This window comes from Bdellovibrio sp. MYbb2 (genome assembly GCF_056175685.1).
The window spans coordinates 1,280,552-1,395,894 of sequence record NZ_JBJKJI010000001.1; the positions used below are offsets into that span (position 1 = coordinate 1,280,552).

At 50.9% G+C, this 115,343-nt stretch carries 95 protein-coding genes and 1 pseudogene (2 of these 96 running past the window's edge); 48 read left to right on the forward strand and 48 right to left on the reverse strand.

Features of this window, described 5'->3' with window-relative positions; translation table 11 throughout:
- The 6 genes from AC04MQ_RS06300 to AC04MQ_RS06325 form a co-directional block, all read right to left on the reverse strand.
- Positions 1–94 carry the beginning of a hypothetical protein gene (locus AC04MQ_RS06300; protein WP_475391556.1) on the reverse strand. The gene continues 410 nt to the left of window position 1, outside the view, so 94 of the gene's 504 nt are visible here — the first part of the coding sequence; the start codon lies at positions 92–94; the stop codon falls past the left edge of the window.
- 146 nt (positions 95–240) lie between these two features.
- Positions 241–1,251 carry a UDP-N-acetylmuramate dehydrogenase gene (gene murB / locus AC04MQ_RS06305; RefSeq protein WP_475391558.1) on the reverse strand — a complete coding sequence of 337 codons (1,011 nt, stop codon included), beginning with the start codon at positions 1,249–1,251 and terminating at the stop codon, positions 241–243.
- Positions 1,252–1,266: 15 nt separating this feature from the next.
- A complete protein-coding gene (locus AC04MQ_RS06310; protein WP_015092249.1) occupies positions 1,267–1,581 on the reverse strand; it encodes a PilZ domain-containing protein in 315 nt (104 codons plus the stop codon).
- Positions 1,582–1,683: 102 nt separating this feature from the next.
- Entirely contained in the window at positions 1,684–2,193 is a 510-nt protein-coding gene (locus tag AC04MQ_RS06315; protein WP_015092248.1) for a dihydrofolate reductase, read from the reverse strand.
- A complete protein-coding gene (locus AC04MQ_RS06320) occupies positions 2,190–2,984 on the reverse strand; it encodes a thymidylate synthase (RefSeq protein ID WP_374033966.1) in 795 nt (264 codons plus the stop codon). Before AC04MQ_RS06320 ends, AC04MQ_RS06315 begins: the two co-directional genes overlap by 4 nt.
- A 60-nt stretch (positions 2,985–3,044) precedes the next feature.
- Positions 3,045–3,917 carry a LysR family transcriptional regulator gene (locus tag AC04MQ_RS06325; RefSeq protein WP_475391560.1) on the reverse strand — a complete coding sequence of 291 codons (873 nt, stop codon included), beginning with the start codon at positions 3,915–3,917 and terminating at the stop codon, positions 3,045–3,047.
- Between the two features lie 161 nt (positions 3,918–4,078).
- On the opposite strand from AC04MQ_RS06325, the gene AC04MQ_RS06330 reads away from it, so the two are divergent.
- On the forward strand, positions 4,079–4,777 hold the full coding sequence (locus AC04MQ_RS06330) for a pirin family protein (protein ID WP_475391562.1): 699 nt from the start codon (positions 4,079–4,081) through the stop codon (positions 4,775–4,777).
- A gap of 63 nt (positions 4,778–4,840) precedes the next feature.
- On the opposite strand, the gene AC04MQ_RS06335 is transcribed toward AC04MQ_RS06330, so the two are convergent.
- Together AC04MQ_RS06335 and AC04MQ_RS06340 are read right to left on the reverse strand one after the other, a co-directional pair.
- Positions 4,841–5,302 carry a copper chaperone PCu(A)C gene (locus AC04MQ_RS06335; protein ID WP_015092243.1) on the reverse strand — a complete coding sequence of 154 codons (462 nt, stop codon included), beginning with the start codon at positions 5,300–5,302 and terminating at the stop codon, positions 4,841–4,843.
- Positions 5,299–5,880 carry an SCO family protein gene (locus tag AC04MQ_RS06340; RefSeq protein WP_015092242.1) on the reverse strand — a complete coding sequence of 194 codons (582 nt, stop codon included), beginning with the start codon at positions 5,878–5,880 and terminating at the stop codon, positions 5,299–5,301. Before AC04MQ_RS06340 ends, AC04MQ_RS06335 begins: the two co-directional genes overlap by 4 nt.
- Before the next feature lie 313 nt (positions 5,881–6,193).
- Here AC04MQ_RS06340 and AC04MQ_RS06345 point away from each other — a divergent pair, with 313 nt between their 5' ends.
- On the forward strand, positions 6,194–6,745 hold the full coding sequence (locus tag AC04MQ_RS06345; protein ID WP_015092241.1) for a TMEM165/GDT1 family protein: 552 nt from the start codon (positions 6,194–6,196) through the stop codon (positions 6,743–6,745).
- A gap of 145 nt (positions 6,746–6,890) precedes the next feature.
- Complete coding sequence (locus AC04MQ_RS06350) at positions 6,891–7,373, forward strand: hypothetical protein (protein ID WP_015092240.1); 483 nt, start codon at positions 6,891–6,893, stop codon at positions 7,371–7,373.
- Between the two features lie 69 nt (positions 7,374–7,442).
- On the opposite strand, the gene hpt is transcribed toward AC04MQ_RS06350, so the two are convergent.
- Genes hpt through AC04MQ_RS06365 form a run of 3 tightly spaced genes read right to left on the reverse strand, consistent with a single transcriptional unit; the run spans position 7,443 to position 9,754 of the window.
- On the reverse strand, positions 7,443–7,973 hold the full coding sequence (hpt, locus tag AC04MQ_RS06355; RefSeq protein WP_015092239.1) for a hypoxanthine phosphoribosyltransferase: 531 nt from the start codon (positions 7,971–7,973) through the stop codon (positions 7,443–7,445).
- Between the two features lie 17 nt (positions 7,974–7,990).
- Entirely contained in the window at positions 7,991–8,779 is a 789-nt protein-coding gene (locus AC04MQ_RS06360) for a uracil phosphoribosyltransferase (RefSeq protein ID WP_475391566.1), read from the reverse strand.
- A gap of 18 nt (positions 8,780–8,797) precedes the next feature.
- Positions 8,798–9,754 carry a hypothetical protein gene (locus AC04MQ_RS06365; RefSeq protein WP_015092237.1) on the reverse strand — a complete coding sequence of 319 codons (957 nt, stop codon included), beginning with the start codon at positions 9,752–9,754 and terminating at the stop codon, positions 8,798–8,800.
- 198 nt (positions 9,755–9,952) lie between these two features.
- On the opposite strand from AC04MQ_RS06365, the gene rsmH reads away from it, so the two are divergent.
- Genes rsmH through AC04MQ_RS06380 form a run of 3 tightly spaced genes read left to right on the forward strand, consistent with a single transcriptional unit; the run spans position 9,953 to position 13,239 of the window.
- A complete protein-coding gene (rsmH, locus tag AC04MQ_RS06370; RefSeq protein WP_015092236.1) occupies positions 9,953–10,939 on the forward strand; it encodes a 16S rRNA (cytosine(1402)-N(4))-methyltransferase RsmH in 987 nt (328 codons plus the stop codon).
- Positions 10,920–11,255: a hypothetical protein gene (locus tag AC04MQ_RS06375; protein ID WP_015092235.1), complete on the forward strand. Its 336-nt coding sequence runs from the start codon at positions 10,920–10,922 to the stop codon at positions 11,253–11,255. The genes rsmH and AC04MQ_RS06375 overlap by 20 nt, the downstream gene beginning before the upstream one ends.
- A 1-nt stretch (position 11,256) precedes the next feature.
- A complete protein-coding gene (locus AC04MQ_RS06380) occupies positions 11,257–13,239 on the forward strand; it encodes a penicillin-binding transpeptidase domain-containing protein (protein WP_015092234.1) in 1,983 nt (660 codons plus the stop codon).
- Positions 13,240–13,267: 28 nt separating this feature from the next.
- Here AC04MQ_RS06380 and AC04MQ_RS06385 read toward each other — a convergent pair whose 3' ends face one another.
- On the reverse strand, positions 13,268–14,122 hold the full coding sequence (locus AC04MQ_RS06385; RefSeq protein WP_475391570.1) for a penicillin-binding transpeptidase domain-containing protein: 855 nt from the start codon (positions 14,120–14,122) through the stop codon (positions 13,268–13,270).
- A 193-nt stretch (positions 14,123–14,315) separates the two neighbouring features.
- On the opposite strand from AC04MQ_RS06385, the gene AC04MQ_RS06390 reads away from it, so the two are divergent.
- Positions 14,316–15,908, forward strand: a complete 1,593-nt coding sequence (locus tag AC04MQ_RS06390) for a RecQ family ATP-dependent DNA helicase (protein WP_475391572.1) — start codon at positions 14,316–14,318, stop codon at positions 15,906–15,908.
- A gap of 6 nt (positions 15,909–15,914) precedes the next feature.
- Here AC04MQ_RS06390 and AC04MQ_RS06395 read toward each other — a convergent pair whose 3' ends face one another.
- The 5 genes from AC04MQ_RS06395 to AC04MQ_RS06415 all read right to left on the reverse strand — a co-directional run bounded on the left by AC04MQ_RS06395 (position 15,915) and on the right by AC04MQ_RS06415 (position 22,352).
- Complete coding sequence (locus tag AC04MQ_RS06395; protein WP_015092231.1) at positions 15,915–16,670, reverse strand: UDP-2,3-diacylglucosamine diphosphatase; 756 nt, start codon at positions 16,668–16,670, stop codon at positions 15,915–15,917.
- A complete protein-coding gene (locus AC04MQ_RS06400; RefSeq protein ID WP_015092230.1) occupies positions 16,667–17,113 on the reverse strand; it encodes a Crp/Fnr family transcriptional regulator in 447 nt (148 codons plus the stop codon). Before AC04MQ_RS06400 ends, AC04MQ_RS06395 begins: the two co-directional genes overlap by 4 nt.
- Before the next feature lie 122 nt (positions 17,114–17,235).
- A complete protein-coding gene (locus AC04MQ_RS06405) occupies positions 17,236–18,978 on the reverse strand; it encodes a hypothetical protein (RefSeq protein WP_475391575.1) in 1,743 nt (580 codons plus the stop codon).
- Positions 18,979–19,029: 51 nt separating this feature from the next.
- Positions 19,030–21,579, reverse strand: coding sequence for a LamG domain-containing protein (locus AC04MQ_RS06410; RefSeq protein ID WP_475391577.1), 2,550 nt, complete (start codon positions 21,577–21,579; stop codon positions 19,030–19,032).
- Between the two features lie 92 nt (positions 21,580–21,671).
- Entirely contained in the window at positions 21,672–22,352 is a 681-nt protein-coding gene (locus tag AC04MQ_RS06415) for an alpha/beta hydrolase (protein ID WP_475391579.1), read from the reverse strand.
- A 27-nt stretch (positions 22,353–22,379) separates the two neighbouring features.
- Between AC04MQ_RS06415 and AC04MQ_RS06420 the strand changes: the two genes are divergently transcribed.
- Together AC04MQ_RS06420 and AC04MQ_RS06425 are read left to right on the forward strand one after the other, a co-directional pair.
- On the forward strand, positions 22,380–23,870 hold the full coding sequence (locus tag AC04MQ_RS06420) for a UDP-N-acetylmuramoyl-L-alanyl-D-glutamate--2,6-diaminopimelate ligase (RefSeq protein WP_475391580.1): 1,491 nt from the start codon (positions 22,380–22,382) through the stop codon (positions 23,868–23,870).
- A 2-nt stretch (positions 23,871–23,872) separates the two neighbouring features.
- Entirely contained in the window at positions 23,873–25,294 is a 1,422-nt protein-coding gene (locus AC04MQ_RS06425; protein WP_015092225.1) for a UDP-N-acetylmuramoyl-tripeptide--D-alanyl-D-alanine ligase, read from the forward strand.
- Positions 25,295–25,311: 17 nt separating this feature from the next.
- On the opposite strand, the gene AC04MQ_RS06430 is transcribed toward AC04MQ_RS06425, so the two are convergent.
- Positions 25,312–25,782: a CBS domain-containing protein gene (locus AC04MQ_RS06430; protein WP_015092224.1), complete on the reverse strand. Its 471-nt coding sequence runs from the start codon at positions 25,780–25,782 to the stop codon at positions 25,312–25,314.
- 201 nt (positions 25,783–25,983) lie between these two features.
- Between AC04MQ_RS06430 and mraY the strand changes: the two genes are divergently transcribed.
- The 6 genes from mraY (at position 25,984) to murC (ending at position 32,580) form a co-directional block, all read left to right on the forward strand.
- A complete protein-coding gene (gene mraY / locus AC04MQ_RS06435; protein WP_015092223.1) occupies positions 25,984–27,060 on the forward strand; it encodes a phospho-N-acetylmuramoyl-pentapeptide-transferase in 1,077 nt (358 codons plus the stop codon).
- A 4-nt stretch (positions 27,061–27,064) separates the two neighbouring features.
- Positions 27,065–28,453, forward strand: a complete 1,389-nt coding sequence (murD, locus tag AC04MQ_RS06440) for a UDP-N-acetylmuramoyl-L-alanine--D-glutamate ligase (RefSeq protein ID WP_015092222.1) — start codon at positions 27,065–27,067, stop codon at positions 28,451–28,453.
- Positions 28,454–28,530: 77 nt separating this feature from the next.
- Positions 28,531–28,905, forward strand: a complete 375-nt coding sequence (locus AC04MQ_RS06445) for a hypothetical protein (RefSeq protein ID WP_015092221.1) — start codon at positions 28,531–28,533, stop codon at positions 28,903–28,905.
- A 99-nt stretch (positions 28,906–29,004) separates the two neighbouring features.
- A complete protein-coding gene (ftsW, locus tag AC04MQ_RS06450; protein ID WP_015092220.1) occupies positions 29,005–30,147 on the forward strand; it encodes a putative lipid II flippase FtsW in 1,143 nt (380 codons plus the stop codon).
- Between the two features lies 1 nt (position 30,148).
- A complete protein-coding gene (murG, locus tag AC04MQ_RS06455) occupies positions 30,149–31,222 on the forward strand; it encodes an undecaprenyldiphospho-muramoylpentapeptide beta-N-acetylglucosaminyltransferase (protein WP_475391584.1) in 1,074 nt (357 codons plus the stop codon).
- Entirely contained in the window at positions 31,219–32,580 is a 1,362-nt protein-coding gene (murC, locus tag AC04MQ_RS06460) for a UDP-N-acetylmuramate--L-alanine ligase (protein ID WP_041577960.1), read from the forward strand. The genes murG and murC overlap by 4 nt, the downstream gene beginning before the upstream one ends.
- On the opposite strand, the gene AC04MQ_RS06465 is transcribed toward murC, so the two are convergent.
- The 5 genes from AC04MQ_RS06465 to AC04MQ_RS06485 form a co-directional block, all read right to left on the reverse strand.
- Entirely contained in the window at positions 32,577–33,536 is a 960-nt protein-coding gene (locus AC04MQ_RS06465; protein WP_475391586.1) for a 2-hydroxyacid dehydrogenase, read from the reverse strand. The genes murC and AC04MQ_RS06465 overlap by 4 nt on opposite strands.
- Positions 33,537–33,580: 44 nt before the next feature.
- Positions 33,581–35,404, reverse strand: coding sequence for a hypothetical protein (locus tag AC04MQ_RS06470; protein ID WP_015092216.1), 1,824 nt, complete (start codon positions 35,402–35,404; stop codon positions 33,581–33,583).
- Between the two features lie 140 nt (positions 35,405–35,544).
- A complete protein-coding gene (locus tag AC04MQ_RS06475; RefSeq protein WP_475391588.1) occupies positions 35,545–37,074 on the reverse strand; it encodes a methyl-accepting chemotaxis protein in 1,530 nt (509 codons plus the stop codon).
- A gap of 216 nt (positions 37,075–37,290) precedes the next feature.
- Positions 37,291–38,214 (reverse strand): universal stress protein, encoded by a 924-nt coding sequence (locus tag AC04MQ_RS06480; protein ID WP_475391590.1) that lies wholly within the window; start codon positions 38,212–38,214, stop codon positions 37,291–37,293.
- Between the two features lie 78 nt (positions 38,215–38,292).
- The gene (locus AC04MQ_RS06485; RefSeq protein WP_041577959.1) at positions 38,293–39,831 is read right to left on the reverse strand and encodes a methyl-accepting chemotaxis protein; all 1,539 of its coding nucleotides are present in this window, start codon (positions 39,829–39,831) and stop codon (positions 38,293–38,295) included.
- Between the two features lie 194 nt (positions 39,832–40,025).
- On the opposite strand from AC04MQ_RS06485, the gene AC04MQ_RS06490 reads away from it, so the two are divergent.
- The 6 genes and pseudogenes from AC04MQ_RS06490 to AC04MQ_RS06515 all read left to right on the forward strand — a co-directional run bounded on the left by AC04MQ_RS06490 (position 40,026) and on the right by AC04MQ_RS06515 (position 46,019).
- Positions 40,026–40,772 (forward strand): cell division protein FtsQ/DivIB, encoded by a 747-nt coding sequence (locus AC04MQ_RS06490; RefSeq protein ID WP_015092213.1) that lies wholly within the window; start codon positions 40,026–40,028, stop codon positions 40,770–40,772.
- A 121-nt stretch (positions 40,773–40,893) separates the two neighbouring features.
- On the forward strand, positions 40,894–42,150 hold the full coding sequence (ftsA, locus tag AC04MQ_RS06495) for a cell division protein FtsA (RefSeq protein ID WP_011165549.1): 1,257 nt from the start codon (positions 40,894–40,896) through the stop codon (positions 42,148–42,150).
- Between the two features lie 61 nt (positions 42,151–42,211).
- Positions 42,212–43,210: pseudogene (gene ftsZ, locus AC04MQ_RS06500) on the forward strand (cell division protein FtsZ); the annotation flags it as partial.
- Between the two features lie 668 nt (positions 43,211–43,878).
- Entirely contained in the window at positions 43,879–44,637 is a 759-nt protein-coding gene (locus tag AC04MQ_RS06505) for a UDP-2,3-diacylglucosamine diphosphatase (RefSeq protein ID WP_015092211.1), read from the forward strand.
- 92 nt (positions 44,638–44,729) lie between these two features.
- A complete protein-coding gene (locus AC04MQ_RS06510; protein ID WP_015092210.1) occupies positions 44,730–45,215 on the forward strand; it encodes a hypothetical protein in 486 nt (161 codons plus the stop codon).
- A 45-nt stretch (positions 45,216–45,260) separates the two neighbouring features.
- A complete protein-coding gene (locus AC04MQ_RS06515; RefSeq protein ID WP_041577958.1) occupies positions 45,261–46,019 on the forward strand; it encodes a class I SAM-dependent methyltransferase in 759 nt (252 codons plus the stop codon).
- A gap of 27 nt (positions 46,020–46,046) precedes the next feature.
- Here AC04MQ_RS06515 and hmgA read toward each other — a convergent pair whose 3' ends face one another.
- Positions 46,047–47,336, reverse strand: a complete 1,290-nt coding sequence (hmgA, locus tag AC04MQ_RS06520; RefSeq protein WP_235046157.1) for a homogentisate 1,2-dioxygenase — start codon at positions 47,334–47,336, stop codon at positions 46,047–46,049.
- Positions 47,337–47,447: 111 nt separating this feature from the next.
- Between hmgA and AC04MQ_RS06525 the strand changes: the two genes are divergently transcribed.
- The 3 genes from AC04MQ_RS06525 (at position 47,448) to AC04MQ_RS06535 (ending at position 49,012) form a co-directional block, all read left to right on the forward strand.
- On the forward strand, positions 47,448–47,867 hold the full coding sequence (locus tag AC04MQ_RS06525; RefSeq protein WP_041577957.1) for an RrF2 family transcriptional regulator: 420 nt from the start codon (positions 47,448–47,450) through the stop codon (positions 47,865–47,867).
- 59 nt (positions 47,868–47,926) lie between these two features.
- Positions 47,927–48,550: an NAD(P)-dependent oxidoreductase gene (locus AC04MQ_RS06530; protein ID WP_015092206.1), complete on the forward strand. Its 624-nt coding sequence runs from the start codon at positions 47,927–47,929 to the stop codon at positions 48,548–48,550.
- Positions 48,551–48,619: 69 nt separating this feature from the next.
- A complete protein-coding gene (locus AC04MQ_RS06535) occupies positions 48,620–49,012 on the forward strand; it encodes a nuclear transport factor 2 family protein (RefSeq protein WP_419144696.1) in 393 nt (130 codons plus the stop codon).
- Here the strand turns inward: AC04MQ_RS06535 and AC04MQ_RS06540 are convergent.
- From AC04MQ_RS06540 to AC04MQ_RS06560, 5 genes are all read right to left on the reverse strand, one after another.
- On the reverse strand, positions 49,009–49,734 hold the full coding sequence (locus AC04MQ_RS06540; RefSeq protein ID WP_015092204.1) for a phosphatase domain-containing putative toxin: 726 nt from the start codon (positions 49,732–49,734) through the stop codon (positions 49,009–49,011). The genes AC04MQ_RS06535 and AC04MQ_RS06540 overlap by 4 nt on opposite strands.
- A gap of 80 nt (positions 49,735–49,814) precedes the next feature.
- Positions 49,815–50,993 (reverse strand): hypothetical protein, encoded by a 1,179-nt coding sequence (locus AC04MQ_RS06545; RefSeq protein ID WP_015092203.1) that lies wholly within the window; start codon positions 50,991–50,993, stop codon positions 49,815–49,817.
- Between the two features lie 110 nt (positions 50,994–51,103).
- On the reverse strand, positions 51,104–53,872 hold the full coding sequence (locus AC04MQ_RS06550) for a tail fiber domain-containing protein (RefSeq protein WP_015092202.1): 2,769 nt from the start codon (positions 53,870–53,872) through the stop codon (positions 51,104–51,106).
- Positions 53,869–54,435 (reverse strand): hypothetical protein, encoded by a 567-nt coding sequence (locus AC04MQ_RS06555; RefSeq protein ID WP_235046156.1) that lies wholly within the window; start codon positions 54,433–54,435, stop codon positions 53,869–53,871. Before AC04MQ_RS06555 ends, AC04MQ_RS06550 begins: the two co-directional genes overlap by 4 nt.
- A 130-nt stretch (positions 54,436–54,565) precedes the next feature.
- Positions 54,566–55,324, reverse strand: coding sequence for a hypothetical protein (locus tag AC04MQ_RS06560; RefSeq protein WP_041577956.1), 759 nt, complete (start codon positions 55,322–55,324; stop codon positions 54,566–54,568).
- A gap of 171 nt (positions 55,325–55,495) precedes the next feature.
- Between AC04MQ_RS06560 and AC04MQ_RS06565 the strand changes: the two genes are divergently transcribed.
- The 4 genes from AC04MQ_RS06565 to AC04MQ_RS06580 all read left to right on the forward strand — a co-directional run bounded on the left by AC04MQ_RS06565 (position 55,496) and on the right by AC04MQ_RS06580 (position 61,511).
- Positions 55,496–56,044: an NUDIX domain-containing protein gene (locus AC04MQ_RS06565; protein WP_015092199.1), complete on the forward strand. Its 549-nt coding sequence runs from the start codon at positions 55,496–55,498 to the stop codon at positions 56,042–56,044.
- Positions 56,045–56,060: 16 nt separating this feature from the next.
- On the forward strand, positions 56,061–58,745 hold the full coding sequence (acnA, locus tag AC04MQ_RS06570) for an aconitate hydratase AcnA (protein WP_015092198.1): 2,685 nt from the start codon (positions 56,061–56,063) through the stop codon (positions 58,743–58,745).
- Between the two features lie 162 nt (positions 58,746–58,907).
- The gene (locus AC04MQ_RS06575) at positions 58,908–60,536 is read left to right on the forward strand and encodes a HAMP domain-containing methyl-accepting chemotaxis protein (protein ID WP_015092197.1); all 1,629 of its coding nucleotides are present in this window, start codon (positions 58,908–58,910) and stop codon (positions 60,534–60,536) included.
- Positions 60,537–60,701: 165 nt separating this feature from the next.
- Entirely contained in the window at positions 60,702–61,511 is an 810-nt protein-coding gene (locus tag AC04MQ_RS06580) for a L,D-transpeptidase (RefSeq protein WP_015092196.1), read from the forward strand.
- Here AC04MQ_RS06580 and AC04MQ_RS06585 read toward each other — a convergent pair.
- The 7 genes from AC04MQ_RS06585 to AC04MQ_RS06615 form a co-directional block, all read right to left on the reverse strand.
- Positions 61,508–63,601 (reverse strand): S9 family peptidase, encoded by a 2,094-nt coding sequence (locus AC04MQ_RS06585; RefSeq protein WP_015092195.1) that lies wholly within the window; start codon positions 63,599–63,601, stop codon positions 61,508–61,510. The genes AC04MQ_RS06580 and AC04MQ_RS06585 overlap by 4 nt on opposite strands.
- Positions 63,602–63,647: 46 nt before the next feature.
- A complete protein-coding gene (locus tag AC04MQ_RS06590; RefSeq protein ID WP_015092194.1) occupies positions 63,648–64,589 on the reverse strand; it encodes an NmrA family NAD(P)-binding protein in 942 nt (313 codons plus the stop codon).
- A 109-nt stretch (positions 64,590–64,698) separates the two neighbouring features.
- Positions 64,699–66,399 (reverse strand): DNA repair protein RecN, encoded by a 1,701-nt coding sequence (gene recN / locus AC04MQ_RS06595; protein WP_015092193.1) that lies wholly within the window; start codon positions 66,397–66,399, stop codon positions 64,699–64,701.
- Positions 66,400–66,414: 15 nt separating this feature from the next.
- On the reverse strand, positions 66,415–67,326 hold the full coding sequence (locus AC04MQ_RS06600) for an NAD(+)/NADH kinase (protein ID WP_041577955.1): 912 nt from the start codon (positions 67,324–67,326) through the stop codon (positions 66,415–66,417).
- Entirely contained in the window at positions 67,326–69,365 is a 2,040-nt protein-coding gene (locus AC04MQ_RS06605) for a M3 family metallopeptidase (protein WP_015092191.1), read from the reverse strand. The genes AC04MQ_RS06600 and AC04MQ_RS06605 overlap by 1 nt, the downstream gene beginning before the upstream one ends.
- Positions 69,304–69,591, reverse strand: coding sequence for a hypothetical protein (locus AC04MQ_RS06610; RefSeq protein WP_148278865.1), 288 nt, complete (start codon positions 69,589–69,591; stop codon positions 69,304–69,306). The genes AC04MQ_RS06605 and AC04MQ_RS06610 overlap by 62 nt, the downstream gene beginning before the upstream one ends.
- A 249-nt stretch (positions 69,592–69,840) precedes the next feature.
- Positions 69,841–70,428, reverse strand: coding sequence for a hypothetical protein (locus AC04MQ_RS06615; RefSeq protein ID WP_041577954.1), 588 nt, complete (start codon positions 70,426–70,428; stop codon positions 69,841–69,843).
- A 256-nt stretch (positions 70,429–70,684) separates the two neighbouring features.
- Between AC04MQ_RS06615 and AC04MQ_RS06620 the strand changes: the two genes are divergently transcribed.
- From AC04MQ_RS06620 to AC04MQ_RS06635, 4 genes are read left to right on the forward strand one after another with little or no spacing between them, the layout of a single operon-like run.
- Positions 70,685–71,200 (forward strand): hypothetical protein, encoded by a 516-nt coding sequence (locus tag AC04MQ_RS06620; RefSeq protein ID WP_015092189.1) that lies wholly within the window; start codon positions 70,685–70,687, stop codon positions 71,198–71,200.
- Between the two features lie 2 nt (positions 71,201–71,202).
- Positions 71,203–71,958 (forward strand): hypothetical protein, encoded by a 756-nt coding sequence (locus AC04MQ_RS06625; RefSeq protein ID WP_015092188.1) that lies wholly within the window; start codon positions 71,203–71,205, stop codon positions 71,956–71,958.
- 18 nt (positions 71,959–71,976) lie between these two features.
- Positions 71,977–72,672: an ABC transporter ATP-binding protein gene (locus tag AC04MQ_RS06630; RefSeq protein WP_475391601.1), complete on the forward strand. Its 696-nt coding sequence runs from the start codon at positions 71,977–71,979 to the stop codon at positions 72,670–72,672.
- Entirely contained in the window at positions 72,672–73,880 is a 1,209-nt protein-coding gene (locus AC04MQ_RS06635; RefSeq protein ID WP_015092186.1) for an ABC transporter permease, read from the forward strand. The genes AC04MQ_RS06630 and AC04MQ_RS06635 overlap by 1 nt, the downstream gene beginning before the upstream one ends.
- A 32-nt stretch (positions 73,881–73,912) precedes the next feature.
- On the opposite strand, the gene AC04MQ_RS06640 is transcribed toward AC04MQ_RS06635, so the two are convergent.
- Entirely contained in the window at positions 73,913–75,754 is a 1,842-nt protein-coding gene (locus tag AC04MQ_RS06640) for an NHL repeat-containing protein (RefSeq protein ID WP_475391603.1), read from the reverse strand.
- A gap of 357 nt (positions 75,755–76,111) precedes the next feature.
- On the opposite strand from AC04MQ_RS06640, the gene AC04MQ_RS06645 reads away from it, so the two are divergent.
- Genes AC04MQ_RS06645 through AC04MQ_RS06670 form a run of 6 tightly spaced genes read left to right on the forward strand, consistent with a single transcriptional unit; the run spans position 76,112 to position 83,141 of the window.
- A complete protein-coding gene (locus AC04MQ_RS06645) occupies positions 76,112–77,110 on the forward strand; it encodes a diacylglycerol/lipid kinase family protein (protein ID WP_041577952.1) in 999 nt (332 codons plus the stop codon).
- Positions 77,111–77,128: 18 nt separating this feature from the next.
- Positions 77,129–78,148 (forward strand): SDR family oxidoreductase, encoded by a 1,020-nt coding sequence (locus AC04MQ_RS06650; protein ID WP_015092183.1) that lies wholly within the window; start codon positions 77,129–77,131, stop codon positions 78,146–78,148.
- Positions 78,123–80,252 (forward strand): dehydrogenase, encoded by a 2,130-nt coding sequence (locus tag AC04MQ_RS06655; RefSeq protein ID WP_475391606.1) that lies wholly within the window; start codon positions 78,123–78,125, stop codon positions 80,250–80,252. Before AC04MQ_RS06650 ends, AC04MQ_RS06655 begins: the two co-directional genes overlap by 26 nt.
- Before the next feature lie 9 nt (positions 80,253–80,261).
- Positions 80,262–80,957, forward strand: coding sequence for an outer membrane lipoprotein-sorting protein (locus AC04MQ_RS06660; RefSeq protein ID WP_015092181.1), 696 nt, complete (start codon positions 80,262–80,264; stop codon positions 80,955–80,957).
- Complete coding sequence (locus AC04MQ_RS06665) at positions 80,958–82,025, forward strand: hypothetical protein (RefSeq protein WP_475391608.1); 1,068 nt, start codon at positions 80,958–80,960, stop codon at positions 82,023–82,025.
- A gap of 12 nt (positions 82,026–82,037) precedes the next feature.
- Positions 82,038–83,141 carry a BtaA family protein gene (locus tag AC04MQ_RS06670; RefSeq protein ID WP_475391610.1) on the forward strand — a complete coding sequence of 368 codons (1,104 nt, stop codon included), beginning with the start codon at positions 82,038–82,040 and terminating at the stop codon, positions 83,139–83,141.
- A gap of 136 nt (positions 83,142–83,277) precedes the next feature.
- Here the strand turns inward: AC04MQ_RS06670 and AC04MQ_RS06675 are convergent, their stop codons facing one another.
- Positions 83,278–83,610 (reverse strand): hypothetical protein, encoded by a 333-nt coding sequence (locus tag AC04MQ_RS06675; RefSeq protein WP_015092178.1) that lies wholly within the window; start codon positions 83,608–83,610, stop codon positions 83,278–83,280.
- A gap of 219 nt (positions 83,611–83,829) precedes the next feature.
- Between AC04MQ_RS06675 and AC04MQ_RS06680 the strand changes: the two genes are divergently transcribed.
- Complete coding sequence (locus tag AC04MQ_RS06680; RefSeq protein ID WP_475391613.1) at positions 83,830–85,041, forward strand: hypothetical protein; 1,212 nt, start codon at positions 83,830–83,832, stop codon at positions 85,039–85,041.
- A 126-nt stretch (positions 85,042–85,167) separates the two neighbouring features.
- Here the strand turns inward: AC04MQ_RS06680 and AC04MQ_RS06685 are convergent, their stop codons facing one another.
- From AC04MQ_RS06685 to AC04MQ_RS06710, 6 genes are read right to left on the reverse strand one after another with little or no spacing between them, the layout of a single operon-like run.
- Entirely contained in the window at positions 85,168–87,852 is a 2,685-nt protein-coding gene (locus AC04MQ_RS06685) for a phosphoenolpyruvate synthase (RefSeq protein ID WP_015092176.1), read from the reverse strand.
- A 2-nt stretch (positions 87,853–87,854) separates the two neighbouring features.
- On the reverse strand, positions 87,855–88,718 hold the full coding sequence (locus tag AC04MQ_RS06690; protein WP_041577951.1) for a UbiA family prenyltransferase: 864 nt from the start codon (positions 88,716–88,718) through the stop codon (positions 87,855–87,857).
- A complete protein-coding gene (locus tag AC04MQ_RS06695) occupies positions 88,711–91,128 on the reverse strand; it encodes an alpha/beta fold hydrolase (protein WP_475391615.1) in 2,418 nt (805 codons plus the stop codon). Before AC04MQ_RS06695 ends, AC04MQ_RS06690 begins: the two co-directional genes overlap by 8 nt.
- The gene (locus AC04MQ_RS06700) at positions 91,125–91,865 is read right to left on the reverse strand and encodes a formyltransferase family protein (RefSeq protein ID WP_475391617.1); all 741 of its coding nucleotides are present in this window, start codon (positions 91,863–91,865) and stop codon (positions 91,125–91,127) included. The genes AC04MQ_RS06695 and AC04MQ_RS06700 overlap by 4 nt, the downstream gene beginning before the upstream one ends.
- Positions 91,862–93,643, reverse strand: coding sequence for an AMP-dependent synthetase/ligase (locus AC04MQ_RS06705; protein WP_015092172.1), 1,782 nt, complete (start codon positions 93,641–93,643; stop codon positions 91,862–91,864). Before AC04MQ_RS06705 ends, AC04MQ_RS06700 begins: the two co-directional genes overlap by 4 nt.
- Positions 93,644–93,683: 40 nt before the next feature.
- Positions 93,684–95,645, reverse strand: coding sequence for a protein kinase domain-containing protein (locus AC04MQ_RS06710; protein ID WP_015092171.1), 1,962 nt, complete (start codon positions 95,643–95,645; stop codon positions 93,684–93,686).
- Positions 95,646–95,710: 65 nt separating this feature from the next.
- Here AC04MQ_RS06710 and coaE point away from each other — a divergent pair, with 65 nt between their 5' ends.
- Entirely contained in the window at positions 95,711–96,316 is a 606-nt protein-coding gene (gene coaE / locus AC04MQ_RS06715; protein WP_041577950.1) for a dephospho-CoA kinase, read from the forward strand.
- Here the strand turns inward: coaE and AC04MQ_RS06720 are convergent.
- On the reverse strand, positions 96,307–96,834 hold the full coding sequence (locus tag AC04MQ_RS06720; RefSeq protein WP_475391620.1) for a hypothetical protein: 528 nt from the start codon (positions 96,832–96,834) through the stop codon (positions 96,307–96,309). The genes coaE and AC04MQ_RS06720 overlap by 10 nt on opposite strands.
- 96 nt (positions 96,835–96,930) lie before the next feature.
- Between AC04MQ_RS06720 and AC04MQ_RS06725 the strand changes: the two genes are divergently transcribed.
- Positions 96,931–98,112, forward strand: a complete 1,182-nt coding sequence (locus tag AC04MQ_RS06725) for a PorV/PorQ family protein (RefSeq protein WP_148278864.1) — start codon at positions 96,931–96,933, stop codon at positions 98,110–98,112.
- A 100-nt stretch (positions 98,113–98,212) separates the two neighbouring features.
- Here AC04MQ_RS06725 and AC04MQ_RS06730 read toward each other — a convergent pair whose 3' ends face one another.
- Positions 98,213–98,920 carry a hypothetical protein gene (locus tag AC04MQ_RS06730; RefSeq protein ID WP_475391622.1) on the reverse strand — a complete coding sequence of 236 codons (708 nt, stop codon included), beginning with the start codon at positions 98,918–98,920 and terminating at the stop codon, positions 98,213–98,215.
- Positions 98,921–99,147: 227 nt separating this feature from the next.
- Here AC04MQ_RS06730 and AC04MQ_RS06735 point away from each other — a divergent pair, with 227 nt between their 5' ends.
- From AC04MQ_RS06735 to AC04MQ_RS06760, 6 genes are read left to right on the forward strand one after another with little or no spacing between them, the layout of a single operon-like run.
- Complete coding sequence (locus AC04MQ_RS06735) at positions 99,148–100,233, forward strand: PorV/PorQ family protein (RefSeq protein WP_041577948.1); 1,086 nt, start codon at positions 99,148–99,150, stop codon at positions 100,231–100,233.
- 9 nt (positions 100,234–100,242) lie between these two features.
- Positions 100,243–101,214, forward strand: coding sequence for an outer membrane protein assembly factor BamD (locus AC04MQ_RS06740; protein WP_015092165.1), 972 nt, complete (start codon positions 100,243–100,245; stop codon positions 101,212–101,214).
- The gene (locus tag AC04MQ_RS06745) at positions 101,214–102,332 is read left to right on the forward strand and encodes a hypothetical protein (RefSeq protein ID WP_041577947.1); all 1,119 of its coding nucleotides are present in this window, start codon (positions 101,214–101,216) and stop codon (positions 102,330–102,332) included. Before AC04MQ_RS06740 ends, AC04MQ_RS06745 begins: the two co-directional genes overlap by 1 nt.
- 6 nt (positions 102,333–102,338) lie before the next feature.
- On the forward strand, positions 102,339–105,062 hold the full coding sequence (locus tag AC04MQ_RS06750; protein ID WP_475391624.1) for a PD-(D/E)XK nuclease family protein: 2,724 nt from the start codon (positions 102,339–102,341) through the stop codon (positions 105,060–105,062).
- Positions 105,038–108,118 carry a UvrD-helicase domain-containing protein gene (locus tag AC04MQ_RS06755; RefSeq protein ID WP_475391626.1) on the forward strand — a complete coding sequence of 1,027 codons (3,081 nt, stop codon included), beginning with the start codon at positions 105,038–105,040 and terminating at the stop codon, positions 108,116–108,118. The genes AC04MQ_RS06750 and AC04MQ_RS06755 overlap by 25 nt, the downstream gene beginning before the upstream one ends.
- A 28-nt stretch (positions 108,119–108,146) precedes the next feature.
- Positions 108,147–108,941: a PilZ domain-containing protein gene (locus AC04MQ_RS06760; RefSeq protein WP_015092161.1), complete on the forward strand. Its 795-nt coding sequence runs from the start codon at positions 108,147–108,149 to the stop codon at positions 108,939–108,941.
- Positions 108,942–108,985: 44 nt separating this feature from the next.
- Here AC04MQ_RS06760 and AC04MQ_RS06765 read toward each other — a convergent pair whose 3' ends face one another.
- Complete coding sequence (locus AC04MQ_RS06765; RefSeq protein WP_015092160.1) at positions 108,986–109,477, reverse strand: hypothetical protein; 492 nt, start codon at positions 109,475–109,477, stop codon at positions 108,986–108,988.
- A gap of 112 nt (positions 109,478–109,589) precedes the next feature.
- Positions 109,590–114,488: a zinc metalloprotease gene (locus tag AC04MQ_RS06770; protein WP_015092159.1), complete on the reverse strand. Its 4,899-nt coding sequence runs from the start codon at positions 114,486–114,488 to the stop codon at positions 109,590–109,592.
- A 288-nt stretch (positions 114,489–114,776) separates the two neighbouring features.
- Here AC04MQ_RS06770 and AC04MQ_RS06775 point away from each other — a divergent pair, with 288 nt between their 5' ends.
- On the forward strand, positions 114,777–115,343 hold the 5' portion of the coding sequence (locus AC04MQ_RS06775; protein WP_148278863.1) for a DUF5602 domain-containing protein. Its footprint extends 162 nt past the window's final position; the window shows 567 of its 729 coding nt (coding positions 1–567); it begins with the start codon at positions 114,777–114,779; the stop codon falls past the right edge of the window.

A 115,343-nucleotide genomic window follows, 5' to 3' on the forward strand; every position in this document is an offset into this window, starting at 1 on the left:
TGACGTCGTAATCAATGCTTTTGATAACATAAAGGCTTTTTGCATTCGCGATACCAGAGACCAATAGCAAGGCAGTCATTACCAGCTTTTTCATGTAACTTCCTTTCGGTTTAGTTTTGATTTGTTCCGGCTGATTAGAATGCGAAAGGTGTTCCACCTCTGAAACTCAAAGGAACGCGTATCGGCGTCTTTCAGATGAATAAGATTTGTTCAGTGGACCTAAATTGTAAATAGAGGGATCTACCAGCGGATGGGTTCGGCTTCGATTTCCACGCCGAATTGGCTGTGAACGTCCGAAGACACCTGACGAGCCAGCTTCCAAACGTCGTCTGCGGTGGCGCCGCCGTGATTCACCAGCACCAGCGCTTGCTTTTCATACATGCCCACGGGGCCCAGCTTCTTGCCCTTCCAGCCCGCGCGATCAATCAGCCAGCCGGCTGCGAGCTTAAAGCGGTCTTCGTAAGGGAAACTGACAAGGTCGTTGTGTTTTGAAAGCAAACCATCGCGCAGCTCTTTGCTGACGATAGGGTTTTTAAAGAAGCTTCCCGCGTTGCCGATGACTTTGGGATCCGGTAGTTTGCTTTGACGAATGTTGATCACGGCTCGTGCCACGTGACGAGGATCCTGAGGCCAGTTGTTGCGCTCAACTTCTTTGCGGATGTCACCGTATTCCAGGTGCAAAGTGTTTTTCTTGGGCAGACGGAAAGTCACATCCCAGATAAGGTAGCGGCCAGCACCTTCTTGTTTGAAGTAACTGTCGCGGTAAGAGAAATGACATTCTTTATTGCTGAAAACTTTTGGTTCACCAGTTTGCAAATCCAGGGCATGGACTTCCCACAGGGTGTCTTTAACCTCTACGCCGTAAGCACCGATGTTTTGAATCGGGGCTGCGCCCACGGTGCCAGGAATCAAGGAAAGGTTTTCAAGGCCCCAATAGCCTTCTTCCAGGGTCCATTGAACAAAGTCATTCCAGACTTCTCCGGCCTGGGCTTTGACGAACCAGTAATCCGGATCTTCGTGAATCAGTTTGCGACCAAGGTTCGAGACCTTCAGCACCAGGCCTTCGATCTGTGAAGGCAGAACCAGATTGCTGCCGCCACCCAGGATTTTCCAAGGCAGCTTTTTCAGGTCAGGATTCATCAGCAGGGTGGACAGATCTGCAGGTGTGTACAGCTCAACAAAGCGTTCTGCATAAGAGCGCAATTGAAGGGTGTTGGAAGAGCTGAGATCGTGAGAGTTTTGAATCTGCATGATGCAGAGATCTTATTAGAAGGCTCCGGCTTTGGCCATCATTCTTTCAAGAATTTGATCCTTGTTGATAAAGCAAATGCCCAGGCCCAGTCCTTTGCTCCATATCACTTCGGCCGCCACGTTGTGCGTACGATCGACAGTGTCTAACTTGACTGTAAGGTTTAGAAGGTCCCCTTTTTGCGGGACATAGTCTCCTTGCGAGACTTCCAGAAAGGCGCCGGTCTGCGAGATGTTGCGAAGCTTGGCCACCAGAATGCCTATGTGGCCGTACACTTCGACCGAAGCCATCTCTTTGGTTCTGAATCGTTTCGCAGTCTTGGAAGAACTCATAAGGCACTCCGGGATTAGCGTCTTAACTCTATTCTCGGAAAAAATATCGCATTGGTAGAGTCCAAATTGAATCAGTCTCAACATGGGACTTGATTCTGGACCCTACTTGCGCAAGTAAGTCAGAAACGAAAAAGGAATAGGCGTTTCGATGTCACGTCGCTGGGTTTGAGTGAACACCTTTTGGTCAATTTCAGGGTAATAAGTGTCCCCCGGAAACTCGCGATGGATCAGGGTCAGATAGATTTTGTCAGTGATCGGCATCGCCTGTTTGTAGATCTCGCCGCCGCCAATAATGAAAACTTCGTCGCCCCATTTCTCGGTCAAAGGTTCTGCGTGTTTCACGGCTTCTTCGATAGAAGAAACAAAAACCACGGGACTTGATTCGGTGGAATTGAAACTTTGCTTGGAAGGATCGCGTGTCACCACGATGTGATAGCGATTGGGAAGGGCGCGGCCGTTGAAAGAATCAAACGTCTTGCGCCCCATGATCATGATGTGACCCTTGGTGGTGTCGCGGAAGAACTTCATGTCCTCGGGCAGATTCCAGGGAAGTCCCCCTTGAGCGCCGATAACACGATTCTGCGAACAAGCCACCACATGAGTCAGAATCATACTGCCACCTCAGCCTTGATTGCCGGGTGCGGGTCGTAACCGATGATTTCGATGTCTTCGTAAGTGAAGTCGAATAGATCCTTTTTCGCCGGGTTTAGTTTCAACTGCGGCAGCGGACGGAATTCGCGGGTCAGCTGCAGGTTCGCCTGCTCAAGGTGATTCAGGTAAAGATGCGCATCACCCAGCGTGTGAACAAAGTCACCCACTTCAAGGTTGCACACTTGTGCGATCATATGAGTCAGCAATGCATAACTGGCGATATTGAATGGCACACCCAGGAAGATATCAGCACTGCGCTGATACAGCTGGCAGGAAAGTTTTCCGTTCGCCACATAGAACTGGAAAAAGGCGTGGCAAGGCGGCAGTGCCATCTTGTCAACGTCACCAGGGTTGAACGCCACAACCAGCATACGTCGGGAATTCGGATTCTTTTTAATCTGTTCAACCACATTGGTAATCTGATCGATCGTGCGGCCGTCAGCGGTTTCCCAGGAGCGCCATTGTTTTCCGTACACCGGGCCCAGGTTGCCGTTTTCATCAGCCCATTCATCCCAGATCGTCACTTTGTTGTCGTGAAGATACTTGATGTTGGTTTCACCTTTCAGGAACCACAAAAGCTCATGAAAGATGGAACGCGTGTGCAGTTTTTTTGTAGTCAGAAGAGGGAAGCCCTCTTGCAGATTGTAGCGCATCTGATAACCGAACATGGAAATGGTGCCGGTCCCTGTGCGGTCCTCTTTTTTCACGCCATGTTCTAGAACTGTTTTAATGAGATCGTGATACTGCTTCATTCTGCCTCCTTGCGGGTACCGTACTGTGGGAAAGTTATGGTCCCTTTGTCGCTGAACATTCTATTTTAGCTTCTTGCCTTGTCCACGTGAAAAATAGTCCCAGATGAATTTGCCGCAGGGGCCAAGCTCCTTGGAAGCATGTCGACCAATAGCGGCGTGCAGGGGAATGGGTTTTAATCCCAGTGTCACGAGGGATTTTTGCTTGATTTCCTCTTTAACTGCGAAATCAGGCATGCGTCCGTAACCCAAGCCGCCCTCTAAGAAGGCCTTCTTCGTCTGCAGATCCTGAACGCTGATGGTGTTGGCGGGATTCACAACTCCTCCGGAGCGGTTGGAGCTTTTCACCGTGCTGGAAAGAACAATCTGAGGATATCTCTTCAGATCCTCGGTGGTGGCTTTTTTCAGTTTCGCCAGCGGATGCTTGGCTGCGCACACCATCACCATGTTCACAGTGAAAAGCTCCTCAGTGATGAGAAGCCCTTTATCGTTGAAAATCGTGCCCAGGGAAATGTCGGCATGATCCTCCAGCAAATGTTCATCGGCACTCAGAACATCGTGGATAATTTTGATCTCCGTCTGGGGGAAGCGGGAGGAGAATTCCTTCAGCGCACTGACCAAATTCGGGAGGGGCCACAGAGCGCTGACGGCCAGACGGATGATCGGTTCATGTCCTCTTTTCAATAATTCTGCAGTTTCCCCCAGTTCATCGAACTGAAGGATCAGGTCATCGGCTTTCTTTAAGAAAGCGCGACCCTGCGGGGTCAATGTCGGGCGGTACTGGTCACGGCTGAAGATTTTAAAGCCCAGCTCACCTTCAAGGGTGCGCATGGCATAGCTGACCGCGCTTTGCGCGCGATGCAGTTCCTGGGAAGCAGCCCGGAAGCTTCCCGATTTAACTATGGTTTGAAGTACTTGCAGTTGATCCAGTGTCATATCTCAAAAAGTATATCAAAAAATTAGATCATGTTAATCAAAAAATTATAATTTTTTTAGATCGTCTAGTTGTGTAATATTATTTACGAAGAAATGGAGTTCCTGCCGAAGCTAGAGCAGACAACCAACAACCAAGTCTCCATTTCAAGTGGGAGGTCATTATGATGTATCAACGCAAATCCGAGGACAGAGGCTATGCAGAGTTCGGTGGCTGGCTGAAATCCATGCACACATTTTCTTTCGCCGACTACTACGATCCAAAGTTCATGGGTTACCGGGACTTGCGTGTGATCAATCAGGACTGGATTGCAAAATCCTCCGGATTCCCAGCGCATCCGCACCGTGATATGGAGATCATCACTTACGTGTTAAAAGGCGCCGTCGAGCACCGGGACAGTCTGGGCAATGTCGGTCAGATCAAGGCCGGAGAAATTCAAACGATGCACGCCGGAACCGGCATGCGCCACAGCGAATACAATCCGTCCGAGACCGAAGACCTTCAACTGTTCCAGATCTGGATCCTGCCTGACGTGGTTGGAGCGACTCCGGGTTACACCCAGCAGTCCTTCACCCGCGAACAGAAACTGAATCAGTTCAAGCTGATCGTTTCCAAAGACGGTCGTGAGGGCAGTCAGAAGATCAATCAGGATGCGGATCTGTATGCGTCGGTATTTACCGAAGGGTATGAACAGGAATTCGCTTTGCGTTCCAAACGGGGAGCCTGGCTGCAATTGGCCGACGGCGAACTGGAAGTGAATGGCCAAATTCTGAAATCTGGGGATGCCCTGGTGGTGGAAGAAGAAAACCTGAAAATCAAAGCCCTCAAGGAAACCGAGTTCCTGCTCTTTGACCTGCGCTAGGTCTAAAAAATAAAAAAGGCGGAGTGAATGCTCCGCCTTTCTTCTATTCAATCACTGCTGGGACTAGTGATGGTGGTGATGTTCTTCTTTCTTGGTTTCCACGCGCGGGATGACTTTGAAGTCGAAGGATTCAACCTTGCCGTTTACTTTCAAAGACACTTTCAGTGTCTCGTCAGCTTTGACTTCGCGGGTTGGGTCAAACAGCATGATGTGGTTGCCGCCGGGTTTTAGTTCCGCGGACTTTTTCGCCGGGATGGTCAGCTTTTCCACTTTCTGCATGGACATGCGACCGTCTTTTTCCACGGTTTCGTGCATTTCAACTGCTTTGAAGGGTTCGATTTTTTCAACCGTGACAGTCACTTCCTTGTCGGTCGTGTTCGTGATCACGCCATAACCTGCTGTCGCATTGGTGCCTTTGATCGGCGCAAAGATGCGGGCGTCAGAAATAGTGACCGGGGCAGATTTCGCGGCAAACGCAACAGGGCTTAGCGCCACTGTCAGAGCTGCCAGTACGATGGCTTTCATAGGTTCTCCTTGATTTTGGTTGTAATTTCATCGGCAGAGCGCGGGCTTTGGATGCTGTCGACGACAATGCCTTTTTTATTCAAAACAAATACGCGGTCCGTGTGCGAGATCGAATAGCCCAGATAGGACTTCGGATCTTTTTCCACGATGTAGCTGGCGCCAAACGGTTTGATCGCCGCATCGATTTCAGCGGTGGTGCCGGTCAGGCCGATAAATTCCGGATTGAATTGGTGAGCGTAAACAGACACCGATTCTGCGGTGTCGTTTTCGGCATCCACGCTGATAAAGATCAGTTGAACATTTTCACGTTCTTTTTCAGTCAGTTGTTTGAAAGCTTGAGCAGAATAGCTCAGCGCCATCGGGCACACGTCCGGGCATTTTGCGTAACCAACATAAAGAAGATTCAGCTTTTTCGCGTTTTCCGAAAACTGCCACGCCTGTCCGTTGTGATTTAATTTAAAGTCACCACCCATTGTCGGCGGACGCTGAGTATACCAAAGCAGAAAAGCCAAAAGTCCCAGGGCGGTCAGGGCCGCGACAAGCGAGCGGATTAATTGTGTTTTTATCGAAGTCTTCATCCCCCCAGTTATAGAGAATTCAGCCCGGTTCGCCAAGGTGTAGAATGTCATACGCAACATCAAGTTGCGGGGAATTTTCTTTTGACTTTCATTTCCCCCCTTCGTAAGTTGGCCGGGTAGTTAGGGAGTAGTCGCAATCTTTCCCAAGATTTGATTTAAACCGACATACTGAGTGATGAACTCCGGTTTAAATGCCCAAGGACCCCAAAAGTCCTTTCGTTGACGAGACTGACACGAGTGTTTTTAACAAAGCACCGTGTGGTCTCGTTTTCTTTTTGAAGCAGCCCCACGGTCATAACCGTATCGAGGGCAAATGGAAGCAATCATCAATTCATTCTTACTGGTGGCCGCCACAGAAATGGGCGACAAAACTCAGTTGTTAGCGCTGGTTTTGGCATCAAAGTTCAAAAAACCATGGCATGTGATGGCCGGGATCTTTACCGCCACAGTTCTAAATCACGCCTTGGCCGCCTGGGCCGGGGAATGGATCGCAGCCACCGTCCCTGATCAGTGGCTGAACTGGGCGCTGGCTTTGACCTTCTTCGGTTTTGCCCTGTGGATACTGATCCCGGACAAAGATGACTCGAACACTGACAACATGAAATGGGGTGCATTCTGGACTACGACCGTGTTGTTTTTCTTCGCCGAGATCGGTGACAAAACCCAGCTTAGCACCGTGGCGTTGGCGGCCAAGTATCAGAACATCGTGCTGGTCACTTTGGGCACGACTGCGGGGATGATGTTTGCTGATGGTTTGGCAGTGGTGTTTGGGGAAAAGCTCACACAGAAGATTTCGATGAAGTGGATCAACTACGGGTCGTCGCTTTTATACGTACTTTTCGGTGTCGGCATTTTGATGCGCTAAAAGCTTTGAAAAAGCCTGTGTGAAGTTTTGACAGGCAGCTTTTTCATGGTGGCTAAATGCATGAAATTAAAAGGCTCTTCGGGGTTTCGGAAGGGCCGTTTATTGCCTCTTTAAAGGGGCTTTAAGCACGCCTATACTGCGCCCTATGAAAAAGCACATCTTTGCCATTAGCGCCGTTATTCTGTTTTTTGGGACCGTGACTTTCGCTGCGACGGAAGTTTCCAAATCCACGAAAGAGGTCCTTGGATTTTCCAATCTGTTGAACACAGATGCGACTTCTTGTGATTATTTCGTGGAAAAACAAAAAGACGGCAAAGGTGCCGTGGTCGTTTCTTTGCGTTCAGATAAAGAAACCGGCATTCAGGATTCCATCCGAATTGCTGCCGCTCAGTTGCCCTTGAAAGAAGGCGTGCTGGTGGCGCGCCCGGGTTTAAGCATCACTTATCGTGATGGTGTGCTGACGAAAAAAGAGAAGCTGCCGGCAATGGGGCCAGAAGGTCAGGACTATCAGGTGCTGATGTTGAAAGTGTCGCCGGATCTGAAGGATATTTCTTTGGGTTACGCTCTGGATTCAGTGAAGACGATCTTTAAGGAAAAAGTCCTGGCTGAAATGAACTGCAAGTTCTAAACAGCAACAGATCCTGAAACGAAAAAAGGAGCCTTGCGGGCTCCTTTTTTATTTGTGCAGTTGTCTTGCTTACTGGAAGTTTTGAACTTGCGCGATGTAAGGAAGATTTCGGTAGTAACCCTGATAGTCCAGACCGTAACCAACAACGAATTCGTTGGCGATTTTGAAGCCCACGTGATCGATGTCACATTTCACTTTCAATGCATCCGGTTTTTCCAGCAACGCAACCGTCGTCAAAGATTTTGGTTTGCGGGACTGGATGGCGTTTTTCAGATAGTTCATGGTCAGACCTGTGTCCACGATGTCTTCCACCAGGATCACGTGGCAGTTTTCAACCGGACCGGCAAGATCCAAAGTCACTTTCACTTCGCCGGAAGAAGAAGTGCCGCCGTGGTAAGAAGCCACGCCGAAGAATTCACAAGTGATGTCTGCTTCGATGTTACGAACCAAATCAGAATAGAACATGAAAGAGCCCTTCAAAACGCAGATCGCAACGACCTTTTCGTTTTTGAATTTCTTGGAAAGGGTGGCCCCAATCTCTTTCACTTTTTGCTGGATCTGCTCTTCAGTAAGGTAAGGTTTCAAGGAAAGATTTGTCATGGTCGCCCTTTCTCCAACTACACGAAGGAGTTGTTCATGATTTCGCCGAAGCCGCCGCCGCCGGGAACGATGTATTGCTTTTCGTTCAGGCCGCGTTCCTGGTCCCAAAATTGTCCGGGAGTTGCATCTAAAACTGCCTGAGGGGACAGTCCCCGGTCAAGTCTTAAGGCATAGATTACGACCTCTGGGTGTGCAGCCAGTACATTCTTCAAATACTCGGGCGTCACAATCAGGTTAAGGGCTATAAACTTGCGGGCAGGACCTTCAATGTGGGTCTTGTAGTGGTCGATAGCGGTCACCATGGTGTTGCCGGTGGCCCCCATGGGGTCTGGGAAGATGACATGAGCGTCTTTGATATCGCCCCCGATCTTCATGCCGCCGAATTCGGCTCCGGTCACTGCGTCTTTGCTGTTTGTCACCCGGGCGGCAAAGATATGGTCCTGACGGACGTTTTTCCCGGGCAAAGAAAAGTGCAGAAAGTTGTAACAGATGTGGCTGGGATAAGTTCCGGCACGGGCCAGGTTCACGCTGACGGCTTTCTGCCCTGGGTTGATGCGATGGCCAGACAGCTTTTTATCCGGATGCATGGCCGTCATGCGGGTTTCCTGCTCGAACTTTTCCATCGCGAATTCATTGTTGATTGTGATGGAAATCATGTGGGTGTAAAGCACTTCCACGATGCGGTTGATTTCAGGCTGATAAGTGTCGGGGTGGCAGAGCTTGGCTAAAAGACCGTTAAGGAAAGGGCTGTCAATGATGTGTACCTGAGGCCCATAGTGGTGACTCAGCTCCTGTTGAAATGCCATGCTGCTGCCTTTGGTGAATCAGTTGCCTTTTTCGAACTCAACAAAGATCACAAAGTCGCTCTCGCCGGAACGGAACTGGGGGGAGCGCAGGATCTTGTAGATTTCAAAGTTCATCAGCTGGTCTTCTTCCGGGCCCATGTTGGACATCGGAGGCATCACGCCCGACATAAAGAAGCCAGTCTCGCCGCCGATTTCAAAAATCGCCGGGAAAGATTTGCGCTGCAGTTCAAACCCGCCACCCGGAGCCGGCTCACGCCAGTTTCTTTGGATCTCAAGGTTGCCGCGCAGGTTGTTGTTATCAAAGTCATTCAGTTCAAAGAACGTGGTCAGGCCGATTTCAATGGCTGGATTTCTGCGGTCTTTCAAGGTGTAAGACCACTGCAAAGTTCTGGAGGCGGTCAGAGGACGGTCCTCCTTGTGCAGGATCTTGATGTCCGGGCGGTTCATCACGTTCTTCTCAAAGTCCGGCAGAATACCTGCCGAGTACTCGTTGAAATTCATAAACTGCCCGGTGGATCGGCTGGCACCAAAGATGGCATTTAGGCGTCCGCGGGAAACTTCCGTGTAGTAGACAATCAGATGGGCTCCGGCTTTGGCCACTGCGCGGCCCGTGCGATCAGTCAGTTCTGGTGCCGCGGCGGCCGCCACAGCCGTCGCGGTGGCAGGGGATGGATCCACTTTGTAAGCGTCGATGGTCCCGTCAGCAGCTTCGGAAGATTGGGTCGACTCTTGTGTGTCTTGATTGGCAAAGTTGGCGCTGTCTTCTGTCGGGGGCACGTCAACCGGGCCGCCTGCGGAATTGATTTGCACCGTGGATTTCAGATAGCTCACCCGGCGCTCCAGGTTTTGCTGGCCCTTTTTGTAAAGAGTGATGCCGACACCGCCAGCAACAACAACCACCAAAGACAATTGAATTAAAGGATTTCCGAAAAAACGTTTCCAGGCTGGAGGAGTCGCCGGTTTAAAGCTCTCCATATCAACGCCACACTGCGCGCAGTACTTGTCTTTAGGTTGTTGAAAACCACAGCGGGGGCAGTTGATAAGCATCGAAATCCTTTTCAATACGAAGAAGCCTTAAAAACAGGTTAAGGCAAAGCGACTTGACGCTCAATAGAATAATTCATACCTTGAATCATCTAATAGCCCGAAAACTATAGTGAAAGCGCGGCCCCCATGAAGAAGTACAAACCCCAATCAGGTGAAAGAATTGAACGTCAGGAAGAAGTGATCCCGCCTAAGGTCGAGCTTCCGTTTGAATTTTCTCCTGAACACTATCCGGTTTTGCTGCAAGAAGTGCTGGGAGCATTCTATCCACTGCGCGAAAAGAAAGAGCTGCATTACTTCGACGGGACTTTTGGCCGGGGCGGTCACTACATGGCCATGAAGTATGCGTACCCCCAGATGAAAGCCACGGTCATGGACCAAGATCTGACTGCGATTGCCTACGCGCAAAGCCGCTTCCAGACTGAAGTCGAGAAGGGCCAGTTAAACGTAATCCATGGTAATTTCACGCAGTTTTCAGAACACAATCTAAATAACTTTGATATGATGCTCTTAGATCTAGGTGTGAGTTCTCCGCAATTGGACCAGGGAGAACGAGGCTTTAGTTTTTATAACGACGGCCCCCTGGACATGAGAATGAACCAGCAGCAGGGACTGACAGCTGAGGTGCTTATTAATACGGCTTCTGAGGATGAGCTCATTCGAATCTTCAAGGAATACGGCGAGGTCTATCGCCCTTCCCGAGTCGTACGTGCGATCGTCAATGACCGCAAAACCAAAGCATTCCAGACAACAGGTGCCCTGGCAGGGCTGATTGAACGCGTGGACGGTTGGCAGGTCAAAGGCCATCACCCGGCTACGAAGTATTTCATGGCTTTGCGACTGGCGGTGAATTCCGAACTGGAAGTGGTGGCAGAGGCGATTCCGAAAATGATTCGCGCGCTGAATCCCGGCGGGCGACTGGCGGTGATCTCTTTCCACTCTCTGGAAGATCGTATCGTAAAAAATATTTTCCGTGAGTCCGAGGATCTGGGCCGCACGGTGACTAAGAAAGTAATTGTTCCCACTCAGGAAGAGTGTGACAGAAATTCTCGCTCCCGCTCTGCGAAGCTGAGAATATTCGAGAGGAGTGCTCAGGATGAGCTCACAAAACTTTAAGCAGCTTAAACCTTTCTTCAGTATTCTTATTGTCATCTTTACTTTGTTTTCAATCGTGTTCCTGCAGATGGAAGAGCGCCGTATGGGTTACAGCGTTCTAAAGCTGACCCGCGAACACAAAAAAGTCTGGGAAGAAAAACGCACCAAGGAAATCTCTTTGGCAAAAGTCACGCGTCCCCAGCTTTTGGATTCCGTGGCACAGCAAAAATTCACGCTTAAAAAAGTTCAGGCCAATCAGATCATTCATCTGACGGGCCCTTTGGCTTCCGAGATGAATACTGTGGCTGAAAAAGGCATCGCAAAAAAGGATCTGTAAGTTGAAATCACGTATTGTTGTCATCTTCGTCGGAATTCTGGTGTTGTGGTCCGCTTTGGCGATGCGCGCAGCCTATCTTCAATTTCTTCCCAACGACCGTTTGAATGCTTTGCAAAACCGTCAGTTCCAAACCAAGGTGTCTTTGCCAGCACGCCGTGGGGCGATTGTTGACAGCAATGGCCGTGACCTGGCTATGTCCGCTGCGGCTTATTCGCTGTATGCCGATCCGAAACTTCTGGAAAACCGCAAACAGGTGGCCCGGAAGCTGGCGAAAGTTCTAAATCAGTCGCCTGAATCCGTTTATGCGAAAATCAAAGACGGCAACCGCCGCTTCGTTTGGATTCAGCGTATGCTGGAACAGGATAAAGCCGACGAAATCAAATCCTGGGACATCCGTGGTCTTTCATTCGTTGAAGAGTGGCGCCGCGTTTATCCGAACGAAACCCTGCTGGCGCAAACCCTGGGTTTCCTGGGCAGTGAAGGTCAGGGGCTTGAAGGTCTTGAACTGGGTTACAATCAGGCTTTGACCGGGAATAAAAAGAAAGTTCTGGTCAAGCGCGATGCCCGCGGCCGTCCGCTGATCAATGATGGTTTGATGTTCATTGAAAACCCGGAAGGGACGGAGCTGAAGCTGACCGTGGATTCCGATTTGCAGTACCGCCTTGAAAGCGAACTTGCCAATGCGGTTTCCCAGTTCGAAGCCGACCATGCAGTGGGTGTGATTCTTGATGCGAAGACTTCCAAAGTTCTTGCCCTGGCTTCTGCTCCCACTTTTGACGTGAACAAAGCGGCCAAGGCTCCATCAGAATATCGTCGTAATAAAATTGTGACCGATGCGTTTGAACCGGGTTCCACGATGAAGGCTTTTGTGATCGCCGCAGCTTTGCGTGACGGTCTGATCCAGCCCAATACAAAGTTCTATTGTGAAAAAGGCAGTTTTAAAGTTGGCGACCGCATCATCAAAGAAGCCGAAACCAGAGAGAAGTTCGAGGACCTGACTGTTTCCGAGATTCTGGCTGTGTCTTCCAACGTCGGTACGACCAAGATTGCTTTCAAGATGGGCCAGGAGCGTTTGCGCCAGGGCTTGCTTGATTTCGGATTTGGTCAGCGCCTGGGTGTGGATCTGCCGGGTGAAGCCCGCGGCATGGTGCAGGGGCTTCCTTGGAGACAGCACTTGCTTTCCAATATCTCTTTCGGTCACGGGATTTCCACGACACCTTTGCAGATTGCCAATGCTTTTGCGGCGATTGCCAACGGTGGAGTTTTGAATACTCCGTACATTGTACAAAGTATGCGTGATGCTGAAACGGGCGAGCTGGTTGAAGTTCAGCCAAAACCCATCCGCCGCATTCTTTCCCCGGAGCAAGCCGCACAAATGCGCGCGATGCTTTTGGGTGTGACCACCAAGGGCGGTACTGGTGGCAATGCCCGTGTCGATGGCTTCATGGTGGCGGGTAAGACAGGAACTGCCCAAAAAGTAAATCCGAATGGCCGTGGTTACCTTCGTGGCGCTTATATCTCCAGCTTCGGTGGTTTCATTCCAGCCAATGATCCGAAATTTGTGATCTATGTGGCGGTGGATTCCCCGCGCAAATCTTATTATGCGGCGACGGTGGCAGCTCCGGTGTTCTCAAGAATCGCATCTTATGCGGTTCGCAAAGAAGGGATTGCTCCTTTGCAGCTGGCTGAAGAATCCACGGTGAATCCGAAAGTCCGCCGAGTGGCTTCCGAACCGAAAGTGGTCAAAAAAGCTGAAGCTCCAAGAACGCTGCTGACCGCGAACGAACTGGACAAAGTCACGAACATTGAGACTGACGACACTGTTCCAAATCTGATGAACCTGACCACCCGCGAAGTTCTTCGCAAAGTCAGCGGTCAGGATCTGAAGGTGAAGTTCGTAGGGCAGGGCACTGTCAGCGAAGTCTTCCCGATCCCAGGTTCGCAAGTCCCAGAAAGCAAAGAAATCACCGTCATCATGAAATAAAAAAAGGCACCGGAAGGTGCCTTTTTTCTTACCAGAGGTTTTCTTCTTTTAGCAGATTGATGGTTAGTTGTTTGGCGAGGCGGCTGCCGAATTCGGCATTTTCCACGTCCACGGTGTCGATGTAGTTTGTTGCAAAGACATACTGGCGATCAGGTGTTTTGATGAATCCCACGAACCAGCCGATACGTCTTTTTAAAGTTGCATCTGTATAACCTGAGCCGGTTTTCCCGCTGAAATCATAACCCTTCGGGGTTTTTTCCAGGAACATGATTTTCTTTGTCAGCTCTTGTGAACGCTTGGTCGCAGGCAGTTTGTCGGCCAGAAGCTTTTTCAGGAAGTCAGTCTGCTCAAATCCGGAAATTCGCAGAGAGAATCCTTTTTCATCCGGAGTGAATGAAGCCGGAGTCAGCCACGCGGTCTTGATGCCGCCAGAAATATCCTGATTGCCGTAATCAAACTTGCGCAGATAGCCTTGCAGTTTCTGGAAGCCCATTTTGCCGGTCAATACCTGAGAATACCAAACCGTCGAGTTTTTCATCCATGAAGCGGCCGTCTGATCTTTGTTCCACTCGGGGATGGAGTGCTTTTTGCCGTTCCATTTATATTTTGTATTTTCATTCTTCAACAGCCCGGAATCAAAGCCCATCACCGCCAAGGGAACCTTGAAAGTCGAACACGCCGGACGCTGCACCTGACAGTTTTCTTCATTGACGGACTTTTGAATCTGGCCGGTTTGTGCATCAATCAGCAAAAAACAGACGGCCTTGTCCGGATAAGGATCGGCTGCGACCGGCGCTGTTTCCTTGGCTGGAGCCTCTTTCGGGGCAGGGGAGGAACAACCCAGCAGCAGCGCAGGAATCGTTAGAAATGAGAGTGCCTTCATAAAAACTCCTTCGAATTTATAGGTTCGCATAAATCACCTGGCGGGTCTTGCAAAATCTTTCTGACTGGAATTCGGAAACGACCGGGAACTCCCTTGGAATTTAGAGCACTTAGAGCATTGTCTTGTATTTGCTGCCTGTTTGCGCGGCAGCACAAGAAGCCGTGCAATCTTGTTGAAATCAGGGGGTCTTTGAATGAAAGTGTCGTTTATGGAAATCGCCGTCAGCCCGCAGGAAAACCACCTTAAAAAATACTTCAATCTTTCCGGTTTCCGACGCGGGCAACAAGAGATCATCGAGTCGGTGATGGGCGGCCGTGATGTTCTGGCTGTCCTTCCCACCGGAGGCGGCAAATCTCTTTGTTATCAGTATCCCGCCGTAGCCACGCAAAAACTTGTCATTGTTATTTCCCCATTGATTGCTTTGATGAAGGATCAGGTGGCGTCGTTGCGCCGTTATGGCATTCCGGCGGGCGCCCTGCATTCCGGACAAAGTGATGACGACAAACGCGAAGTGTTTGCCGAAATCAACAAAGGTGGCGCATTCGTTTTGTATCTATCCCCGGAGCGCGCCCAGAAAGAGGGCTTTCATCGCTGGGTGCAAAACCGCCAGGTGGGTCTTTTTGCGATTGATGAAGCTCACTGCGTGTCTCAATGGGGGCATGACTTCCGCGAAGAATACGCACAGTTGAATGTTTTGAAAAAACTGTGCCCGGATGTTCCGGTGCTGGCCCTGACAGCGTCAGCAACGCCGACCGTACTGGATGATATTTCCAAACACCTGAAACTGCAAAAGCCTGAACGCATGGTTCACGGATTCTATCGTTCCAATCTTTACTATCAAGTTGAGCTGTGTGAAGACGAAGACGTAAAGATGCTGTTGCTGCTTCAAAGTATCAAACAAACTCCTGAAGGCCGCATCATCGTTTACTGCGGCACCCGCAAGGTGACTGAAAGCATCGCAGCTTTCCTGCAAAAGAAGTTCGGAAAAAGTGTGGGCTATTACCATGCGGGTCTGACTTCAGATGTTCGCACCAGCACTCAGGAAGCTTATGCCAAAGGGGACCTGCGTATTCTGGTGGCGACCAATGCTTTCGGTATGGGGATCGACCAGCCGGATGTGCGCCTGGTGGTGCATTTCCAGATCCCGGCGAACATTGATGCTCTTTATCAGGAAATGGGGCGTGCGGGCCGCGATGGCGAGCATTCCACCTGTCTGACTTTGTATTCCAAGAAAGACAAAGGACTTCAGTCGTTCTTTATTCACAGCTCTGAAGCGCCGGATGAAATCAAAGACGCGCGCTGGAGAAACCTGGACGCCCTGGTGAACTACTCGGAAGGTGGGGAATGCCGTCACGCCGAGATTCTGACCTACTACAAGGATTCCCAGCGTATCGAGCGCTGTGGTCACTGCGACAGCTGTGACCCGAAATCAGCCCGTCGTATCCAGAAGTCTGTGACTCCGCTGGCGAAGATGGATCAGGTTGTGACCAAGCTGAAAAAAGCTTCGAGCAAATCCAAGAAAATCACCAACACCGATGATATCGTGCTGGATGAGATTCAGGAAAAACGCATGGAGCTTTTGAAGCGCTGGAGACGCGAGAAAGCGAAAGAGCTCGACGTGCCAGCCTTTGTGGTCTTCGGTGATCTGACCCTGAGACAACTCGCGGTGAAAAATCCACGCACCCTGGATGAAATGAAAAACATCTATGGCATCGGGGATTCCAAACTTGAAAAGTTCGGCTGGGATATTCTGGCGGAACTGGGCGATCCTACGCGCCGCCGTTAAAGGCGGCTAAAGACCCTTGTCAGCTTCAAACTGACTCAGAACCACATCTTGATTTGTGATGCCAATATAGGTGGGTGAAATCATCCAGGAACCGCTGTTGAAGTATCTTCCTTGAGGAAGATCAATGGTGCCGGGATGGTGGGTATGGCCAAAGATAATGGCATCAAAGCCACGCGAGCAGATTTCTTCGGCGGCAATCACAAAATCCGGATGTTCCCCGGGCAGGCACGGGACTTCGCTGCTGCCACGGAAGCGTCGGCGCAGGCGGGATTTCAATTCTTCAAACTTGATCCAGGCTTTATAAATTCTGGGACTGACCATCAGGGCAAATCCACCCAACCAGGTCAAAAATTCGTACAGATCCGGGCGCTTTACAAAGAACGGGTCATACAGGTGTCCGTGTTCGATGCGAATGCGCTGTTTGCCACACTTAACATTTAAAAATGGCGCCAGGGTCAAAGGACCCCAGTCTTCCAGAAAATTTTCCAGAACAATGTCATGATTGCCGACGACATAGAACACGCGGTTGCCGGCTTTGGTGATAGCTTTCACGGCGCGAAAGACTTCGGGTACGTCTTCGGCCATTTTACGAAAGGACACCTGCGCAATCTCAAGTCCGTCGCCGTTGATGCAGACGTCATATTTGTTTTCTGCTGCCCAGTACAGAAATTCGATCAGGGATTTTTTGGCTTCGGAAAAGGGATTTCCCAAATGCAGATCTGAAATGACCACCATCTTTTCGGTGGTGACATCAATAATCATAAAGAGGATTCCGTGATTTCTTGCAGAGCATTTTTTGAAAATTGTTCTGCCGCCATCAGTGTGATCAATTTTTCATTGGTCTGACGGATGCGACCGCTCAGTTGTTTCATCAGCTCAAAAGCAAATGTCGGATCACGACGGATTTTCAGTAAAAAACTTCCCGGATCAAACATCAGCAGGGTGGTTTCACCCACGGCCTGTGCAGAGGCGGATCTTGGCAGGGATTCCAGCAAAGACATTTCGCCCACCATGCTGCCGCGGTCGATGCGACTTAAAATCATCGTTTGGCCGTCGACTCTTTTAAAGACTTCGACGGCGCCTTTTTGCACGATGTACATTTCGCGGCTCAGATCCCCTTCGCGGAAAAGGATTTCGCCGTCGGCCAGCTTGATGACCTGCTGGTCGATAAATTTTTTGCCCTTGGAAGCCTTTGAATTGAACATAGGGTCATAGGTTATCAAGGATTTTTGACCATTCCACCGAGCAAGAATCGGTCTGGTCGTAGGTACCGCAAGAGGGTGCAGACAGTGGGGCCGCAATGGGCCCTTCGTCTGTGAAAAGAAACTTAGATTGGTTTGGGATGGCCATCCACGCGCAGCTGGAACAGGAAGTAAGGTGGAATGCAGACGCCTTTTCCGGACTGGGTCTTGTTACAGATGTAGTCGGCACGGCAGGATGTGTTGTCGTCACAGGCTTGCAGTCCCGCGGGCCGAGTGTTTTGCGCCAGGCATTCTCCGAACGGACGATTGCGTGCCAGACAGTCATTGAATCCTTGAAGAATCGCAATCGCGCCGCAAGCTTCACCCGGTCTCAGATTCTCGCAACCACCTGAGCACATTCCGCCCGGGAATCCGACCTTCGTGGTTTGGCAGACCTGATGACCGGCACACGCTGTGCGAGCAGAGGCTTTCATCTGATCTTTGTGCGAGTGCGCGGTTTGTGTGATTGTTCCGGGTTCGCAAGGATTGCCCGCCACCGGTTGTTCCGGCAGACATTCGCCGATTTCTTTGGAGGTTTCAGGATTTACCACGGCCACACACTTTAAACCCGCAGCACAGGTCCAAGCCTGGTATTCCGAACCCGGCAGGCCACAGTGGGCATTCATGGGCCCCGGGGTTTGGGGATCGCGTTCCGAGAACGGACGGGAGCTGTCAGGCGTCTTTCCCTGGAAGATATTTTGGAAATAAACCTGACGGCGCTTTTGTTCCTGCATCATGTGCGGGGATTGGGAGGAAAAAATGGAATTGGCAAAGATCGTGGATTCAGGATCTTTACCCAGAAAATGGAAGCCCGCAATCGTACGCCCTTGGTGGCAGCCTGCGCACGAAAGATCATTCAATCGGCGACGGAACGAGGATGGCCCATAGATGTTTTCCAGATCCGTCAGTTTCAGATTTTTAAAGTCGTCTTTTTTGAATATCTGATCAAACGGACGGTTGGCCAGACGGTTCATCCCGTGCAAAGCAAAGGAAGAACTTTTGGTGGTCAGAAACTTTTCCGGAATATTCAAAGTTCCGGCATCCAGCGCCTTGATGTTTTCCGGGGTCGAAATCCAAGCCAGCAGTTCCGCGCGCAAAGCAGAATCATTTTGCAGACGGGCCACGTCCGGGGTGTTTTCCATCGCCGTCGGCACGAAAGAATTGTTTTTAAGGCGGTACACTCGCAGGAAATATTCAGCATGGCCACCCATATCCCCACGAATCGTCGACGGCCAGCGCACGGCCTGCAAATTGACTTCCAGAGATTTCAGATTCGCCAGTGTCACCCAGGATTTCAGCGGAGGTTTTTGCTGAGAGGACCATTGTTTGGCGACGGCCTGACAGAGGGGTGTGGCTGGAAGTTTAAAGACGGCATTCAAGGTCATCGGCAAACGGGACTGAATCAAAGTTTGATTCTGAGTTTTTGCATAGGACAGGCGATAGATCAAACGGACTTCGCCGCAGGTGCCGGGATTGAACACGGTGCGATCCATGCGGTTGACGACACCCACCAGTTCAAATTTTGCCGCCGGTGACTTCAACCAGCGAATATCAAACAGGCGATGAACATAGTTCATGCCCACGCCCAGTTTGGAATCCTGTGTTTTTAGGGCCTCCAGGTCTTTTTCAAGATCAGTCACCAAAGAATTGTAAGCGGGGTGCTCCAGCAGTTTTTTATTATCGGCGCCGGGAAGACGGAATAAAACGGCCCCCAGGTTGAAGTCACCTTCTTCGAGAGATTGAACTTCCGACGGATCTTCCAGCACCAGACGGTGAGCAAAGGCCAGGCTTGAAAGCAATAGCAGAGAAATAAGGATGAGCTGTCTCATGCACTTATATTGACTCATGCGTTCCTGTTGTCACGTTGCAATTGGGAAGGATCAGTCGCAGGTCACGCCGTAGCGGTCTTTCTGCGCAAGGCAGTGGGCTTTCAAGGCGCTGTCTGCCAAGGATTTCTGGTAAACGCGCAACACTGCCAGCTTTCCGTTGAAGCGGCGGCGGCCATCGACGTCAAAAGGAATTCCGACAAAGCCATCAGACATTCCGCCAATAACATCGCCATCGCTTTGGGCTACGTTGTTGGAGTCCTGCTTGATATTGACGACTTTGGAGCTTTCAAGCGCGCCGTTGACATAACTTTTTAATGTTGATGTGGCTTTGTCAAAGCTGACAGCAACGTGATACCACTGATTGGCATTCAGGCTGATTCCGCCATAGACGGTGTCGGTCGAACCATAGTTGTTCACGTAAAAAGCGTCGACGGTATTGTTTTTTCCAAGACGCAGACCCAGGCCATGGGAAAGCTTGTTGCCATTGTCGTACTGCGCTTTTTCAAAGATGGTCTTAAACAAATCGTGGCGCACGTCATTTGGCGGGAAGTTGTTGTCCACGCCCAAGGCGGCTCCGGGTTGCAACCACGCTTCAATGGTCCACGCCGGGCCCAGGGCTGCAAGGTCCGCTTGCGAAGTCACCTGAATGTAGTCATCAACACCATCAAACTGCATGTGGGCCGTCGCGGCGGTTGGAGTCACAAAGCCTGAAGAGGCATTGCCATCAAATCCGCCCATGATCTTGGTCAAAGCTTTCGGAGCCAGATCAAACCAACCCAACCAACCCGGTGCGCTTGCTGAAGGTGCCATGCCGCGATCAGCATTGGCGGCATCCCAGTGCAAAACCAAATCACTGGAGGTAATGGCGCCCACTTTCACCGGACGATAGCGTTCCGCCGTTGCGGTGAAATCATGAAAGATTTCGGTCGGGGTGGACTGGGTGTAGCCGGCAATTTCAGACATCTGGCCCGCGAACGGGAAAAAGGTCTGAACCCGGGGCGCCAGTCTTAAGGGCGAAGAAAAATTGTACGTCGCCGGCAGATTCTGACTGCACACTTCGCGGCCGCTGACGAAAGTCTTCAGCTTGCCAGCAGTCACTTGGGTCGTTACGAACATCCATCCGCCGTTGGCTGCATTCGGATCATCACAAACGACTTCTGATCCGCCATCCGTATAGCTGCTGGAAATAACACCGATCCAATGGCGGCTTTGCAAAGTGCCATTGGCGTGATTGGCCAGCACGGCCGTTTTGCTGTCGGCGTTGTCGCGTTTGAACCAATAGGACAGGCGCAGATCTTGAGTCGTTCCCAGATTGGCAACACTTAACGGCAAACCCTGATCGTCATGAAGAGCATCAAAGTGCAGGGCATTTTTCAATGAAACCCCGTCATTGCGCCAAGGGGTGGCTTCACTTAAGCCTGACAGATCAATCGAGTCTGCCGTGCTCAAAGCCGGCCAGTTCGCCGTTTTGTTGTTGTCGGCACTGGCGGGCGCCCGGGTGGTCAGGATGTTTGTGGCATCCAGAGTTTTGCTGATGGAAAACTCGGGATCGAACAGGAACAATTGCGAGCTGCTTGTCCAGTCGGGGCGCACCTGCACCTGGAATGCTTTGTTGCCAAAGCCACCGCGTTTTTCAGAGGCTTCAAAGTTAAAGATCCAGGTTCCGATCTGATCCAATGACGGCACCCAGGAAAACACACCATTACTGCCGATGGTTCCGACAGAAAGGCAGTCGGTGTTGGCAAGGCCGGTGACTTCGCCGGTGATTTTTTTATAGTTGCAGGACCAGAATAGATTCCCGGTCTGGGACGAGTTTGTGACAGTGGTGTTCAAAGTGGAAACGGATTGTGGGGATCGAGACTCGAGCGTGTTGGAAGTTAACAGCGGCAGAACTTCCGAAGCCACCGTGCCGCTGTCCAGTCGTTTTAGCTGCACAGAATAGATTTTAACTTCGGCATCTTCAGAGTAAAACCCCAAAGCGCCTTTGCTGGTATAAAGAGCGGCAGGGAAGGTTCCGTCGGTGTAAGAATAAAAAAGCTGGTCGTCGCGATAGACACTGAACGAGGTTCCCTTGCGCACAAACTTAAACTTGTGGCGGCTGCCTACAGCGGTCTTGCTGGCACTGTCAGTGCCTAAAAACTTCTGTCCCAGTTCGCCGTGCGCCAGTCCCAGCTCGGATCCGGTGGACGGTTTGGAAATATAATAGTTCGTGGCTTTGTCAGTGATGTTTCCTTTGTAGCCAAAGAACAGCCAGAAGACTTCCCAGTCGTTGGCAGCGGTGTTCTGGCGCAGTTGCTGGCTGGTGGCCAGATCCACGGTCAGTTCAAAATCCTGTACCGGTGTATCAACAGTTTCTTTGATAAATACCAAGGCCGCATGAGTCTGGTTGGCGGCCGTTGCCGGCTTGGGTGTCAGCGTGATTTCGCTGGATCCAAAGGTGACTGAGCCTTCGCCATCATAGGCGACGACATAGTTTGCGGCATCCAGGGAAATAACCTTGGTGGGTGGTTTCTTGGCAGGACTTTTGGAAGACCCCAGTATAGCGGTAATGCCGCCACAGCCGGTAAGAATGAGAGATGCCAGTACGATCAGAATGCTCATGCTCTATCTAACGGAGCTTTCTGAAGGGCCCTGAAGCAAAAAGCCCGGGTTACAGGAAACTGAAATGTTTCCGTCTCAACCCGGGACGTTCGTTAGGGAATAGTGCTCAGATATTCCCCGATTTGGGTGATGACAGGCATTGGGATTTCATGGCCGCCGCGGAATCCTTGCAGGGATCCCTTCATGCCGTTTTGGGTTAGCAGGGTTTCAAGCTTTTGTGCCTGTTTGTAGCCCAGAACCGCATCGTTGATGCCATGGCTTTGATAGAATCGCTGGCCGGCGCGCTGGGGAACATACTGCTTCCATTCGTCCTGATGAGCCAGTGTTCCGGACATGATCACAAGACCCTTCGGAGTTTCCGGCGCGCGCAGATAGATCTCTGTTGCCAGCATCGCTCCCTGGCTGAATCCACCCAGCACGATCTTGTTCCACGGAACTTTCATCTGACGGATCATTTCCATGGCCATGTCATAGGCTTTGCTCATGCCCTTGGGGGTGTCGTTGCTGAAGTCGCGGTGTTCGCCGCGCTCTTGAGCACGCTGGATTTCCATCATGTCAATTATCCACCAGGCGCGTCCCATCCAGGCCGGGCCAATGGGTACTTCCAGATTTCCATTCGGAAATAACCAGTTGTACGTTTTCTTTGTCGGGATGATTTCCCCCAGCGAAAACAGGTCGTTGGCATCAGCGCCGTAGCCGTGGAAGAAGATGACCCATGGCGCATCGTCGTTGTGATTTATTTCTTGGCAATGTAGTTTTCCGAGTTGTCTCATATCTGAGACCTAAGTTACTCTTAGTGCGTGAAACTGCAACATCTCTTTTCCATTCTGCCGGGGATTCCTGAAAACGCATTCTCTCATATTGAAGTGACAGGGGTCTTCAACGACGCGCGCCTTGTGGTGCCGGGTTCGGTGTTTGTCGCGATTCGCGGTAGCAAGCTGGACGGGCATACTTTTATTCCTGATGCTGTCGCGAAAGGGGCCGCGGCCCTGGTGGTGGAAGACAAAGCGAAAATCCCGGAAGGTTATGAAGGGATCGTATTGCAGGTGCCAAATTCCCGCGAAGTGCTGGATGTTTTGGCCAGCCGTTTTTACTGGGATCCGGGGCAGGAGCTTTTCTGCGTCGGCGTCACCGGCACCAACGGCAAAACTTCTGTCACGTACATGGCCGAAGCCATTTTGAATCACGGCAAAATTCCCACCGGAGTGATCGGCACAGTCAATCACCATCTGGGCGATCAGGTGTGGCCTTCTGAAATGACCACGCCCGATCCGGTGTTTTTGCAAAAGCGTCTGCGCGAATTCCGTTCGGCAGGGGCTTTGGCGGTGGCGATGGAAGTTTCCTCGCACGCTCTGGATCAGCGCCGCGTGGACAGCGTTCCTTTCAACACCGTGATCTTCACGAACCTGACCCGTGATCATTTGGATTATCACAACACGATGGAAAGCTATCTGGAGGCGAAACAACGCCTGTTCACGGATCTGTTGTGGAAGACTCACAAGCGTCCGTGTTTTGCCATCGTGAACACCGCTGATAAGTTCGGCCGTCGTTTGCGCGTGGCGGATCCGGCCGTGTTGTGGACCTACGGCGAAAAAGATTCTGACATCCGCTATGAAATTCTGAAGATGGACTTTGCCCTGACACACTTCAAGGTGTGGACCCCCGCAGGGGAAGGGGAAGTGCGTCTGCCGATGTCAGGCACTCACAATGTGATGAATGCCCTGGCGGCGTTGGGTGCGGGATTGTCAGCGGGCCTTCCGCTGAATATCTGCATCGAGGCCCTGGACCGCTTTACCGGCGTGCCGGGTCGCTTGCAGTCTGTGCCGAATGATAAAAATCTTTCTGTCTTTGTGGATTATGCCCATTCTCCGGATGCGCTGGAAAATGTCCTGACGGCTTTGAACAGGGTTCGTGAAAACCTGCAATCCAAGGCGCGCATCTGGACGATCTTTGGCTGCGGCGGGGATCGTGATAAAGGCAAACGTCTTTTGATGGCCGAAATGGCCTTGAAGTATTCTGACCAAGTGGTGATCACGTCTGATAATCCGCGCACGGAAGATCCACAAACCATCATTCAGGACATCCTGGCTGGTGTCGGTGGATCCCACAAAGCCAAGACCACAACGGTGGTGGACCGCAAGGATGCCATCACTCAGACCCTGAAACGGGCCGAGGAAGGCGATGTGATTCTGATCGCCGGCAAAGGCCACGAAGACTATCAAATTATCGGAACACAAAAGTTCCCCTTCAGTGATGTGAAGGTGGCCGAAGAGGCCTTGCAAGGGAGATAAGCATGAGAGCCATGGACCTGCAAACAATCGCTAAAGTCACGGGTGCAAAAATCCTGAGCCAGAAAGAAACCAATTTCGCTGGGATCGGCACCGACACCCGCGCCCAGTTGCAGGGTCAGCTTTTCATCGCGCTTAAGGGTGAAGCCTTTGACGCCCACAACTTCCTGGAGAAAGCGGTTGAATCCGGCGCTGCCGCTTTGATGGTGCATGAAGAAAATGCCCAGACCGAAAAGCTGAAGGACAAAGTCACCATCTTGCTGGTCCCTGATACTTTGAAGTCCCTGCAGAAGCTGGGCAACTGGGCCCGTCACGAATCCAGTGCCCGCATTGTCGGGATCACAGGTTCCAACGGTAAAACCACGACCAAAGAATTTACCGCAGCGCTGGTGGGCTCTGCCATGGACGTTCACTACAACAAAGGAAGCTTCAACAATCACTGGGGTGTTCCTTTCACGTTGCTGCAACTGCCTCCGAAAAAAGATGTCGCGATCATTGAGATGGGTATGAATCACGCCGGTGAAATCACCGAGCTGGTGCATATTGCAGAACCGGATGTGGTGGTTTGCACCATGGTGGGCCGCGCGCACATGGAATTTTTTGGCACTATTGAAAAGGTGGCGGAAGCCAAAGAAGAAATCTATGAAGCCGCCGGTGATCAGACCGTGCGCATTTACAATCTGGATAACACACAAACTCACAACATGTACGTGAAAGCGCGCGAGAAATTTCCGAAAGCACGCATCCTGACGTTCTCTTCCGAAGATCCTCGTGCGGATGTGCATTTGATGATTTCATCCATGAATATGAGCGAGATTTCCATCAAGGGTTCTATCGGTGGTGAGGCCGGGACTGCGCGCGTTCAGGTGTTTGGTGCGCAAAACCTGACGAATCTGATGGCGGCAGCCAGCGTGGGTTTGGCGGTCGGTATGACTCCGGCGCAGGTGTGGGCGGGACTTCCCGCTTGTAAAACCAACTGGGGTCGCAATCAGCTGGTGCACTTAAAGTCCGGTGCGCAGATGATCTTTGATGCTTACAACGCTAATCCCGACAGCATGAAAGCTTTGATCGACAATATGAAGCTTTTGACCGTCCCGGGCCGCAAAGTCGGCGTGTTTGGTCAGATGCGTGAACTGGGCTCCGCTTCGGCAAACCTGCATGAAGAACTGGGCACCTGGGTTGGCCAGGCGGGCTTTGATAAAGTTTATTTCATTGGTGATGACGCTGCTGCCTTCGCAAAAGGCCTGAACAGCACGGGATACAAAAACCTGGCGCTGATCGAAAAAGACTATAAAGATTCTTCCGGTCAGGACCTGGCAGGCTTCCTGAAAACCGGCGACATCGCCGTCGTCAAAGCCTCACGCGGGACAAAGCTAGAGCGCTTCGTCTTCCCGTGTGAACCGCTGGATTTCGCCGAAAAACAATAAAGGTTCCCGGTTCTTTTTTAAACTCCCGCTTGTCCGACAAGATAGGCGGTTCGTTGCAGCAGGGGATTTGCGAACAAATCTCCCAAGACCCAAGGGGCGTCTGAAGACTCATCTTTTTTCAGAATCTGATCCAGCAGCACCAGCATGTCTTCCGAAGTCACAATACCAACGACTTCATCATCTTTGGTGATCAGAAAAGCTGAAACCTTTTCTTCGATCATTGCATCGACCACGGCTTTCATTGGCGCTTCAATGGGGAACGTTTTTAAAGGCGAGCTCATTAATTTTCCCACCGGAGTTTCGGTGTGGGGCGAGCGCAGCAGATCCCGCTCTGACAGCATGCCGACGATATAATCCTCTTCTTCATCCAGCACGGGAAGATGGCGAATCCAATAGTTGGTCATCAGACGCAAAGCTTCTGCAGCTGTCGCGTCTTTGCTGACAGTGATGAGTTTTCGGGTCATATGGTCTTTCAACGCAATTTTCACAACGACCTCCTTGCATGCCATTATTTTAGCACTTTCAGGGGCGGTAAACATGAGCCCTGTCATATCACAGATAATTCATTAAACATGAGTGATTACAGTTACTTACAAACTTCCGCTTGATTTTTGTCCAGCGGATGTGCTAAACCCTTTAAGTTCCTAGCAAATTTAAATTTTTAGGTCACAACAGGGGATCAGCGCAGCATGCTTTACCAATGGCTTTATTCAATGGCGGATGAATTCTCGCCACTGAACGTTTTCAGGTACATCACGGTTCGAACCTTTATCGCTTTCTTTACAGCCTTTTTGCTGTGCTGGATGTGGGGTCCGCATTTCATCAAACGTCTTCAGTTGAAGCACTTTGGTCAGGCGATTCGTGATGACGGTCCTCAAACACACAAAAAGAAAGCCGGCACACCAACCATGGGCGGCGGTCTGATTCTTCTTTCCACTTTGATCCCGTGTCTGTTGTGGGTGGATATGATGAACCCGCTGGTATGGGGTGTTCTGATTGTCACTTGGGGCTTCGGGATGATCGGTTACATGGATGACTGGTTGAAAGTCAGCAAAAAGAATTCCAAAGGTCTGTCCGGTAAAATCCGTTTGGCTGGCGAGTTTCTGATCAGCGGACTTGTGGTTCTGGCGCTGGTTCACTTCCACGGCCTAAGCACCGCAGTGACCATTCCATTTGTAAAATCCGTTTCGATTGACCTGGGTTACTTTTATGTGATCTTTGCAGCCCTTGTTGTTGTGGGCACCGCCAATGCGGTGAACCTGACGGACGGTCTGGATGGACTGGCGATTGTTCCGGTGATGATCTCTGCTGCGACTTTGGGTCTGTTTGCATACGTAACCGGACATTTCTCGATCGCGAACTATCTGCAAATCCCCCACGTGGTGGGCGCCGGGGAGCTAAGCATCGTGGCGGCGACCATCGTGGCTGCGGGCATGGGCTTTCTTTGGTTCAATGCGTATCCCGCGCAAGTCTTCATGGGTGACGTGGGTTCGTTGTCCCTGGGCGGTTTCCTTGGCTCCATGGCTGTCATCACTCAAAATGAGTTGTTGATGCTTGTCCTGGGCGGGGTTTTCGTGGTCGAAGCATTGTCAGTGATCACTCAGGTGATCTCTTTCAAAATGACCGGTAAAAGAGTTTTCAAAATGGCGCCGATTCATCATCACTTTGAATTGGGCGGATTGACCGAAACCAAGATCATTGTTCGTTTCTGGATCATTTCCATTTTGCTTGCAGTATTAAGTTTGGCCACTCTGAAGTTGAGGTAAGAAGATGTATAAAGAGTATAGCGATCTAAAAGACAAACGCATTTTGGTTGTGGGATTGGGCAAAACAGGGGTTTCCCTGGCGCACTTCCTGACCAAACATGGCGCACAAGTGACAGTGACAGACCACAAATCCAAGCCGGAACTTTCCGTGCAGCTGGAGCAACTGGGTGAGCTGCCAATCAAGTTTGAACTGGGCGGCCACAGTCCGAAAACCTTCATTGCACAGGATCTGGTGATTCTATCCCCGGGTGTTCCAAGCAATCTGAAGATCTTTGATTATGCCCGTTCTCAGGGTATCAAGATCACCGGTGAGTTCGAATTCTCTGCCGGCTTCATCAAAGAGCCGATCATCGGTCTGACTGGTACCAACGGTAAAACCACAGTGGCGAAAATCACTGAGGCGATCCTGACTGAATCCGGTGTAAGAACGTGGGTTGGTGGGGCGAACGAAAAACCACTGGTGGATTACCTGCGTCTGGATGACAAAGCTCAGGTTGTGATCGCGGAAGTATCAAGCTTCATGCTTGAACACTGTGACACCTTCAATCCGGGCAATATCGTGTTCACGAACCTGGCTGAAAATCACCTGGATCGTTACCGTTCCATGGAAGAATACGTAAACGCAAAACGCCGTATCTTCAAAAACACCAACCAGGCAACCACCAGCATTCTGAATGCGGATGACAACGCGGTTGTTGAACTGGCTCGTGATCCGGCGGTTCAGCGCGGTCGTATCTTCTACTTCTCCCGCAAACCGGCTTTGGAGCCGCAAATCATGAACATCGGTGGCGCTGTGAATATTGGCGACGAAATCCGTGTTCGTACCGGTCCAGAGATCGAAAGCTTCAACATCAAGGGCATGAAAATGCGCGGTAAACATTCCGTGGAAAACATCATGGCGGCGATCCTGGCATCCCGTGAACATGGTGCAACCCGTGAAGCGGTTCAGAAAGTGATCAACACTTTCACCGGTCTTCCTCACCGTATCGAGTACGTGCGCAAAGTGGGCGGAGTTATGTTCTATAACGACTCCAAAGCCACAAACGTGCACGCGGTACTGCGCGCTTTGGACACTTTTGATGAAAACGTGATCCTGATTGCCGGTGGTAAAGACACCAACCTGAATTATGAGCCTTTGCGCACTTCCGTGAAACGCAAGGTGAAAACCCTGATCTTGGTCGGGGAAGCCAAAGAACGTATCAATCGCGACCTTGGTGACTTCTCTGAAACCTTCCTGATCGGTACATTTGAGGAGGCGGTTTTGATCGCTTACCAAAAGTCGAGAATCGGGGACGTTGTCCTGCTTTCTCCGGGTTGCTCAAGCTTTGACATGTTTGACAGTTTCGAAGAACGCGGCGATTATTTTAAAGAAATCGTGAGAAAGTTTCACTGATAATTTACAATCAAGAAACAAGCAAAGGGCCTCGAGGATGAGGCCCTTTGAGTATTAACATGCCAGGAGGGCGCCCCGTGTCTCATCGTCTGCTATTTGCATTGTCCACTTCAGCACTTATTCTTTCCGGTTGTGCGTCCGGATCTTTCAAAGCCCGCCAGGAACAACGTGAAAAGATGGCAGCCAGCACAGGGATGTTCTGTGAATTTCTAAGTGGTGACGTTTACCACGATCTTGATGTCGAGCTGAGCATGAAAATGGCCAACCGCTGCGACGCCAACCGCAATTTCTCTATTACCAACTACAAAAACACTTCCGATCAGAACGGTGTGATCTATTGCTGCGCTACATCCGGACGTGGCGAACGCAAAGCTGCTGCTCCGAAAAAAGCTCCAGTGACTCCTTCCAAACAGGAAGCTGAGCAGTCTGACGCTGAAGTGATCTCCGAGTAATCGGGTCCAGCTTTTTTCCGACCCGATAGACCTTAATCTGGACTTCTGATTAACTTAGAAAGTGGCTCGTGAAGCCACTTTCTCGGGGAGTCCACGTTTATGTTGAGATATCTGTCCAGCAGCCTGTTTCTTGCTATCATCACTCTTTTGGGAATCGGGCTGGTTCAAGTTTATTCCTCCAGCTTTATCTTCGCGATTGAATCCTACGGCGACGGTCTGTTCTTCTTCAAACGACAATTGATCTTTACGGTTTTGGCCATGGGTGTTCTGGTGACAACCATCCACATTCCATTCCGCTACATTGAAAAATACGGCTGGGCTTTGTGGCTGGTGGCGACCCTGGGTGTGTTGGCAACCTTCGTTCCGGGCCTGGGAGTTCGAGTCGGTGGCGCGATCCGCTGGATTCAACTTCCTTTCGGTGTGCGCTTTGAGCCGGGCGAACTTTTGAAGATCGCCTTCAGTGTGTGGTTTGCAAGTTTGCTGTGTCGCCAGGAAAACTTCATGGGGCGTGTTAAGTGGCATTGGATTTTTGTAGCGCTGGTGGCGCCGATGGCGCTGTTGTTGAAACAACCAGACTTTGGAACCTTTGCCATCATCGTGATGGTGGCGGTGACGTTGTTGTTTGCATTCGGTCTGCAGTGGAAATACATCATCGGTGCGGTGGCGGTGATGATCCCGGCGTTCTATTTCCTGGTGATGAGTGTGCCTTATCGCCGCGCGCGTGTTCTGGCCTTCCTGGATCCTTGGGCGGATCCGGCACAAAAGGGCTTCCAGGTGATTCAAAGTATGCTGAGCTTCCATTCCGGCGGATTGACCGGTGCAGGTTTGGGTCAAGGGCAGGGGAAACTGTTCTTCCTTCCTGAAGCGCACACGGACTTTACCCTGGCAGTACTGGGTGAAGAGATGGGCTTTGTTGGTTTTGTTCTGATTTTGGCCTTGTACGGTTTTGTTGTTTTCCGCGGAATGCAGATTGCGGTCAAAGCTGAGGAGCCATTCAAAAGAGCCTTGGCTCTGGGTTTGTCAGTGACATTTGGCTTGAGTGTATTTATCAATGCAGGGGTGGTGATGGGACTTCTTCCCACCAAAGGTTTGACTCTGCCGTTCTTGAGTTACGGTGGAAGTTCTTTGGTGTCCCTGTGCTTTATGTTCGGATTGATTCTGAACATCGAGAACTCTTTCGAAGAAGACAAGTTTTCCCGTCGCTTTGGATCCCGTTGGACAGCTTCAAAGGTGAAAAATTAAAATGACTGTTAAAAAGAATATCGTGATCGCCGGCGGAGGCACTGGCGGACACATCTATCCGGGTATTGCCATCGCCCGGGCTTTGCAAAAGCTTGATCCCAGCATCGAGGTGCACTTTGTCGGCACCTCCAGAGGCCTGGAAAGCAAGATTGTTCCTCGCGAGGGTTTCCCTCTGCATCTGATCGAATCCGGTCAATTGAATGTAAAAAGTCCGATTCAAAAAGTGAAAACCCTGCTGAAGATCCCGGTGGGTCTGTGGCAGTCCATCCGTCTGCTGGGGCAATTGAAGCCTTTGTATGTGATCGGGGTGGGTGGTTATGCTTCCGGTCCGTTTGTGCTGGCAGCCAGCATTATTGGTTTTAACACGGCGGTGTGGGAACCCAATGCGATGCCGGGTATGGCCAATCGTATCTTGTCCCGTTTTGTCGACAAGTGCTTTGTGGTTTTCAACGAAGCCAAAAAACATCTGAAGGGTGACAGCATCATCCAAACCGGGATGCCGGTTCGTGCCGAAATCGAAGCGGCCGTGCACAACAGTTCGAACAATCAAAAGTTCCATTTGCTGGCTTTTGGCGGCAGTCAGGGGTCCCGTATCATCAACAACTGTCTGAGTGACGCGGTGATGAGCGGTGGTGAATGGGTCAAGGATCTTTCTGTCGTTCATCAGTTGGGCAGTGCCGATCTTGAGCGAGTGACTGACAAATACAAGAATGCCCCGTGTGAAGTGCAGCCGTTTGAGTTCATCTTTGACATGGCCAAGTACTATCAGTGGGCGGACATCATTGTCTGCCGTGGTGGGGCCAGCTCTATTGCGGAAGCGGCGGCGTTTGGCATCATTCCTATTATTGTGCCGTTGCCAGCGGCGGATGATCATCAGCAAAAGAATGCGGAAAGCCTTGTGGAAAAAAACGCGGGCCGCATGATTTTGCAGAAAGATTTAACGCCGGAAAGGTTGATTTCAGAAGTCCAATCTTTGCGGGCGGATAAAGATTTGCGTGATCAAATGGTTCGGAATATAAAGAACTTCTATATCCCTCAATCTGCGACCGTGATCGCAAAGGAAATCCTGCAATGAAGTTACAGCACGCCAAATTCCATTTCGTAGGTATCGGAGGCATCGGTATGTGCGGCCTCGCGGAGCTGTTGCACAATATCGGCGCGAAAGTGTCAGGCAGTGATCAGGCTGAAAACGCCAACACGGAAAGACTGAAAGAACTGGGCGTGAAGGTCTTTAAAGGCCACGCTTCCAGCAACGTGGGCGAAGCCGACGTCGTTGTGTATTCCAGTGCGATTCAGTACGGAAATCCTGAGATCTCTGAAGCTCGTGCCCGTCAGATCCCCCTGATCCCGCGTGCCGAGGCTTTGGCTGAAATCATGCGCCTGAAACGCGGTATTGCGGTGGCCGGGACGCACGGTAAGACCACGACAACCTCGATGACTTCAGCGATCTTCCTGGAAGCGAACTTAAGTCCGACGATTGTAATCGGTGGCCGCTTTGAACTGATCAAGTCCACAGCGATGCTGGGTTCCGGTGAATGGCTGGTGGCCGAAGCGGATGAATCTGATGGAAGCTTCCACAAGCTGTCCCCGGAAATCGCGATCATCACCAATATCGACTCGGACCATCTGGAACACTTCAAAACTTTTGAAAATGTGCAGAAGTCCTTCCACGACTTTGCCATGAAAGTTCCTTTCTATGGCAAAGTCATCGTGTGCGGGGATGATCCGCTGGTTCGCCAGATCTTTGAAAACTTCCCGAAAAGAATCCTGTTCTATGGTTTCGATGAAAAGAACGATCTGGTTGTGACGGGCGAACAGGGTCACTATGCGGTTCACCGCAACGATCGTCTGCTGGGTACCAAACATCTGGTGGGTGAATTCAATCTGAAGGTTCCGGGCCGTCACAATGCTTTGAATGCCGTGGCAGCGATCTGTGCCGGGGTGGCAGCGGGAATTCCGTTTGCAACTTGTGCCAAGGGTCTTCAGCGCTATGAAGGTGTGGATCGTCGTTTCCACTTCAAGGGCGAGAAAAAAGGCATCAAAGTCTATGATGACTATGGTCACCATCCGACTGAAGTGCGTGCGGTATTGCAGGCCTTCCGTGAAAAGTATCCGAAACAAAGACTGGTGGTTTTCTTCCAGCCGCATCGTTATTCCCGCACGCAACACTGCTGGCATGACTTTACCACGGCCTTTATGGAGGCGGATCAGGTTCTGCTGACAGATATCTATCCAGCGGGTGAAGCACCAATTCCAGGCGTGACCAGCGAAAAGCTGGCTTCAGAAATGAAGCACGAACATGCCCAGTACTTTGTTCGCGATGATAAATCGACTCAGAAAATTCTGGGCATGCTGAAAGAGGGCGACGTGTTTGTCACCCTTGGTGCCGGAGACGGCTGGAAGCTGGGACTGGATGTCCTGAATCAGCTTTAGTACAAAGAATCCCCGGGGCGTTGGCCTTCCAGCGCCGCGGTGACATTATCCAAAGCCCGATGACCCATGGCGGATCGGGTTTCCACCGTCGCACTTCCCATGTGCGGAGTTAAGAACACATTCGGAAAATCACGCAGTTTCAAGTTGTAATCAGGTTCATGGCAGAACACATCAAGTCCCGCCGCGAACAGATGACCGCTTTCCAGCGCTTTGATCAAAGCATCTTCATCCACCAGGTTCCCACGACCCACATTCACCAGCACCGCATGTTTAGGCAGCAAGGAAAAACTTTTGCTGTCCATGATGCCTTTGGTTTGGGGGGTGCTTGGCGAATTCAATGAAAGAATCTGGCAATGCGGAAGCATGTCGTGGAAGTTCTTGAAATACACCGCATCTTTTTCAAGCTCCGGGGGCAGGCGTTTGTTGTTGCAGTAAAGGACCTTCATGCCAAAACCGCGGGCGCGGTCCGCAAGGGCCCGGCCGATGCGACCCATGCCCAGAATCCCCAAAGTTTTCCCGCTGACCTGCAGGCCCAGCATATCGGTCTGGCTGTAGGTTTTTCTCCAGCCCTCTTGCATGATGGTCATATACTCGCGACCCCGACGGCAGGCATTCAGAAGCAGCATCATGCCCAGATCCGCCGTGCATTCCGTCAGCACATCGGGCGTGTTGCTTAATAGGATGCCGCGCTCTTTTGCAGCACTGATATCCAGATGATCAAAGCCAACGCTGGAGGTTGCGATGATCTTCACTGAATCCGGAAGGGCTTTGATGACTTCGGCGCTGATTTTCTGCCGGGGCACAACCACGATGGCGGCAGGCTGGATCTTGTGAACCTGATCCAGCATTTCTTCGACGGAAAGTTCTTTGGCAGAAATGGTGGCTTTGAACTGGCTTAGGGCACGTTCAAGGACCGAAGCCGGCGGCAAAAAAGAAAAGAGCAGGGTGTGTTTCATCGTGGCCTCCAGAGCTTAGTTTGTAAACCCGGCAGGCCCCGAGGTCAATTTGCGATACGATTCATGCAGTTCCAGTTGGCTTTGAATCGGTTCCCTTGAATTTTCATTGAGGAGGCCAAAGCAAGACATTCAGACCGGCTTAGTTGTTTTTGCTCAGACAATTTGGACCAGCAGTACCAGCGGACATTGTCGGAACTCTCAACATCGGTGTTGCGATCGGCCGCTTCAAGACACGACCCCAGGTGGATATCGTGGTTAAATCGGGTCAAACAATTCCAGTCCACGCCCGTCACACTTTGTGTTTCAAAATTGCGGGCGAAAAGATGACATTTCAACGGATTGTCAATCAGCGGCTCAAACTGGTTGTAGCAGTACCAACGATACCCATCGCGGGATTCCGCACTGTCGCCCGAGGCGGCTTTGGTCAGACAAGTTTCAATCATTTGCGGCAGCATTTCAGTCGGGGCTTTCAGGCCGATACTGTAGCTCATGTCCAGACGGTCCCGCTGAGGCCACTGAGCCGAGGCTTTCAGCAGCTGACTGAGATCATGGGAATACAAGCGGCCTTTTAAAGCGCGCAAGGCTTCGCGGCGAATCGGGGATTCATTGCTGTACATCATCTGTTTTAGCAGACCTTCAACGCCGTCGTCATAACCGCCGAAACACTGGGACAGGCGAGGGATGAACTGCCAGGCATCCGCGGTGAACGGAATCCAGGCGGCTTTCAATTCGGTGTTCTTTAAAAGATCCTTCATCGCGCAGAACTGGTCGGTCACGATGAAATTCAACCCATCCCCCAGGCGCTGGCGGATCAGGCGTTCTTGTTGTTCGGCTTTCACCATGGAAGGAATCAATCCCAGTTGCGCCTGCAGATCCACAAACTGCATTTTCATTTTTAAAGGCAACGAACGAGCCGAGCCGATCTCGACAAAGAAGTTTTCAAAATTACGGGTGGCTTCCGCAGAAGCCCGCAAAGTGTCCTGCAAAAGGGACATGAATAGCGGATTCTGAGTCGCTTCCAATAGAGGTTCATAATATTTCTTCAGATGAAGTTTTTTGGACAGGAAATTGATGGCTTCACGATTTTCGTTGATGCTTTCAGAATATGCATTGCAGGTCAGGGCTTTGTAATTCGGATCGGACTCGGTTTTGGGGGTGACGATGCGATAGCTCATTCCGCCAAACAGTGAATTCAGTTTTTTGGTGTCCGGGCCTTTGCTGAACAGGGTTTGAGCGCTGGTTTCACGCAGGGCTTTTTTCAGCAGGGGGCCAGCGACTTTACCCATAGGGCCGGTGCTGGTGAAACCATGCAGGCGTTCGACGTTGTTAAAGGCGGAAGAAAAGATCTGGCTGATGCTCATGCCATATTCAGAATAGCGGGAAAAAGCCACGCGTTCAGCAAGGTCACGGGGGAAGCCGTTCTTGATCAGGACTTCCACGTATTCTTCGATGGATCGTTTGTCCGGGGTTTTGCTGGAAAGAGTGTTGCAACCCATCAGGAAGACATCCTTGGGTTTGCTTAAAATGCCCGGACATGAATTGTCGCAGCTCAGGCGCTCGATCTCTTTCAAATCCAAAGTGGTGCTGTTGCCTTCACCAAAGAACACGCCACCAAAGTGGCCGGAAATCAAAAGAACGTCGCACTGAATCCCGGAAGCGCAGGCGTTTTGCAGCCAGCGGGGGTTCTTGCCTTCAGACGGAACCAGCTCGGTGATCTCTACATCCTCAGAGGCATAAAGCTGCCTGAGCGCCTCTTTTTCATCGGCGGAATTCAGGGTCATTGTGCAAATACGTTTGGTGGCCGCTTCAACAGAAGGGCTCCCAAGCATAACCAGCAGTCCGAGGCAAAGAAGGGATTTCAGTTTCATACCCGCAAAAACTGCAAACTTCTGTCCATGGCCAGTTAAGAACCAGGCAAGGAAGAGCGTCCACAGCTTGCGCACATGACAAAATGGGGAAGACAAAAAAAGGTGTCTCGTTTTGAGACACCCTTTTTGGATTAGACAAATCAGGCGGCCTTGCGACCTTCAACAACCGAGATCAGCTCTTGAACCATCGAATCCATCTGCTGGGATCTCTGGGCCAGTTCTTCAGCGGCCGACGCGCATTCGCCTGCGGCCGAGGCGTTGTTCTGGGTCACGCGGTCCAGTTCATTGATGGACATGTTGATTGAGCTGACCCCTTGCGACTGCTCAGTGCTTGCTGTGGAGATTTCAATATTCAACGCCGTCAGCTTTTCAATTTGCACCACGATTTCATTCAGCATTGTGCCACTGGCCTGAACGACTTCATGGCCGCTTTCAATTTTGTGAACGCTGTCCTGGATCAGGGTTGCAATTTCTTTGGCAGAGGTTGCGCTTCGTTGTGCCAGCGCCCGCACGGCTTCGGCCACAACGGCAAAGCCTTTGCCCTGTTCGCCGGCACGCGCGGCCTCTACTGCGGCGTTTAGAGCCAGCAGATTGGTCTGGAAGGCAATATCATCGATGACCGAGATGATTTCTTCAATCTTCTTGGAGCTTTTTGCGATGTCGTCCATGGAAAGAATCAGTTTTTCGACTTCATCTTTGCCGTGGCGGGCTTTCGCTTGTGCGGTTTCCGACAGGGAGCGGGCCTCATTCGTATGGCCGGCGTTCAGTTTAATCATGCTCGACATTTCTTCGGTGGCTGACGTGGTTTGTTCAATGGAGGCTGCGGCGGTGGTGGCGGCACTGCTCAGGTCTTGCGAGGACTTTGAGATTTCGGTGCTTGCCTGTGCCACACTGGTGCCGGTTTCTTTCAGTTTCACCGCGATGCCGGAAAGCGCTTTCATCGGGCGGTTGAGCACCACAAAGGCCAGGGCCATGGCGACGATGGACAAGCCCACAGCAACCAGCACGATATACATCGTGGCGTCAGCGGCTGCGGCTTTGACTTTGTCTTTGCTGGAAATCACCGCGAAGCCGCCGTGAAGTTTTCCGTCTGACCAGTCTTCCATGGGATAACCCAGGATGTCCTTTCCGTTTTTCCATGGGGACTGTGAGGGGGCACCATGACAGTTCATGCAACCCTGATTTGAAGACAGACGCACCGGACGGTACACGATCACGTGGTTGTCCGTGGCGGCGGTGAGCTCTTGCAGTTTTGGGTCGGCTTCAAATTTTTTCAGGATCTCCAGTTCTTCCTGAGTGGCGCGATTGTCCGGATTGCGCGGTTCGCCTGAAAAGATGCGGAAGGTGTAGCCTTCTTCTTCAGCGCCCTCGGCACCGACTTTCATCGCGGCAAAGATAGGAACCTGTTTTAGAATGGAAATTTTTGATTCTTTGGAAAGGTTGCCATCCGGATGATCGGCAATGGCTTTTTCAATGCTGGCTTGCAGGCCGCCTTGCGAGGCCACGTAAGAACGCACGGCTTCCAGACGGGATAGAATCGCCTCTGATTTTTCCACCAGATGGGACTCGCCTTCGTGCGAGATGCGGGACGATGCCACGATCACAGCTGCGGTCGTGCAGATCACACAAGCAGTGCCAATACTGATCATAACTTTGGTGCCGAACTTCACTTTGAACCTCTTGTTCCTTTTTTCTTGTTGAATTGGAATGAGGCTCTTATCGAACAAAAGCTCTGTAATCTTCCTTACAAATGTGAGAAGCGTTCTCCACCGGGCGGGGGACTTTTTTTTAGCAACTTGTCCGGTAAGGCCTTATATTTGAAATGAAAAAGGGCAGATGAAGAATCACCTGCCCGGGCAATAAATTTGTAATAAAACGTCGAGCTGTTAAGATCTCACAACAATCACCGGTACGGGTGATTTTGCAATCATGTCGCGAAGGTTGGACCCCAACAGCGTGCCCAAAAGTCCACCATAACTTTCATCACCCATGCAGATCAAATCGCAGTGGCCCGCAGGTCCCGCCAGGAAGGTGTCCACCAGCGGAGTTTTTTCCTGCTCGATGAATCCCTCACAGGAAATACCTTTGCTGCGCAGGCGTTCCAGTTTTTTCTCCATCGAGTTTTGTGCGTCTTTTTTAATGTCGGCGTAAATTGTATCAATGCTTGGAGTCGCTTCACCGGCAGCAAACATGTATTGTTCCACCGTGCGCAGAGTTTCTGCAACCGAGTGATAAAGCACCACGTGGGCCCCCAGACGTTTTGCAAGGCTGACGCCATAGGTTTCAGAAGCACGGCATTTTTTCGTCAGGTCGGTGACGATGGCAATGCGTAAATCTTTTTTAGTCGGCAGGCTATAGTCATCACGCTGGGTTCCTGGCCCAAGAATATAAACCGGACGCTTCACATTGCGCACGACCTCTTCGGCAACACTTCCCAGGAAAAAGCGGTCCATGCCTTTCAGAGCGCGTGAACCGACAATCAGAGCCTCGACACTGTTGTCTTTGACGGCGGCCGAGATTTCTTTTACTGGCGAGCCGAACTTCACAATCAGTTTCCCGGGCACGGCAAAGTTGTTCATGACCGGTGCCAGCTGGTGGTGTTTGTGGCTGATGACCTTGGCTTTTTCAGCGTAAGAAAGGGCCAGGCGTCCGGGGATGTCTTTCAGAGTTTTGACATACAACAAGGAAACGGGGCAATTCAGGCGGACAGACAGGTCCGAGGCGAAGCGACGGTTCACCTGGGATCTTTTTAAGGACGCTTCATCCTTGTGCTCCAGTTCGTCGGCAATAAGAAGTGAATGATTGATCATGCTATCCTCCTTGTCTTGAAGGATAGCACTTTAACTGCACGGGTCTATGATTCCCGTCATCATTTGTCTATTTTTGGGTCATGAAGCGGCTCGGTCCGCATTTCCGCTAATAATAACGTTCAGTTGCTGGACTGCTTCTTCCATGACGGATGACTGACGTGTCAGCTCTTCCGAAGCGGCAGCGCATTCTTCGGCGGCGGCGGCATTGGCTTGGGTGATCTTATCCATGTCTGTCAAAGCCTTGTTAATTTGCAGGATCCCTTGCTCCTGTTCGGAACTGGCTCCGGAAATCTCGGTGTTGAGGGCTGACAGCTTTTCAATGGTGGTCACAATCTCTTTTAAGGAATCGGCACTGGATCGGACCACCTCATGACCGGACTCAATCTTTTCAACACTGTCGTTGATCAGATTGGAAATCTCTTTGGCGGAAGTGGCGCTTCGTTGTGCGAGGCTGCGAACCGCTTCGGCAACAACCGCAAAACCTTTTCCGTGTTCGCCGGCACGAGCCGCTTCGACAGATGCATTCAGCGCCAGCAGATTTGTCTGAAAAGCGATGTCATCAATCACGGTGATGATCTCTTCAATCTTTTTGGAGCTGGAGGTGATTTCGTCCATCGACGTGGTCAGCTTTTGCACCTCGCGTTCACCGATACGTGCTTTTTCCTGGGCGGTGTGCGCCAGATCGCGGGCTTTGGATGCGTGCTGGGAATTCATCTTCACCATGCTGGAAACCTCTTCCGTGGAGGCAGAGGTTTCTTCAATGGAAGCGGCGGCCTTCACGGCGGAATTACTCAGGCTTTGGCTGGAGCTGAAGATCTCATTACCCGTTGTGGAAACTTGCGCGCCCGCACGATTCAAAGTGCTGATGGCTTCAAGCAGGGAGCCCAGTGGTGAACGCAGCAGGAAATAAGACGCCGTCAGAATCACAACGGTGATCAGCAAAGCCCACAGAAGAATCGAGTAAGTTGTGTTGTTGGCCGCTTCTGCCACGCGATCCGTGGAAGAGGTGACGGCAAAGACGCCATGAAGTTTATTGTCGCCCCAGTTTTCCATCGGGAAGCCCAGAATGTCTTTGCCATTGCCCCATGGGCTTTTGGAAGGGTGGCCGTGGCATAGCAGACAGCCTTGAGCTTCAGACAGGCGCACCGGACGATACACAACAACGTCATGATCCCCACTGGCGACAATTTCTTTTAATTCCGGATCGGCTTCAAAGCGTTTCAGAATTTCCAGTTCAGAGGCGGTGGCTTTGTTGGAATCGCGGCGCGGGGCTGCAGTGAAAACGCGGAACTTATAGCCGTCTTTGTCGGCGTTCTCAAAACCCACGGCCATCGAGGCCACGATGGGAACTTTGCGCAGCAGTTGTTTGCGCACATCTTCTGGAAGATTTCCATCCGGGTATTTTTCCACGGCGGCGGTGAAGTCTTCTTTCAGGTTTCCAGAGATGGCGACATAGCCGCGCATGGATTCAAGGCGGGAAAGAATAGCCTGGGATTTGTCGACCAGTTGATCGCGTCCCTGTTCATGGATCTTGGAGGAGGAGATTCCGACGGCGGCCAGAGTGCAGACCACGCAGGATATTGCGACATTTAAAATTACCTTGCTGCCAAATTTCATAGAGTCTCCTTCGCTTGCTATCTATCGGTAATGAGGTCGAAAACAATACGGACTAAAGCTTGTTTTGTTGCGGGCGGAAAAGGTAAGAGCATCAAGGTCCAGTGAAAGACCTTGGTCTTGTTTTGCGGACAGCGTTTCATTGTTGGCGATCTTGTTGCTAATCTAAAATTCACGACAGCAGAGGATTTCCGACTGTGAAGAAGCTCGTTTTAAAACTTATCTTTGGATTCATTGTTCTGCCTGCAGCACTTGCGGGAACGCTTTTTTATCTGAATGAAAATGGCTTTTTCAATATCAGTTCGGTCGAGGTTGTGCTTGAAAATCCACCCGCGGGGCAGGAGCAGTTTTTACGTCCTCACGTCGATCGCCTGGAGGCAAGTCTTGCCCGATACAAAGGCGTTTCTCTTTGGAATATCAAACTTAAAAAAGTATCCCGTGAAGTCGACGCCCTGAACTGGGTGGATGGTTTGAATATCAAAAGAAGCTGGCCGACGACTTTGTCTGTGCGCGTGCGCCCGCATGAGGTGAAGCTTCTGTTCATGGCCAAAGGTGGAAAGCTTGTTCCTATTATTAAAGATGGAACTTTCCTGGATCCGGTTGAAAGCAAGCAGGCTCCGGATGTTGTGCTGCTTGATGGAGAAGGCTTTGTGAAAAAAACAGAACTTCGCAAGAAGGCTGTTGATGTGGTTGAACAAATTCCTGCTGAAGGATCGTTCAGCAGAAAAACAATTTCTGAAATTCGTTACGACAATAAAGAAGGCTTCTGGATGACCATGATCAAAACTGGAATCCAGGTGAAGATGGGCGAAGACCAAGTGTCTTTGAAGTCTGCACGAGTCAGCCAAGTCGTCGATTATCTCGAATCCCGCCAGTTTGACGCGCGCGTCATAGACGCGAATCTGTCAAAGAAAGTCCTTGTCAGGTTGCGTAAGGATCCCTAAGCTTAAGTCTGGAAGACCGATCAAAGTCGGGTAGATGCCCCCTTAGAAGCCCCTTAAAATGATTTTAACGGGTGGTCTTTCCTGAAACTTTTATAGTTTAGGCATCCGTGAGGACTTAAGGATGAGTACATCAAAACCCAAAGCTCCGGTATTGGCTGGCTTGGACATTGGTTCTACCAAGGTCTCTTTTGTCATCGGCACAGTTAATCCCGAAGGAAAAATCGAAGTCGCAGGCGTGGGCACCGCTCCCAATACAGGGATCCGCCAGGGTGTCGTAGTCAATATCGAAGCCACGACTGATTCCATTAGAAAAGCCAAAGAAGAAGCAGAATTGATGTCCGGTTACACCGTATCCGAAGTGTGGGTGGGTGTTGCTGGTTCGCACATTTCTTCATTTGATTCCAAGGGCATGGTCGCGATCAAGAACCGCGAAGTCACTGCCTCTGAAATTGACCGTGTTATCGAAGCTGCCAAGGCAGTGGCGGTTCCAACGGATCGTTCTGTTCTTCACGTACTTCCAAGAGAATTCAAAGTCGACGGCCAGGACGGGATCACAGATCCTATCGGCATGTCCGGCATCCGCTTGGAAGCCAATGTGCACATCGTGACCGGTGGTCAGAGTGCTATCAATAATACAGTAAAATGTGTTGAAAAAGCCGGTTTGAAAATCGCAGGCCTGGTTCTTTCCCAGCTGGCATCCGCTACTGCGGTGATGTCCAACGATGAAAAGAATCTGGGTGTGTGCGTGGTTGATATGGGTGGCGGCGCTTGTAACGCCCTTTACTTCGTCAACGGCAGTGTGGCTCACTCCTCTGTAATTCCAGTGGGTGGCCAGCACTTCACTCACGACGTGGCGGTGGGGTTGAGAACTCCGCAGTTCGCGGCGGAAGAGCTGAAAAAGAAGCATGGTTGTGCCATGGCTTCTATGGTGAATGAAAATGAAACTGTTGAGGTCGAGGGTGTCGGCGGAAGAAAATCCCGCGTGATTCCTCGCAAGGACCTTGCGGATGTTATCGAAGCTCGTGCAGAGGAGACTCTGAACCTGATTGCCAATGACATTCGTATGAGCGGCCTGATGCCAATGCTTGGTGGCGGGATTGTTCTTACAGGGGGCGCAAGCAACCTGGATGGTCTGATCGAGATGGGAGAGTTTATCTTTGATATTCCGGTTCGCAGAGGGGCACCTCGTGAAATCGGTGGTCTGACGGATGTGGTGAAGTCTGGAGAATTCTCCGCCGCTGTTGGACTGTTGCAGTATGCATTGGGGCAGAGAAAAGATCTGCTTCAAACGCACCAACAGCAACAGGAAGTGAACATTGGTGAATCGCTGGACGGGATCACCAAGAAGATCAAAGAATTTTTTGGACAGATTTTTTAAATTTATAGCCTGAGTTCGCCCAAGCCTCGGCGACGGCGGATGATTCTGTGGGGAGGATCAAATGTTTGAATTGGAAGAAAATATCAATATTGGTGCAAATATTAAAGTAGTGGGCGTCGGCGGTGGCGGCAGCAACGCAGTTGCCACAATGATCGAATCCGGCATGAACGGTGTTGAATTCATCGTTGCCAATACAGATATCCAGGCCCTGAACGCCAGCAAATCTCCGAATAAGATCCAGTTGGGTCTTGACCTTACAAAAGGTCTTGGCGCGGGTGCAAATCCGGATGTGGGTCGCAGAGCTGCGATCGAGTCCTACAATGAAATCGTTGAAAAATTGGAAGGCTCCGACATGGTCTTCGTCACTGCGGGTATGGGTGGCGGAACTGGGACTGGTGGCGCTCCGATCGTCGCGAAGATTGCGCGTGAGCTTGGCGCACTGACTATCGGTGTTGTTACCAAACCCTTCCTGTTCGAAGGAAAAAAACGCGGCAAACACGCTGAAGGCGGTCTGTCTGAACTGAAAGAAAACGTGGACACTCTGATCGTGATCCCGAATCAGAAACTTCTTTCCATCGCGGCGGAAAGAACTCCGCTTCTGGAAACCTTCAAAAAAGCGGACGAAGTTCTTCTTCAGGCTGTTAAAGGTATCTCTGATCTGATCAACATCCGCGGTCTTATCAATCTGGACTTCGCAGATATCCGCACTGTTATGTCCTCCAAAGGCATTGCAATCATGGGTACTGGCGCAGCTAAAGGTGACAACCGTGCGGTTGAAGCGGCTACTGCGGCGATCTCTTCTCCATTGCTGGAAAATGTGAAGATCGATGGCGCTACTGGCATCATCATCAACGTAACTGGTGGTTCTGACCTTTCTTTGTATGAAGTGAACGAAGCTTCCACTCTGATCACTGAAGCGGCTCATGAAGATGCAGAAATCATCTTCGGTGCGGTTATCGATGAAAGCATGGGCGATGAAGTTCGTGTGACTGTGATCGCAACTGGTTTCGATGCTCACGACGTGAAGCTTGTGAACGACATGGCTCAGGTTAATCAAATGCAGAATTTCCTGAACCAGAACGCAGCTCACTTCGGTGGCATGAACATGCAGATGCCGCAAATGCCGCAACAGATGGCTCAAATGCCACAGATGCCGGTAATGCCGCAGATGCCACAAATGCCTCAGTACCCGCAAATGCCGGTTATGCCGACTATGCCACAAATGCCAGTTATGCCTCAGATGCCAGCGGTTGAACTTCCGCCGATCACTGCGGTTCAGACTCAGGTTCAGTCTTTTACGCTTCAACCACAGCAGACAGAGGCAGCTCCTCAGGTTACTGAGACTGTGGTTGTTCCCCCTGTAGCTGCCGTGACTCCACAGATGGCTCAGCAGGCAGCACAAAACATGATGCCTCAGATGCCGGTTCAGGCTCAGCAGGTTCCTGCACAACAGGAAGTTGCAACCCCGATCCAGCCGCAAGTGGAATCATCTTTGTCCCCGCGTGACATGTTGCTGGCTAAAGCCCGCGCTTTCAAAGAAAGCCAGGACTTGAAATCCAAGCACAATAACCCGGAACAGCTGTCCATGAATGTGGATCACGAACAGCAGTCTTTGGAAGAAGCGCGCCGCATGGCTCGTGAAGTCCTGAGCTCACCGTTCTCCAGCCAGAATCTTGAAGTTCCTGCCTTTATCCGCAAGAAACAAGGATTCGATCTGAATAAAGAATAGTGGAAGCCTGGTTCATATCCGACATTCACTTGAAAACCGCTGAAGAGCGCAATGGGAAAATCCTGTTGCGCTTTTTGCGTTCTTTGCTGGCGGGCAATCCGCAGCAAGTTCACCTTTTCATGCTCGGGGATATCTTCGATCTGTGGGTGGGTGGTCATACCTATTTCGCCAAAAAATTCGAACCTTTGATGCAGACACTGGGAGACCTTCGCAAAGCCGGGGCCCGGATCACGTTCATCGAAGGAAACCACGATGTTCACGTGGAGGGTTACTTCCAAAAACGTCTGGGGATCGAAGTTTTTGTCGAGGCTCAGTATTATCTGATCGACGGGGTTCGTGTGCGTTGTGAGCACGGGGATCTGATCAATATGAATGACGAGAAGTATCTTAAATACCGCAGCATCATTCGCAATCCCTATATCAAACCACTGGGAAATATTCTGCCGGGTAAGTTCTGGGATCACATCGGAAACAAAGCCAGCAAAAAAAGCCGCGAACGCAGTGGACATTATCGTGTGTCCAATGAAGGTGAGCTGATCACGATGATTCGCAAGCACACTCCGGTAGCCTATGCGGAAAAGCCTTTTGATCTGATTGTCTCTGGACACATGCACGTGTTTGACGATCACACCGAAGCCATCAACGGGCACTCCGTGCGCTCGGTGAATCTGGGGTCGTGGTTTGAAGAGCGCGTGAAAGTCTTCTGTCTGAAAAATGGCGTGGGCGAATGGGTGTATCTTCCTTCTGAAGAGTCCTAAGTACTACGCCGAATCCTCTGGATCACTTAAAAGTCTGAAGTTTTGCGGTCACGGTCTGCAGGGCGTATCCTTTTTGTATTCAAGGAGGAATTATGAAAAAAGCCGCCAGCGCTTTGGTGTTTTTGTTTGCCATGACAACTCAAGCCGCCGTGGAAATGACGGTGCAAAAAGAGGCCTTCGTCATTCATTCCACGTCCATCAGCTGCATGGCTTATCAGGACGGATCAAATCGTCGTGATATTGCTTCTCCGTACATTGATATTCCACAGATTCGTATCGCCAACCGCAGTGGGGAATTTTTTGCGCCGGCAATGATTCAGGTCACCTTCAAGTCCTCAATTCGTTCTTACACCTGCACTTATTCTGACTATCAGCTGGATGCCATTGGTATTCCGGTGCGCATGACCAACAACGAAATTCTTGATCTGACTTGTCCGATCAAGTGCGGCGGCTTGCCAATCGGCAGCCCTGAAAAAGTCACAGCCACTGTCGAGTTGATCGGGTACACCGAATCCGGCAACGGCCATATGACGCCCGTTAAAATCCAAAAGAAAATGGACATCATCAACCCCAACTAAAAGGTACCTGCTTACTTTTCCGAAGCGTTGCGGTATAGTTCAGATATGGATTTCAAACCGACTCAACGCTTTAGTGACCGGGTTGATAACTACGTCAAGTTTCGACCCTCGTATCCCTCCGAACTGCTTAAGTTTTTCATCGACCAATTGGGGTTAAGGCCGGACATGGCGGTGGCTGATGTGGGTTCGGGGACGGGGATTTCGACCGAGATCTTTTTGGACAACGGAAACAAAGTTTACGGTGTAGAGCCCAACGCCAAAATGCGGGCTGCTGCTGAAAAGACGCTGGTGGGTTATCCTGACTTTCACAGTGTGAACGGTTCATCGGAAAACACCGGGCTGCCTGCCGACAGCGTGGATTTCGTGATTGCCGCTCAAGCCTTTCACTGGTTTGAGCCGGTGGCGACGCAGAAAGAGTTCAAACGCATTCTGAAATCGCCGGGAACGGCGGCGTTGATCTGGAATGATCGTCGTATGACGGGCACGGGATTTAACGTGGACTATGAAGCACTGATTGCGAACTATGGTTCAGATTATAAGCAGGTTCGTCACAACAATATCGATCAGGCGCAGATTGAAAGTTTTCTGGGTGCCTACAATGAGCATGTGATTTTCAATTATCAGGATCTGGATTTCGCAGGATTGCTGGGGCGGTTGTTGTCTTCTTCGTACATGCCTCAGATGGACAGTGCAGCGTATCCCGCGATGAAAGCCGAATTGGAAGCGATCTTCGATAAATATCAGAAAAACGGAATGGTGCGGATTGAATACGACACGCGTATTTTTCACGCCCGAATGAAATAAAAAAGCCGGGTTGCCCCGGCTTTTTCTTTATTTGAAGTATTTCTTAAAACCCTGCCAGCAGTTCTGATAGTCGTCCTGCAGGAAGTCTTTTCCCATCGCGAAGTCCGTCACCATATATGGTGAACGGGATTCAAACATAAAGGCCATGGTGGCTTCGATTTTGTGCGGTTTCAAATCCGCGTTGCTGGCTTTTTCAAATGCATCCACATCCGGCCCGTGAGCGGAATAGAAGTTGTGCAGGCTGCCGCCGCCAGGAACAAAGCCCCCAGCGGTTTTCGCGTCGTATTCGCCATAGATCAAACCCATGTATTCGCTCATGCAGTTGCGGTGGAAGTACGGCGGGCGGAAGGTGTGTTCACCCACCATCCAGCGTGGCGGGAAGATCGCAAAGTCCACGTTCGCGGTGCCCGGAACTTCACTTGGTGAAGTCAGCACAGTGAAGATGGATGGATCTGGATGATCATAGCTGACAGTGTTGATGGTGTTAAATTTGCGTAGGTCATACTTGAATGGAACAAAGTTTCCATGCCATGCAACCACATCCAGTGGCGAGTGACCGATTTCAGCGCCCCACAGTTCGCCGGCAAATTTGCCGACCAGTTCAAACTTTCCTTCTTTGTCTTCGAACGCCGCCACCGGAGTCAGGAAGTGACGACGGTGTGCAAGGCCGTTGGCGCCAATCGGGCCCAGATCCGGCAGTCTGAATGCCGCACCAAAGTTTTCACCGATATAACCAGTGCAAGTGGTGCCTTCTTTCAGTGGATTCACCTGGAACTTCATTCCACGGGGAACCAGTGCGATTTCGCCGGGTTCAACTTCCATAAAGCCCATTTCGGTTTTCACATGCAAAGAACCTTTTTGAGGAACCAGCAGGAAGTCACCATCGGCATTCATGAAGTAACGCGTGTCCATGGACTTGTTGAAGGAATAAAGATGCGCATTCAAACCACGTTGTTCGTGCACAGAGCCTGTGCCACACACCGTGCGGATGCCTTCCACGAAATCCTGCTTCGCGGAAGTTTCAGCCAGCGGATTCCAGCGCATTTGATTGGGATTGATGTGCTGAGGCTTGAAGAAGGTTTTGGAAGTCAGATCCTTCAACGGAGCAAAAGGCTTGTGCATCACGGACGGGCGGATGCGATACAGCCAGGAAAACATATTGGAATGACGAGGAGCTGTAAAGGCCGTGCCGCTAAGCTGTTCAGGGTAAAGACCCGCCGGGGCCTTTTGTGGAGAGTTCTGGTCCTGAGGCAAAGAGTTCGGGCGAGCTTCTGTGGAAAAGTGATTTCCGAAACCTGATAAGTATTTTGTTTCCATATGGGACAGATAATCAGGTCCCAGGTAAAAAATCAACAGGGATGCCCCTCAACCGCGGGGGCTGATAAATGACCTCTTGACGGGCTTAAATGAAACTAATATAGTTACAGTATGGCAGCTAATAGCAGATTCGCAGTTGCGACTCATATTATGACCCTGGTAGCTCACGATGCCCCCAATGGGGAGCTTCTGAAGAGCGACATTGTGGCGGGAAGCGTCAACACCAATCCGGTGGTGGTGCGCCGTCTGATGGCCGAGCTTTCCAAAGCGGGTCTGCTGACTTGTCATCAGGGAAAAGGCGGCGGAGTCGAACTGGCCCGACCGGCAGAGAAGATCACCCTGCGTGACATTTATCAGGCCGTTGGTGAATCCGACGTATTTGCTTTCAACCCGAACCGGCCCAATACAAGATGTCCTGTCAGCACCAGCATGGCGAAGCTGCTGACGCCGGTATTTTCGGAAGTGAATGACTGCGTGGCAGATCAGCTGAAGCAGACGAAGCTTTCGGATCTGGTTCACAAGGTCGACTAGGGCTTCTGTTTTTTTGCATTAAACTGTAACAAATATGGTTACTAACAAAGGAGAAAACCATGAATGTAGCACTGATCGGAGCTTCCGGATTTATCGGAACCGACATTTTGGAAGAACTGCTAAGCCGCGGACACAAAGTCACCGCCATTGTCAGAAATCCCGAAAAAATCAAATCCCGCGAAAATCTGCTGGTGAAAAAAGCCGATGTCACTGACACGGACAAGCTGGCTGAAATTCTGAAGGGTCAGGACGCTGTTGTGAGTGCCTATAATCCAGGAACTGACATGAGTGTGACTGGCGCCAAATCCTATGCAGCCGCAACGAAAAAAGCTGGCATCAAACGTCTGCTGATTGTGGGTGGGGCCGGGTCTTTGGAGATTTCTCCGGGAGTGCAGTTGGTGGATACGCCTCAGTTCCCCGCGGAATGGAAAGACGGCGCACGCGCCACGCGCGAGATTCTGAACTTCATCCGCACCCAGAACGATCTGGATTGGACCTTCTTCAGTCCGGCACTGATGATCGAACCAGGGCCTCGCACCGGCAAGTTCCGTCTGGGAAAAGACAATCCGGTCTTTGATGCAAAAAACGAAAGCCGAATTTCCACCGCCGACTATGCTGTCGCCATGGTGGATGAACTGGAAAAATCCCTGCACCTTAAACAACGTTTCACCATTGGTTACTAGAAAGGGCATTCGATGAAAGCATTTAAAGCAGTAACTGCCGCATTGATTCTGTCTTTGGCCCTTCCGGCGATGGCAAAGAAAACCACCGTGGAAGAAAATAAGAAAATCGTCACTGATTTCTATAATATGGTCTTTCGAGATCACAAGGTTCAGGAAGCCGCCGACAAGTACTTTGGTTCAAAGTACATTCAGCACAATCCCATGGTTCCGGACGGGGTGAAACCGTTCACGGGCTATTTCATTCCGCACTTCAAAGCCAATCCTGAAGCTCGCAGCGAAATCAAGCGTGTGGTTGCTGAAGGGGATCTGGTGGTTTTGCATGTCTTGTCCAAACAGAACAAAGACGACCGCGGACGCGCGATCGTGGACATCTTCCGTGTTGAAGGCGGCAAGATTGTCGAGCACTGGGACGTGATTCAGGAGATTCCTGAAAAGGCCGCAAATACCAACACCATGTTCTAGTTTCTTTTGCTGACGCAGCGGAAAGCCGCAGCGTTTTCAATCACGGGTTCCTGATTGCACAGGGACCCGTGCAGGTTCTGCCCGCGTGCGCGGGCTTCTGTCAGCACCGTGGCCATTTTCAGATAGGTCGGCGTCAGTGTTTCACGAATCTTGGCGACAACCTCTTTGTAAGGCTTGCGTGGATTACCCGCTTCATAACCCCGGGCACACATTTCGGTTTTAAAGGCCTGTGCTGCCGTTTCAAATTCACCGGTCCACAGGCCCCACAGACCCGCCAGATAACCCGTGCGGTCTTCACCCACCGTGCAGTGGAAGTAAATGCTTCTTCCGGCCTTTACTGATCTTTCAATTGTTTTTAAAGCCTCAATCGTCATGCGGCAGGCCGCTTTGTAGTCATGCAGGTCTTTCCACGGAAAGGGCACATGAGTGATCGCCGCGGCAGAAAGACCCGCGTTTTGCAGCTGGGTGATTTCTTTGGCCACTTCGCCTTTGGTGTCGGTTTTAAAGATCAGAACTTCTTCGATGCCGGAATCCAGCAGCTCATGAATCTGGGCCTTGTTTCTGGGCTCCATCCCACGCACCACACGAGCGCCACTGGCGTCGCTATATACTTCGTGCGAATTGGGAATGCTTAAACCTTCAATCGTGCCGCCAAAGGCTGACTGCAGGGACCAGGCGGGGGAGCAGATCAAAAGAATAAAACTGATCAGAAGTGCTTTCATGGCCCCGGTTTCTATTTAAAAACCGGGGGACTGGCAAGTTAGCAGGTGGAAACTTAGTATTCCCGGAAGGAATGATAAGCTTATGGCAGAAGCATGATGGCAGGGCTGCGAAGCTCTTTACCGCTTGCATCCACGCTGATGGCCTGAACCTGATACTGCAAACCATGGATCAGACCGCTTAAGACGGCTTTATGGCTTGTGACCATCTCGCTATCAACCGCGGTGTACATTTCCTCACCCGTGAAGATATTGACGATATAGATCTGGCTTGAGGACGGGAAGTTTGTCGACCAGGTAATTTCTGCATTCGGAGCGGCCACCGAGGCCACCTTGAAGTCGCTTAAAGCAAAGTCCGGTTCCACGCACGGATTCGGTTTCAAAGGAGGCATGCGGAAGTTGGCCGGCGCAACCACATCCCAGCCCGTGGCTTCCAGGAACTTCACCGCCGCTTGTTTTTTTCCGTTGTTCGGGTTGTAGAAGAAATTGTTGCTTTGAATGCCGCACAGGGAATGCGACGAAGGCTTTTTCCAGCTTTGGGCCTTTTTGTGATGTTTCCACAGCATCACATTGGCAATGTGATAGCGCGGCCCCTGATAGTACAGAATACGGATCGGCAGTTCGGTGTCCTTTTTCATTTCCACCGTGCGGAAAGGACAGCCCAGACGGGTCGGGTGCACGCCGTCGTTATTCACCAGTTCATTCCATGCGTCGCCCTCTTTCACAAACAGGCGGGCACCGTCATCAGACAGCAATGAAATTTCATAGTGGCCTTCACGATCCTGATCTGAAAGTTTCAGGACGGAGGTGTATTCGATGGCAAAGTTTTCGATCAGTTTGTTGCCGCTGGCATCCATCAGCACTTCGCCGTTCCTGGTGGCAAAGCCGTCAGTGAAAACGCGCGTCGGTACATTGACGTCCGAAAAATACAGATCCTGCTCAAGCTTCACACCGTTGTTGTAATAGTCCATCACGCTTTTGACCGGACTGGACATCTCAGGGCTTTTTACGAAGAGCTTCGCAAACAGACCGTTTTCGGTATTGTTGGCAGAACCGCTGCCCAAGGGATCACAGACGGTTTTTTCCGGATCGGCAAAGTCCACCGATCCGATGCTTTCGCCGGTAGGGGTTTTTCCGCTGCCGTGATAACTGCAGGTGATTTTTTTCAGCAGGCCACGCGCGCGAAGATTGGGTTCATTTTGTTTTTTCGCCAGTGCGAAAGGGGACACCAACAGCACGGCCATCAATAGTGATTTTGTCATTACGTACCTCTACAATCAGCTATCTATAAGATTAACAAAATTGTAAAAACTGTGGAAGTATCCCCCACACGTCGTACTGTAATGGTATGTTTTGAAGTTTCGAAATGAGATTACTGCAGGCCAAGTTTGGCTTTGATCATTTCCAGGTCTTTTTTGAGACTCTTGTTTTCATCTTCCAGCGCCTTGATGCGCAGGTCTTTCGCAGCAGCATCTTCTTCCAAAGAAGCGACTTTTCGAGTGATGGTGTTCAGTTGATCCTGCGTGGCTTTGCACATGCCGTGAAGGTCTTTCACCGCATTCACGGTCGCCCAGTGAATGGGGTCGACATTCAGTTCAAGATAGCCGTCAGCGCGGGTTTTCACTGCATCCGGAATCACCTGCTGAACTTCCTGGGCGATGAAGCCCACCATAGGAACATCCGAAGGGATTTTCGCGGCGTTGCCAGCTTTGTAATTGTAACGAACTGTGTGCAGTTTCAGAATTTCATTCAAGCCGTATTCATAATCGCCATGCACGTCTTTCAGGCGTGCATCGGATGCCACTGTCCATGCAGAACCTGTACTTAATCCGGCAGTCCCGGTCACGTGAATGGTGTAAGTCGGTGCCGCGGTATTGATACCAAAGTTCCCGGTGGCGCGATCAATTGTCACTGCCGCTCCCAGCGTGGTGCCAGCGTCATCATAGCGAAGGATACTGAAGTTCGAACCCAGGTTGGATCCGCTTTCGGATACCGCATTAACCATCATCGACCAGCGATTGATATTGGTTTTTCTGTAGATCAAAGACGGATTATAATTCAGCGCCGTGGAATCTAACACCACACCACCTGTGGCCGAAGACACGAAGCGCGCCACTTCACCGGATCCGAGCACATGCAGGGGCGTCGCTGGGGTGGTTGTTCCAATACCCACGCGGCCGTTATCGTCGATCGTCATGCGGGTCGTATTGTTGGTTTCAAGCGACAGGCTGAAGGCATCGTTGGTGCCCACGATCATCGGGATTCCCAAAGAGTTCCCTGAATTCACAATCACACCCAAGGAACTGTAGCTGGAACAGCCGGCAACACCCATGGCATCAAAGGCAATGGCCTGACCGATGCCGCACGAAAATTCAGTGAATGCATTGGCTGATCCGTTGGTCATCAGTATTTTATTTGCCGCGATGGTGCCAGTGCCGGTACCACCTTTTGAAACCGGGACTATCGAAGGGAATGATGCCGGATTCACGCTGACGGTGCCGGATGTGACATTCAGACCACTTCCGATTTGCACAACACCTTTGGTGCTGGCGGTGGCATCGTTGACCGAGATAGTCGGCGTTGTGGTGTTGTTGGAAACAACCACCGGAGCCGTGCCAGTCACATTCGTGACGGTGCCCGTGGGAATCGAGATCCATTTCACACCGTTGGCATCAGCAGTATCCGCGGTCAGAACCTGGCCAGGGGATCCCGCAGGCAGGCGAACGTTGTTTGTACCGTTGTGAACCAGAATATCGCCTTTGCTTGTCAGCGGGGATAGAGTCGCCATCGCGCCAACAACAGAGGATGCACCAGTACCACCGTTCGCAATGGGCAGGACTCCCGTGACTTGGGACGTAAGACTGATCGGGGTTGCCGCTCCACCGCCCCCCAGAGTGCTCCATGAGGACCCATTGTCGCGATAGATCTGATGAGTGTCTGAAGAAATATAAAGAAGGCCTGCATTACCCGCAGCCGGACGGGCCGCATCTATGCCAGACATGATTCCTGCCGTGCCACCAAAGTTTTTAACAGCATCCAGGATGCCATAACCAGAAAGTGAAGATGGCAAACCCGTGGTGATTTTATTCCAGTCCAGGGACGGAATATCCGCAGCCACCAGTGCTGAGCCCGCAGTCACGCGGCCTTTCGCATCAACGGTCACTTTGGGATAAGTGCCAGGGGTGCCGACACTTGCAAGGCTGAGGGCACCAGAGTAATCCAAAGTCGCATCGCCACTGACGGGAACTTCCACAGACATGCCGCTGCTGCCAACCCAAATTCGGCCCGTGGAAAGGGACTTGTCTTGCTTGTTGTTGAAGGCCTGCCAGTCTGCGGAACTCAAATAACCGTTAGTGGTGGAGTTGGCTTGTGTGATGAACAGATCCGGCACGGCTGCAGTTCCGGCAACACCCAAAGGTGATTGGGCTGTCACGGAAGTGACCGAGCCGCCTCCACCGCTGGCAGAAATCGTAATGCCACCGGAAGAGTTGGTGATATTGATACCGGAACCCGCCGTCAAATTTGCCGGGGTATAGCCGGTGCCAGTGCCAATCAGAACCTGACCGTTGGCGCCCGCTGTTGTGAACATATTCAAAACACTGTTCAAAGTGCTGTAGCGGCTGAAAACACTGTCAACATTGGTTTGAGTTGTCGACGCTGAAACCTGTACAAAGTCTGCGGCGGTTTTGTCGGCAAGACGGGCGGCATTGATGGCAAATGGAACCGTATTGATCGCCACATCCGGCGTCAGATCGGTTCCGCCCACACGCACGCGCAAAGAACGGGTTGTGAATCCCGATGCCGTCACGGTGCTGGTGTCAGAACAGGTCACACTGCCGGCAGACGCAAAAATGCGATCCGCGGTATTGCCCGTGGAATCCGTGCGTGTGCCACTGCCGACAATCACACTGAATTCACCGCTGGAACCAGGGGTGATGCTGTGGGTTTCTTCAAACACCACACAAGTGGATGGATAGATAATCTGTAAAAGAACGGTCTGGGTTGTGGTGATCGGAGTGCCCGCGGCATCCGTCAGCAAACCTTCATAAGTGAACAACGGACCTGGCGACGGCGAAGCTGCCTGAGCCGGAACCGAAGCTGTCGTCAAAATCAGCATAAGGGAATAAATCAGATTTTTCATTCTGTGATTCTCCCTTTGATTTTAAAGTTGCCGCCCGTGGCGACATGCTGCTGCTGATGACGAAGGCGGCTTTTTACGCGGTATCCACCACCGGCCTGTTCGGCACTGCCAATCAGGATGTCCTGACTGCGGGTGGATGACGGGGAATAAAGCACTGTTACTTCTTTGTAGAAGAAATTGTTCTTGCGCGGTTGTGCGCGGAATTTCACTTTCAGAGTTTGCCCGGGTGAAATCGCCAAAGAGCTCCACGGGGATTTCAGATTGGACAGACTGACGGTGAACTTGCCGTTCACACACGATGACGGCGCGGTGACGTCATAACTGGTCGGCGTGATCCAGGTGACACCGCCATCGAGACTCATGTCGATGTTGCCGATGAAGTTGGCGCAAGAGGCTTGTAATGGCACACTGTTCAGGCTGGAAGTGACAACGTGACTTGGATTGAACTCAAGACTTTCCACAGAACGCAGAATCGACACTGTCGGACTGGCGTCCGAGCAGGCAGAGAGGATCGATACGATCATCCCTAATATGGCGATTTTATTCACGTCCCGTGTATTCATGCTTGTTAAAATATCGGCAAAAACTGAAGACTTCTAAAGTCGCCTGGTGTCTCAGGGCGGGAATAAAAAAAGCCACCTTCTGGAGGTGGCTTTTTGAGCGAATCAGTACTGAAACAAGACACTAGTCTTGCTAGAAATTCATCGTGTAACCGATCAGGCCCTGCACTCCGGACATGGTCGTCGACAAGTCCTTGCCATTGCGCTCGACTTCGGAATCGCCACCGCACTGGCTGACGCCCGGGATGTCGCTGGCACCGGTACAGTTTCCTCCGGTTGTCAGATTTCGTTCAATAGGCATGTAACGGATATTGCCTTCCACCGTCAGACAGTGAGCGTCGGTGAAGCAGAAGTCCACACCGATACCACCCATGGCGCCAAAGGCACTGCCTTTGAAATCCAGATTCTTGGTGCCGGCGGTGATTTCACCACTCAAGGAACCGTAACCCAGGCCTGTCTGCATGTAGAACTTGATGAAAGAATTTTCCAGCGGATACATGCGGAAGATCGGGAAGACAGTGAATCCCGTCAGTTTGTAATCGTAACTTCCGTCAGTGCCTGAACCTTCAGTGCTTTGCATGAAGTAAGAAGGGCGGAAGACAAATGCATAAGAAGTCCCGCTGAAGCGGTAAGACCAGTTGGCATAAAATTCCCAGGCACTGCCCAGAGATTTGGTGTCAGCGTTGGCGGCGCTCGCACGAGCGGCGTCAATCAACGAGTTCATGTCATTTTGTCCGGCAGAAACAGTCGACAGACCGATTCCCAAAGACATGTCGCCTGAAAGGCTGGGACCGCGACTAAGGCGGCGTTGGGCGTTTGCATCCTGGGCAAACATGAGCGAAGCAAGAAGAGCGGTGGACATGAATATTCCCACCTTGGTCAAAGCTCTCATAGTGATCCTCCTGATCTTTCAAATTTGATTTAACACAAGTCTATACAACACTCTTGAATTCAACATCTATGAGCCTCATCCATTCTACACCTTTTGGACAAAAGGCGGGACCATCTTTGGTCCAGACGAAATGGAGCGACTTCAGCGTGTCTGTATGAGACTCTGAACACCATGAAGCATTTGGAAGAAAAGACGCTGTCCACGCGTCAGATTTTTAAAGGACGATACCTCAAAATTGAACAGGATCAGGTGCGGGCCCCTGACGGGCGCACGTACACTCGTGAATACATTCTGCATCCCGGCGCGGCCATGATGATTCCGCTTTTGCCGAATGGAAATGTCGTGATGATTCATCAGTACCGCCATGCCGTAAAGAAAGTTTTTCTCGAGTTCCCGGCCGGAAAAAGGGATCACAATGAAGAAACCCTGCTGACAGCAAAACGAGAACTGCTCGAAGAGACCGGTTATGAAGCCAAAGACTGGAAGTTCCTGACCACAATTCACCCGGTCATTGGTTATTCCAACGAACACATTGATTTGTATCTGGCCAAGGATTTGACTCAGCTCCAACAGCGTCTGGATCAGGGCGAGTTTATTGAGGTTGTCGAAGTAAAACCCGCGGATCTGATGCAGCTTGTTCTCGAGGGAAAAGTCAGCGATGTGAAAACCCAGATCGGGGCTTTTTGGCTTGATAAATTCCTAAGAGGGGAGTGGAATTGAGAGGAAGGAGCCTCTCATGTTCATTCAATCCAAAGACAGTTTTAAGACGAAATCGAAACTTCAGGTGGGCTCTCAGAGCTACACCACTTTCAACGCTCAGAAAATCCAGCATCCCAATATAAAAAAACTACCGGTGTCGCTGAAGGTCCTTTTGGAAAACCTTCTGCGCCACGAGGATGGTCTGCATGTCAGCAAAGAGGACATTGATTCCCTGCTGAGCCTGAGCACCGAATCCCTTTCCCGCGAAATTTCTTTCTTCCCGGCGCGAGTGCTGATGCAGGACTTCACCGGTGTACCGGCAGTCGTGGATCTGGCAGCAATGCGTGACGCGATGAAAGCTTTGGGTGGTGATCCGAAAAAGATCAACCCGCTGGTGCCAGTGGATCTGGTGATTGACCACTCGGTGATGGTCGATGCTTTCGGTACGCCGAAGTCCTTTGATGAAAACGTTAAGATGGAATTTGAACGAAACCACGAACGTTATGTCTTCCTGAAATGGGGGCAGAACGCGTTTCAGAATTTCAAAGTGGTTCCGCCGGGCACCGGTATTTGCCACCAGGTGAATCTGGAGTATTTGGGTAAAACGGTTTGGTCCAATCAAGGGTCGGATGGTGCCAATGCCTTCCCGGACACGCTGGTGGGCACAGACAGTCATACCACCATGATCAACGGTCTGGCCGTGCTGGGCTGGGGTGTCGGTGGTATCGAGGCGGAAGCGGTGATGCTGGGGCAACCTCTCAGCATGCTGATTCCGGAAGTGGTCGGATTTAAGCTGGATGGCAAGATGCAAGAAGGCACGACCGCGACGGATCTTGTTCTGACCATCACGCAGATGCTGCGAAAAAAAGGTGTGGTCGGAAAATTTGTTGAATTCTATGGCCCGGGTCTGGCGTCCATGTCCTTGGCGGATCGTGCGACGATTGCCAACATGGCTCCGGAATACGGTGCAACCTGCGGGTTCTTCCCGGTGGACGAACAGACAATGAAGTATCTGCGTCTGTCCGGCCGTGATGCCGCAACGATTGCTTTGGTTGAGGCTTATGCAAAAGAAACCGGTTTGTGGCGTTCAGAAGAAGCTGAAAAGCACTATCACTTCAACGACACTCTTCATCTGGACATGTCCACGGTGGTGCCGTCACTGGCAGGACCGAAACGCCCGCAGGACCGTGTGGTTCTGGCTGGAGCTGCTGAAGACTTCAAAAAACAACTGGTCGCAGGATTCCAGGTAGAAGCCGACAAAACGACCAAATCCGCGTCGGCGGTTGCTGTGGACAGTCAAAATTATTCTTTGGGTCACGGGGATGTGGTTATCGCCGCGATCACCAGTTGCACGAACACTTCCAATCCCTCGGTGATGATCGGTGCCGGTTTGGTGGCGAAGAAAGCCGTGGAAAAAGGCCTGACCGTGAAGCCGTGGGTGAAAACATCCCTGGCTCCGGGGTCTCAGGTGGTGACGGACTATCTAGAGCGCGCAGGTTTGCAGACTTATCTGGATAAACTTGGCTTCAATCTTGTGGGTTATGGTTGCACGACTTGTATCGGAAATTCCGGTCCGCTGGATGCGCCGGTGGCAGGGGCCGTTGAAAAAGGAAATCTGGTTGTGGCGTCGGTTCTTTCCGGAAACCGCAACTTTGAAGGCCGTATCAATCCGCACGTGAAAGCGAACTATCTGGCGTCCCCGATGCTGGTGGTGGCGCACGCTTTGGCGGGTAATATGATGATCGATATCACCAGGGATTCTCTGGGCGAAGATTCTGCCGGCAAGCCGGTGTACCTGAAAGACATCTGGCCAAGTACTCAGGAAATCCAGGATACCATCAACAAGACTGTTGAAACGAAAATGTTCGACACTCGTTATGGAAATGTTTTCGCGGGCACAGAAGACTGGCAGAAAATCAATACCACGTCATCACAGGTATACAGCTGGGAAAAAAGCACCTACATCAAGAATCCACCGTACTTTGAAGGCATGGGTCTGAAGCCGGAAGCGGTTCATGATGTGAAAGGGGCTCGTCCTTTGGCTATCTTGGGTGATTCTATCACGACGGACCATATTTCACCGGCCGGAAGTATTAAGAAAGATTCTCCGGCAGGACGTTATCTGACGTCCCATGGAGTGGAAGCTCATGACTTCAACTCGTACGGATCCCGTCGTGGTAATGACGAGGTGATGGTGCGTGGTACGTTTGCCAATATCCGCATCAAGAACGAAATGCTTCAGGGTGTGGAAGGCGGCATGACCAAGTACGTGCCAAGCGGCGAAACGCTGGCCATTTACGATGCCTCCGTGAAGTATCAGTCCACGATGACACCTTTGGTGGTGATCGCGGGTAAAGAGTACGGCACAGGATCTTCCCGTGACTGGGCAGCCAAGGGCACTCGTTTGTTGGGTGTGAAAGCTGTGATCGCGGAAAGTTTTGAGCGTATTCACCGTTCCAACCTGATTGGTATGGGGGTTCTGCCTTTGCAATTCCATCCGGGCACTGATCGCAAGACTTTGCATTTGGATGGCACTGAGACTTTCGATATTTCCGGCATTGCAGCCGGGATGAAGCCGCAGCAGGATTTGACGTTGACCATTCATCGCGCCAACGGTCAGAAAGAGGACGTGAAAGTACGTTCTCGCATCGACACCGCGGTTGAACTTGAGTACTACAAAAATGGGGGCATCCTCCATTACGTGCTTCGCAAGCTGGTCTAGTTCCTTACACAATTCACAAGCTCTCGCCTGAACAGGCGAGAGCTTTGTCCACCGACCAGGTCTAAAAAATTACCTTCCGTTAAGAAACTGTCCCGAACCCTTCAGTAAAGTTCTATTAAAAACGAAGAGTAAATCAGAACGTTATCGAGGAGTTTTACATCTATGGGCAACATCACGTCCTGGTTTCGCGGCATCAAAGGCAAACTGTTATTCGCAGCAGCCCTTCCGATTGTGGCCTTCTGTATGGTGGGAGTTATTTCCGTCAACGGGGTGGGCCGGGTCAATGAACTCCTGAAAAGTTCGCACAACGAAATCATTCCCAATATCCTGATTCTGACGGATATGCGTATTTCCCGAAATGCCTTTGGGTTTCGCGCTTATTCTGCCTTAAGCCTTTTCAAGGCGGGCAAAGACATTGACGGTGAGCTGGTCATGGCCGAGCAGGCCCTGGATTCCTATCGCAAGGATTATGAAAAATACACCAAGACGCCTTTCACTGCCGAAGAAAAAGCCCTGTTCGACAAAGCTCAGGACAAATTCCCGGCAATTTTGGCTATCATGGAAGACATTTTGAAAAATCTGAAAGCCAAAGATGCTGCCGGCCTGGAAAAGGCGGAAGAGCTTCTGCGTGGCGATTACACCGTGGCTGGCGTGCCGGTCAGTGAATTTACAGCCGCAGCCTTGAAGATCTATGAAGGCAAGGCTATGGCCGAAGGGGAACTGGCTCATCAGGCTGAGCAGTCTGTAAAGATGTGGAATATTCTGACCACCATCATCGGCAACATTCTTATCTCCGGGACACTGTTGTGGATTGCCTCCCGTATGTCCAAAGAGATCTCTGGTATTTCTGAACAGCTGACTGATGCCAGCAATCACGTGGCGGGTGCGGTGACCCAGATGACCAGTGCGGGGACAAGTTTGTCCCAGTCTTCCACGGAAGCGGCAGCGTCCCTGGAAGAAACCGTGGCGTCTTTGGAAGAGCTTTCTTCCATGGTACAGATGAATTCGGACAACGCCAAACAGGCCGCAAGTCTTTCAGCTTCGTCCCGTGACGTGGCTGAAAAAGGTCAGAGCGAAATTTCAAAGCTGATTTCATCCATGGAACAAATATCCGGTTCATCCCGCAAGATCGAAGAAATCATTCACGTGATCGACGATATTGCCTTCCAGACAAATTTGCTGGCCCTGAACGCGGCGGTGGAAGCCGCACGTGCCGGAGAACAGGGGAAGGGCTTTGCCGTTGTGGCCGAAGCCGTGCGTGCCTTGGCGCAAAGAAGTGCCTCGGCCGCCAAAGACATCACTCAGTTGATCAAACAATCCGTACAACAAGTGGAAGAGGGCAGTCAGATTGCCAGCTCCAGCGGTATGGTTTTGGATAACATTGTGACTTCCGTTAAAAAGGTGTCTGATCTGAATAATGAAATCGCGACTGCCAGTACGGAACAGACGGCCGGCATTCAGCAGATCAGCAAAGCCATGAACCAGCTGGATCAGGCTGCTCAAAGCAATGCCGCTTCCGCTGAAGAAATCGCGGCTTCCAGTGCCGAAATCGACTCGATGGCTGCGACGTCGCAGAAGCTGACTTCGCAGTTAAATGAAGTGATTCACGGCAAAGGGGGCGTGACCGCAGTGGCTCCGGCCGCCGCACCAGCCTCTCTGGGAAAAGCTCCGGTTGTGAAGGCTTCTCAGGCTTCGAAGGTTCCGCCTAAGAAGGTTGCGAAACAATCCGCAGCCAGTGATGTGATCCCTTTTGATGACGAACGCCAGGTGGGTACTATCGAGGGTTTCTAAGGCTCCCAAACAGCCGGTGTTGAACTTATTTACTACGTGACTTTTAAGGGCCCCTTTCAGGGGCCTTTTCCGTTCAAAGCCTCCAGATTTCAGATCAGTGTCTCAAAATGTGGCAAAGTCTTTGCTGTATGAAATTCGTCTTTTCATAAAAAGAACGGAGTGATTATGAAGAACGTTATGAAGTACGGAGTCGTTGCCGCGGCTCTGGTTGTCAGTCAATCCGCCTCGGCCTCGTTCTGGGGTAAGGTGAAAAACGCGTTTAATGACTGTAAATATGAAGACCAGGAATACAGCCAGGTCTATTCGTACGAAAAAGCTATTACGACACGTTTGCCGGAATATCTAAGGCAGCAGCAGGCTTTCAACGAGCAGGATTTCTATTCGAAACCCTGGCTGCGTGATTTCCGCTATGTGATCGTGATCAACAAGGCTGAACAGGGTCGTACCGCTCAGACAATGCGCGTGTATGAATATGGCCGTGTTGTTATCAATTCCAAAGTTTCTACAGGCCGTGAAGGTCTTGAGTTGAAACGTAAGAATAAAGAGTGCACAGGGGCTCCGGCGAAATCTTACTGGTCCCAGACGCCGACAGGCTATTACACACCGAAATTCCTGTCCAAGGATCACCACTCCAGTTCATGGGATTCATCCATGCCGTTTGCGATCTTCTATGACGTGGACAACGGTTTGGCTTTGCACGAAGTTTACAAGAAATACACGGACTATCTTGGAGGCCGCGCTTCCGGTGGTTGCACCCGTCAGGATGCCAAAACAGCTGAAGAGTTGTTCAACCGTGTGAAAGAAACTGAGCGCGCCACCATCCCTGAAATCAATCCGGACGGAACTCCGGTGTTGAATGAGGATGGCAGCGTGAAGTACATCAATTCTCAGTACTGGACAAGCCAGAAGACCGGCGAAACTGTTAAGTTCAACACTTTCAGTGCGCTGATCATCGTGCAGGACGTAAGAGATTAATTCTTACTCCCGTTAACCATCAGAATAAACGCATATTCCGTGGCCGTTTCTTTCAACTGATCGAAGCGGCCGGAAGCTCCTCCATGACCTGACTCCATGTCAGTCTTCAAAAGAATCATCGAAGTCCCTTTGTTGTGTTCACGAAGCTTCGGCACCCATTTCGCCGGCTCCCAGTATTGAACCTGAGAATCGTGGAAACCTGTCGTCACCAAAACATTCGGATAAGCCTGATCCTTGACGTTGTCGTAAGGGGAGTATTTGCGAATGTACTCGTAATCCTCTTTCACGTTCGGATTGCCCCACTGGTCGTATTCGCTGGTTGTCAGCGGAATGCTATCGTCCAGCATCGTTGAGATCACATCCACGAACGGCACCTGTGCGACCATGCCCTTGTAAAGATCCGGGCGCAGATTCATCACCGCACCCATCAAAAGGCCCCCGGCACTGCCGCCCATGGCAAAGGTGTGGTCTGCTGAAGAATAGCCGTCTTTGATCAAAGCATCTGTCACGTCAATAAAGTCATTGAAGGTGTTCATCTTGGAATGTGTACGGCCCTGGTCATACCAGTGACGACCCATTTCAGAGCCTCCGCGGATGTGGGCTTTGGCATAGACGAAACCACGATCCACCAGGCTGAACAGGCCGCTGCTGAACCAAGGGTCCATGTTGGCGCCATAAGATCCATATCCGTAAACCAGCATCGAGGACTTGCCGTCTTTCTTGAAGTCCTTTTTCATGATCAGGGACACAGGAACTTTAGTGCCGTCGCGAACTGTCAGGAACACGCGCTCAGTTTTATAAAGATCCGCATTGTAGTTCGGGATCTCTTTCACTTTCTTCAGAACCTGCTCTTTGGTTTTTACATTCAGGTCATAAACTGAATCCGGCAGACGCATGGATTCATAGTTGTAGCGCAGCCATTCAGTGTCGTATTCACGGTTGTCACCGACAGACGCCAGATAGCTTGGATCCGCAAATTTCAGTTCGTAAGGATTCTGGGCGTTGCGATCTGCAATACGTACTTGAGTCAAACCGTTGTGGCGCTCATCCAGGGCGATGAAGTTCTTAAACACCGTCACACTTTCAAGATAAGTGTCTTCACGGTGCGGGATCAAAGGCTTCCAGTGCTTTTCCTCTGTGTGATCCAGATCCGCCACCATCAGTTTGTAGTTGCGGGCATTTTTATTGGAAACGATATAGAACTTGTCGCCGCCATCAGTGACCGAGTATTCATGCGCACGTTCACGCGGATTGAACACCTTGAAAGTCCCTTGCGGGGTGTCCGCGGACATAAAGCGTGTTTCAGTTGTCAGAGTGCTGTAAGAGCCGATGAAAATGAACTTTTCAGACAAAGACTTGTAAACGTAAACGCTGAAGGTGTCGTCTTTCTCGTGGAAGATGAGGTCTTTCTTGTGCGTTTTGATGTTGTAACGGTAGATCTTTTCAGAACGCAGGGTTTCGGGATGCTGTTCAGTATAGAAGATCGTTTCGTTGTCATTGGCCCAGCTTAGGTTGCCAGTGACATTTTCAATTCTATCTTCAAGAACTTTCCCGGTGGTCAGATCTTTGAAATGAATCGTGTAAAAGCGACGACCCACGGTATCCACAGCATAGGCCATCATTTTATGATTGGGACTCATGCGCGGGCCGGTCGAGCTGAAGTAGGTATGGCCTTTTGCCAGCTCCGGAACATTGATCAGAATTTCTTCCGGACCTGTCGGGCTGCCTTTATGGCGTGTGTGCAAAGGGTATTGCTGGCCCACTTCATAACGGGCAGAGTACCAGTAGTCGCCATCTTTGGCCGGAACGAAAGATTCGTCCTCTTTCACACGGGATTTCAGCTCCTGAAAGATTTTTTCTTCCAGCTCTTTAGCCGGTTTCATCATGTCGGCGGTGTAGGCATTTTCTTTTTTCAGATAGTCGACGACTTTAGGATTCTCGCGCTCACGCAGCCAGAAATAGTCGTCCATACGGATGTCCCCGTGTTTGGACAGCTCAGTTTTGATCTTTTCAGGTTTCGGATAATCTAGATAATTTTTGTGCATGCAGGAAACTCCCAGAAGTGCGATAGCCAATACACTTTTTCTCATTCGAAAAGGCTATCACCATCTTCCGGGAATTGGGAAGCACAAGACCTTACGGTCTGGCCTCACGCTCCGAGGATGGACGGGATTTTCTGTCTGCGTCAGCGCGCTGGGCACGTGTGTAAGCATCCAGGAATGTTGTTCTGGCGAATTCCTCCAAAGACGTCGCGGTTGTGTTTTTTTTATCACGGCTGAAGGTGCCGGCGATCGAGCCGTTGTTAAAGGAGCGGCTCATTTCCAGCATGGCATCCGACCAGTCTTCGGTCAGGCCCGCGCCGATCAGGTAGTTTCTCATTTCCTGTTCAGGTACCTCGACGTATTCCAGCTCGGGCTTTTTGATAGCTTGGCCAAGGATGCGCAGGGCTTCATCGAAAGTCACATCCCGTTCGCCCAGCAGATACTCGACATTGTAGGATTTAAATTCCGGATGCATCAGCAGGAACGCCGCACGAGCGGCAATATCCCGGGTGGCAATCATTGGGACGGGCACTTCACCGGACATGGTCCCGAAGAAGCGGTTCATTGAAAGGATGCTGGGAATTCCGGTCAGCAGGTTTTCCATGAAATAGGTCGGGCGCAGGTGCACGATGTCCGCGCGGGTGATGGAGTTCAGTCTTTCTTCCTGGTCGTGCAGACCCAGGATCGGGCCCGTACCGCTTTCAAGGTCAGCACCCACACTGGAAAGGTTCACAACCTTTTTAACGCCGGCCTCTTCGATCGCTTCGGCGATCACTTCGCCGAATTTGTTCTGGTAAAAGCGCACTTCTTTGGCGCTCATGTCCGGTGGAATCATCGTAAACACTGCAGAACAGCCGCGCATGCAGTCCATCAGGAAGCTCACGTCATTGGCATCACCTTGTGCCAGCTCGGCACCGCGGAAGGCTTCTTTGTTAGGGAACTTGCGGGCCACGCAGCGCACTTGTTGGCCGTTGGCGAGAAGGTGAGTGGTGATTTTTGAACCGATATGTCCGGTTGCCCCCATAACAAGAATCATAGCCCGTCTCCTTAAAAATATGAGTGTAGGCCTTAATGGTAGGGGATGGGATTTGTGGTGGGGAACTTACAAATTAGAAAGGCTGCCCGGAGGCAGCCTTTTAAAGGACTTAGTTTTGTTTGGCTTCTGCCAAGAGTTGCTCGGCATGGGCCAGGGATGTTTTCGAGATCTTTTCACCGCTGATAAGGCGGGCGATTTCCTGAACACGGTCTTTTTGTTTGAGTTCTGACACAAGCATCGAGACCGATTCTTTCTGCGGAGACTTCTGGATAAAGAAGTGAATATCTCCGAATGCTGCCACTTGCGGAAGGTGAGTCACACAGACAACCTGTTGTCCTTTGGCAATCGTGCGCAATTTACGGCCGACTTTTTCTGCCGTTTCGCCAGATACACCCGTATCCACCTCATCAAACAGATAAGTGCGCGGCTGATTGCTGGAACCCACGACACGCTTCAGTGACAAAAGAATACGGCTCAGCTCTCCGCCAGAGGCAAATTTCGCCAGGGGGCGTTTTGCATCTTTGCTGGAGGTCTGACTTAGGAATTCCACGTCGCTCAGTCCTGTGGAAGCCAGTTCCTGCAGTTTTTCGGTCATCACATGGAAGGTCACACCTTTCATGTTCAGATCCAGCAGTTCCGCGTTCACGCTGTCAGCCAAAAGCTCGGCTCCTTTTTGACGGCGTTTGTGCAAATCCGCACCCAGGGCTTCAAGCTCTTTCAAAATAATGCTGGCCTCTTTTTTCAAAGTTTCCACGCGGCTTTCAGAATTTTGCAGGTTGGAGATTTCAATTTCCATCTCCATCAGGGCTTTCAGGATGTCATCCACAGTCGCGCCGTATTTTTTCTGCAGCTTGCGCAAGTCGCTCAGGCGGCTTTCAGCTTCTTCCAGACGTTGTGGGTCGGCATCGATCTTGTTCGCGTACTGGCGCAGGTCATAGATGCTTTCATCAATCAACGTCTTGGCCTGTTCCAGATTTTCCAGTTTCGCCGCGATTTGCGGATCAACGTTGGAAATCTCAAGGCCTTTTTTCAGGATCGCATTCAGGCGGCTGATGGCTGAATCATCGTCCGTGTACAGAGCTGATTCAGCCTGATCCACAAACGCACCAATACGATTTGAATTTTTCAGTTTTTTGACTTCGACTTCCAGTTCGTGGTCTTCGCCCGGGGAAAGATCCAGATTGGCGATTTCATCACGCTGATAAGTCAAAAAATCCAGGCGCTGCGCCTTTTGTTTGGCGTCGCTTTCAAGCTTTTTGATTTCAGCAAAGATCGCGTGATAGCGGTTGAATTTTTCAGTGAACAACAAGCGCTTGTCCCAGGTGCCGGCGTACTGATCCAAAAGATCCAGGTGATAGTGCTTGGACATCAGGTTGCGATTTTCGTGCTGGCCGGTCATTTCAATCAGCGGAGCCGAATGCCCTGCCAGTTCCACCATCGGAGCCACGATATCTTTCAAGCTGTTGAGGGTGCTTAAGCCGCCGTTCAGATAAACCTTGGATTTGTCACCAGCGCTCAGCACACGGCGGACAATCAGTGTCTGCTCTTCGGCTTCAATGCCCATATCGTGCAGCATTTTCTGAATGTCGGGGCGGGAGGAAATATCAAATGAACCTTCGATGGTCGCCTGAGTGGCGCCCGTACGAATGGTGTCGCTGGAACCTTTGCCGCCCATCAACAGGGAAAGACTTTTCAGCAGAACGGATTTACCGGCACCGGTTTCACCGCTCATGATGTTCAGTCCCTCTTTGAAAGAGACATGCAGGTTTTCGATAATCGCAAAATTGGACACTTTCAACTCAAGTAACATAATCTTTCCTTAAGCTCAGTTTCGATCGCCGAATTTCAGTTTCTCGCGCAGCAAATGGAAATAGTTGTGATTGGCTTCACGAACCATCCAGTGGTCATAACAAGAGCGGCTGATGATGACTTCGTCATCGGCCGTCAGCTCGGTCATCTTCTGTCCGTCCACGATGAAGTGGGCCTTTTGGGTTTTACCCTCCAGACGGAAAGAAAGCTCCCGGTCATCCGGGAACAACAACGGACGGGAAGTCAGGCTGTGAGGCGCCACCGGGGTCACCACAAACACCGGGGATTCCGGATGGCAGATCGGGCCACCCGCTGCCAGATTGTACGCCGTGGAGCCCGAAGGACTTGCCACGATGAAACCATCGGCCTTCACCTGACTTACCAGGAACTTTTCAGAATAAATCGCCGTGTTGATCAATTGGGACATCGAGCCCCTTTCAATCACCATGTCGTTCAGCGCGTGGTACTCGGCACGAACCTTTCCTTTGCGCAGGATTTTGGAATGGATCATGGAGCGCGGACGCTGAACCATTTTTCCATCCAGAGTTTTTTCGATGATATCAAAGCAGGAATCCGCACTGTGAGCTGTCAGGAAACCCAACGAGCCCATGTTGAAGCCCAGAATAGGAACACTGCGACCTTCCAGCAAACGAACGGCACGCAAGTACGTTCCGTCACCGCCAAGAACGATCACCAGTTTCAGATCGTCCATGTGCTTTTTGGTTTTCGCCGCCTTCGTGCCCGCAACCACTTTCTGATCAGGGCAGGTGAAGACGTCAAAGCCGCGTTCTTTCAGAAATTCCGCGACCTTTTTAGCCAAAGAGACCGCTTGCGCAGTCTCCAGGCGATAGACCAAACCAATGCTGCCGTTTTCTTTCAAAACCAGCTTGCTCTGTTTGTGTTCTTTGTCCATCGAACTCTTCTTCATTAAATCAGTCCATCACGACGCAAAAGAGCGTTTGGATCCGGCTCACGACCGCGGAATTTCTTGTACAAATCCATCGGGTGCTCGGTGCCACCACGGCTTAGAACGTTGTCTTTGAACTTCTTGGCCACTTCCTGATTGAACAGGCCTTTTTCCTTGAAGTACTCAAAGGCATCCGCATCCAGAACCTCGGCCCATTTGTAAGAGTAATAACCTGCAGAATAACCACCAGCAAAGATGTGGCCGAAGCTGCAAGAGGAATTCGCGCCATCCACTTTCGGGAACAGACGGGTTTCGGCCGTTGCCAGCTCTTCAAATGCGTCCACGTCCTTGATGGTGTCTGGATTGGTGGAATGCCAAGCCATATCCATCAGACCGAACTGGATCTGACGGCAGGACATGTAACCCGCCTGGAATTTCTGGGAGCGTTTCAATTTTTCGATCAGCTCTGCCGGCATGGGTTCGTTGGTTTCATAGTGACGGGCAAAGATATCCAGGCCCTCTTTTTCGCCAACCCAGTTTTCCATGATCTGGGAAGGAAGCTCCACGAAGTCCCAGTAAACGTTGGTGCCGCTCAGGGAAGGATAAGTACATTCAGACAGCATGCCGTGCAAAGCGTGACCGAACTCATGGAACAAAGTGCGAACTTCGTCATAAGTCAAAAGTGACGGCTTGGTCGGAGTCGGCTGCGTGAAGTTGCACACGATGCTGACGTGCGGGCGTTTCATTTCGCCGTCGATCAGACCTTGTGAACGGAACTGGGTCATCCAAGCTCCGCCTTTTTTGGTCTCGCGCGGGAAGTAATCCGTGTAGAACAGACCCATGTATTTGCCGGAGGCATCTTCATAGATCTCGTAAGCTTTCACTTCCGGGTGATAAACCGGGATTTCCTTGTTTTCCTTGAAAGTCAGGCCGTAAAGTTTCTTCGCATGAGCAAAAACACCTTCAACCACGTTTTCAAGTTTGAAGTAAGGACGCAGGTCCTCTTCGTTGAACGCGTAACGCTCTTCTTTCAGTTTTTCAGAATAATAAGCCACGTCCCAAGGTTTGATCTCTTTCAGACCATCCAGCTTGCCCGCGAACTCTGTCAGCTCTTGAACGTCCTTCATGCCGGCATTCTTGGAAGCCGCCAGAAGTTTGTTCAGGAAGTCCATAACAGTTTTTGGATTTTTCGCCATACGCTCTGCCAATACGAAATCAGCATGCGTGGTGAATTTTAAAACTTTCGCGCGCTTGTCACGAAGCTCAACAATTTTCAGAACGTTGGTCTGATTGTCGAATTCACCTTTGAAGGCTTTGGAAGAAAACGCTCTCCACATTTTCTCACGAAGCGCACGGTTTTTTGCATAAGTCATGAACGGAAGGTAAGAAGGGATCTGCAGATTGAACATCCACTTGCCGTCATGACCTTTGGATTTCGCCAAAGCCGCCGCACCTTCAAGGGTGCCCTCGGGCAAGCCATCAACATCTTCTTTTTTATCCAAAAGCATTTCGAAAGAATTGGTCGCCTTCAAAACATTCTCAGAGAATTTCGGACCAAGAACAGAAAGCTCCTGATCGATCTGACGAAGAGTTTCCTTGTCAGCACCTTCCAGCAAAGCCCCGTTGCGGGTGAAAGACAGGTAAGTCTTTTCCAGCAGGCGAGTTTGTTCCAGATTCAGATTCAAAGATGCACGTTTGTCGTAAACCGCTTTCACACGCGCAAAGATCTCAGCATCCAAAGAGATGTCAGAGCTCAACGCCGTCAGCATCGGGTAGATATCTTTAGCCAAAGCCTGAAGCGCTTCATCCGCATGAGCCACTTCCAGGTTGGAATAGATCGTGGAAATCTGATCAGCATGAACGCTGGCCGCTTCCAAAGCCACAATCGTATTTTCAAAATCCGGAACCGCCGGATTGGCTTTGATCTTAGCCACATTTTCTTTTGCCATCTTGATGGCTTCTTCAACCGCCGGCACATAGTGCTCAACTTTGATCAGATCAAAAGGCACAGCCTGATCTTTGTTTTTGAAGGGTTGCAAAAGAGGATTGGTCGTATTCATAGGAACCTCCGAAATAGAGTGAAAAACACCCTTCCGTTCTTCCATGAAAAAGCCCTGAAATAAAGCGAAAAACCCGGATAAAAAAATGACTCAACCCGACGCCACCAGACGGGTCAAATGACAGCACTTTTAAAACCAAATTTTCCTTGAAAACCACACAGGCAGCAAGACCCAGCGTTTGGGCGGGTGAAAAGAAAAAGGGGGTTTTCTCTTTCCGTTTGGACATGCCGGGAAAGAGGCCTTGGGAGGGGGAGGGTCCCTTAACAGGGGCCTCCGGCCCAGGATGGTCGCGAAGCGAAAGGCCGGCAGAGGGCAGGAGCCCGTGCCCCAGTTAAGGGACCCTCCCCCTCCCAAGGCCGCCGCCCCCGAAGCAAGGCCAGGCAGAAATAGAAAGCCCCCTTTGGTGGTTATTCCAAAGGGGGCGTTTGATGCGGCATATTAGTCCGTCAAAACGGTCGAGAAGTGCCGCGCCTCTCTAGTTTTTAACACAAACTCCAAGATTCGAACCGGACAGAACTTGGCGGCATGTCGCCCCGACACCGCAAGTGTTCCCTTGGCTCAAAACACAGCTCTGAGTGAGGGTCTGAGAGCAGCTGGAGAAGCTGTTAGAATTCGTTGGAATGTTTGAATACTGCGGATGATTGATCGTCATCTGCGGAGCTGACGGAATGGACATGTAGCCGAAGCCCCAGCCGTATCCGTAAGACCAGAAGAAATAATCATTCCAGTAAGGCATGATCAGCTGTTGCTGAACGCAGCCCAAACCAAATGTGCCGTTGTAAGTTGGCAGGTAACCACTCGGGCAACCACAGAACCCTTGCTGGGCAAAGATGTTCGAATAGTTGTAAGCATAGTTGTACATGCCTGGATAAGGCATCCAACCCTGATAGTTGGCGTAGGCACCGTTGTTACAGTAAGCCGTTCCGTTGATACACGGAAGCTGCAGTGGTGTGGTCGCGATCTGACCAGGGTTGGTTACGGTGTTGTTGCCACCGCCGTCATTTCCCGGCTGACAGGCTGCCAGCGCAAATACAGTCAGAACCATTGTTATGAGCTTTTTCATAAAGCACTCCCAAAGTTAAAAAATCTTTCAACAATGCCTAGGGATCCAAGTTCTGTGCCTTGTGAGAATCTATTCAGCCCCTATATATTCGACCTCAGCCCCCCTTTTTACAAAAATGGGGCCCAAAAGCGTCACCCTGCGCCGCGAAAGGTTCCTGGTTTGAGACGGGGCGGGACAGGGTAAAAAAGGGGATTTGGGGTTGGCAGAAGGGGTGTTCCCCTTTAGGCTTAAGGGATGTGTTCGAAAGGAGTCGATCATGATGAAGTACATTGGATGTGTATTGGCCGCTCTATTGGCTTTGCCTGCTCAAGGCGCAATCTCCAAACAACAAAGCAAACCTGCTGCCTCCAAAATTCTTTCTGGTGAAGGTGTCAGTTTCGGTGGTCTTGCCGGAACCGGCTTCACCTTGATGGACGTTCGCCGTACTGCGGATGCGGGTAAAAAAGTCGAGCGTATCGTGATTGATGTCGGTGATATCAACGGCGGCATGCTGCGCGGCTGGCCCGGTTACTACTATGCAGAGCTGAAGAAAAATCCTCAGCGTCTGGTGGTGGACTTTGCTCAGATGCCGAATGCCAATATCGATCAAAAGCGTCTGACAGACCGACTGAAAGGTTCGATGGCGGTGGTGAAGACCAACATGAGTCTGGATCCTGTCGACAGCTCTTTGAATCTGACTCTGGATCTGAAAAAGAACACCAAGGTTCGCGTCTATCAGGTTGCTGGCAAAAAAAGCACCAGCAAGGTCGTTATTGACCTGATCACGGAGTAGTCGTGATCGTGCGGGGACTTCTTTTTGCGGCACTGCTGATTTCTGCAACTTCGGCGCAGGCCCGCGTTTTTAATATCAACAATGAAACCTTCGCCGCTTACTTTGATGTGTCGGCGGGGCCTTCCGCGATTGGCACCGGGGCCTTCGATGGTGAAGCCACGGGGTTGAGTTACAGTGGTGGTTCCGGATACAACTACAGTGGCGAGTTCGGCTTCCTGTACACGCGCCAGTATATGAGCTTGCGTTTCGGTCTTGAGATCATCAGACCCAGCGCTATTGAAGGCTCTTCGGCGACCAACGCTTCTGAAACCGAGCTGTACACCGCCGACAGCCAGATTCTGGGTTATGCTCCAAAGCTGGGTGTTGAATTCAATTTGCAAAGCAATGCACGATCGCGGTCCTTTGTGGCTTTGGGTGTGGGTGCTGCCAGCGTGACCATGAAGAACAGCTACACTCTGACAACAGACGGGCAAACAGCCTTCCCCGGTGTTTCCAATCATGATGTTGAAGCCAAAGGTTCTGGCACTTTGCTGAATGCTTCGTTGGGATATGAAGGTCTTTTGACCGACACCACCACCATTGTTGTGGAAATGGGATACCGTCAGCTGAATATCGAGAATCTGGAATACACCAAATCTGTCACCACTTTCAAAGGTCCGGTGAACAGCGGTGACAAAGTCACCACGGCCGCAGGCGAGCAGCGTGACTTGAATCTGTCCGGCGCCTTTATCGCCATCGGCTTCCGCTTCTATCTTTAACTTCAAGGAGTCAGCAACATGAGTGCTCTGTATCGTCTTAAGGGCCTGGAATATTCATACCTTTGGAACGGCAAACAAGTGCCGGTGCTGAAAGGTATTGATCTGGAACTGGAAAAAGGCTGTTTCACCTGCATCGTGGGTCCGAGTGGAACCGGTAAAACCACGTTGCTGAATCTTTTGGGTTTGATTGATACTCCAAGCAATGGGCATTTGGAATTTGCCGGTGAAGATGTCACTCATCTGCCAGAGTCTGAAAAAGAAAACGTGCGTCTGCATAAGGTTGGCTTCATCTTCCAGTCATTCTATCTGATTCCCACTTTGACCGTACTTGAAAACACGTCCTACTTCCTGCCTTCTTTGGGTTACAACCACGCCAACGCCCAGAAAGTGGCGATGGAGACTTTGGACTTATTGGGTCTTGCCGATCACGCCAAGAAAAAGCCGCTGGAGCTTTCCGGTGGTCAACGCCAGCGTGTGGCCATTGCCCGCGCGATTGCAAAAAAGCCTGCGGTGGTTCTGGCCGATGAGCCGACGGCGAATCTGGATTCGGTGACGGCGGAAAAAACCATCAACGCATTCAAAGAACTGCAGAAGTCTGAAAACACCAGCTTCATTTTCTCGACTCACGATTCGCATCTGGTGAGTTTTGCCAAATCCGTGTATCGCATGAAAGACGGCATGATCGACAACACGAAAAGCCAGGGGGATAAATAATGTTGGAACTGTTGAAAATCTCCTGGCGCAATCTGTTCAGAAATCCTCGTCGCACCTGGGCCAGCTTGTGTACGGTGGCTTTGGGGGCTGCAGGTTTGTTGATCTATCAGGGCTTTAACACGGGTGTGATGAACCAGTACCGTGAAAACGTTATTCACGGTTACTACGGTTACGGCCAGGTATTCCCGCAGAACTATTTCGGCAAAGTTCACGAAACCCCGTGGAAACTGTGGTTTGAAAATGCGGATGAAATCGAAAAACAGATTCGCAGTTCTGCGTCCGTGACCGAAGTCTTCCCGCGCGTGTCTTTTTATTCCTTTATCGTCAAAGGTGGCATCACCCTTGGCGGTAAAGGCGAGGGCGTGATTCCCGAGCGAGAAAACAAGTTCTTTACCGAGATGAACTTTATCGAAGGCCACGATCTGCAGGGTCAGGATCAGATCATTCTTGGAAAAGGTCTGGCAGAAAGTATCGACGCCAAAACTGGCGATGTGGTGACGTTGTTGACTCAGACCGTGAACGGTCAGCTGAACGGGGCGGATCTGACGGTGGCAGGGATCTTCTTCACTGGTAAGAAAGTCATCGATGATTCCTTCTATCGTGTGGATCTGAAGCAGGCTCAAGCGTTGCTTGATACCACTCGCGTCGAGATGTTTTCGCTGGCAACGAAAGGCGTGGAAGCGTGGAAGGCTGTTGATGCAGATTTGCGCAAAGCCAATCCGTCCCTGGAAGCGGTGCCATTCGAGATTCTGGACAAGAACTATTATCAGAACTCTGTGGACTTCCTGAATGCACAGTTTTCGTTCATCCGTTCGATCATTCTGGTGATTGTGGCGATGGGGATCTTTAATGTGATTTCCACTGGCTTGCTGGAAAGAGCGGGCGAGATGGGGGCATTGCGGGCGAACGGGGAAAAACGCAGCCGTCTGTTTAAGATCCTGATGATTGAAAACAGTTTGCTGGGTGTGCTGGGTGGATTCCTGGGGATTTGCATTGCGATCCTGGTGGATGCAACCCTGCTTCGTCAGGGGATTCCGATGCCTCCGGCTCCGGGGATCACACGACAGTTCTTTGTGTTCCTGGATATTCAGCCCAGCCACTATCTGCAGGCGTTACTGCTGCCGATGATCGCCACGGTGGTGGCAAGTTTGTGGCCGGTCCGAAAGCTTTTGAAGAAATCCATCCCGGAACTTTTGCGTTCCACATAAAACGAAAAAAGCGGCTTTTTAGGCCGCTTTTTTTATTCTGCCTGCACAACGCCGGCGGAATTGAACTTCTGCACCCGGCTGTTACCAGCTTCCGAGACATAGAAGTTTCGGCCCGCATCCAGAATGATGTCGACGGGCATCGTGAAATCACCTGCCGCCGCACCAGCCTGACCATAGGTGGTCATGTGTGCCCCGGCCGCAGAGAAGCGGACTACTTTGTTACCACCAGCATCCGCTACCAGGATGCTGCCGTCGGTGTCTTCGGCGATTCCGAAAATGGTGGCGAGGTTACCCGCCGCACCCGGCAAGATGGTCCATGCAACGGTGTTGTCAGCATTGATTTTGACCAGTGCACGGAAAGGTGCACCTGGTCCGGTGTTGGCGGCATCGGAAACGACGACGCCGCCGTCGGCTGTCGCTGCCACACTGATCGGAGAAATAATGTTGCCAGCACCCAGGGTGCCCAGTTCAACACCGGAAGTGTTCAGCTTTCTGATTAATCCGTTGGCGGCATCAGTTTGATAGATCACGTCGATATCAAGGTCTTTGTCATGAACGATATCCAGGAAATACGCCGTGCCAGTCGGGGTGATTTCGCCGGCGGAAGTTCCATCTGGATTGTACTTCATGATCTTGCCAGTAAGCAGGTTCGCACCGTAAATGATGCCTTGGCTGTCCATGTCGATATCGTACATCATGGCGCCCGCGGCAAAGGACAGGTCATTGAACCCGGTGGTATCAAATCGTTTGATGCCGCCCATGTCGCTGACATAAGTGTTGCCCTGTGAATCGCGGGCCACACCCAGTGCATTCGATAAAGTCGGATCATATTTACGGGCCAAAACTCCCGTGAATTTGTTGTACACTCGGGTTGTGTTGCTGTTCATGACATAGACTTCATTCCCAGCTTCAGCAAAGACGACGGGGCTGCTTGTGAACTGAGTGGCCCCCGCACTGCCATCGGTGATATAAAGCAAGGCTCCGGTTGGATCAAATGCAAAAAGGTAGCCGTTACTGTCGCTTTGACTGATCAGGAAGTTTCCATCGGATAGCAATGCCAGATTCCCAACATTGCTGTATGCAACCGTCGCTGGTGGGACCGGCAGGATTTGCGTCGGCCAGGTGATTTTGCTGTCGAAGCTTCCGTTGGGCAGGAACTTTTGCAGTCGATCTGACCAGCTATCAACAACGTAAACGTGCCCCGTGGCATCAAGGGTGAATTTGGCGTTACCCCAGAATTCGCCATCAGCACTGCCGGAAGTGCCGGCTCCGTAATCCGCCATTTGTGCGCCCGTTGTTTTGTTGTATTTGCGGATCTGATAGAAATAGGTCATAGCCAGATACACGTTGTCACTGGAATCAAAGGTAATGTCCTGGGCAGACGGGAATGTGCCGCCTTCTTGGGTAAATTCCTTAAAGATACCTTGAGGAACGCCATCAAGATTGTACTTTTGAATGTATTCGCGAACCGGGTTGCCTCCACCGTCTCTTTCGATAAGACCAATATAAATCAAGCCCGTTGAATCCACACCCAGTGATACGATTTCACCATCCGGCCATTTTGCGGCCGCAGGCAGGTTGATGCTTTTTAGAATTTTCCCGTCAGCGGTGGCCACATAGATTTGATGTTCAAACAAGGAAGCAGAGACAAATTTGTTTCCAGGGGCTGCGCTTAAAAATGACTTGTGCTGCAGATTAAACGCTGGTTGTCCCAGTGGGAATTTTCCTTTGATCACGGTCACATTTGGAGTTTGATCATCATCGCCTGTGGATGGAGAAATGATCTCGCCAAAGCGATCCAGGCTCATAGTACAAGCCGATGTTGTTAGGACAAAGGCCATCAGTGTGAACGTGGTTGAAAATTTCTTGAACATATACAGTACCTTTTACGTGCCTTTTACGAGGTTTTTACGTCTAGTTTCATAATACTTTTCGGAATCTGTTAAGAAGTGCTCAAGATAAATTGAGGGATCTTAGGAGCCACAGTTTTTATTTTGTGCTCCGCGAGTTTATGAGCGTACACCGTTCGTCGTGGCTCGGATTACAGAGAGGAAATGTCGCCAAACAGATGCGAGTGGACTGTTGTCTCAAAGTGATCACTTTTTGGTCAGCGGTGCCAAATTGACGTTTTAGGGCGGCTTTCAAGGGCTCAAATGCAATCTAGAAGTTCCCAAAGCGAGACATGTTCGGTATGAGGTTTGCTATAAGGTACCTTCGGAGAACAAAAAATTATGAGAGTGTCCGTCCTTGTTAATTCCAAAGCAGGCTCTGTGAATGCAGAGTTGATCGAGGCGAAGGTGCGTGAAGCACTTTTCCGTTGCGATCTGCGTTTCTGTCGTCCTTCGACGATGACAGAGATGTTTGACTTTGTTCAGGAAGAACAAGCGAAGAAAACGGACTACTTTATTATCTGCGGTGGTGACGGCACTATCAACGTGGCGATCCAAGCCATCATGAAATACCAGAACGGCGGGAAGCTGCCTCCGATTGCCATTGTTCGATCCGGAACAGCCAATGACCTTGCCCACGAAATCGGAGTTTCCACCCGCATTGACACTGCTGTTCGCAACATCTTTGAAGGTGTTGTGAAAAACATCGACGTGATTGAAGTCAGCTCCGGCGAACAAGTTGCTTACATGCTGACCAACGGAGGCCTGGGCCTTCCGGCGAAAGCGGCAGAGCTTGCCAATAAATTCCGTTCTCATCTGCAGACTTTGGCGAACTGCCCGAAGTCAGCAAAAGCCTATCGTTTCCTTGCACAGAAAAGTTATCATGCGGTCAAGAAAATGGGGCCGAGTGTTTATTCCATGATGACCGCCGAAGCGATTCGCACCTGGAATCCGGAAGGCTGGGGTCTGGAAATTGAAATTCCCGGCAAGGTGAATGTCGAAACGTCGTCTCCGATTGTTTTGATCAACAATCAGCAAAAGATCGGATCCAGTTTTGTACCGGCTCCGTTTACTTCCAATACCGACGGTACGGTCAACCTGCTTCTTTCTGAAACCAACAGTATTCCTGGTCACACTTTGGCGGCTTACCATCTTCGTCGCGGTTCCGTCGAAAAATCGCCGGTCTTTAAGTCATTTGAGCTGAAAGAGTTCAGACTAAAGAGCCAGAATCCCGAGCGCGCTTTGACTTTCTTTGGGGATGGCGAGATCCTTCTCAGAGATGTTCAGGAAATCACAGTTCGTTGCCTGCATCACGGACTGCCAGTCATGGTCCGACAATAGTTCTATTCGGAGGTCATCGTGACCAAACCACGCATTCTCGTTACCGGAGGCACAGGCTTCCTGGGTAAACGGGTCATTCCTTTGCTTCGCGAAAAATTCGAAGTGGACGTGCTGTCCCGTTCAGGCAAGACCGAAGTCCAGGGAGACCTTTGTCAGTGGAATGCAGGCCTGGATCTGGATGCTTTACGCAAAAAGAAATACGCGCTGTTTCTGCACATGGCGGGATTGTATGAACTGACCGCACCCAAAGTGGATTGCTATCAGCACAATATCTCGGCCATGGGCACTGCTTTAAAAGTGGCCGAAGCTCTTGAAATTCCTTTCTTCGTAAACACCAGCACCGTGGCGGCGGGAATTAATTCCCCGTTGACGGTGGTAAAGCCCAACGATTTGAACTTCCAAAAGACTTTCCCGGATGCTTATTCTGAATCCAAAGCCCATGGCGAACAGGTTCTGCAGAACTGGCCGACGGTGCACACCACCGGCCGCATCAATCTGCGCCTGGGTGTTTTGGTCGGGGACACGAAAACCGGCAGCATCGAGCGGATCGACGGGCCTTATCATGCGGCCGAAGCCTTCAATAAAATCCGGGCGGTGGTCGAATCCATTCCGACGTCTTTGCCTCTTCCGGGTAGTGATAAAACCCGTTTGCCGCTGGTTCCGGTCGACAAGTGTGCTGAAGCCATTGTGAAGTTCTGCGAGTGGGCGGTGCAGACCAAACCGCAGGGCTATCACAGTTTCCATGTGACCCCGAATCAGGGGTTGCCGGTTCGTGATCTTTATCTTTCGGCCTTGAAGTCCCAGGCTATTCCTCATAAAGGCGTGATCCTGATCGATAAGATTTCCGAGGCCCTGGTGCTGAAGCTTTCAAGCTTCATCGCGCGCTTCCCGGAAGAAGAACTGCATTATCTTATGAATTTCCCGATTTATGACACCACCAGCACCCGGGAAGTCCTGGGCGAAACATGGTGTCCTGAATTCTTCCAATACGAACAAAAATTCTGGAGCGGATATGAAGCGTACGTATCGAATCGCTGAGATCAGTTTCGGACGCCCGCACTGGGATGCCGCCTACGAATTTGACTTTGCCGGGGATCACTATGAAGTCCAGCGCTTCAGTGCCAATTTCTCGGTCGATGCGGTTGTCAGACTGATCGAAACTTTGCGTAATCAGGTGGATGCGTTTGCATTGACCAGTTTGCCGCCGGTGATCAAGCTGGATCAGAAAAGTTACGTGCATCGCCAGTACTTGGAAATCATGGCGACTCCTTCGCCGGTGCCGTTGTGTGACGGGACGGGGTTGCGTGAAATTGCCAATATCAACTCTTTGGTAAAACATATTGAATCCGGCATCATCCAGCCGGAACGGGGCACGTTCTTCCCAACAGCTGTTCTTTGCACCGAGCTTGAAGAATACATCCGTCACCGTTACCGCAAGTCGGTGTATATCGGCGATGCGTATTCGCTTTTGGGTCTGCCGTGGATGATTCAGCCCTTCCCGGGTTTGATGACTCTTTCAAAGCTGGCTTTGAATGTGGCTAACATCAAGGACATGAAACGTAATACTCCATTGGCGCAAACCAAGATGCAGAAGATCAGCCGGTCTTCTTTGGCAGCTCAGGTTGAAAACGTGCAGTACGTGTTCTGTGATCTGCCGATGCTGCTGTTGTTTGATCAGGCGACGGATTTTGTGCGCGGCAAGGATCTGGTGATCTGGTCTTCACACCCGGCGATGGAAGAAGAAGCCAAAAAGTATTCTCCGCGCAGTATCATCAATCTGTTCCCAGAAAACTACCGGGTGCATCCGTATATGAACTATTCCGTTCTGGATGCGATGCTGCGCTTATCGCATAAACGCACGGCTGCTTTGTCCATCGAAGAATGGGAACAGCTGATCACCGAGGACGTCGAGATCCGGCAGGTGGCGCGTAAATACGTGATGACCCGAAATTCATCTACGCAGACAAAGATCTCTCAAGGGTTCAATGCGGTTCGCAACAAAGTGTTCAGCCAGCCGGAGCCGGATTTTGCCTTTGTGATTCATGCGCTTTCTCACAATGACTTTATGCATGTACCGGGCTTGGGTGTGCTGAAGCATATGCCAAAAACCTGGAATGATCCATTTGACCGGATGGCCGCGAAAGCGCCGCCGTTCGTGTACGGTCATATCAAGCACATCATCAGTGAAAATAATGGCAAGGAAATCAACGGCATCATCTATGCCTTGCCAGCGACTCCGAAGGTGCTGAAGAATTCTGACCCTGAAGTGATTTATCGCAAAATTGAAAGCATCTGTTACGATGCCGCCAATCGTGGGGCGAAAATGATCGGCCTTGGCGCTTACACGAAAATCGTGGGCGATCAGGGGATTACAATCAATCAAAACAGCCCGATTCCGGTCACTACCGGGAACAGTCTCAGTGCCTCGGCCACCTTGTGGGCCCTGGCCGATGTGGTGCAGAAGATGCGCCTGTTGAAGCAGGATCCGAACACGGGCTATGTCGATGGTATGGCCATGGTTATCGGGGCGACGGGATCAATCGGTAAAGTTTCAGCGAAGCTGTTATCAATGATCTTTAAACGTCTGTGCCTGGTGGCTCCACGACTGAACCGCTTGGAAGAACTGCGCCAGGAAATCCAGCAGATGTCACCAAACTGTGAAGTCATCATAACCACCGATGCCAATGACCTGGCGGCGGATGCGGATGTGCTGGTGACGGCGACTTCGGCATTTGATCACAAGATTGTCGACGTCATGCGCTTGAAGCCTGGCGCGGTGGTGTGTGACTGTTCTCGTCCTCTGGATTTTGATATCGAGGATGCCAAACAGCGTCCGGATGTTTTGATTATTGAATCTGGTGAAGTGGTCTTGCCGGGGCCGGTGGAAATGAATTTTGATATGGGTCTTCCGGGGAACACGGTGTATGCGTGTCTGGCGGAAACAGCCCTGCTGACTTTGGAAGGTCAGTATGAGCCCTTCACCATGGGCCGCGATATCGAGTGGCACAAAGTAAAACAGATCTATCAGATGGCGAAACGCCACGGGGTTAAACTTGCAGCGATTCAGGGTCACACCGGAATCATCACTGACAAGGAAATCGAACTGACCCGTGAACTGGCTTTGTCTAAAAGAAAAAAATAAGGAGATGTCATGAAGACACTTTTGGCGATCAGCAGCTTGTTATTCTCTTTGCATGCCCTGGCGGAAAACCCGGCCGAATGGGTGAAAAAAGCGGACAATATCCGCAACCCTGCTGAATCCTATGAAATGAAAATCAAGGTCGAGACGTCTGAAAACACCTCGGTTTTTCAGGTTTATTTGAAAGGTCAGGACAAAACCCTGATCGTCACCAAAGAACCTGCCCGCGACAAGGGTCGCAACATGCTGATGCTGGATCGTGATTTTAATGCCTATGTTCCAAACCTGAAGCGTTCCATGCGTCTGTCATTGGCGCAAAAGCTTTCAGGTCAAGTGGCGAACGGGGATATTTCCCGCACTCGCTGGTACGGCGACTATGATGTGACTAAAGAAAGTGAAAACGCCAACGAGGTTCAGCTGCTATTGAAAGGCAACAAAGACAACCTGACTTATGCGTGGGTTCGTCTGTGGCTTAAAAAAGGCTCGTTTGCTCCGTTGCGTGCGGAATATCTGGGTCTGAACGGCAAGACGGTTCTAAAGCGCGCAGCGTTCGAAGACTATAAAAGCATCTCGGGCGCAGTTCGCCCAACGACTTTGAAAATCGAAGACACTAATAAGCAAATCAGCTACATCCGCATTCTTTCCATGGATAAGAAGGACTTCAGTGATTCCTTCTTTACGGTCCGCAATATGGAGAGCATGAAATAAGTGAGACTTCTGGTTCTTCTGACACTTCTGATGATGACTCCTTGGGCGAGGGCAGACTTGGTGTTTGCGCCTCGCTACGAGTATATCCGTGGTCAGGAGGACGAACTTGCGAACCGTCTTATTTTGAAAGGCAAACTGAACAGCAACTTGGGGCCATTCGGAATCTTCATTGAAGGCTTTGGCGACTTTGAAGGCAATGAAGATCAGGCCTATATCCGCCGGTCTCCTTCAAAAGGTTATTTGCAGGAAGCCTATCTGGAATTCAAACTGGATTCATTCTATGTGCGTGTGGGTCGTCAGGCCATCCGCTGGAGCGAAATGTGGTCCCTGCCTTCTTTGGACGTATGGTCCGGCCGCCGCTGGGCAAGATTGTTCTTTGATCCGTTCCAGGATCAGCTGACTCATCCGACCGGGGCGTCTTTTTCTTATGCCCGAGAAACGTGGTCTTTGGAACTGGTGGGGATCGGCGACGTTGCCGAATCCACATATCCGGTTCCCGCGCCCGAACCAGTTGAAGAAAAGAACACCAGCTTTGGTGGGCGTCTGAAAATGGACGTCAAAGGTTTTGGTCTGTCGCTGGTGTCGGCGCAGATTTTGAACCGTAATCACTATGGTTTTACCGCCAACTATGCTTTTGAAACGGCGGTTCCCAAATTTGAGTACGGCTATGTGGATGACACCACTTTACCGGATACGATCAAAAGTGACCGCAGCTTTGGGACCGTGGGTATGGATTTGTTCCTGGGGAACTGGGTGGTGCTGCCTCAGGTGACGGCTTATGAGGTCAACACGCTGATGGGGACGCAAACTCAAGTGTCTTATTACGTCAGTGCTCAGTGGAATCCGAACCGTCATGACGTGTTCTTCCAGCTTTATCAGAATGACACCACCAAGGATCTTTTTATGAACGCCAGTTATGGTTATAACTGGACGGACTATTTTACCTCCACCATCTTTGCCCAGAGCTATCAGGGGAAAGACGGCGGGCTTTACGATATGTATGAAGAAATCACCGGCGGTTATGTCGTCGGTTTGCGTTTGGAATTTACCGGCAGTTTGCCTTTTTAACGGGAGTCAGCAATGGCAAAAGAATACTTCTCTGATTTAAACTACACCCTGTCCAATGAAGACACGCGCATTGAATTTGATTTACTGCCCGAGGGTGCAAACCGTGTGTTCAGCATTGCGGGCTCCGGCGCTCGCTGCCTGCCACTGATTGCCAAGAATCCTAAATATCTGGATGTCATCGACATGTCGGTCAGTCAGCTTTATCTGTGCGAGCTGCGTCTGCAGGCGATGAAGACTTTGACCTATGAAGAATACTTGTTCCTGATGGGCTATCGCGGCGCTTTGCAAGGCGGCCATGATGAAGGCGACAGCCGTGAAGATCTTTTCAAGCGTCTGACTTTGTCAGCCGCAGCCACCAGTTACTGGCAGGAACGCGTGGAAGGTTGGAAGCCGCGCGGATTTATCCTGCTGGGCCGCTGGGAATCCCATTTCCAGAAACTGGGTTATTTATTCCGTGATGTCTTGCAGTGTGATTTCAGCAAGGTCTTTGCCGCACAAACTTTGTCCGAGCAGATCGAGCTTTATGAAAAGCACTGGCCGAAAATCCGCTGGAACAGCTTTATTCGTGTGGCGGCCAGCGAGTTTGTGTTCAACAAGTACCTGTACAAAGGCCACTTCAGTGGTCGCGCCGATCACAAAACCGAGCAGCGGGCTCCGTGGCAGTTTATCATGGAAGAATTTGACCGGATCTTCCGCACGCAACTGGTGCGTAAGAACTATTTCATGCAGATCCTTTTCCTGGGCCGCATTGCTTATGAAGAAGGCCTTCCTTTGGAAGCGCACGAACACGTTGTCGCGGCGGTGAAAAAGTCCAAAACCGAGGTGCGCTACCTGCACGGCAATCTGCTGGAAGAACTGCCAAAGCATGCATATGACTTTATCTCTTTATCAGACACGATTTCTTATCTTGAACAGCGTGATGCCAATCAGATTCTGCAAAGGCTGAATACGGACAGCAAAGCCGGAACTCAGATGGTGATCCGATCCTTCATGCGTGCGCCAACGGCGATTGATCTGAAAGGGTGGGAAGAGCTGGGCGACAAGAATGTCTGGGCTCAGCATAAAGACGGAACCGGAGTCTACCAATTCCATATCTTCAGAAAGGTCGGCGGTTGAAAACGGCCGCTCTGACTGCGTTGTCGGCAAGCCTTCTCGCTCCGACGTGCTTAGAGCACGCCTGCGCTGCGAGGGCTTACCTCCGCCTTGCATAGCAACCGTTTTGAACCGCCTTGGTTCCCGGTTGCATTTTGGCTTATTTTTCGGTGCAGCTGACGTCGGCTGTTTGTCCGTAAAGGGCCATTTGGCCGTTGCCGGAGGCGTCCAACAGCAGTTCCACTTTATTTGGGTTGGATTCGCTGACTTGGCCTTTCACGGCCACGATGTGTTCGTGGGTGTGTTTGATCACCAGGAAGCGTTCTTTGCGTTCGCTTAGATAGTTCACGGTGATGGTTTCTTCGCCGCCGTCACGATCCAGAGTTAAAAAGTCCATGATATGGGACTGAGTCGTGCACTCCAAACCATAAGCAGAAGCATTTACCGCGGAAAGACTCAAAGCCACCAGAACGATCGATTTCAGAATTTTCATATAATCTCCATTTTTAAATCACACGGGGACAGGTGCGAGAGGCGTGCCCATTTCACAGGGAAAATGCGGGTACTTGGACTGACATCGCTGTCTAAGTTTTTGACAAGGTGACGTTTTACTGAACTCTTTTCACGTGCCTTTGTGAATTATCACAGAATGTTTAGATCACCTCGTGTTTGTGGTAGAACGTGGCCTTCAGTTTTAACTTGTGAGGTCTAAATGAAATTCAAGCTTCTTGTCGGGGCTCTGGCTTTTGTGGCGGGTTCCTGGGCGCAAAAAAGTGCGGCTTATCTGATTGCTTCTGAACCAGCAAAGCTTCGTGCGGGTGTTCCAACAGACGTATTTGTGGCAGGCTTTGGCAATGATCAGGGCACACAGTTTCTGCAGTCCGCGATCATCGGTGCGAAAGTGTCCCGTGACCGCTTCCCGCAAAGACAGCGCGTTATTATCAGCGCGGTGAATGAATCCCTTTCTGCTGAAAGCGCGATGCTGGCCAAGGCAGGTTTCGGATTTCGTAAAGCTGACGAAGATGATCTGGGGAAAGAACGTCTGGTTCTGGCGCTTCAGTATTTGAATGCCCCGATTTCTTCATTGCAGTTCTATGGACACGCAAATACTTACAACGGATTCCGTCTTCAGGATAAACGGGACCGCTTGGATCACGAAGATCCAGAGTTCGCACAACTTGGCAGCGTATTGGCTCCGAATGCCTTTGTGGTATTCCATTCCTGCAACTCGGGTTGGCTTTTGGCTCCGGCGGCTGCAAAAATGTGGCGTCGTCCGGTGTTTGGTTCTTTCGCGTCGTCTGATTTCCAGGAGATGATGACGGACGGCAACTGGTACTATCACGATGTTGGCTACTATCCTGAAAACCTGACTCGTATCGGGACCACGTCCCGCATCACCCAACAGACTTTGGAATGCACCACTAAAAAGTGCCTGCGTTTGAAACCAGTGAATTCTCCTTATGTTGATTCCTTCGGTACATTCAGCCGTGGTTTGGGTTTCTATAAAGTGTTCTCTCCGGTGGATGCTTTGATTCCTCAGGCGACGATTCACTTCACATTGCTGACGCCTACTGTGAAACCTCTGACTTTGCAGTCTTCCCGTGCAGATCTTATTGACGCGGTTAAAGACTGGATGTGTCCTTCTGACAAATCCGGCGTTCGCCGCAGAGCTTGTTCTGAGGCCATCGACACTCAGGCCTTTATGAGCAATCCGACTTTGAGCTTCTTCAACGGAACACCTGTGGCCTGCAACAACACCAGTTGCTCCACCACGGTGAAATGTAAAGTTCTGAAGAAACTTGTTGGCGCGGTTCCCTGCTCGACGGTGGATCTGGATTCCCGCAAATCCACAGTGTTCTCTGATCAGCTGAAAATGATCTTTAAGGGGCTTGAGCAGTTTGAATTGGGCACACTAAATCTTTAATCGGCTGATGAAAAAGGCCCACCTGACTGCGTTGTCGGCGGGCCTTCTCACTCCGACGTGCATGGAGCACGCCTGCGCTGCGAGGTCCCACCTCCGCCTTGCATCTGAACCTTTTTGATCAACCTTTTACTCGGATAGAATTTTGATGGTTCCGGCTTTGGCGTCGATGCGCACGCGCATTCCGGTTTTCAGTTTCTTGGTCAGTCCCGGAATACTGACGATCGCCGGGATTCCCATTTCTCGGGCGACGATGGCGGAATGCGAAAGCAGACTGCCACGTTCCACCAACAGACCTGAAATCGCCGGATACAGCGGCACCCATCCTGGATCGGTGCGCGCGGTGACCAGAATCTCGCCGTTCAGATCCAGGTTGTCGCTTGGATTGATGATGACTTTCACCACGCCTTCAAGCACACCCGGGCAGCACGGCAGACCTTTCAGATCCCAGTCGCCGGATTCACTGCTGACCTGAGACAGGTCTTCTTCTTTGATAAATGTGTTGTTCCAGTAAACTGCACCACGGGTCATAACACGCGGGTCGGTTTCTTCGGTGAAGCGGGCATAGTCCTTCTTGCGAAGCTCAACGAAGGCCTTCAGATCAAATGACGGCAGCGTGCCGTTGTAAATACCAAAGACCTCTTCGATGGTCAGCCAGAAGATATCGCGCGGATTCTCCAAAGCGCCCAGCGATGCCAGGTCTTCACCAATAGTCTGGAAGATCGTGCGTGCAATCCCGTAAATGCGGGTGCGCGCAAAGCGCGTGTTCTCGCGGTTTTTCACCGCTTTGCGCGCGTGCTTCAGAACCCAGAAATAGACTTTCTGCTTAATGCCTGTCAGATGCCCCGCCACTTTGGCTTCGGCCTGCTGGCGCAGATTCTTTTCGTGGGTGTCGTCATGGGCTTCCACCTGACCGGCTTTCAGATAGTTCTTCAGACACACAAACAGATAGCTTGGGTCGGTCAGAAGATCGATCTCTTCCAGTTTCATTTCGCTCATGCAGCGGAAACCGAAGCGGTCCAGATAGTCCAGCACCAGCTTGTAGAACTCGGTGTAAGGGGACTGGTTCAGGGCCTCAAGACCCTCTTTCGGATCGGTTTCTTCAATCAGCTTGCGCAGACCTTCATTTTGGTTGGCTTTGGCTGCCAGTCGCAGCAGAGCCTTGGTGGGCTCGGCACTTTCCAGACCGCCTTCACCAGCCAGAAGGTCATTCTGGATAGTGGAATCAAGCTCCTTCAGCCACGTGGTCGTCAGCTTGCGCAAAAGACCAAAGTGCACCATGCACAGGAAGTCATTGATGATCGGCGCTTTCCAGCGACCCAGCATGTTTCTTTCCACATCCATGTACACGCGGATCAACTGATCCCCACGCATGCGTTTCAGCGGCATGGCGCGGAAGCGGTCATAGTCCTTGTGGAAGGTCGTCAGGAAGTCATCAACGACTGTCTGAATAGTGAAGTGGTATTTGATAAAGTTAAAGCCCGTGATCGCCTTGCGCAGGCGGCCCACCGGAGTGTCCCAGGAAGGATGGGGCTTGATACGATTGGCGATTTCATCGCTGAGTGCCTCAGAAACACCCATCATCGTTTCCATGAACTCGCGGTTTTGTTTAAAGCCCGGCAAGACGCCGACCAGCTTGTACCAGTTAAACAGGTTATAATACACGCGGCCGTCCAGGGAACCCAGCATATAGCTTAAGTACGAGTCCATGTCCTTGATGATGTCGTTGGGAACCCCCAGGACTTCACAGAACTGCACATAGACGGCCTTGTAGTTTCTTAGAGCAAAGCTAAAACTCAATGGCGACGTCAATCCACCATAGGACTCGATGATGTTCGAGTTGTCCCACAGATTCGGATAACCAATCAGATCCTGATCAAGGCTTGTGACCGGACGGGTTTGCAGAATATAGATTTTGCCACCTTCCACGGCCCATTCGATATCCTGAGGGCGGTGGTATTGTTCCTGAATTTTCTGCCCCAGGCGGTACAGGCCATTCATTTCCTCAGAGCTTAAAGAGGCGGTGTTCACTTTATCCGCGCTGACCGGTTTCATTTCGCAATGACCGGAAGCGGACTTTTTCATCATCTCTTTTTTCTCGACCAGTTCTTCGCGCAGCATTTTTCCGCTTTTGGCATCAAGCCAGAATGAATCTGCATCCAAAGCCCCGGAAACAAGTCCTTCGCCCACGCCATACACCGAGGAAACAACGAAGGTGTCGGTTTTTTTCGCCACCGGGTCACAGGTGAACAAAACACCGGACTTATCCGGGTCAATCATGCGCTGAAGAACCACCGACACCGAGATTTTTTTAAGATCAATTTTGTTTTCCAGACGGTACACCAGACCGCGTTCAGAAAACGCCGAAGCCCAGCACTGACGAATGTATTTCAGAATGTCGGATTTGCCAGAAACATACAGATAGCTTGAAAGCTGTCCGGCAAAAGAATGCGACAGACTGTCTTCGTCCGCGGCGGAAGAACGCACGGAAAAGACCTTGTCGGACCCCAGGGACTGCAGGGCTTCTTCCAAAGAGGATTCCACCGTCGCCGGCAGGGGAGTCGATTCAAACAGATTTAAAACTTCTTTTTCCGCCAGAGCGGGGGTTAGCTCCTGACGAAGCAGGCGGTCCAAAATACCTTCCAGACGGGCTTTCACGTCAGCGGACTGCAGGAACTCATGGAAGTAGCGTTTGCCGAAAACCACCCATTCAGGAACCGGTAAACCGGCCTGGGACATCAGATAAAGATTAAAGCCTTTACCACCGGCTTCGTTCTTTGCAAAAAACAGGGTCGATTTGGGGGTGACAAGCATGGTTAAACTCCCAAGATACATATAAGGATGATGTAGTGAACAAGCAGATAAACGCCGCTGATATTTCTAAAGAAGGCTGCCGTCTTGCGTGATTTACGCAAAAGATAGGCAAGGCTCACGGCCACATACACCGTCAAAGCAATCGGTGGCCACAGGTTCGGATGCAGGAAATAAATCAAAGCCACACCCAAAACCGCCTGACTGATTGAAAGGGCCCAGGCTCCGGTGCATCCAAAAATATTGGAATAGCTGGGAACATGGTCGCGCTCTTCTTCCGGGGCGAAGGTCTTTCGGGCAAATTCAAACAGATTGAAAAAGAACCAGTTCATCAAAAAGAACAAACCGTGTTCGGTCTTCAGCTCGGTCAGTTCCATGCCGGTCATGGCAATACCCGCAGACAATCCCAGCAAAGCACTCACAAAAGTGTGAGACACCGCATACGTCGTCAGATGCGGGCGCAGCAGATCCCCGATGAAAAACTCTTCGTACATCATCAGGCTGTAGCCAATGGCAATGGCGTGAACCAGGAACGGCGAAAGCCCCAAAGAACCAGCGATCACCAGTTCCAGCACGATCAGAACCAACAGCGCTTTTTTGACCTGCGCCACGGACAAAACCCCGCGCGCCAGCGGGCGGGTGGGGTTGACCTTCAGGTCGACTTCATAGTCCTTGATTTCATCAAACAGGCGCATGCGGAAAAAGAACGATAGCAGCAGTACAAAGACCACGGCGAAGCGGGACCAGTTCCAGTCCTGCTCAAGCGTTTTAGTCAGGTACAACCCATTGGCCCATGAGAACAGGAATATCATGGGCACATAAGAGGCCGGACTGAATCTTTCTTTGACCAGTATCCACCACTTAGCCAATGACAACTCCCGGTTCTTTCAACTGGTCACGCAGCACTTTGTATTCCACTTTGGAATGGTGGCGCGGATCCATGGGAACCTTGTTGACGAATTTGATCTCATCCACCGGAATTTTATTTTTCTCAAAGACACGCTGGATTTCTTTTTTCGCAGCGGCAAAATCAAAAATAGCCGCGTCGATGCCTTCTTTCAGTTCGACTACAGCATAGGTGGCCTGACCGAGCTTCGCATCATCCATACCCAGGAAGGCACAGCGATACGTAAAGTCCATACGCTTTAACAGAACTTCGGCCCGAACCGGGAAATAGTACCTGCCGGCGCGTTCGATGGCGTTGTTCACCCGGCCCACGATCCATAGGTTCTTGTCGGGATCGATGTAAGCCAGATCGCCTGTGCGGTGCCATACGCGGTTTTTTTCATCCATGATCTTCGTTGTTTTGAAGGCCTCGGGATTATTGTAATAGTCGCGGCAGACGTGGTCCCCGGTACAGATGAATTCACCCACTTCACCATTGGCAACCTCGATCTGGGACCATGGGGCGTCCTTCAGTTCGATGGGACCATCTTTGATACGGATGAAGCGATAGTCGATGTCTTCACTGATATGACCGACGTTCACGCCTTCCTCGATGATTTCAGGATCGGTGATATTGCTTTCTTTCAGCATGTCGCGGCCTTCAATATGGGCCATCGGCTCTGCTTCCGTCGATCCATACAAAATCCACAGGTCAGTTTGCGGCGCGATTTCATAGAATGCTTTGACGTCATCCTTGGAAATCGGCGCCCCACCGGTCACCACTCGGCGCAGTCCGGTCAGCTGAATGTTGTTCTCTTTACAGAACTTGGCTACACCCACCAGCATACTTGGTGACAGGGTCGTGCAGTTGATATTTTCATGCATAATTTGACACGCCAGCAAAGCCGAATCATGAGCGGCCGGAGCCGCCAGATTCAATGCTGGCAAGATGGTGGTTACGCCGGAGGCCAGGTTGTTCAGACTGAAAATCGGGAAGGCCGGCATGTCCTTGTCTTTCTCGGTGTACGGAATCACGTGAGAAAGTGCATGGTGCTGGGCCGACAGGAATCGGTGAGTGCGGTTGGCACCCTTGGGTTTTCCTGTGGATCCCGTTGTGAAAGTGATCAAGGCGGTGAATTCACTTTCCACCGGCTCAATTGGGGAAGGTTCTGCTTTCAGCAGCTCTTCAAATTTGTGCGTGAACTTGTCGCCGGGGCCGTAAAGAACACGGATCGGCATGGACTTGAATTCGGGGACTTGTTCCACCAGATCAAACGCCATTTTGAAGCTGATCATGGCTTTCGGGCCCACGCATTCTGCGGAAGCGCCCAGATGGTGACTGCGCGCCCAGGAATCCAGGAACACGGCAATGGCACCAATACGCTGAACCGCAAACATGGCGGTGTACATGTCCAGACTCATCGGCAGGAAGATGATGACCCGGTCGCCTTTTTTAATGCCGATGTCCATCAGACCTCGCGCAAACGAGTTGATGCGGGCGGCGAAGTGGCGATAGGTGATTTCATCGTGTTTGATGGGGGTTTTGGGATCCCCATTCCACTGGGCCAAAGCTTGCGGATTGGCCCAGCGCAAAGCCACTCGTTCCGGGAATTCACGCAAGTGTTTTTCCATGTAGGTAATGACGTTGTTTCTTCCGTCTTCACCTGGATAATAACCGATCTTGCTGTCCGGGGTTGAAGCACTGCTGCTGGCTTCGGTCGTCAGAATTTTCAAAATGTCCTGAACGTGAGACCATAGCAGACCATGTCCCGCATTGTCGACATGGACAATCTTGTGGGACGGGTATTTAGAGACGATTTCATTCTGTGCCTGATCCTGGCTGATCTTGTCCTGGCGGCCATAGATCACCGTCACGGGGACCTTGCAGACGTCACCGGCAGACCACGGATGGGCTTCCATTTTCATTTTGTTGGAAACGGTTTTTTGCCACAGCTTCCAGTCCTGCAGGCGTTCTTGAACCTTGGCAAGATAGGGAAGGGCGTCGGCTTTCAGGGGATGAATCAGATCTGCAAAGAAGCCGTCTTTGGATTTTGTATGACTGGATTGAATCAGCTTGTCACCCAGGATCGGTAACTGCAAAAGTCCTTTGGCCACCGCCGACAAGGGACGTTCGGGTTTGATGTAAGGGGTGACCAGCACCACCTGTTCAACATAGTCCTGATACTTTGGCAGGGATTTCAAAATACGATAGCCGCCCCAGGAATGACCCAGCAGAATTTTTTTGGATTTATCCTGAGTCAGCAGGCGGATCCATTCCTCGCTGTCAGCTTCAACTGCCAGCAGTCGGTAGGCGTTGGGATCCAGACTCTTTTGCAAAAGGCTCCAGTCCTCGGGATGGCCGGGGTTTCCGTGCAGAGCAATGATGGTTTTCATATTCTGACTCCTTTTGAACGAAGCCGGTAAAAATCACGCAAGCGTGGATTGCTTCTGTAAACCGTTCTTTCAGTTTTCTGGTTCTCAAGACCCTGAATCTTACCTTGGGAGGCGAACTCCTGAAGGATCTGCGAGGCTGCTTTTGCTTCGAATGACGCTCCAAGATCCAGGGACTTTAGATAATCCTTTTTATCGGAGGGAACTTCCACGACCTTTAGCAAGGCGCCGTCATCCAGTTTCGAGGTCATTTCATGAATGGAAAATCCTGCCGGGGTGTCTAAAAGATGGGCCCAAAAGTCACACATCAAACCACGCTGATCCGGCAGCAGGCCGTGATGGATGTTCAAACATCCCATTTTGGGAACGGCCAGCAGTTTCTTTTTAAAGAATGAACGGGTGCGTGCATTCAGAATCAGATCCGGTTGCAGGCGTTCCAGCAGGGCCAGGGATGTGTCGGAATTGATGTCCTTGACGACGTAGACCTTTTTCCCGGCGGCTTCATAGGCCTGCTGCTTTCGTTTCAGCGAGTTGTCGAAAAAGTTTTTTAGCAGCTGCCAGCCCATGCGGGGGGCGGCAAGAGTCAGTATCAGCAGGAATGCTTTAACCAGAATATCCCAACTGCGGTTGTCGATAATGACAAGAGCCTCGATATGAGGCTCTTGCGCCAACGGCAGCGTCAGCTTGTCATAGTTGTGCGGAACAAATGTCACCGCGGAGGTGACCAGCAGTGTTCTCATAGATAGAGCTCTTCGATTTTTTCCTTATAGCGCTGATCCAGCACTTTTCTTTTCACTTTCAGGGACGGAGTTAATTCGCCGCCTTCCACCGTGAATTCGTTGGGCAGAATGATGTATTTTTTAATGCTTTCAAAGCTTGCCAGCTGGGTGTTGGTTTCAGCCACGGCCTTGCGGATAAGTTCCGCCACGAACGGGGACTGCACCAAAGAATTCCAGTCGGAATAATTGATTTGTTTTTCCTTGGCCAGATTTTCAACTGTCGGGCGATCCAGCGTGACCAGGGCCACAATGTATTTTTTCTGATCGCCATGGACCAGAACATTGGCGATATATGGCGACAGACTTAGCAGTCCTTCCAGACGCTGTGGAGCCACGTATTTACCACCCGCAGTTTTAATCAGGTCCTTTTTGCGGTCGGTGATTTTCAAGTCACCACCTGGCAGGATTTCGCCAATGTCGCCGGTGTGGAACCAGCCATCGGTGAAAGCCTCTTTGGTGGCTTCAGGATTTTTGTAGTATTCCTTCATCACCTTGTCGCTTTTAACCATGATCTCGCCGTCTTCCGCGATTTTCAGCTTCACTTCGCCAATCGGGCGGCCCACACTGCCAAATTTGTAATTGAATGGAGTGTTCACCGTGATAGCGGCCGTTGTTTCAGTCAGGCCATAGCCTTCCAGAATCAGCACACCAGCGGCGTGGAAGAACAACGCAATTTCACGAGGGATCGGTGCGCCACCACTGATGGCAAAGCGCAAACGGCCTCCGAATGCCGTGGGGATTTTGTCCAGAACAAGTTTTTTCGCCAGTTCGTATTTCACCAGCAGATCCAGGGGCAGAACCTGACCACTCATTTTGTAGTCGCCCACTTTGGTGCCGACTTCCAGAGCCCAGTTGAAGATTTTCATTTTCAGCGGCTGGGTTTGAATCTGTGCGGTGACTGCAGCATAAATTTTTTCAAAGATGCGGGGAACCGACATCAGGAAGGTCGGGCGAACCTCTGTCAGATTGCCGCGCATTTTTTCCAGGCTTTCCGCGAATGCCAGGGTGAAGCCGATGTAGGCATGACCCCAGTGTTCGATGCGTCCCAAAATATGTGCATAAGGCAGGAAGGACAGGGATGTGTCCGCTTCGGTGGCGCCACACAGCGGGAAAGCTTCGCTGACTTCGCTGATCGCCTGAAGGTGGGTCATCACCACGCCTTTTGGGCGACCGGTGGTTCCGGAAGTGTACAAAATAGTGGCGATATCTTCCTGGGTCAAAGAAGCGCAGAGTTCCTGGAACTGACTTGGGTGTTTTGCCAGATAGTCTTTACCCATCTGCAAAAGTTTCGGCCACGTGATCGCCTCCGGGTTCGGGCAGGTTTCGTCAAAGACGATGACCTTTTCCACTTTCGGGCATTTTGCCTTCACGGACTCGAACGTTTTTAAAGGTCCGCGGCTTTCGCAGATCAGAATGCGGGATTCAGAGTTGTTCAGAATGTATTCCACATCATCAGCGGTGTTGTTCTGATAGATTGGAACAGTGATGGCCTTAATGCCAAAGATGCCCAGATCGGTCGTAGACCATTCCAGGCGGGTGTTCGCCATGATGGCCACGCGGTCACCGGGTTTGATTCCCAAAGACAGCAGGGCACAGCCGACAGCTTCGATGTCCGAATAGTATTCGTTCCAGCTTTTTTCTTTCCAGGAGTCATTGACTTTGTATTTAACAGCCACGTGATGAGGACTGCGGCTGCGCATGCTTAGAATGGAATGACCCAAAGTGGTGGGCTTCGTCATGATGAAAACTCCTGGTTGCCGTAACTTTGCGACGAAGTGATTATTTCAGATATAAATCTACAATTTTTCTCTGGTCTGCCGGAACCGTAATTGTGGTTTCTGCAGAGAGTCCTGTCGTCTTGTTTCTAGCCTGTATTTTGACACCAACTTCAGCCTGAATCAGATAAGCGTCACCGCTTGGCTTGATGCTGACTGGAACACCGGCAATGCGAAGTTCCGGATTAGCGCCGCCGTTGACGATGTTGATAATCAGGGAAGCCACTCTTGGAAGTCGTTGCAGAGTTCCAGTGAAAGAGTACGCCTCGTAAGTTGGAGTGATGGTTGTCACCAGATCCGTGTAACCTTCCTTCACCAGTCGCAGACTGTAAGGAGTGTTGGCTTTCACGGTCTTGCGCACCGGTGTGAATTCACCCGTGTCGTTGCCATCGATCACCACGCGGGCACCGCCCGGATTGGAATAGATGGTCACAGTGTATTCCGGAGAAGTTGCAGCCAGTTCGGTCTGTTGCATGGTGCCGGCAGCCTGGGCATTGCCCGTGTTGGCCGGTTTCGGTGTCAGGCCTGCTGTCGTGCCGGATTTACCCGGAGATTTTTTTGCAACGAAATTGGTGTAACCCCACCACAAGCCCACAACAACCAGCAAAGCACCCACGGCTTTCATCGCAAGGCCGGTGATGTCTTCCATGGAAGAACTTGGCGCCGGTCTGCCGATGGACGTGCGTGTTCCCATCGGGGAAACGCTGGAAGGAGTGCGAGTCATGGTGCCCGGGCCCGAGGCAAAAGTGCCTGTAGCCGACGTGCGGGTTTGTGTGATGTTGGTGTCTGTTGCGCCTGGAACCTTGGGCATGGAAGGTTTTGGTGGCGTCTTCAGATTGTCCAGGTTCACACGAATATCAGTGGAGGTGTCCAGATCCAGACGCTCTTCGCCTTCGGCTGCTTCCGCGGGAGGGGCATAAGCCGGGGGACGTTGAGGTGTGCGCATGTCTGTCTGAGTGACAATGGTTTTGTCTTCAGAAACCGGCTGCGCCTGAATCTTGGCGAATTCAACCAGCTTGCGACGCTGCTCAAGGAAGGCTGCCGAGAAGGCGTTCTTCATGAACACGCTGAAGTCGTGCGGGGAGAACTCTGGATACTGAGTATTAAGGAAACGGTTCAGATCACGGTGGAATGCCGCCGCAGTCTGATAACGCAGGCTTTTGTCTTTCGCCAGCGCCTTGTTCACAATTCTTTCCAGTTCCGGTGGAACGGAAGGATTGATCTTTCTGATGGAAGGCACCTGACATTCACGGATCTTGCGCAGGATCGCCGCTTCACTGTTGGAAGTGAACAGACGGTCGTTGGCCAGAAGCTCCCACAGGACGATACCCATAGAGAAAATGTCCGTGCGCGGGTCGATGGACTGACCATCTGCCTGCTCAGGGCTCATGTAACCGTATTTACCTTTAAGAGTACCGGCTTTGGTGGCTTCCATCTGCGTTTCCGCTTTGGCGATACCGAAGTCGATGATCTTCACTTCACCTTCAAAGCTGACCATGATGTTCTGCGGACTCATGTCACGGTGAACGATGTTCAGTGGTTTGCCGGTGGTGCCATCGATGCACCGGTGAGCGTGGTCAAGACCAGCCGCGACCTCTTTGATCATGTATACGATCTGCTCGATGGTGAATTGAGTGTTGGTTTTCTTAAGCTCATTCAGAATCTGGCGAAGGTTGCGGCCTTCGACGTATTCCATGACAAGGAAGAACTGGGCTCTTTCGACCCCGAAATCGTAAATTGAGACAACGTTCCCGTGATTCAGATTCACGGCGATCTTTGCCTCTTCCTTGAACATCTCAATAAAGTCCTGATGATCGGAATATTGGGGAAGAATGCGCTTGATTGCGACGAACTTATTGACGCCCACTGCGCCTGTGGATTTAGAAAGATACACTTCCGCCATACCGCCGGCGGCGAGTCTCTCTAGAAGAATGTATTTTCCGAACTGTTCCACAGCTTGAGACATGAAATCATGTTCCCCTTTGAGAAGACTATCGGTAAAATAAAAATAATCCTTAAGGAGTTTCAAATATGAAATGGATTGGACTGACCGGAGGTATAGCCTGTGGCAAGAGCACGGTCAGCAGAATGCTCCGAACTTATGACATTCCGGTGGTGGATGCTGATGAAATTGCCAAGGAAGTCGTGAAACCGGGCTCTGCTGGACTTAAGTCCGTCATACAAGAGTTCGGTCCAGAGTTTCTGACTGCCGAAGGAGCCCTGGATCGGCGCAAACTTGGGCAGAAGGTCTTCGGGCATCCCGAGCTTTTGCACAGGTTGGAAGCGATCACTCATCCCTTGATCCGCGAGGAAACCCGCCGCCGCCGCCGTCTGCACGAGGACATGGGGCACAAGCTTGCCATCTATGATATCCCATTGTTGTTTGAGACCCGCGCCAAGGATCAGTTTGACGGGGTAATTGTTGTGGCCTGCACGAAGGAACAGCAAAAAGAGCGTTTGCGCCGCCAGAACTGGAGCGAGGATGAAATCGAGATGCGGATTGCGTCCCAGATTCCCATTCAGTTCAAAGAGCAGCAGGCGGACTTTGTTCTGCACAACAACCGCGACGAGCAGCATTTGCTGCGCGAAGTGGACCGGTTGTTGAAATGGCTGGAAGAGCTAAAAAATCAGAATTGAAAGTTATAACCGAACTGGGCATAGATATCCGGCCCGGTCACTGAAAACCCGGTGCCGACTTCGCCGGTGAACGTTTCGCCAGCACCGATCCCGGCATGCACACGCCAGCGGCGGATTTCAATCAGACCTGTCACACCATCTGAAGATTCCAGATAGGCATTGCCGCCCAGACGCGCGTAAGGCAGATAACGGTCTTCTTCCGCGAAGTACCAGCGGTGGCCCAATCCCACTCCGAGGAATTCCTCTGTGTTATAGGAAAGTTCATAGTCCCAGGCCGGCAAAGGGGACTGTTTCAGCAAAGCAAAGCGCACTGCCAGATAAGGGCCTTGGGCCCATTCATCACGCTCCAGGTAATTTCCGCTCTGATATCCGACGGCAGTCTGAATCAGAAATTCTTTGCGTTCTGCAAAATCTGAGACTTTCACAGATGCCAGATCCGCGTCGTCCTCGCCTGAAAGCGGGGAGGTTTCTAAAGTGGTCGTTGTTGTGGGAGCTGCCATGCTCTGAACTGAACTCACGACCAAGGTCAAAAAAAGGAGGCTAAGAAAAACTCGCATAAGACAAAGTATAAATTATGTCTACAATCAATGGTAAGAATTTTGGAGGCAAAATTTATGTTCAATAGAGGATTCCTGTTCCTCGCGGGCCTGTCTGCGATGATCACCACTGTATCTGCGCAGGCTGAAAGCGTCAGCACCACCATTCACCATCACTATCAGGCGCCTCGGGCCCTGGGGATGGGTGACGCCTTCGTGGCGGTTGCCAATGATTATTCGGCGATGTTCTATAACCCGGCAGGTCTGGCTCGTCGTGAAGACGGTCAAATCAATCTGTCTTTGACGGCGGGTGGAACGCCAGGGGCGATGGATTTCTACAATGAATATTCGGACATTGAAAAAAGCAATCAATCAGAGCAGCAGAAGCAGCAAGCTTACCTTGAGTTGATTGAAAAGAACTATGGTGAAGTCTATTCCATGCGAATTGCTCCGATGGAGGGCTTCTGGGTTCGTCCAAACTGGGGGATCGCGTTGATCCCTGCGGATGTTTCTTTGGAAATGGCGATGCACCAGCAGTTGGGTCCAACTATCAATACGACGGTGTATGCGGATACAACACTGGCACTTTCCTATGCTGATGACGTCAAAGGTGTGGACCATGGACGTCTGTCCTGGGGTGTGACGGGTAAATTTGTGAACCGTGGATTCTATAGCCGTCCTATCAGTGCCGTGGATCTTTCAACTGGTGACGAGATCATCAAGAAAGAGGACCTGCTGGAAGGTTACACGATTGATGCCGACATCGGCTTCCTGTGGACTCCGGAATTACCGGATTCAGGTTTGTGGTCTGTGCTTCGCCTGGCCAGCCCGACTGTGGGTTTGGTTGTTCGTAACGTGGCTGAAACCGGCTTTGGTTCTTCATTGAAGTTGTTGAATAAAGAAGGTCAAAACGGCGAGCCGGAAAAGCTTTACCGTGTTGTCGACATCGGAACGCGCTGGGAATACCCAAGCATGTGGATCTTTGGCGGTCGCGGCGTTTTGGATGTGCGTGATCTGGGACACCCTGATTTCAACTGGAGAAAAGGTGTTCACTTGGGCTTTGAGTTCGACTGGACTGTTTCCACCTGGTGGAAAGGTCATTATCGCGTGGGTTTGAAAGAGGCCTTCTGGACAGCGGGTATTTCCGCGGAGCTGGGGATCTTTAATTTGGATTTCGCGTCTTACGCGGATGACGTCGGAACCCGCAACACTCCGGTGGAAAGCCGCGTGTACATGACCCGTCTCAACCTCGACTTCTAAAACTGAAATTCAGATCTGGAAAAAGCAAAACGGCCCTAAAATGGGCCGTTTTCTATTTTGCTGCAAAGCTTATGCAAAAGTAAGCAGGTACCTTTTGCGATTATGGGGTTGGATTCCATTGAGCTAGCAGGGCTTGGCCGATGGCTGAAATATCCGCGGTGGATATGTCAATGCCAGCTGTAGCAGCCGCTTGGTTGATGTCACCACAGATGTCTGAGTTGGCGTTGTTGGTGCCCCCGCAAGTGACTGAGTATACAGTCTGAATAGAGGAGCCGATAGCTTCTACGGCCTCAATCGCGGCACTTGAGTTCGGGTTAGCGAGAATGTCACTAATGGCATTTTCAATTGCCGCTGGATCGCACGAGGAGATGTCGCTTCCGTCACAGGAACCCAAGTTTAGGGAGTTCGCTGCATTTGAAAGAGCTGTGGCGCTTTTCGCCATTGCTCCTATCAATGCCAGACCTTTTTGGCCGGATTGATTGCAATAATTGGCTGTGTTGTTGGCTAGTACGACATCGTCAAAACTTAGCGCCGTTAGCATGTCTGTTGGACCGCCGCCTTCACTGATCGCAGTCAGGGCCGAGGACAGATTGGCAGCCGAAGTGATACCGGAAGAGATAAACCCGGCAGCACATCTCAATGTATAAGCGTTAGGGGAGGTGATGCCGTTGATCTTGCTCATGCAGGCATTGGCAGAGGCGGCATCTCGCGCTTCGTCCAGGCAGAACTGGGCTTCGGCGATCATGTCTTTTTCAGTTTGTTCACCCTCACATCCCGTGAGAATAGCTGCGCTCAATCCTAGAATCATAGTTGCGATTTTCTTCGAAAACATCCTGGAAACTCCTTGGTCTAAAGTACAGAGAACTTATCGGATTTCTTCCGGCGGCCTTAACTCGCAAATGACATTGGTCGTGAATTCGTAACGAATATGTAAGCAGGACCTTTGAATGTATTTTTCTGAAACGTCTCAATGTGATCCCCTGATCGACCGATAAGCATAATGACTTGTTTCGACTTCTTATTAACGAGGTATCTATGAAAAGGATTTTGTGGATAGCGCTCATTCAAATAGTTCTGTTGATGGTGTTCACACCGGATGTGAACGCTCGTGCGCGCCAAAATTTTTATAGCGGTGTCCGCTGCCTGGGAATGGGCGGTGCCTGCCTGGCTGTAACCAATGATGAAACAGCTTTGCTGGTGAATCCCGCGGCTTTGGGTAAGCTTCGTGATTTCTATGGAACCATTTTCGATCCAGAGATCGAATTCGGTTCTGAAACTCAAGGCTTCTATGCGGATTCATCATTCTCCAATCCTTACAGTCTGGAAGATGTGCTGGGGGCTTTGGAAAAAAACCGCAATATGCCTTACCACGCCAAACTTCAGGTGTTCCCGTCATTCGTGGGCAGAAACTTTGGTGTGGGTATTTATGGAAATTACACTTTGGATGCGATGATGTCTGATGATGGCACCACCGTGGATGCCTATTATCGCAATGACCTTGCCTTCGTTCTGGGTTTCAACTTCCGCTTCTTCGACGGGCGGGTGAAACTGGGGTTCAACACCAAGCTGATCAGTCGCGTGGAAGTCGATGATCCGGCTCTGTCGGCGACGGGTCCGATGGACTATGATTCTATCGCCAGTGAAGGCGTGGGCCTTTCAACAGATGTTGGTTTGATTCTGGCGGCTCCGTGGAAAATGATTCCAACAATTTCTGCTGTGGTTCGTGATGTGGGTGGAACCAGTTTCGATCAGGCACATGGTGTCCGATTAGACACAGCCAACCGTCCCAATTTGGTGAAGCAGGACATTGATGTCGCAGCAGCAATCTTTCCGATTCATTCTAACTACGTTCGCTCTGCATGGACTGTAGAGTACCGTGGTTTATTGACATCAGGGGATGAAGAGGACAAAGCCAAATTGATCCACGGCGGTCTCGAATTGAACTTCGGGGATGTGGTTTTTGCCCGTGCCGGATATAATCAAAGATATTGGACCGCTGGTATGGAGCTCGCCTCCGAAAGCTTTCAGTGGCAGTTTGCCACCTACGGCGAAGAAGTCGGCACCGCAGATGCACCCAAAGAAGACAGACGATACACCGTCAAGTTCGCATACCGGTTTTAAGGATGAAGCATGAAATGTGTTAAACAAGCTTTCATAATTCTACTGAGCCTGGTTCTGACCACTTCCTGTGCGCAGCCCAATCTGCTGACGGATGTCTCTGACACCGATTCAGACGATGCGCTTTATTATGAAGCCAAGAAAAAGCTTGATGCCCTTGAATGGGACGAAGCTATTGATATTATCGAAAATCAGTTGTCGCCAACTTATGCTGCGAAAGTCAGTGTGAAAGAAACGCTGGCCGGAGCTTATGCCGGAAAATGTGGTTTCACTTTCGTGGATATCATCAGCGGGATGCAAAACAGTCCGTCAGCGAATATTTTTCCGTTCTTTGTTTCCATCTTTGGTGGCAACACCCTGGATACCGCGTCCTGTGATCAGGCGATTTCTATTATCTCAAGCCTGGGAACAGTTTTGCAGCGTACTCAGGATCAGAATCTATTTATGACCATTCTGGGTATTGCCCGCATCGGAACAACGATCAGTGCGAAACTGGATCCGACGAATGATGGCGTGGTGGATGGCGTTTACAATACCAATTACAGCGTCTGTCATAACTATTCCGGTGCTCCGGGTACTGCGACAGCCACTGACGGGTGGGCGCAGCCGGGCCCAAGCCCGCAGAATCCTCTTTCGATTCCCGCTCCGGTGGTGGCACCAACAAGATCCATCACTGACACTGAAGCCAAAAAGGTTGCTTCAGGCATCGGTTTGATTTTCGAAAACATCTCTGCGCTGGCTTCCGTCCTGTCCGGAGACAACTCCACTTTGACGGCGTTGCAAGATGCTTTAGAGCAGTGTGAATCCGTAGCCGGTGCAGGCAACTGTACAGCCACCAATGAAGCTGCCGTGGGGCCTGAACTGCTTTATACCATTCGTGTTCTGATGGACACCAATGGCATGGGCTTTGGCGCCTGTGATCCAACCAAAGTTTATCCCGATGCAGCCGCGTGCTGTCCTCGACTGAAAATTCCGGGGTTCTGATGATGAAGTTCCTGGCGTCTTTCATTCTTGTGCTTCTGGGGTTGCCTGTGCAGGCGCAAGAGATCAATCAAATGTATCGTCCTATTCGTTCCATGGGGATGGGGGGCACGATGCTGACCACAGTTCATGGATCAGAAGCTCTGTTTTCGAATCCGGCCGCGATGGGAAAAATCGAAGGTCTTGATATTCATCTATTGAGTGTGGGCCTTGGTGGCAGAACTCCGACTAAAGAGGATCTGGACGCCATCGAAGACATCGATGGGGATGATCCGTCGACTTACAATGGGTTGTTCGGTCGTCGTCTGCATTTCCTGGGAACGGGCAGTGCTGCCATTGCGTTGCCCTATATCGGCTTTGGCTATTACACCGACTATACTCTTTCGCTGGAGCTGCATAATCCCGGATATCCCGAATTTACGACCTACTTCCGCAACGATTCGGCTTACTATGTCGGTGGCGCATATCCACTGGGTCCGAAAACCTTCCTGGGACTGGCGCTGAAGCGTGTGAACCGCTGGGGCGGGGACGTGCAAGAGCTGGGTCTGACGACCGTGGCGAACGCCAGTGACATCAACGCCATCATGGATCAGTTTGAAAACAAGGGCACGGGCTATGGCGTGGATCTCGCAATTCTGACCCAGGCAGATACTCCGCTAAATCCAACACTGACAGTGGTATGGAAAGATGTGGGTAGCACGGCCTTTGAAAAGACCGCGGGGGCAGAGGCGCCTTCGCACATTCCTCAGAATCTGGGGGCCGGGGTTTCTTTGGGCTTTGATCTTCCGGGGCTTGACTGGATTGTGGCGCTGGAAGGTCAGCACCTTTTGGATCCGGACATTCAGATCGGTAAAAAACTGCATCTGGGGACCGAGATTTCAATTCCGTTCCTGGATATCCGCGCCGGTATTAATCAGGGGTATTTCTCCTATGGTGCGGGCTTTGATTTCTTTATTTTCCGTCTTGATGCTGCAAGTTACACAGAAGAGCTGGGTGTCTATCCGGGTCAGAGTGCTGACAATCGCATCATGGTGGGCCTCAGCATTGATTTAAGCTTTGATGCTAACTTCAAATTCACGGATAATAGCGGCAAGAAGAGAAAACTGAAACAACGCCGGTAATCCTGAATGCTGAAAGTAATTTCCATTGAAAGTAGATCTCAGATTTCTGAGATCTTCGCTAATTACAACCCCCGCGAGCAATCCTGGCTCGTGTCGGATCTGCGCACTAAATTTGAGCTTCAGCAAAAAATCCTGGGCCGTGATGGCCAGTACATCGATGAATCCGTCCTGCGTGCCAGTGACCTGTGGAAGATGCTGCTTAAGCGTCTGGATCCGGGGCTTCGTCTGGTCAGTGATCCATTTGCCAGATCTCTTCTGCGCACGATCATGGATGAACACGCCGAAGTTTTGGGCGTGAATTCCTCGGCCGAAGACACGGTGTTCAGCTACATCGATCAGATGGCGGCAGTGATCTTTCACCCGGAAGGCACAGCTCGCTTGACGGAATGGTTTGAAAGTCACCCTGAAGCCATGAACCGCTGGAAAGAATGGTATCTGCGCGCGCGTTTCTGTGCGCTGAAGCTGCTGCAGGAACACCGTGTGATCACGGCGGACTGGATCACGGCGTACCTGCAAAACTTCAATGACCTGGAAAGAGTCTGGAATATGCCATTGATCGTGGATCTCAGCGGTGAGATCACGCGCGTGGAAGCCGAGATTCTGCAGGTGCTTTCCCGTTCTGTTGATGTCGTGGTGCTGGAGCCAACACCGGTCTGGCGTGCCGACTTCCATTTCCTGTTAAGACCGTATGAAGATCTGCGAGCCATGAGCACCGGGGTGCAAAAGCTTCCGGCGGTGGTGCGTGGTGAAAAGAAATCAGAAGTTCTGCGCTTCTCAGGCATGCTGGCTGAAATCAAACACAGTGTCGGTCAGGTCCGTCAGTGGCTGGATCAGGGTATCGTCGCGGAAAATATCGCCGTTATTGCACCGGACATTGAAACCTACTGGCCCGTGCTTCAGGCTTATTTGGCTGAGGAAGGCATTCCTGTTCAAAAAGACATCACTCACAAAGCGCAAAGCCTGCCTTCAGTGACCCGCTGGCTGGCGCTGCTCAGATCCAAAAGCGGCCGACTGTCGACTTCAGATCTTGAGATTTCGTTCTTTGAAAAAGAAGAAGCCCAGCAGCTGCGCTATGAGGAATTCCGGTCCCTGTTTAAAAGTCTGTATGTGAACGAGGATCTTGCGCGCAATGAAATCGTGCACAAGGTCTTCTTCGAACAGATGGATCTGGGGGGATTCTTAAAGCGTGATGAATTTGTTGCGAAAGCTTTGTTATCCTGGAATTCCGATGAAACAGATATCGTGCAGGTCGTGTTGCGCGAACTTTTGCAAAACGCCGTGGCCGGAACTTCCCTGACCTGGAAGGAATGGCTGAGCTACCTTGAAAGCATCGTCGCTGCCAAGGAATACACTTTGGAAAAAGGCGAGCCTCGCGGGATCATGGCGACGAAGCTGATGTCGGCACACAGTGAAAAAGCCCGTCGTCGTATTTTCGTGGGTTTGACTGATGAAGCTTTGAAGGGTCGCAACAAGACCCAGCTTTCGGGACAAGACTATTTTGAACTAGCCAAAGACATTGGTTTCTATCTGGACAATCCGGATCAAAGCGATCTGGAGTTTGAACTGCGCCTGTTGGCAGAAGCTGAAAGTGATGAAGACCTTTATTGCTTCGGCGCCACGGACTTGAGCGGTTCCCTGTGTTCACCGGCCACTTTCTGGATGAGCTTGCAAGGCGAGCATGAAAAACTGACCGTGCCATTGGAAACCCGTTGGGATGAACTGCAACATTCCACTCAGCGCGGGGAGCGCCCTCTGCTGGCCGGAAGAAAAGAACTGGTCGAACAAAGAATCCTTCAGGATCTGGGGAAAGTTCCCTTTGCCACAATTGCATCACCCGAATTGCCACGCATTTCGGCGTCCGCGGTGGAAAGCTTCCTGGAGTGTCCGTTTATCTTCGCGGCACAAAGATATTTCAAATTAAAAGACCTGCCGGATGTTGATCTGGACGTGGATCACCGCACGCGCGGGCAGTTAGCCCACGCCATTTTCGAAAAACTGACAATTGAACCCATGTGTTTTGACTGGAAGGTTGAAGAGCTGGATCAGTTGCTTGAAGCCGTGCGGGTTGAAAAGAAGCTGGTGTTTGCAGACGAGCGTCTGTGGACTCCGCTAAAAAAGAAGCACATTCAACTGGGCCTGCGTTTCCTGGATTTTGAAAAACGCTGGCGTGAAGAGTTCAAGAAAACCCGCACTGTCGGACGTGAAAAACGTTTTGAATTCTATCTGGATCCGCAATCGGGGGATATTTCCACCGAGGCTCGTGACAACTGCTTCCGCATTTCAGGTCAGATTGACCGTATCGACAGTGATGGCGGCAAGCAACTGGTGGTGGTTGACTATAAAAGTTCCTCGGGCGGGATTTCTGCCCATGGCTCTTGGCTGAAAAACCATGAATTGCAGCTGTTGTTCTATATGTGGGTTCTGGAAAAGGGCCTTGTGCAGGATGTGCAGGGTGAGGTCATTGGCTTGTTCTATTATGTTTTCAGAAATTTTGAACGCAAGGGCTTCAAAGTCGATGACCTTGCCGGGGTTCTGTATCCCGCCAACAAACGTAAAGACAAAAACGCCACCTTCGAAGCCAAAGAGCGCTATCTGACGGAATTCAGCCAGATTCTAATGACGACTTTGGGTCGCATCAAAAATGGCGAATGTGATGCGAAGCCCGCAGATTTTAAAACCTGTACTAGCTGTGAGTGGAGGCGACAATGTCGGGCACCACACCTGAACTAAGAAATATCATCCTGCGTGCCGGTGCCGGTGCGGGGAAAACAACGACATTGACCCAGACTTTCTTGAAGTTCGCGAGCGACTTTAAGGAAAAGCACGGGAAGTTCCCCCGCATCGTGGTGACCACGTTCACCCGCAAGGCCACGCAAGAACTGAAAGAGCGTCTGTTGGGAAAAGCTCTGGATGAAAAGCGTGATGACCTGTTCCAGTTTGTCAGCTCAAAATCCCAGGTGCAGATTTCAACCATCCACGGGGTGCTAAGTCTGTTCCTTTCCCGTTATGGTTCTGCCATCGGCCTGACTCCGGATTACAAGATCATGAGTGATTCTGAAATCCGCAAAGGAGCGCGCAAGATCATGCGCAAATATCTGCTGGAAAATCCGCAGTTGCAGGAACTTTTGGAAGAATATGACTTTCAGACCCTGGAAGGGGCGCTGCTGAAGTTTTTCGGCGAGCAGGTGATTTTCCCGGGAATGACCTTCATCCGCCGTGGCGAGATGGAAAAAGAAACCGCCAAGTTTGTGTCTGATATCGGCGGAGCTTTACGCCGGGTGTGCCTGGAAATTTCCCAGGAAACCAGCAATGACAAATGGGTTGATTATGCCGGGGCTATGACTGGCTTTGATTGGAATGCCTCGAACGGTGACTGGGAGGCCTTCTTTGCCCGTCTGGAATCTTTCTGGGAAAACATCAGCAAGCCGGTCTTTCGCAAAGCGACCCCGCCATTCAGTTTAAGTCTGAATGAAGAGCTGGAAGAACTGCGTGACCGCGTCGACCGTTTGTTGGCCGAGCCACGCTATCGTCCCGAATACTGGGATCGCCATGAAAAGAACTGCGCGCTGTTTGAAGAACTGGCGCAGAATTTCTGCCGCGACTTTATGCAGACCAAGCTTGAAAGCGGTCTGCTATCCATGAGTGATCTTGAAACCCTGGCTTCCAAAATCACTTTGGATCAGCCGGATGCCGCCGTGAAGTTCTCGCAAGAGTGGGACTTCTGGATGGTGGATGAGTATCAGGATACAAGTCCCGTACAGGTGGAACTGTTGCGCCACCTTGTTGGGGAAAAGCCGGTGTTCATCGTCGGGGATCCACAGCAAAGTATTTATCTTTTCCGTGGCGCCCGTTCAGAGGTCTTCCGTGAAAAAGTGGCCGAAATCGAAGCCCAGCAGGGCGACGTGCAGGTCAAACTTGTGAACTATCGCTCGTCGCCGGAAGTGCTGGAGTTCTTCAATCATTATTTCACTCGCCTGGGTTCGCAGTTTGCTGCGATGACCCCGGATGAAAAGAAACCGAAAAAAGGTCCCGAAACTCCGGTGGTGCAGGTTGTGCTGTCTGAAACCGGTGACGAGGACGAAACTTCGGCCGAGATTCTGGCCACCGTCGCACGCATTCAGGAGCTTTTGCAATCCGGAACCAGTCCGGAGCAAATCTGTGTTCTGGGCCGAACTCATAGAACGTTGGAAGACATTGCCAAAGTCGCGCAGGAATACGGCGTGCCTTTGCAGCTTCATAGCGGCAGCGGATTCTATGAGCGCCGCGAGGTGCTGGACGCTTTGGCGGTTTTGAAGTTCTTGGTGAATCCTCATGACAATGCCAATTTCGTGGCGCTTTTAAGATCCCCATGGCTGGCTTTGCCGGACAGCGAGATTCTTTCTTGTTGCCATTCTTTCCGTCATTCTTTCTGGAAAGAGGCGCAAAAAACCTTGGATCAGAAGCCGGAAATTCATCCGTTGCGGGTGATGAAGGCGCTTTTGGCGCAGGCCGAAGTCAAAGGTCTGTCCTGGACATTGAAAAAGGCGCTGATTGACCTGGGGCTGTTTGATTATTCCGCCCGCATTGATTCCACCGGTCGTCGCGAGGCGAATCTGTGGAAAGTGGTGTCTTTGCTTTCGCAGGAAGAACGCCGTCCGGGCTTTAACTATCTGGACTTCCTGGATTCGAGTCTTGAAACCCTGTCTACGGACGAAGGGGGCGAGGATGCGGATGCGACGCCGGTGATTGAACCAAAGCGTGTGAACTTTATGACCGTGCACGCGTCAAAAGGTTTGCAGTTTGATCAGGTGATTTTGCCGGGTATGGGTAATGACCCGCGCGCAAGTCATGCGCCGGTTCTGAGTATTCATGAAAAAACCGGCTTGTGGTCCCTGAAAGTGCGCAACGAAGAAACTCAAGCCATGGCCGGCAGTGTGCTGGCCGATCAGATTGTGGAAGAACTGCGCAAACGTGAAACTGAAGAGTTCAACCGTGTTTTGTACGTGGCTCTGACCCGGGCAAAATCCGGGGTGACACTGTTGTGGGATAAAAAAATCGGGAAGAAATCCTGGGCGGCCCATTGCCCGTTGAATCTGGAAGAAGGTCTTCACGAGGAAAAAGATTTCTCTTACGTTGTACGCAGTGAAAATCCTCAACCGGTCAAAATGTCAGAGCAGGACCTGGCTGAAAAAGACCTGCGGTCGCAATGGCAGGCCGAGGCTTCTGAAAAACGAAAATACATTTCGGTCACTGAACTGGTGACCCCCGAGGGTGTGCAGGCTGGTGGCGGTTACACGCCGAAAGCTTCTCAGCTGGGGTCTGGGTTGGCGCGGGCTCAGCAGGGGACCAATGCTCACCGACTGTTTGAGGCTTTGAAGTTCACTTCATTTGATGAGCTTTTGAAGATTTCAGACGAGGACCTTAAAAAGCCGCTGGAGTTCCTGGCGAAAACCCCGGAACTGCCGCTATTAAGAATCATCAACGAAGGTTTTGTCGAGTGGGGTTTTGCTCTGAAGTACAAAGAGGCCCTGATGCAGGGGCAGATCGATCTTTGGGGCATTGTTGACGGGACGTTGTGGATGGTGGATTACAAAACCGGGTCCCAACGGTATTCTGACACAGCTTTCAGGCAGCTTGAGGCCTACACTTGGGCTTTGTATCGCATGAAGTATCTGGAAAACGTGCAGCAGGTGAAACTGGCTGTTGTTTATCCTGTGGACGAAGTGGTCAAGATCGAAACTTTGGGCAGCCTGAAAGATTTGAACGAACGGCTTGAAAAGAGCATCGACAACTATTTCCTTGTCTAGGAATTGAGGGTTCCATATCATTTTTGATATGAAAACAAAACCATGGTCCCTCATCATCCTTGCTTTGCTTCACATCCTGGCTCCGGCGGGTAACCTTTTGCTGAATGCAGTTCGTTCCGGAAGGACGCTGTCGCAGCAGTGGACTTACTGGTTTGAAGTTCTGCCCAAACCTTTGGTGGCTCTTTATGTTCTGGTGCCGGTGTTGGCAGGTGTTTTCATCTATATTTGCCGCCGTTGGAGCTACTGGGCTTACTTGGGTTGTCTGCTGGTGATTCTGCTTTCAAATATCTACAGTTATTGGACCAACATGAATATGAGCACTCTGGTGCTTTTGCTGGTGGTGGTTTTGATCGATGTTCTGGTGGTGGCTTACTTTGTGGTGCCTTCCGTGCAGAAGGTTTACTTCGATCCGCGCATGCGCTGGTGGGAAGCGGCTCCACGTTATCACTTCAATCACATGGGTTCTGCCAATGGGCAGAAAGCCTTTATCAAAAGTATTTCCCAGGGTGGGTTGTTCCTTTCTTCCGCACCGGCACTGAATGAAAATGACACGGTTGAGATGGAGTGGACTTACCAAAGCCAGCACATCAAAGTGAACGGGACGGTGGTTTACAAGGACAACCGAACGGATATCCCGGGTTACGGCGTGAAGTTCACTCATTCCGACGAATCTGAAAAGCAAATGAAGGCGTTGGTAAGCAAGCTTCGTGGCGAAGGGCTGATCATCGCGGAACGTCTGCCGGGTCCGGAAGACAGCTTTGGTGTCTGGTTGAAAAAGCTCTTCACGAAGGGTGAAGGACTGTTCCCGAAAGCACGGGTTTAAAAAGAAAAAGGGAGGCTAGAAGCCTCCCTTTTTTTATTCCGGGATTATTTGCTGCGAATGTATTCGCACTTGGCAACAGCATCGCGACCCACGCCGAAGGCAACACCTTCGAATTCTTTGCGGGTCAGAGTCAGCACACGGCCTTTCTCAGAAATTTTCATGGAGACACCGCTCTGCACGCGGCTGGCAGGCACACCCAGGAACTTGTTAACTCCACTGTATTGGAATGTCAGAGTGCCGTTTTTGTAGGTCACTTTTTCCTTCCCTTTGGAAGAGCTCAACGCCTCGCCGTGAGAACCACTGACGTCGCGAGCCCCGCCATTCACAACACCTTTATAAAGCGGCATATAGGTGACGTCGGCGCGATAGAACTCCAGTTCAGATTCTTCGTTCTCAGATATGATCACTCCGTCATAGCAGAAGGTCTCACCATTGATGTCAGACGCATTCAGGTCGTAACGGCCGATGAATGAACTGACGTCAGCCAGGGCGGAAGAGGCACTTAACAGAAGGGCAGCAAACACTACTTTTTTCATAAAAACTCCGGGTTCATGCTTGGTTTATTGTTTGGTTCAAGTCACTTGTCTAAAACAAAAAAAAAGGCGCGGATTCCGGAGAGAAGGAATCCGCGCCAGGAGAGCATTTTGATTATCTGTTGTACTCTGGGTTTGTCATCAGAGTCAGTTTGTTCAGGAACTCAAGGTTCTTCATGATGATGCCGTAGGAAACTTCCAGACCGCCGCCATCAACCAACTGGGAAGAAATGTCACCCAATTGAGCCAGAACTTCCAGACCCTGCTGTTTGCTAAGAGCTTCACCCGCAGTTTTCATCGCTTCGTTCAGAGCGTTGAAGTCCAAAGCCATCAATGGAAGAACTTCTGCCAATTGAGCCGCTTCACCAGCCAGTTCACCAGCTGCCTCTTGAGCGCCCTGTTGTTTCGTCAGAACCGCTACAGAGATAGAAATCACCTGATCGTTCATCTGAGTCATCAACTCAACCTGATTCTCGATGCTGAATGCTGGGTTGGCTTTAACCATTTCCGCAGAAACGATCTGGCCATCTTTGTTCAGCTCGTTCAGTTTCGCCGTCAGAGCAGCTTTGGCTTCCGCCAGTTTCGCAGCCAACTTACCCTGAGTAAGAAGGTTCTGAAGCTGAAGGATCGCCATGTTCTGCATCAGTGGGTTCAGAACTTCTGCATTCTGGATGAAGAAGTTTTTCTGAGCTGCCACGTTAACCAGAGTCTGGGAAGCCAAAGCGTTGTCCAGAGCCCAGAAGCTCAGACGAGTTTTGGATTTCTCAGATACACCCAACTGGCTCAAAGCCGTTCTGTCAGATGGAGCTTGACCCAGGCTGCTACCAACTTTGAACAGAGTTGCAAAGTTGTCTTTGTCACGCAGAGTGGACGCTTCCAGATTCAGGATGGCGTGGATACCAGCATAGAATCTCATGGAGGCAGTCACAGTCGCTTTTTCACCCTGGATTGGCTGCAATTGAACGTCTTCGTTAGAGAACGTAGGTTGCAACTGATCCAGCATCATGCCCGTGATCGTGTTCACGAACAGGCTGTTTTGCGGAGCCATGCCCAGGATGTACTTCTCGAAGTCCAGGAACGAGAACTGGATGCTGTTGTAGTAGTACTTGTATGAAGGGTAGCCCTTCATAGTCAGCATTTCCATAGCCGTGATTTTTTCGTACTCAAGGCCTACAGTGTCCAGACGGTCTTTGGTTACAGAGATATCCTGGATCGCACGTTTTTCAACGATCGCAACGTCCATGGAAGTCTTGCCAGTCTCTTCACCCTTTTCGTTCACTTCTTTCTTCTCGTAAGGAACCGCGATGAAACGGTCGCTGCTCTGGAACAAAGAGTTCGCATCCGGAGTGTTGATCAGCTGCGTGTAGAACAGGTAAGTCTTCAAAGAAGCCTGTACGTAGTCCTGGATCGCAGGGTTTCTGTTATCAACAACCAGCATGTAGAACAACTCGTCCATGAATTTACGCATACGGAACTGGTAATAAGAGGACGCGGAGCTTGCACGGATGGAAGTTCCAACATCAAACACCAGACGGTCCCAGGAGTGGAACGAGTTCACGTACATGCTTTCCCAGTCGTTGATATTGGATTCAACGATCTCTTGAGCGGAAGTACCGAAGTCGTGACGCTCACACGTAGGCTCGTAACCAACGTCTTTGTCTGTGCAGTACATGTACTCTTTCAACACACCTTGAACCTGGTACTTGTTGAAGTTAGCCCAGCCGTTTTTGGCGAAGCTTTCTTTGATCGTGTTCACGTGAAGGAATTTGCCGTTAACAAGAAGATTCTTGGAAGCAGCGTTGCCTTCAAGTTTTGCAATCGTTTCCGGAGTCGCTTCAACCAAACCCAAGTGAGAAGCACGCAGAGCGCGGATGTCGTAAGTTCCCAGACCATCCCAGTTGAACTTGCCTGGAGTCAGGTAGTCCATGATGGAAGAGTAGTTACGTTTGCTCGGAGTGCCGTCTTCATTGGCGAAGTTCGCTTTATCGAAGGAACCGATGAAGTTGTGAGTCAAGCCCTGGGAGTGACCCATCTCGTGACCCAGAGTGTTGATGATTTCGATCTTCAAAGCCTGGTTGAATGGCATCGCGATGAAGCTGGAATCAGCCAGTTCCGCGGATGTTTTCATACAGCCTGGAGTGTTCTGCATCGTCGCCATCATTTTGGCGTGGATTTCACCCATTTTAACAGTTTTAGCCAAAGTCGCTTTTTCTTTCGCAGACAGCTTGGAACCTTTCGCCGCCAGCATCTCACGAGCCATGATCGTCTCGATTTCACGAGGAGTGATGCTTGGCTTTTCAGACATTGCTTTGTGGACTTTGCTCATCCAAGCGTCCTGAGTCTGTGGAGAAGAGAACTTGAAGCTGTTGTTGCCACCCAAAGATTTGCGTTCTGCAACCGTCGCTTTCAATGTGTTCATGGAAGCGCGGATGTTGGAAGCCTTCATCTTGGATTTAGCATCAGTCTGTACACCTTTAAGTTTGCTCACCATGTTGCGAGTGAACTGAGTCGCCGCAACAGTTTTGTCCTGTGCAGTGCCTTGCTGAGTCTGAGCTTTTTTTGCTGCTTCTGCCTCTTCGGCTTGCTGTTTTGCAAGTTGAGCACGAGCTTGCTCACGGAAGCCCTCTTTCTTCTTGTCCCAGTCTTGTTTGATCTGCATGTTGCGGAAGTCCGCACCCACGCTTTGAAGCATGTTACCAGCGTAAAGGATCAAAGAGTCAGCAACCACGATCGCAGAGCGCGGGTTGAAACCAACCTGGGAAACACCCAGGATACCGTGGTCCGCAGGCTTGTTCTCGAAGTGGATGATGTTCTTATCAAGATCACCCAAGTGAGCTTCAACACCGTTTTCACCAGCGATCTGCATTTCGATATAATCACCGTCGCGCTCCAAAGCAGAGCCTTTGAAAGCTTGCTTGTAAACGAGGTTCCATGACTTCACCAGCTCTTCAGTGGATTCGATATAAAGCTTGCGCATTTCAGCGTTGTCAGTCGGCAGACCAGTCACTGTGTAAACCAGTTTCTTGCCGTTTCTGAAGTCGTGAACCATTGGCAATGCTTTTTCAGTGCCTTCGCGACCGCGCAGGTTGTTTTTGTCAGGGTTAGCCTGACCGATAGTCCAAACACCGTAACCCAGTGCATTTTGGGCAGAGAACGGGATGGATTCAACGAATGCTTTGTCAGTGGAACCGTCGTTCAATTTGAAGGATACACGTTCTTTTACGCGAACCGCTGCCTGGTAACCTGGAGTGCCGTTGTAATCATCAAAGGCCTGGAAGTCACCGATGCAAGACCAGCGAAGACCTGTGGAGTACTGCTGAGTGAAGCTCAACACACCCTGATCCAGTTTCATGTTCATGTCCATCACTTGAGCATCAGCGATGCCAGTCAAGCAACCTTCATAAACAGCAGCGTAAGGGGATTTGTCCTGTGGAAGAGAGTTCTTCGTCCAGTCCAATTCCATGTATTCGGCGTCTTTACGGGAAGTTTCAACCAGGCGAGCCATCGCGTATTTCGCACCTGTTGCATCTTTTTCTTCCAGTTTCAGGTATTTCACCGGCAAAGACATCAGTTCTTCGTAATCGACTGCGTTTGTACCGGATTTGTAGTTAGCGATCAGGTCTGCCTTACGAACAACCACACGGGATTCTTCAAGGTCGAACTTAACGATAGTCAAAGAACCCGCCATACCCGCAGCCAGACCCGGGGAAGCAGCAGAGAATGCCACGTCTTCGATCGTGCGCTTATAGAAGAACTCTTTACCTTTAACATCAGCGATTTTGATAGTTGTGCGCGGGTCGAACTGAGTGTTCGCCTCTACTTTTTTAGCTTCTACGTTTTGAGCGATCTGAACCAGACCTACAGCATCGCGAGCGCGAACATCTTTGAAAGAGATTGTCGCGTCCTGATTGCCTTCGTAGTCAACTGCTGCCAGTTCCGGGCGAACATATGTTACTGGAACATCGTAACGCAGAACCAGGATACAGTTTTGTTGAGCATCAGCCGGAAGAGCTTTAACCAGTTCGTCAGAGCACTGGCGAACGTTGGCGTTTTTAGCACCGGATTTCAACTGAGCCAATTGAGAGTCTGTCAGTACAGTTTTACCGATCTGACCCACTTCAAACACATGCAAAGCGTCGACATCCAGCAAAGTCAGGATGCGAGTGTCTTTTTCCAGGTTCACTGGGATCTGATAGTCAGTGTTCAAAGTGCCAGCAGTCATCAACTTGTTGTTGATTTTATCCATTACGAAAGTGCGGTCCAGATCGCCGCGGGAAGCAGCGTCGATACCCACCGGCATACGGTCAGCCGGGTTGATGGACACCTGAATGTGAGTTGCATCAGTCCAGTCAGTTGTTTTCATGCGAAGAGTGGAGGTCTCTTCGTTCAACTGATTTTTAACTCTTTGCAAAACACCGTAGCCATTGATTTTGAATTTGAACAGAGGAACCAGCAGAGTTGCAGACTTCTGGGAGAGAAGAGCCTGCTTTTCCGAACGGATCTTTTTAAGGGAAGCCACCATGGACTTCGCTTTTTTGCTGTCTTTGGATTTCTGAAGCTGTTTGTGAAGAACAACTTCCTCTTTCACCTGAGCCAGATGCTTTTCAAGGTTGGACAATTCAGCGGTGTCAGTCACGATTTTGTAAGCTGTCACGAATTGCTTATCAACAGAGAAAGTGATGGAGTACTTCTGGCCAGCCTGACCGGACATCTCCAGACCTTTAAACATATATTTAAGACGCTTTGGAACCTGGGTGTCGCGAACCGCAACCACACCTTTTTCCGCCGTCGCTTTGGAGGAATCCCCCAGGCTTAGAGTAGAGAGACTGTCATCAGTCTGAACTTCGTACTGAGAGTTCTCAGTTTGCAGTTCCGGGATGTCACTGATTGCAAAGACATTTTCCTGGGCTTCTTCCGGCAAAGCGGCGTCCCTTTTCTTTGTACAACCAGTAGCAAAGATTGCCAGAGCCAGTAGGGCTGTGAAGGCCTTTGCGTATTGAGACTTGTTAGACATAACTCTCTCCATTCCTAAAATGTCACCTCTCGGGACCCATATCGAATATAAAGGTCTTCGGGAAATGACTCTCTCCTAAGTGGATATAAATGCATTGAAGGTGCCACGGTGAAACCACTCCAGTTTGAACTATTTGCATTTCAGCCCCGAAAGGTGTCCAGAGTTTGATCAGGGGACAATTAGGGCTCTTCTCATTTTGAGACACTGCAGTGGGCTGATTCCCTACACAGGATCTTGTCTCAAAACCGTTCTAACGTTTGGCTATAGGTACCCTTCAAGGAGGAAAGCATGAAGCTGCTGCTATGGCTGTCAGTGTGTCTGTATGGAGCAATCGCAAACGCAGAGATGGTGTGGGGGCCTGCCACGCCGATGGGGAACGCTTCGGTGCGGACCTTCATTGAAACAGATCAGGGAAAGCCGATCTCCGTTGGTGTGGCCTTCCCCAAAGCCGCCATGGACGGTCTTTCAGAGCATACGCCTGAAGTGTTCATCGTAGAGCTTCCCACTGAGATGGCCATGCCTCCGTACAATCACGTGATGCTGGACTGGATGCCCCATGGGCATGATCCGGATTCAATCTATGGCCGACCTCATTTTGACTTTCACTTTTACATGATCAGCTCTGCAGACCGTCAGAAGATCACGTGCCTGGGGGATGATGCTGCGGTTTGTACGAAGCAACCGGCACCAGAGCTGATTCCGCCCTTCTATGCACCGACGCCGGAAGGGGTTCCGCAGATGGGCTGGCACTGGGTGGACTTGCGTTCGCCCGAATACAACGGACAGCCGTTCACCAGCACCTTTATCTATGGCTTTTACGACGGAAAGATGAACTTCGCCGAACCCATGATGACC

Coding starts and splice junctions, on each gene's coding strand:
- AC04MQ_RS06670 (WP_475391610.1), top strand. CDS start 82,038: ATGGCAAAAGAATACTTCTCTGATTTAAACTACACCCTGTCCAATGAA.
- AC04MQ_RS06485 (WP_041577959.1), bottom strand. CDS start 39,831: ATGAAATTTGGCAGCAAGGTAATTTTAAATGTCGCAATATCCTGCGTG.
- AC04MQ_RS06705 (WP_015092172.1), bottom strand. CDS start 93,643: ATGACGAAGCCCACCACTTTGGGTCATTCCATTCTAAGCATGCGCAGC.
- recN (WP_015092193.1), bottom strand. CDS start 66,399: ATGTTACTTGAGTTGAAAGTGTCCAATTTTGCGATTATCGAAAACCTG.
- AC04MQ_RS06310 (WP_015092249.1), bottom strand. CDS start 1,581: ATGAGTTCTTCCAAGACTGCGAAACGATTCAGAACCAAAGAGATGGCT.
- AC04MQ_RS06770 (WP_015092159.1), bottom strand. CDS start 114,488: ATGTCTAACAAGTCTCAATACGCAAAGGCCTTCACAGCCCTACTGGCT.
- AC04MQ_RS06515 (WP_041577958.1), top strand. CDS start 45,261: ATGGATTTCAAACCGACTCAACGCTTTAGTGACCGGGTTGATAACTAC.
- AC04MQ_RS06600 (WP_041577955.1), bottom strand. CDS start 67,326: ATGAAGAAGAGTTCGATGGACAAAGAACACAAACAGAGCAAGCTGGTT.
- AC04MQ_RS06510 (WP_015092210.1), top strand. CDS start 44,730: ATGAAAAAAGCCGCCAGCGCTTTGGTGTTTTTGTTTGCCATGACAACT.
- AC04MQ_RS06535 (WP_419144696.1), top strand. CDS start 48,620: ATGGCAAAGAAAACCACCGTGGAAGAAAATAAGAAAATCGTCACTGAT.
- AC04MQ_RS06765 (WP_015092160.1), bottom strand. CDS start 109,477: ATGAAAAAAGTAGTGTTTGCTGCCCTTCTGTTAAGTGCCTCTTCCGCC.
- AC04MQ_RS06730 (WP_475391622.1), bottom strand. CDS start 98,920: ATGATTCTAGGATTGAGCGCAGCTATTCTCACGGGATGTGAGGGTGAA.
- AC04MQ_RS06545 (WP_015092203.1), bottom strand. CDS start 50,993: ATGACAAAATCACTATTGATGGCCGTGCTGTTGGTGTCCCCTTTCGCA.
- AC04MQ_RS06395 (WP_015092231.1), bottom strand. CDS start 16,670: ATGATTATTGATGTCACCACCGAAAAGATGGTGGTCATTTCAGATCTG.
- AC04MQ_RS06365 (WP_015092237.1), bottom strand. CDS start 9,754: ATGGAGAGCTTTAAACCGGCGACTCCTCCAGCCTGGAAACGTTTTTTC.
- AC04MQ_RS06385 (WP_475391570.1), bottom strand. CDS start 14,122: ATGAAGGCACTCTCATTTCTAACGATTCCTGCGCTGCTGCTGGGTTGT.
- AC04MQ_RS06575 (WP_015092197.1), top strand. CDS start 58,908: ATGGGCAACATCACGTCCTGGTTTCGCGGCATCAAAGGCAAACTGTTA.
- AC04MQ_RS06590 (WP_015092194.1), bottom strand. CDS start 64,589: ATGATTCTTGTTATGGGGGCAACCGGACATATCGGTTCAAAAATCACC.
- AC04MQ_RS06345 (WP_015092241.1), top strand. CDS start 6,194: ATGGAAGCAATCATCAATTCATTCTTACTGGTGGCCGCCACAGAAATG.
- AC04MQ_RS06335 (WP_015092243.1), bottom strand. CDS start 5,302: ATGAAAGCCATCGTACTGGCAGCTCTGACAGTGGCGCTAAGCCCTGTT.
- AC04MQ_RS06695 (WP_475391615.1), bottom strand. CDS start 91,128: ATGAAAACCATCATTGCTCTGCACGGAAACCCCGGCCATCCCGAGGAC.
- murC (WP_041577960.1), top strand. CDS start 31,219: ATGAAGTTACAGCACGCCAAATTCCATTTCGTAGGTATCGGAGGCATC.
- AC04MQ_RS06360 (WP_475391566.1), bottom strand. CDS start 8,779: ATGGCATTTCAACAGGAGCTGAGTCACCACTATGGGCCTCAGGTACAC.
- AC04MQ_RS06750 (WP_475391624.1), top strand. CDS start 102,339: ATGCTGAAAGTAATTTCCATTGAAAGTAGATCTCAGATTTCTGAGATC.
- AC04MQ_RS06760 (WP_015092161.1), top strand. CDS start 108,147: ATGAAAACAAAACCATGGTCCCTCATCATCCTTGCTTTGCTTCACATC.
- AC04MQ_RS06550 (WP_015092202.1), bottom strand. CDS start 53,872: ATGAAAAATCTGATTTATTCCCTTATGCTGATTTTGACGACAGCTTCG.
- AC04MQ_RS06630 (WP_475391601.1), top strand. CDS start 71,977: ATGAGTGCTCTGTATCGTCTTAAGGGCCTGGAATATTCATACCTTTGG.
- hmgA (WP_235046157.1), bottom strand. CDS start 47,336: ATGGAAACAAAATACTTATCAGGTTTCGGAAATCACTTTTCCACAGAA.
- rsmH (WP_015092236.1), top strand. CDS start 9,953: ATGAAGAAGTACAAACCCCAATCAGGTGAAAGAATTGAACGTCAGGAA.
- AC04MQ_RS06610 (WP_148278865.1), bottom strand. CDS start 69,591: ATGTCCAAACGGAAAGAGAAAACCCCCTTTTTCTTTTCACCCGCCCAA.
- AC04MQ_RS06540 (WP_015092204.1), bottom strand. CDS start 49,734: ATGAAAGCACTTCTGATCAGTTTTATTCTTTTGATCTGCTCCCCCGCC.
- ftsW (WP_015092220.1), top strand. CDS start 29,005: ATGTTGAGATATCTGTCCAGCAGCCTGTTTCTTGCTATCATCACTCTT.
- AC04MQ_RS06465 (WP_475391586.1), bottom strand. CDS start 33,536: ATGAAACACACCCTGCTCTTTTCTTTTTTGCCGCCGGCTTCGGTCCTT.
- AC04MQ_RS06660 (WP_015092181.1), top strand. CDS start 80,262: ATGAAGACACTTTTGGCGATCAGCAGCTTGTTATTCTCTTTGCATGCC.
- AC04MQ_RS06685 (WP_015092176.1), bottom strand. CDS start 87,852: ATGCTTGTCACCCCCAAATCGACCCTGTTTTTTGCAAAGAACGAAGCC.
- AC04MQ_RS06410 (WP_475391577.1), bottom strand. CDS start 21,579: ATGAGCATTCTGATCGTACTGGCATCTCTCATTCTTACCGGCTGTGGC.
- AC04MQ_RS06560 (WP_041577956.1), bottom strand. CDS start 55,324: ATGAGAGCTTTGACCAAGGTGGGAATATTCATGTCCACCGCTCTTCTT.
- AC04MQ_RS06470 (WP_015092216.1), bottom strand. CDS start 35,404: ATGAAACTGAAATCCCTTCTTTGCCTCGGACTGCTGGTTATGCTTGGG.
- AC04MQ_RS06425 (WP_015092225.1), top strand. CDS start 23,873: ATGAGAGCCATGGACCTGCAAACAATCGCTAAAGTCACGGGTGCAAAA.
- AC04MQ_RS06640 (WP_475391603.1), bottom strand. CDS start 75,754: ATGTTCAAGAAATTTTCAACCACGTTCACACTGATGGCCTTTGTCCTA.
- AC04MQ_RS06645 (WP_041577952.1), top strand. CDS start 76,112: ATGAGAGTGTCCGTCCTTGTTAATTCCAAAGCAGGCTCTGTGAATGCA.
- AC04MQ_RS06405 (WP_475391575.1), bottom strand. CDS start 18,978: ATGAGACAGCTCATCCTTATTTCTCTGCTATTGCTTTCAAGCCTGGCC.
- AC04MQ_RS06415 (WP_475391579.1), bottom strand. CDS start 22,352: ATGAGACAACTCGGAAAACTACATTGCCAAGAAATAAATCACAACGAC.
- ftsA (WP_011165549.1), top strand. CDS start 40,894: ATGAGTACATCAAAACCCAAAGCTCCGGTATTGGCTGGCTTGGACATT.
- murG (WP_475391584.1), top strand. CDS start 30,149: ATGACTGTTAAAAAGAATATCGTGATCGCCGGCGGAGGCACTGGCGGA.
- AC04MQ_RS06585 (WP_015092195.1), bottom strand. CDS start 63,601: ATGAGAAAAAGTGTATTGGCTATCGCACTTCTGGGAGTTTCCTGCATG.
- AC04MQ_RS06325 (WP_475391560.1), bottom strand. CDS start 3,917: ATGACACTGGATCAACTGCAAGTACTTCAAACCATAGTTAAATCGGGA.
- AC04MQ_RS06390 (WP_475391572.1), top strand. CDS start 14,316: ATGAAAGTGTCGTTTATGGAAATCGCCGTCAGCCCGCAGGAAAACCAC.
- AC04MQ_RS06340 (WP_015092242.1), bottom strand. CDS start 5,880: ATGAAGACTTCGATAAAAACACAATTAATCCGCTCGCTTGTCGCGGCC.
- AC04MQ_RS06710 (WP_015092171.1), bottom strand. CDS start 95,645: ATGTCTCAAGCTGTGGAACAGTTCGGAAAATACATTCTTCTAGAGAGA.
- AC04MQ_RS06525 (WP_041577957.1), top strand. CDS start 47,448: ATGGCAGCTAATAGCAGATTCGCAGTTGCGACTCATATTATGACCCTG.
- AC04MQ_RS06320 (WP_374033966.1), bottom strand. CDS start 2,984: ATGAAGCAGTATCACGATCTCATTAAAACAGTTCTAGAACATGGCGTG.
- AC04MQ_RS06675 (WP_015092178.1), bottom strand. CDS start 83,610: ATGAAAATTCTGAAATCGATCGTTCTGGTGGCTTTGAGTCTTTCCGCG.
- AC04MQ_RS06350 (WP_015092240.1), top strand. CDS start 6,891: ATGAAAAAGCACATCTTTGCCATTAGCGCCGTTATTCTGTTTTTTGGG.
- murD (WP_015092222.1), top strand. CDS start 27,065: ATGTATAAAGAGTATAGCGATCTAAAAGACAAACGCATTTTGGTTGTG.
- AC04MQ_RS06620 (WP_015092189.1), top strand. CDS start 70,685: ATGATGAAGTACATTGGATGTGTATTGGCCGCTCTATTGGCTTTGCCT.
- AC04MQ_RS06565 (WP_015092199.1), top strand. CDS start 55,496: ATGAAGCATTTGGAAGAAAAGACGCTGTCCACGCGTCAGATTTTTAAA.
- AC04MQ_RS06635 (WP_015092186.1), top strand. CDS start 72,672: ATGTTGGAACTGTTGAAAATCTCCTGGCGCAATCTGTTCAGAAATCCT.
- AC04MQ_RS06605 (WP_015092191.1), bottom strand. CDS start 69,365: ATGAATACGACCAATCCTCTTTTGCAACCCTTCAAAAACAAAGATCAG.
- AC04MQ_RS06680 (WP_475391613.1), top strand. CDS start 83,830: ATGAAATTCAAGCTTCTTGTCGGGGCTCTGGCTTTTGTGGCGGGTTCC.
- AC04MQ_RS06555 (WP_235046156.1), bottom strand. CDS start 54,435: ATGAATACACGGGACGTGAATAAAATCGCCATATTAGGGATGATCGTA.
- AC04MQ_RS06530 (WP_015092206.1), top strand. CDS start 47,927: ATGAATGTAGCACTGATCGGAGCTTCCGGATTTATCGGAACCGACATT.
- AC04MQ_RS06740 (WP_015092165.1), top strand. CDS start 100,243: ATGAAATGTGTTAAACAAGCTTTCATAATTCTACTGAGCCTGGTTCTG.
- AC04MQ_RS06745 (WP_041577947.1), top strand. CDS start 101,214: ATGATGAAGTTCCTGGCGTCTTTCATTCTTGTGCTTCTGGGGTTGCCT.
- AC04MQ_RS06315 (WP_015092248.1), bottom strand. CDS start 2,193: ATGATTCTGACTCATGTGGTGGCTTGTTCGCAGAATCGTGTTATCGGC.
- AC04MQ_RS06580 (WP_015092196.1), top strand. CDS start 60,702: ATGAAGAACGTTATGAAGTACGGAGTCGTTGCCGCGGCTCTGGTTGTC.
- AC04MQ_RS06655 (WP_475391606.1), top strand. CDS start 78,123: ATGAAGCGTACGTATCGAATCGCTGAGATCAGTTTCGGACGCCCGCAC.
- murB (WP_475391558.1), bottom strand. CDS start 1,251: ATGCAGATTCAAAACTCTCACGATCTCAGCTCTTCCAACACCCTTCAA.
- mraY (WP_015092223.1), top strand. CDS start 25,984: ATGCTTTACCAATGGCTTTATTCAATGGCGGATGAATTCTCGCCACTG.
- AC04MQ_RS06700 (WP_475391617.1), bottom strand. CDS start 91,865: ATGAGAACACTGCTGGTCACCTCCGCGGTGACATTTGTTCCGCACAAC.
- AC04MQ_RS06735 (WP_041577948.1), top strand. CDS start 99,148: ATGAAAAGGATTTTGTGGATAGCGCTCATTCAAATAGTTCTGTTGATG.
- hpt (WP_015092239.1), bottom strand. CDS start 7,973: ATGACAAATCTTTCCTTGAAACCTTACCTTACTGAAGAGCAGATCCAG.
- AC04MQ_RS06755 (WP_475391626.1), top strand. CDS start 105,038: ATGTCGGGCACCACACCTGAACTAAGAAATATCATCCTGCGTGCCGGT.
- coaE (WP_041577950.1), top strand. CDS start 95,711: ATGAAATGGATTGGACTGACCGGAGGTATAGCCTGTGGCAAGAGCACG.
- AC04MQ_RS06375 (WP_015092235.1), top strand. CDS start 10,920: ATGAGCTCACAAAACTTTAAGCAGCTTAAACCTTTCTTCAGTATTCTT.
- AC04MQ_RS06615 (WP_041577954.1), bottom strand. CDS start 70,428: ATGAAAAAGCTCATAACAATGGTTCTGACTGTATTTGCGCTGGCAGCC.
- AC04MQ_RS06725 (WP_148278864.1), top strand. CDS start 96,931: ATGTTCAATAGAGGATTCCTGTTCCTCGCGGGCCTGTCTGCGATGATC.
- AC04MQ_RS06400 (WP_015092230.1), bottom strand. CDS start 17,113: ATGTTCAATTCAAAGGCTTCCAAGGGCAAAAAATTTATCGACCAGCAG.
- AC04MQ_RS06330 (WP_475391562.1), top strand. CDS start 4,079: ATGATGTATCAACGCAAATCCGAGGACAGAGGCTATGCAGAGTTCGGT.
- AC04MQ_RS06480 (WP_475391590.1), bottom strand. CDS start 38,214: ATGATCAATCATTCACTTCTTATTGCCGACGAACTGGAGCACAAGGAT.
- acnA (WP_015092198.1), top strand. CDS start 56,061: ATGTTCATTCAATCCAAAGACAGTTTTAAGACGAAATCGAAACTTCAG.